The organism is Xanthomonas sp. MUS 060, from assembly GCF_000963215.1.
Lineage (GTDB): Bacteria > Pseudomonadota > Gammaproteobacteria > Xanthomonadales > Xanthomonadaceae > Xanthomonas_A.
In genome coordinates this window covers 399756-515098 of the sequence record NZ_JZIM01000001.1, presented here as the reverse complement: position 1 = coordinate 515098, position 115343 = coordinate 399756, and the positions used below count along the sequence as shown (strand labels likewise).

At 63.6% G+C, this 115343-nt stretch carries 102 protein-coding genes, 2 tRNA genes and 2 pseudogenes (2 of these 106 cut by a window edge); 32 read left to right on the top strand and 74 right to left on the bottom strand.

Features of this window, described 5'->3' with window-relative positions; translation table 11 throughout:
* The 9 genes from XANALMUS060_RS18150 to XANALMUS060_RS02325 form a co-directional block, all read right to left on the bottom strand.
* Positions 1 to 574 carry the 5' portion of a thioesterase domain-containing protein gene (locus tag XANALMUS060_RS18150; RefSeq protein ID WP_255352345.1) on the bottom strand. Its footprint begins 17 nt before the window's first position, so the window shows 574 of its 591 coding nt (coding positions 1-574); its start codon is at positions 572 to 574; its stop codon lies beyond the left edge, outside the window.
* A gap of 357 nt (positions 575 to 931) precedes the next feature.
* Positions 932 to 1960: an alcohol dehydrogenase AdhP gene (gene adhP / locus XANALMUS060_RS02355; RefSeq protein WP_045736953.1), complete on the bottom strand. Its 1029-nt coding sequence runs from the start codon at positions 1958 to 1960 to the stop codon at positions 932 to 934.
* Between the two features lie 167 nt (positions 1961 to 2127).
* The gene (locus XANALMUS060_RS02350) at positions 2128 to 3510 is read right to left on the bottom strand and encodes an NAD-dependent succinate-semialdehyde dehydrogenase (protein WP_235430301.1); all 1383 of its coding nucleotides are present in this window, start codon (positions 3508 to 3510) and stop codon (positions 2128 to 2130) included.
* A 96-nt stretch (positions 3511 to 3606) separates the two neighbouring features.
* On the bottom strand, positions 3607 to 4536 hold the full coding sequence (locus tag XANALMUS060_RS02345) for an NAD(P)(+) transhydrogenase (Re/Si-specific) subunit beta (protein WP_235430319.1): 930 nt from the start codon (positions 4534 to 4536) through the stop codon (positions 3607 to 3609).
* A complete protein-coding gene (locus XANALMUS060_RS02340; protein WP_045736951.1) occupies positions 4457 to 5890 on the bottom strand; it encodes an NAD(P)(+) transhydrogenase (Re/Si-specific) subunit beta in 1434 nt (477 codons plus the stop codon). Before XANALMUS060_RS02340 ends, XANALMUS060_RS02345 begins: the two co-directional genes overlap by 80 nt.
* Positions 5891 to 5894: 4 nt before the next feature.
* Positions 5895 to 6212: an NAD(P) transhydrogenase subunit alpha gene (locus XANALMUS060_RS02335; protein ID WP_045736950.1), complete on the bottom strand. Its 318-nt coding sequence runs from the start codon at positions 6210 to 6212 to the stop codon at positions 5895 to 5897.
* A gap of 16 nt (positions 6213 to 6228) precedes the next feature.
* Positions 6229 to 7380, bottom strand: a complete 1152-nt coding sequence (locus XANALMUS060_RS02330; protein ID WP_045737104.1) for an NAD(P) transhydrogenase subunit alpha — start codon at positions 7378 to 7380, stop codon at positions 6229 to 6231.
* 157 nt (positions 7381 to 7537) lie between these two features.
* Positions 7538 to 7672, bottom strand: coding sequence for a hypothetical protein (locus tag XANALMUS060_RS22610; RefSeq protein ID WP_255352341.1), 135 nt, complete (start codon positions 7670 to 7672; stop codon positions 7538 to 7540).
* Between the two features lie 260 nt (positions 7673 to 7932).
* Positions 7933 to 8442 carry a single-stranded DNA-binding protein gene (locus XANALMUS060_RS02325; RefSeq protein WP_045727209.1) on the bottom strand — a complete coding sequence of 170 codons (510 nt, stop codon included), beginning with the start codon at positions 8440 to 8442 and terminating at the stop codon, positions 7933 to 7935.
* Positions 8443 to 8734: 292 nt separating this feature from the next.
* Between XANALMUS060_RS02325 and XANALMUS060_RS02320 the strand changes: the two genes are divergently transcribed.
* Entirely contained in the window at positions 8735 to 9730 is a 996-nt protein-coding gene (locus XANALMUS060_RS02320; protein WP_045736949.1) for a polyprenyl synthetase family protein, read from the top strand.
* Between the two features lie 141 nt (positions 9731 to 9871).
* On the opposite strand, the gene murD is transcribed toward XANALMUS060_RS02320, so the two are convergent.
* The 3 genes from murD to XANALMUS060_RS02305 form a co-directional block, all read right to left on the bottom strand.
* Positions 9872 to 11284, bottom strand: coding sequence for a UDP-N-acetylmuramoyl-L-alanine--D-glutamate ligase (murD, locus tag XANALMUS060_RS02315; RefSeq protein ID WP_045736948.1), 1413 nt, complete (start codon positions 11282 to 11284; stop codon positions 9872 to 9874).
* Positions 11265 to 12620 (bottom strand): UDP-N-acetyl-alpha-D-muramoyl-L-alanyl-L-glutamate epimerase, encoded by a 1356-nt coding sequence (gene murL / locus XANALMUS060_RS02310; protein WP_045736947.1) that lies wholly within the window; start codon positions 12618 to 12620, stop codon positions 11265 to 11267. Before murL ends, murD begins: the two co-directional genes overlap by 20 nt.
* A gap of 144 nt (positions 12621 to 12764) precedes the next feature.
* Positions 12765 to 15374, bottom strand: a complete 2610-nt coding sequence (locus XANALMUS060_RS02305; protein ID WP_045736946.1) for a bifunctional aspartate kinase/diaminopimelate decarboxylase — start codon at positions 15372 to 15374, stop codon at positions 12765 to 12767.
* 274 nt (positions 15375 to 15648) lie between these two features.
* Between XANALMUS060_RS02305 and XANALMUS060_RS02300 the strand changes: the two genes are divergently transcribed.
* On the top strand, positions 15649 to 16527 hold the full coding sequence (locus tag XANALMUS060_RS02300; protein ID WP_045736945.1) for a PhzF family phenazine biosynthesis protein: 879 nt from the start codon (positions 15649 to 15651) through the stop codon (positions 16525 to 16527).
* Positions 16528 to 16629: 102 nt separating this feature from the next.
* Here the strand turns inward: XANALMUS060_RS02300 and XANALMUS060_RS02295 are convergent, their stop codons facing one another.
* Positions 16630 to 17214, bottom strand: coding sequence for a glycine zipper 2TM domain-containing protein (locus XANALMUS060_RS02295; RefSeq protein ID WP_045727203.1), 585 nt, complete (start codon positions 17212 to 17214; stop codon positions 16630 to 16632).
* An 857-nt stretch (positions 17215 to 18071) separates the two neighbouring features.
* Here XANALMUS060_RS02295 and XANALMUS060_RS02290 point away from each other — a divergent pair.
* Positions 18072 to 18470 (top strand): HU family DNA-binding protein, encoded by a 399-nt coding sequence (locus tag XANALMUS060_RS02290; protein WP_045736944.1) that lies wholly within the window; start codon positions 18072 to 18074, stop codon positions 18468 to 18470.
* 319 nt (positions 18471 to 18789) lie between these two features.
* Complete coding sequence (locus XANALMUS060_RS02285) at positions 18790 to 19347, top strand: DUF1439 domain-containing protein (protein ID WP_045737103.1); 558 nt, start codon at positions 18790 to 18792, stop codon at positions 19345 to 19347.
* A 119-nt stretch (positions 19348 to 19466) separates the two neighbouring features.
* Here the strand turns inward: XANALMUS060_RS02285 and XANALMUS060_RS02280 are convergent, their stop codons facing one another.
* A complete protein-coding gene (locus XANALMUS060_RS02280; RefSeq protein ID WP_045727201.1) occupies positions 19467 to 19934 on the bottom strand; it encodes an SET domain-containing protein-lysine N-methyltransferase in 468 nt (155 codons plus the stop codon).
* Positions 19935 to 20135: 201 nt separating this feature from the next.
* Between XANALMUS060_RS02280 and XANALMUS060_RS02275 the strand changes: the two genes are divergently transcribed.
* From XANALMUS060_RS02275 to XANALMUS060_RS02230, 11 genes are all read left to right on the top strand, one after another.
* Positions 20136 to 20594 carry an SUF system Fe-S cluster assembly regulator gene (locus XANALMUS060_RS02275; RefSeq protein WP_045737102.1) on the top strand — a complete coding sequence of 153 codons (459 nt, stop codon included), beginning with the start codon at positions 20136 to 20138 and terminating at the stop codon, positions 20592 to 20594.
* A gap of 16 nt (positions 20595 to 20610) precedes the next feature.
* On the top strand, positions 20611 to 22053 hold the full coding sequence (sufB, locus tag XANALMUS060_RS02270) for a Fe-S cluster assembly protein SufB (protein WP_045736943.1): 1443 nt from the start codon (positions 20611 to 20613) through the stop codon (positions 22051 to 22053).
* On the top strand, positions 22050 to 22460 hold the full coding sequence (locus XANALMUS060_RS02265) for a lysozyme inhibitor LprI family protein (protein ID WP_045736942.1): 411 nt from the start codon (positions 22050 to 22052) through the stop codon (positions 22458 to 22460). The genes sufB and XANALMUS060_RS02265 overlap by 4 nt, the downstream gene beginning before the upstream one ends.
* 46 nt (positions 22461 to 22506) lie before the next feature.
* Positions 22507 to 23274, top strand: a complete 768-nt coding sequence (gene sufC / locus XANALMUS060_RS02260; protein ID WP_045737101.1) for a Fe-S cluster assembly ATPase SufC — start codon at positions 22507 to 22509, stop codon at positions 23272 to 23274.
* Complete coding sequence (sufD, locus tag XANALMUS060_RS02255; protein WP_045736941.1) at positions 23271 to 24533, top strand: Fe-S cluster assembly protein SufD; 1263 nt, start codon at positions 23271 to 23273, stop codon at positions 24531 to 24533. Before sufC ends, sufD begins: the two co-directional genes overlap by 4 nt.
* On the top strand, positions 24530 to 25780 hold the full coding sequence (locus XANALMUS060_RS02250) for a cysteine desulfurase (protein WP_045736940.1): 1251 nt from the start codon (positions 24530 to 24532) through the stop codon (positions 25778 to 25780). Before sufD ends, XANALMUS060_RS02250 begins: the two co-directional genes overlap by 4 nt.
* A gap of 132 nt (positions 25781 to 25912) precedes the next feature.
* Positions 25913 to 26449 carry a GNAT family N-acetyltransferase gene (locus XANALMUS060_RS02245; protein WP_045736939.1) on the top strand — a complete coding sequence of 179 codons (537 nt, stop codon included), beginning with the start codon at positions 25913 to 25915 and terminating at the stop codon, positions 26447 to 26449.
* Positions 26446 to 26778, top strand: coding sequence for a non-heme iron oxygenase ferredoxin subunit (locus XANALMUS060_RS02240; RefSeq protein WP_045736938.1), 333 nt, complete (start codon positions 26446 to 26448; stop codon positions 26776 to 26778). The genes XANALMUS060_RS02245 and XANALMUS060_RS02240 overlap by 4 nt, the downstream gene beginning before the upstream one ends.
* A 604-nt stretch (positions 26779 to 27382) precedes the next feature.
* The gene (locus XANALMUS060_RS20450) at positions 27383 to 27526 is read left to right on the top strand and encodes a hypothetical protein (RefSeq protein ID WP_161795369.1); all 144 of its coding nucleotides are present in this window, start codon (positions 27383 to 27385) and stop codon (positions 27524 to 27526) included.
* An 823-nt stretch (positions 27527 to 28349) separates the two neighbouring features.
* Positions 28350 to 28637 (top strand): DUF3175 domain-containing protein, encoded by a 288-nt coding sequence (locus XANALMUS060_RS02235; RefSeq protein WP_235430300.1) that lies wholly within the window; start codon positions 28350 to 28352, stop codon positions 28635 to 28637.
* A 101-nt stretch (positions 28638 to 28738) separates the two neighbouring features.
* The gene (locus XANALMUS060_RS02230; protein ID WP_045736937.1) at positions 28739 to 30088 is read left to right on the top strand and encodes an EAL domain-containing protein; all 1350 of its coding nucleotides are present in this window, start codon (positions 28739 to 28741) and stop codon (positions 30086 to 30088) included.
* 157 nt (positions 30089 to 30245) lie between these two features.
* On the opposite strand, the gene pnp is transcribed toward XANALMUS060_RS02230, so the two are convergent.
* The 25 genes from pnp to tpiA all read right to left on the bottom strand — a co-directional run bounded on the left by pnp (position 30246) and on the right by tpiA (position 56502).
* Positions 30246 to 32354 carry a polyribonucleotide nucleotidyltransferase gene (gene pnp / locus XANALMUS060_RS02225; RefSeq protein ID WP_045736936.1) on the bottom strand — a complete coding sequence of 703 codons (2109 nt, stop codon included), beginning with the start codon at positions 32352 to 32354 and terminating at the stop codon, positions 30246 to 30248.
* A 189-nt stretch (positions 32355 to 32543) separates the two neighbouring features.
* Complete coding sequence (gene rpsO, locus XANALMUS060_RS02220) at positions 32544 to 32804, bottom strand: 30S ribosomal protein S15 (protein ID WP_003467392.1); 261 nt, start codon at positions 32802 to 32804, stop codon at positions 32544 to 32546.
* Positions 32805 to 32996: 192 nt separating this feature from the next.
* Positions 32997 to 33923, bottom strand: coding sequence for a tRNA pseudouridine(55) synthase TruB (gene truB / locus XANALMUS060_RS02215; RefSeq protein WP_045736935.1), 927 nt, complete (start codon positions 33921 to 33923; stop codon positions 32997 to 32999).
* A 153-nt stretch (positions 33924 to 34076) separates the two neighbouring features.
* Positions 34077 to 34487, bottom strand: coding sequence for a 30S ribosome-binding factor RbfA (rbfA, locus tag XANALMUS060_RS02210; protein WP_045736934.1), 411 nt, complete (start codon positions 34485 to 34487; stop codon positions 34077 to 34079).
* A 122-nt stretch (positions 34488 to 34609) separates the two neighbouring features.
* Positions 34610 to 37309, bottom strand: a complete 2700-nt coding sequence (gene infB / locus XANALMUS060_RS02205) for a translation initiation factor IF-2 (protein ID WP_045736933.1) — start codon at positions 37307 to 37309, stop codon at positions 34610 to 34612.
* 95 nt (positions 37310 to 37404) lie between these two features.
* Complete coding sequence (nusA, locus tag XANALMUS060_RS02200; RefSeq protein WP_045736932.1) at positions 37405 to 38916, bottom strand: transcription termination factor NusA; 1512 nt, start codon at positions 38914 to 38916, stop codon at positions 37405 to 37407.
* Entirely contained in the window at positions 38913 to 39518 is a 606-nt protein-coding gene (gene rimP / locus XANALMUS060_RS02195) for a ribosome maturation factor RimP (protein WP_045736931.1), read from the bottom strand. Before rimP ends, nusA begins: the two co-directional genes overlap by 4 nt.
* A gap of 205 nt (positions 39519 to 39723) precedes the next feature.
* Positions 39724 to 39800: transfer RNA gene (locus tag XANALMUS060_RS02190), tRNA-Met, on the bottom strand.
* Positions 39801 to 40009: 209 nt separating this feature from the next.
* Positions 40010 to 41485, bottom strand: coding sequence for an NADH-quinone oxidoreductase subunit NuoN (gene nuoN / locus XANALMUS060_RS02185; protein WP_045737100.1), 1476 nt, complete (start codon positions 41483 to 41485; stop codon positions 40010 to 40012).
* A gap of 36 nt (positions 41486 to 41521) precedes the next feature.
* Positions 41522 to 43024 (bottom strand): NADH-quinone oxidoreductase subunit M, encoded by a 1503-nt coding sequence (locus tag XANALMUS060_RS02180; protein ID WP_045736930.1) that lies wholly within the window; start codon positions 43022 to 43024, stop codon positions 41522 to 41524.
* Between the two features lie 20 nt (positions 43025 to 43044).
* Positions 43045 to 45195 carry an NADH-quinone oxidoreductase subunit L gene (gene nuoL / locus XANALMUS060_RS02175; RefSeq protein ID WP_045736929.1) on the bottom strand — a complete coding sequence of 717 codons (2151 nt, stop codon included), beginning with the start codon at positions 45193 to 45195 and terminating at the stop codon, positions 43045 to 43047.
* 7 nt (positions 45196 to 45202) lie between these two features.
* Positions 45203 to 45508 carry an NADH-quinone oxidoreductase subunit NuoK gene (gene nuoK, locus XANALMUS060_RS02170; protein WP_012915534.1) on the bottom strand — a complete coding sequence of 102 codons (306 nt, stop codon included), beginning with the start codon at positions 45506 to 45508 and terminating at the stop codon, positions 45203 to 45205.
* Positions 45505 to 46155 carry an NADH-quinone oxidoreductase subunit J gene (locus XANALMUS060_RS02165; RefSeq protein ID WP_045736928.1) on the bottom strand — a complete coding sequence of 217 codons (651 nt, stop codon included), beginning with the start codon at positions 46153 to 46155 and terminating at the stop codon, positions 45505 to 45507. Before XANALMUS060_RS02165 ends, nuoK begins: the two co-directional genes overlap by 4 nt.
* A gap of 9 nt (positions 46156 to 46164) precedes the next feature.
* Positions 46165 to 46653, bottom strand: coding sequence for an NADH-quinone oxidoreductase subunit NuoI (gene nuoI / locus XANALMUS060_RS02160; RefSeq protein ID WP_012915532.1), 489 nt, complete (start codon positions 46651 to 46653; stop codon positions 46165 to 46167).
* 3 nt (positions 46654 to 46656) lie between these two features.
* Positions 46657 to 47748, bottom strand: a complete 1092-nt coding sequence (nuoH, locus tag XANALMUS060_RS02155; RefSeq protein ID WP_045727181.1) for an NADH-quinone oxidoreductase subunit NuoH — start codon at positions 47746 to 47748, stop codon at positions 46657 to 46659.
* Positions 47745 to 49994 (bottom strand): NADH-quinone oxidoreductase subunit NuoG, encoded by a 2250-nt coding sequence (gene nuoG / locus XANALMUS060_RS02150; protein ID WP_045736927.1) that lies wholly within the window; start codon positions 49992 to 49994, stop codon positions 47745 to 47747. The genes nuoH and nuoG overlap by 4 nt, the downstream gene beginning before the upstream one ends.
* Complete coding sequence (gene nuoF, locus XANALMUS060_RS02145; protein ID WP_045736926.1) at positions 49991 to 51334, bottom strand: NADH-quinone oxidoreductase subunit NuoF; 1344 nt, start codon at positions 51332 to 51334, stop codon at positions 49991 to 49993. The genes nuoG and nuoF overlap by 4 nt, the downstream gene beginning before the upstream one ends.
* 5 nt (positions 51335 to 51339) lie before the next feature.
* On the bottom strand, positions 51340 to 51867 hold the full coding sequence (nuoE, locus tag XANALMUS060_RS02140; protein WP_045736925.1) for an NADH-quinone oxidoreductase subunit NuoE: 528 nt from the start codon (positions 51865 to 51867) through the stop codon (positions 51340 to 51342).
* Between the two features lie 157 nt (positions 51868 to 52024).
* On the bottom strand, positions 52025 to 53332 hold the full coding sequence (locus XANALMUS060_RS02135) for an NADH-quinone oxidoreductase subunit D (protein WP_045736924.1): 1308 nt from the start codon (positions 53330 to 53332) through the stop codon (positions 52025 to 52027).
* Positions 53329 to 54078, bottom strand: coding sequence for an NADH-quinone oxidoreductase subunit C (locus XANALMUS060_RS02130; RefSeq protein ID WP_045736923.1), 750 nt, complete (start codon positions 54076 to 54078; stop codon positions 53329 to 53331). The genes XANALMUS060_RS02135 and XANALMUS060_RS02130 overlap by 4 nt, the downstream gene beginning before the upstream one ends.
* 34 nt (positions 54079 to 54112) lie before the next feature.
* Positions 54113 to 54667, bottom strand: coding sequence for an NADH-quinone oxidoreductase subunit B (locus XANALMUS060_RS02125; RefSeq protein ID WP_010343006.1), 555 nt, complete (start codon positions 54665 to 54667; stop codon positions 54113 to 54115).
* Positions 54658 to 55014: an NADH-quinone oxidoreductase subunit A gene (locus tag XANALMUS060_RS02120; protein WP_012915525.1), complete on the bottom strand. Its 357-nt coding sequence runs from the start codon at positions 55012 to 55014 to the stop codon at positions 54658 to 54660. Before XANALMUS060_RS02120 ends, XANALMUS060_RS02125 begins: the two co-directional genes overlap by 10 nt.
* Positions 55015 to 55124: 110 nt before the next feature.
* Positions 55125 to 55209 (bottom strand) — tRNA-Leu (locus XANALMUS060_RS02115).
* Between the two features lie 49 nt (positions 55210 to 55258).
* Positions 55259 to 55684, bottom strand: coding sequence for a preprotein translocase subunit SecG (secG, locus tag XANALMUS060_RS02110; RefSeq protein ID WP_045727175.1), 426 nt, complete (start codon positions 55682 to 55684; stop codon positions 55259 to 55261).
* A gap of 62 nt (positions 55685 to 55746) precedes the next feature.
* Positions 55747 to 56502, bottom strand: coding sequence for a triose-phosphate isomerase (gene tpiA / locus XANALMUS060_RS02105; RefSeq protein ID WP_045736922.1), 756 nt, complete (start codon positions 56500 to 56502; stop codon positions 55747 to 55749).
* 91 nt (positions 56503 to 56593) lie between these two features.
* Between tpiA and XANALMUS060_RS18145 the strand changes: the two are divergent.
* Positions 56594 to 56755, top strand: a pseudogene (locus XANALMUS060_RS18145) (SDR family NAD(P)-dependent oxidoreductase); the annotation flags it as partial.
* Positions 56756 to 56843: 88 nt separating this feature from the next.
* On the opposite strand, the gene XANALMUS060_RS02100 reads toward XANALMUS060_RS18145, so the two are convergent.
* From XANALMUS060_RS02100 to trpB, 9 genes are all read right to left on the bottom strand, one after another.
* Positions 56844 to 57275: a group 1 truncated hemoglobin gene (locus tag XANALMUS060_RS02100; protein ID WP_152640360.1), complete on the bottom strand. Its 432-nt coding sequence runs from the start codon at positions 57273 to 57275 to the stop codon at positions 56844 to 56846.
* A gap of 13 nt (positions 57276 to 57288) precedes the next feature.
* The gene (locus XANALMUS060_RS02095) at positions 57289 to 58158 is read right to left on the bottom strand and encodes a DUF3034 family protein (protein ID WP_045736920.1); all 870 of its coding nucleotides are present in this window, start codon (positions 58156 to 58158) and stop codon (positions 57289 to 57291) included.
* On the bottom strand, positions 58155 to 60527 hold the full coding sequence (locus XANALMUS060_RS02090) for an EAL domain-containing protein (RefSeq protein ID WP_045736919.1): 2373 nt from the start codon (positions 60525 to 60527) through the stop codon (positions 58155 to 58157). Before XANALMUS060_RS02090 ends, XANALMUS060_RS02095 begins: the two co-directional genes overlap by 4 nt.
* Positions 60524 to 61162 (bottom strand): methylamine utilization protein, encoded by a 639-nt coding sequence (locus XANALMUS060_RS02085; protein WP_045737099.1) that lies wholly within the window; start codon positions 61160 to 61162, stop codon positions 60524 to 60526. Before XANALMUS060_RS02085 ends, XANALMUS060_RS02090 begins: the two co-directional genes overlap by 4 nt.
* A gap of 222 nt (positions 61163 to 61384) precedes the next feature.
* On the bottom strand, positions 61385 to 62323 hold the full coding sequence (locus XANALMUS060_RS02080; protein WP_045737098.1) for a 2-oxoglutarate and iron-dependent oxygenase domain-containing protein: 939 nt from the start codon (positions 62321 to 62323) through the stop codon (positions 61385 to 61387).
* Between the two features lie 119 nt (positions 62324 to 62442).
* Positions 62443 to 63786, bottom strand: a complete 1344-nt coding sequence (gene glmM, locus XANALMUS060_RS02075) for a phosphoglucosamine mutase (RefSeq protein WP_045736918.1) — start codon at positions 63784 to 63786, stop codon at positions 62443 to 62445.
* A gap of 142 nt (positions 63787 to 63928) precedes the next feature.
* Positions 63929 to 64816: an acetyl-CoA carboxylase, carboxyltransferase subunit beta gene (gene accD, locus XANALMUS060_RS02070; RefSeq protein WP_045736917.1), complete on the bottom strand. Its 888-nt coding sequence runs from the start codon at positions 64814 to 64816 to the stop codon at positions 63929 to 63931.
* 113 nt (positions 64817 to 64929) lie between these two features.
* Complete coding sequence (gene trpA / locus XANALMUS060_RS02065) at positions 64930 to 65748, bottom strand: tryptophan synthase subunit alpha (RefSeq protein ID WP_152640359.1); 819 nt, start codon at positions 65746 to 65748, stop codon at positions 64930 to 64932.
* Positions 65749 to 65890: 142 nt separating this feature from the next.
* Positions 65891 to 67108 (bottom strand): tryptophan synthase subunit beta, encoded by a 1218-nt coding sequence (gene trpB / locus XANALMUS060_RS02060; RefSeq protein WP_045736915.1) that lies wholly within the window; start codon positions 67106 to 67108, stop codon positions 65891 to 65893.
* Positions 67109 to 67205: 97 nt separating this feature from the next.
* Between trpB and XANALMUS060_RS02055 the strand changes: the two genes are divergently transcribed.
* Entirely contained in the window at positions 67206 to 68099 is an 894-nt protein-coding gene (locus tag XANALMUS060_RS02055) for a LysR family transcriptional regulator (RefSeq protein ID WP_045736914.1), read from the top strand.
* Positions 68100 to 68193: 94 nt separating this feature from the next.
* Here XANALMUS060_RS02055 and XANALMUS060_RS02050 read toward each other — a convergent pair whose 3' ends face one another.
* From XANALMUS060_RS02050 to prmB, 7 genes are all read right to left on the bottom strand, one after another.
* Positions 68194 to 68856 carry a phosphoribosylanthranilate isomerase gene (locus XANALMUS060_RS02050; RefSeq protein ID WP_045736913.1) on the bottom strand — a complete coding sequence of 221 codons (663 nt, stop codon included), beginning with the start codon at positions 68854 to 68856 and terminating at the stop codon, positions 68194 to 68196.
* Positions 68853 to 69626 carry a tRNA pseudouridine(38-40) synthase TruA gene (truA, locus tag XANALMUS060_RS02045; protein WP_045736912.1) on the bottom strand — a complete coding sequence of 258 codons (774 nt, stop codon included), beginning with the start codon at positions 69624 to 69626 and terminating at the stop codon, positions 68853 to 68855. Before truA ends, XANALMUS060_RS02050 begins: the two co-directional genes overlap by 4 nt.
* Positions 69627 to 69852: 226 nt before the next feature.
* Complete coding sequence (locus XANALMUS060_RS02040) at positions 69853 to 71745, bottom strand: FimV/HubP family polar landmark protein (protein ID WP_045737097.1); 1893 nt, start codon at positions 71743 to 71745, stop codon at positions 69853 to 69855.
* A gap of 266 nt (positions 71746 to 72011) precedes the next feature.
* Positions 72012 to 73037, bottom strand: a complete 1026-nt coding sequence (locus XANALMUS060_RS02035) for an aspartate-semialdehyde dehydrogenase (protein WP_045736911.1) — start codon at positions 73035 to 73037, stop codon at positions 72012 to 72014.
* A 103-nt stretch (positions 73038 to 73140) separates the two neighbouring features.
* Complete coding sequence (locus tag XANALMUS060_RS02030; protein WP_045736910.1) at positions 73141 to 74184, bottom strand: D-glycerate dehydrogenase; 1044 nt, start codon at positions 74182 to 74184, stop codon at positions 73141 to 73143.
* Positions 74177 to 75280, bottom strand: a complete 1104-nt coding sequence (aroC, locus tag XANALMUS060_RS02025) for a chorismate synthase (protein ID WP_045736909.1) — start codon at positions 75278 to 75280, stop codon at positions 74177 to 74179. The genes XANALMUS060_RS02030 and aroC overlap by 8 nt, the downstream gene beginning before the upstream one ends.
* 10 nt (positions 75281 to 75290) lie before the next feature.
* Positions 75291 to 76217, bottom strand: a complete 927-nt coding sequence (prmB, locus tag XANALMUS060_RS02020) for a 50S ribosomal protein L3 N(5)-glutamine methyltransferase (RefSeq protein ID WP_045736908.1) — start codon at positions 76215 to 76217, stop codon at positions 75291 to 75293.
* Positions 76218 to 76302: 85 nt separating this feature from the next.
* On the opposite strand from prmB, the gene XANALMUS060_RS02015 reads away from it, so the two are divergent.
* The gene (locus XANALMUS060_RS02015) at positions 76303 to 76956 is read left to right on the top strand and encodes an SCO family protein (RefSeq protein WP_045736907.1); all 654 of its coding nucleotides are present in this window, start codon (positions 76303 to 76305) and stop codon (positions 76954 to 76956) included.
* Positions 76953 to 77801 (top strand): archaetidylserine decarboxylase, encoded by an 849-nt coding sequence (asd, locus tag XANALMUS060_RS02010; RefSeq protein WP_045736906.1) that lies wholly within the window; start codon positions 76953 to 76955, stop codon positions 77799 to 77801. Before XANALMUS060_RS02015 ends, asd begins: the two co-directional genes overlap by 4 nt.
* A 203-nt stretch (positions 77802 to 78004) precedes the next feature.
* On the opposite strand, the gene XANALMUS060_RS02005 is transcribed toward asd, so the two are convergent.
* A complete protein-coding gene (locus XANALMUS060_RS02005; RefSeq protein WP_045736905.1) occupies positions 78005 to 79618 on the bottom strand; it encodes a transglycosylase SLT domain-containing protein in 1614 nt (537 codons plus the stop codon).
* A 202-nt stretch (positions 79619 to 79820) separates the two neighbouring features.
* Between XANALMUS060_RS02005 and greB the strand changes: the two genes are divergently transcribed.
* Positions 79821 to 80327, top strand: coding sequence for a transcription elongation factor GreB (greB, locus tag XANALMUS060_RS02000; protein ID WP_045736904.1), 507 nt, complete (start codon positions 79821 to 79823; stop codon positions 80325 to 80327).
* Positions 80328 to 80369: 42 nt separating this feature from the next.
* On the opposite strand, the gene rimO is transcribed toward greB, so the two are convergent.
* Complete coding sequence (rimO, locus tag XANALMUS060_RS01995) at positions 80370 to 81761, bottom strand: 30S ribosomal protein S12 methylthiotransferase RimO (protein ID WP_045736903.1); 1392 nt, start codon at positions 81759 to 81761, stop codon at positions 80370 to 80372.
* Between the two features lie 154 nt (positions 81762 to 81915).
* On the opposite strand from rimO, the gene XANALMUS060_RS19495 reads away from it, so the two are divergent.
* From XANALMUS060_RS19495 to XANALMUS060_RS21105, 3 genes are read left to right on the top strand one after another with little or no spacing between them, the layout of a single operon-like run.
* Positions 81916 to 82578: a dienelactone hydrolase family protein gene (locus tag XANALMUS060_RS19495; RefSeq protein ID WP_045737096.1), complete on the top strand. Its 663-nt coding sequence runs from the start codon at positions 81916 to 81918 to the stop codon at positions 82576 to 82578.
* A gap of 9 nt (positions 82579 to 82587) precedes the next feature.
* The gene (locus tag XANALMUS060_RS19490; RefSeq protein WP_045736902.1) at positions 82588 to 82995 is read left to right on the top strand and encodes an HIT family protein; all 408 of its coding nucleotides are present in this window, start codon (positions 82588 to 82590) and stop codon (positions 82993 to 82995) included.
* 31 nt (positions 82996 to 83026) lie between these two features.
* A complete protein-coding gene (locus XANALMUS060_RS21105; RefSeq protein WP_012915497.1) occupies positions 83027 to 83194 on the top strand; it encodes a DUF5668 domain-containing protein in 168 nt (55 codons plus the stop codon).
* Between the two features lie 150 nt (positions 83195 to 83344).
* Here the strand turns inward: XANALMUS060_RS21105 and dcd are convergent, their stop codons facing one another.
* The 3 genes from dcd to XANALMUS060_RS01965 form a co-directional block, all read right to left on the bottom strand.
* Positions 83345 to 83911 carry a dCTP deaminase gene (gene dcd / locus XANALMUS060_RS01975; protein WP_045727155.1) on the bottom strand — a complete coding sequence of 189 codons (567 nt, stop codon included), beginning with the start codon at positions 83909 to 83911 and terminating at the stop codon, positions 83345 to 83347.
* Between the two features lie 129 nt (positions 83912 to 84040).
* Positions 84041 to 84892 carry an iron-sulfur cluster carrier protein ApbC gene (gene apbC / locus XANALMUS060_RS01970; RefSeq protein WP_045736901.1) on the bottom strand — a complete coding sequence of 284 codons (852 nt, stop codon included), beginning with the start codon at positions 84890 to 84892 and terminating at the stop codon, positions 84041 to 84043.
* Positions 84893 to 85158: 266 nt separating this feature from the next.
* Positions 85159 to 85434 carry a hypothetical protein gene (locus XANALMUS060_RS01965; RefSeq protein WP_045736900.1) on the bottom strand — a complete coding sequence of 92 codons (276 nt, stop codon included), beginning with the start codon at positions 85432 to 85434 and terminating at the stop codon, positions 85159 to 85161.
* Positions 85435 to 85678: 244 nt separating this feature from the next.
* Between XANALMUS060_RS01965 and XANALMUS060_RS19480 the strand changes: the two are divergent.
* A pseudogene (locus tag XANALMUS060_RS19480) lies at positions 85679 to 86311 on the top strand (Plug domain-containing protein); the annotation flags it as partial.
* A 166-nt stretch (positions 86312 to 86477) separates the two neighbouring features.
* Entirely contained in the window at positions 86478 to 89243 is a 2766-nt protein-coding gene (locus XANALMUS060_RS01955; RefSeq protein ID WP_045736898.1) for a TonB-dependent receptor, read from the top strand.
* Between the two features lie 347 nt (positions 89244 to 89590).
* Here the strand turns inward: XANALMUS060_RS01955 and XANALMUS060_RS01950 are convergent, their stop codons facing one another.
* Positions 89591 to 91183: an NAD(P)/FAD-dependent oxidoreductase gene (locus XANALMUS060_RS01950; protein WP_045737095.1), complete on the bottom strand. Its 1593-nt coding sequence runs from the start codon at positions 91181 to 91183 to the stop codon at positions 89591 to 89593.
* A 197-nt stretch (positions 91184 to 91380) separates the two neighbouring features.
* Between XANALMUS060_RS01950 and XANALMUS060_RS01945 the strand changes: the two genes are divergently transcribed.
* The 3 genes from XANALMUS060_RS01945 (at position 91381) to katG (ending at position 98336) form a co-directional block, all read left to right on the top strand.
* The gene (locus XANALMUS060_RS01945; RefSeq protein WP_045737094.1) at positions 91381 to 93456 is read left to right on the top strand and encodes a M13-type metalloendopeptidase; all 2076 of its coding nucleotides are present in this window, start codon (positions 91381 to 91383) and stop codon (positions 93454 to 93456) included.
* A gap of 180 nt (positions 93457 to 93636) precedes the next feature.
* On the top strand, positions 93637 to 95649 hold the full coding sequence (locus tag XANALMUS060_RS01940; RefSeq protein ID WP_045736897.1) for a M13 family metallopeptidase: 2013 nt from the start codon (positions 93637 to 93639) through the stop codon (positions 95647 to 95649).
* A 488-nt stretch (positions 95650 to 96137) separates the two neighbouring features.
* A complete protein-coding gene (gene katG / locus XANALMUS060_RS01935; protein ID WP_045736896.1) occupies positions 96138 to 98336 on the top strand; it encodes a catalase/peroxidase HPI in 2199 nt (732 codons plus the stop codon).
* 80 nt (positions 98337 to 98416) lie between these two features.
* Here katG and XANALMUS060_RS01930 read toward each other — a convergent pair whose 3' ends face one another.
* Positions 98417 to 98824, bottom strand: a complete 408-nt coding sequence (locus tag XANALMUS060_RS01930; RefSeq protein WP_045736895.1) for an RNA-binding S4 domain-containing protein — start codon at positions 98822 to 98824, stop codon at positions 98417 to 98419.
* Positions 98821 to 99000, bottom strand: a complete 180-nt coding sequence (locus XANALMUS060_RS21720) for a hypothetical protein (RefSeq protein ID WP_052688072.1) — start codon at positions 98998 to 99000, stop codon at positions 98821 to 98823. Before XANALMUS060_RS21720 ends, XANALMUS060_RS01930 begins: the two co-directional genes overlap by 4 nt.
* A gap of 291 nt (positions 99001 to 99291) precedes the next feature.
* Between XANALMUS060_RS21720 and XANALMUS060_RS01920 the strand changes: the two genes are divergently transcribed.
* Positions 99292 to 100731 carry an MATE family efflux transporter gene (locus XANALMUS060_RS01920; RefSeq protein ID WP_045736894.1) on the top strand — a complete coding sequence of 480 codons (1440 nt, stop codon included), beginning with the start codon at positions 99292 to 99294 and terminating at the stop codon, positions 100729 to 100731.
* Between the two features lie 115 nt (positions 100732 to 100846).
* Here XANALMUS060_RS01920 and rplS read toward each other — a convergent pair whose 3' ends face one another.
* From rplS to ffh, 7 genes are all read right to left on the bottom strand, one after another.
* A complete protein-coding gene (rplS, locus tag XANALMUS060_RS01915) occupies positions 100847 to 101263 on the bottom strand; it encodes a 50S ribosomal protein L19 (RefSeq protein WP_045727142.1) in 417 nt (138 codons plus the stop codon).
* Between the two features lie 132 nt (positions 101264 to 101395).
* The gene (trmD, locus tag XANALMUS060_RS01910; protein ID WP_045736893.1) at positions 101396 to 102178 is read right to left on the bottom strand and encodes a tRNA (guanosine(37)-N1)-methyltransferase TrmD; all 783 of its coding nucleotides are present in this window, start codon (positions 102176 to 102178) and stop codon (positions 101396 to 101398) included.
* Between the two features lie 75 nt (positions 102179 to 102253).
* On the bottom strand, positions 102254 to 102766 hold the full coding sequence (gene rimM, locus XANALMUS060_RS01905; RefSeq protein WP_045736892.1) for a ribosome maturation factor RimM: 513 nt from the start codon (positions 102764 to 102766) through the stop codon (positions 102254 to 102256).
* A gap of 45 nt (positions 102767 to 102811) precedes the next feature.
* On the bottom strand, positions 102812 to 103072 hold the full coding sequence (rpsP, locus tag XANALMUS060_RS01900; RefSeq protein ID WP_045736891.1) for a 30S ribosomal protein S16: 261 nt from the start codon (positions 103070 to 103072) through the stop codon (positions 102812 to 102814).
* Between the two features lie 93 nt (positions 103073 to 103165).
* Complete coding sequence (locus XANALMUS060_RS01895; RefSeq protein WP_045736890.1) at positions 103166 to 103966, bottom strand: aminotransferase class IV family protein; 801 nt, start codon at positions 103964 to 103966, stop codon at positions 103166 to 103168.
* Positions 103963 to 105027: a nitronate monooxygenase gene (locus tag XANALMUS060_RS01890; RefSeq protein ID WP_045737092.1), complete on the bottom strand. Its 1065-nt coding sequence runs from the start codon at positions 105025 to 105027 to the stop codon at positions 103963 to 103965. Before XANALMUS060_RS01890 ends, XANALMUS060_RS01895 begins: the two co-directional genes overlap by 4 nt.
* Before the next feature lie 164 nt (positions 105028 to 105191).
* A complete protein-coding gene (gene ffh / locus XANALMUS060_RS01885; protein ID WP_045736889.1) occupies positions 105192 to 106568 on the bottom strand; it encodes a signal recognition particle protein in 1377 nt (458 codons plus the stop codon).
* A 116-nt stretch (positions 106569 to 106684) separates the two neighbouring features.
* On the opposite strand from ffh, the gene ccsA reads away from it, so the two are divergent.
* On the top strand, positions 106685 to 107479 hold the full coding sequence (ccsA, locus tag XANALMUS060_RS01880) for a cytochrome c biogenesis protein CcsA (RefSeq protein WP_045727136.1): 795 nt from the start codon (positions 106685 to 106687) through the stop codon (positions 107477 to 107479).
* 162 nt (positions 107480 to 107641) lie between these two features.
* Here ccsA and XANALMUS060_RS01875 read toward each other — a convergent pair whose 3' ends face one another.
* Positions 107642 to 108694 carry an aldose epimerase family protein gene (locus tag XANALMUS060_RS01875; RefSeq protein ID WP_045736888.1) on the bottom strand — a complete coding sequence of 351 codons (1053 nt, stop codon included), beginning with the start codon at positions 108692 to 108694 and terminating at the stop codon, positions 107642 to 107644.
* 434 nt (positions 108695 to 109128) lie between these two features.
* Between XANALMUS060_RS01875 and XANALMUS060_RS01870 the strand changes: the two genes are divergently transcribed.
* Positions 109129 to 110718, top strand: a complete 1590-nt coding sequence (locus XANALMUS060_RS01870; protein WP_082064789.1) for an alpha-L-arabinofuranosidase C-terminal domain-containing protein — start codon at positions 109129 to 109131, stop codon at positions 110716 to 110718.
* A 240-nt stretch (positions 110719 to 110958) separates the two neighbouring features.
* Positions 110959 to 112227, top strand: coding sequence for a cation:proton antiporter (locus tag XANALMUS060_RS01865; RefSeq protein WP_045737090.1), 1269 nt, complete (start codon positions 110959 to 110961; stop codon positions 112225 to 112227).
* Between the two features lie 10 nt (positions 112228 to 112237).
* On the opposite strand, the gene yjfF is transcribed toward XANALMUS060_RS01865, so the two are convergent.
* The 3 genes in view from yjfF to XANALMUS060_RS01850 are tightly spaced (each overlapping or abutting the next) and all read right to left on the bottom strand, a layout consistent with a single transcriptional unit that may run on beyond the window.
* Positions 112238 to 113275, bottom strand: a complete 1038-nt coding sequence (gene yjfF / locus XANALMUS060_RS01860; protein WP_045736887.1) for a galactofuranose ABC transporter, permease protein YjfF — start codon at positions 113273 to 113275, stop codon at positions 112238 to 112240.
* On the bottom strand, positions 113272 to 114327 hold the full coding sequence (locus tag XANALMUS060_RS01855) for an ABC transporter permease (protein ID WP_045736886.1): 1056 nt from the start codon (positions 114325 to 114327) through the stop codon (positions 113272 to 113274). Before XANALMUS060_RS01855 ends, yjfF begins: the two co-directional genes overlap by 4 nt.
* On the bottom strand, positions 114324 to 115343 hold the 3' portion of the coding sequence (locus XANALMUS060_RS01850; protein WP_200893990.1) for a sugar ABC transporter ATP-binding protein. 495 nt of this gene lie beyond the right edge of the window; the window shows 1020 of its 1515 coding nt (coding positions 496-1515); the start codon falls outside the window, past its right edge; it ends in the stop codon at positions 114324 to 114326. The genes XANALMUS060_RS01855 and XANALMUS060_RS01850 overlap by 4 nt, the downstream gene beginning before the upstream one ends.

Sequence of the window (115343 nt, the reverse complement as noted above, 5' to 3'; positions counted from 1 at the left end):
TCAAACCGCTCTTCATAGCCTCTGAAAGAACCCGTGACAAAAATTCGACATTAGGTGACTCCATCATAGTTTGATGTGTGCCAGGCACTTTGATGACGCGAATTAAATCCTCAGGCAATACGCCTTGCCAACTCTGAACTGGACTCCCTAGGAATGGATTATTCCTGGAAGATTGAGATGCCTCAAATATGTGCACACGCATCGGAATTGATTTTGCATAATATGCAATAGACGCATTGATGTGGTGACTGACGCGCATGGCGTAGTCCATTAACTCACTTTCCCCCATAAAATCTGAAAGGAAATCCATCTCCTGATACATATCAACAAGATCACTTAATTCATTAATTTTTTTACTTGAATCAACTTTCTTACCCAACCCTGCTTCAATAAAATTTCTAATTACATAATCGACATCTATTTTACATGCAGAGCCCATGGAATTCTTAATTTTAACGTCAGTCGATAGATGGCTAGTGTCGAGAAGACCTAAAAACTCGACTTGCAAATTTGCATCTACAAGTTGACTTGCCATTTCGTAAGCCACTAGTCCACCAAAAGACCAGCCAGCCAGACGATATGNCTAAGTGTCGCCGAATTTTCTGGTTCTGGCCGGCCCAAATTATAGGGGGGAGGTCACACGCTTGTTTCGATCCGATTACTTATCCGTCCATTCCACCAGTCCGATCGGCAGCGCAATCCCCGAATTCACCCATCGACTGTCTAGCGAGTCGTTGATGATGTGCTTTCCAAGCGAGCTTCGCCCATGTAACCCTGACCTCATTGACCAGATGATCTGGCATGCAAGAAAATTCAAACATTGAGTTTTTCGATTATGGGGGAGAACTCGGTAACGGCAAGGAAATGCTCATCGCCGATCGTGGATCGTGGCTATCGAGAGCAATGCGGAACGACACTTCTCGACAGCTCGTTAGGCAGCGAAATCCAGCACTACCCTGCCCTCGATGTTGCCTTCACGCATACGTTTGAATACATCGTTGATGTTGTCCAGGCGCTCTCTAAAGACCGTAGCCACCACTTTGCCATCCTTCGCGATATCCAGCGACTCCTGTAGATCCAGGCGGGTGCCGACGATCGAACCGCGCACAGTGACTCCGTTGAGCACCATGTCGAAGATCGACAGGTCGAATTTTCCAGGTGGCAGGCCATTGAGCGAGACGGTGCCGCCACGGCGCACCATATTCATCGCCTGACTGAATGCACCAGGCGAAACGGCGGTCACCAGTGCACCGTGCACACCACCGATTTCCTTCTTGAGAAAAAGCGCCGGATCGACGTTCTTTGCGTTGACCGTGATCTCCGCACCGAGCCGACGCGCCAAGTCTAGCTTGGCCTCGTCCACGTCCACCGCTGCCACTTTGAGCCCCATCGCCTTCGCATACTGCACTGCCATGTGGCCCAGGCCGCCAATGCCAGAAATGGCTACCCACTGACCAGGCCGGGTATCCGTCACCTTCAGACCCTTGTATGTCGTGACACCCGCACACAGTACCGGCGCGATCTCGACAAAGCCGAAGTTATCCGGCAAATGGCCTACGTAGTCGGCAACGGCGAGAGCATATTCGGCAAAAGCGCCGTTGACCGAGTAGCCGGTGTTCTTCTGCGTTTCGCACAGTGTCTCCCAGCCGCCCAGACAATGCTCGCAATGCCCGCAGGCCGAGTACAGCCAAGGCACGCCAACGCGGTCGCCCTCTTTCAAGTGGGTGACACCAGGCCCGAGCGCGACGACATAGCCGACTCCCTCATGACCCGGAATGAAGGGCAATGTTGGCTTTACCGGCCAATCACCATACACCGCATGTAGATCGGTATGACACACGCCGCAGGCCTCGATCTTCACTAAGACCTCCCCCAGCCCCGGTTGCGGTACCGCTACCTCCTCGATTTCCAGTGGGCCACCGAAGTCACGGACAACCGCTGCTTTCATGGTCTTGCTCATCATTAAATTCCTTGTATCAAGATATGGATAGTTTTGGAGAGCAGATGTCACAGTCAGACTGATATGCCCTCATTTTGCTCAACCACAGTTTTTTTCCTGCAAAGGCGAGGCAAAGTTTCTCGCTCTGGCAGCGCTCTGGCAGCGCTCTGGCAGCGCCCTGCCACCACTCAGAACACACCGTTGATATCCGTTACGGCAATCAGCTTGTGGTTCACGAATTCCTTGATGCCCGAATCCACCAGCTCACGCCCATAACCAGATCGACGTATACCGCCAAAAGGCAGGTCGGCAGCTACGCCAGTGGGATGGTTGATGTAGACCATGCCCGTGGATATCTTCCGCGCCACCTCGACACCGCGCTTGATGTCCTTGGTGAATACCGAGCCGCCGAGTCCATACGGAGAATCGTTGGCGATACGAATGGCATCAGCCTCGTCCTTGGCTCGGATCACTTGCGACACCGGACCGAAAAACTCCCAAGCATGCGCAGGATTGTCGTTACTGACGTTACTGAGTAGCAGCGGACGGAAAAACGCACCGGTAGACGGTACTTCCGCGCCGATGAATTCGGCTTTGGCTCCATGCGCTACCGCATTTTCAACCTGCATCTTTAAATCGTCCACAGCACTTTGTGAAGACAACGGTGCTAACGTGGTGGAGGGATCCATCGGATCGCCTGCCTTCAACTTGGCTACACCCATCTTGTATTTTTCCAGGAAAATGTCGTAGATCGCGTCGATCACAATGATTCGCTTGGACGAGCAACACACTTGGCCGGCATTCCAATGACGTCCGGCGACCGCCCATTGCACCGTCTTATCCAGATCAGCATCGGCCAGCACTACAAAAGCATCAGCGCCACCTAGTTCCATCGTTGACTTTTTCAATGCCCGGCCAGCCTGGGAAGCGATTACCGCGCCAGCACCCTCCGAACCCGTCAACGCTATGCCTTGCACACGTGGATCCTCGATGATGGTTTTGAGTTGATCGTGGGTGGCATAAAGGTTGGTGAAGCCTCCTTCCGGCAGGCCCGCTTCGCGAAACAGACGCTCGAACGCTGCGGCGCATTGCGGCACGTTGGAGGCGTGCTTGAGAATGATCACATTCCCTGCCGCTAGTTGCGGCGCAGCGATACGTACGACCTGATAATATGGGAAGTTCCATGGCTCCAAGGCCAACAGGATGCCTTCCGGAACGTATTCGACCCACGACTCGATATAGGAAGCATGCTGACTAAACAGCCTCTCCGGCGCAAGCAATTTCTCAGCGTTATCGACATAGTAATCGAGAATCTGCGCGGACAATTCCACCTCAGCCTCAGCCTCAGCGATCACTTTACCCATTTCGAGCGTGAGGAGCTTTGCGTATTCGGCATGGCCCTTGCGCAGCATGCTTGCGGCTTTTCGAAGAATTTCTACCCGCCCGGCAACGCTGACGTCCTTCCATGCATCGAACATAGCTTGCGCCTGATCCAACGTGTGCTTGATCTTCGCATCGGTGGCATTCTGGAACGTTTTGACGACTTGACCAGTATAGGGATTGGTGGTCATGTAAGGCATATTTGACCTCTTTTGAGTGCGCTCGCATCATCGATAATGCGGTAAGCGAATATATTGCGTCGGAAAGTAGATGGCCCACGCCCCTGCTCAGCGGGAAGGAAGCTCCTTGACTGTTTGGACCATGGCCGTGAGTACGGCCAGCGCATCCCCGTAGACCATGTTGCAGTTGTCGCCATAGAACAGGAGGTTCTCCACACCGGCATAACCCTTGCCCTGGCCACGCTTGATTACGTAGACCTGATGCGCCTTGTCAGCATTGAGAATGGGCATACCGTAGATAGGCGAATGTTTGTCGATGCGCGCGGCGGGATTCACTACGTCATTGGCACCGATCACCAGTGCTATGTCTGTGGTGGTGAAGCTGTCGTTGATATCTTCCATGTCGTAGATAAGGTCATAGGGCACGCCTGCTTCGGCCAGCAACACGTTCATATGTCCTGGCATACGCCCGGCCACTGGGTGGATGGCAAACTTCACATCCACTCCAGCGCCTTGTAGCAGCTTTACGAACTCGTAGAGCTTGGCCTGTGCCTGCGCCACAGCCAGGCCATATCCAGGTATGACGATCACGCTGCCGGCGTAACGCATGGTCACTGCCGCATCGGACGGATCGGCGGGCTTGAGCCCGCCGGCGATGTCTCCCTGTGCCACGGAAGCCGTTTCGCCAAATCGACTGAACAGCACGTTGGTCAACGAGCGGTTCATTGCCTTGGCCATCAGCACGGTCAGCAGAGTACCGGCTGAACCGACTACCATACCGGCAATCATCAACGCTGGATTATGCAAGGCATATCCCTCCAGCCCCACAGCCAGGCCGGTGAAAGCGTTGTACAACGAGATAACCACCGGCATGTCCGCACCACCAATCGGCAAGGTCATCAAGACGCCGAAAGCCAACGCACCGAGAAAGAACAGGGCAAGCCATGTCGTGGCCTCGCTACCGAAGTCGGTCAACGTCAGGGCGCCAAATATCAGCGTCGTCAGTAACACCGATGCGTTGGAGTACGGCCAGCGCATCCCCGTAGACCATGTTGCAGTTGTCGCCATAGAACAGGAGGTTCTCCACACCGGCATAACCCTTGCCCTGGCCACGCTTGATTACGTAGACCTGATGCGCCTTGTCAGCATTGAGAATGGGCATACCGTAGATAGGCGAATGTTTGTCGATGCGCGCGGCGGGATTCACTACGTCATTGGCACCGATCACCAGTGCTATGTCTGTGGTGGTGAAGCTGTCGTTGATATCTTCCATGTCGTAGATAAGGTCATAGGGCACGCCTGCTTCGGCCAGCAACACGTTCATATGTCCTGGCATACGCCCGGCCACTGGGTGGATGGCAAACTTCACATCCACTCCAGCGCCTTGTAGCAGCTTTACGAACTCGTAGAGCTTGGCCTGTGCCTGCGCCACAGCCAGGCCATATCCAGGTATGACGATCACGCTGCCGGCGTAACGCATGGTCACTGCCGCATCGGACGGATCGGCGGGCTTGAGCCCGCCGGCGATGTCTCCCTGTGCCACGGAAGCCGTTTCGCCAAATCGACTGAACAGCACGTTGGTCAACGAGCGGTTCATTGCCTTGGCCATCAGCACGGTCAGCAGAGTACCGGCTGAACCGACTACCATACCGGCAATCATCAACGCTGGATTATGCAAGGCATATCCCTCCAGCCCCACAGCCAGGCCGGTGAAAGCGTTGTACAACGAGATAACCACCGGCATGTCCGCACCACCAATCGGCAAGGTCATCAAGACGCCGAAAGCCAACGCACCGAGAAAGAACAGGGCAAGCCATGTCGTGGCCTCGCTACCGAAGTCGGTCAACGTCAGGGCGCCAAATATCAGCGTCGTCAGTAACACCGATGCGTTGAAAACGCTCTGCCCTTTAAAGCGCCAAGCGCTACGCATACGTCCATCCAGCTTGGCCCAGGCGACCATCGAACCCGTCAGGGACACCGAGCCAATCAGTGCACCTAACGTGGTGGCGATCAATTGCAGAATGCTGCCGTTATGTGGTTCGGTCAGTTCCATCGCAGCCACAGCCGCCGCGGCACCACCGCCCATGCCGTTATACAGTGCCACCATCTGAGGCATGGCTGTGATCGCCACCCGCTGGCCGCGATACCAAGCCCAACCGATGCCGATCGCCAGCGCCAACATCGCCAGCCCCACGTTGGGAAGCCGGTGCACTCCTGCTGCGGCGTCCACGTCGGCTAGATAACCGAAGCTGGCCAGTACCGCCACTAGCATGCCGAAACCCGCCAATACGATGCCGTGCCCAGCTGTCACCGGCGACGACATCCGTTTCAGGCCCAGGATGAATAACACAGATGCCGCAAACCCACTGACTTCGACCAGCAACTGCCACATGGGTTTACTCCTTCCCACCCGACGCTGACGTACTCGGTTTGAACATTGCAAGCATGCGATCGGTTACCACATAGCCACCGGCTGCATTGCCAGCACCAAGCAGCACGCCGAAAAAGCCGATAACTTGCTCGATTACAGTGCCAGCATTGAACAATGCATGCAGCGCCCCCACCACCACGATACCGTGAACGAAATTGGATCCTGACATCAACGGCGTATGCAGAATGGAGGGCACGCGGCTTATTACTTCGTAGCCGGTGAATGCGGCCAACATGAACACATAAAGCGCGATCAGCCAGCTCATCGACAAATCGATGCTCATTTTTAGACTCCTCACACTATGGAATTGGGGGACGAAGAGTCGATAAATTATTAAGCAGACACTGGTCTGCCAAATGACGGACCTCTCCGGCGTGCGCCAGCAGGGTTCCCGCCACCACTTCGTCGCTCAGATCCAGGGACAGCGCACCGTCCTTGATGATCAGTTCGAGCAGATTCAGCAGGTTCTTCGCGTAGAGCTCGCTAGCGTGCTGGGCCAGCAGTGATGGCACGTTTAACGGTGCGAGGATCGTGGCTGACCCCACCCTCGTGGTCCGGCCAGGCAAGGTACCTTCGCAGTTACCTCCACTTTCCGCCGCCAGGTCGACGATGACCGAGCCGGCCTTCATCCCCTCGATCTGCGCGCGCGACACAAGCTTGGGCGCGGCGCGTCCCGGTACATTAGCGGTTGTAATGACGAGATCGGCTTGCTCGATATGCCGGGTCAATACTTCCTTGGCCTGCGCCTGCTCTTCGGTGGTGAGTTCGCGTGCGTAGCCACCTTCGCCACCTGCATTCACACCCGTGTCGACAAACTTCGCACCCACCGATTGCGCTTGTTCCTTTGTCTCAGGCCGCACGTCATAGCCTTCGGTAATCGCACCAAGCCGATGGGCTGTCGCCAATGCTTGCAGTCCAGCCACCCCCAGCCCCATCACCAGCACATGAGCGGCGCGCAGCGAGCCAACAGCAGTGGTCATCATCGGCAGGATGCGCTGCAGGTGCACAGCACCCAACAACAATGCGTAATAGCCCGTCAATGTTGACTGGCTGGACAGTGCATCCAGGGCCTGTGCGCGGCTGATACGTGGGACGCTTTCCAGGGCGAAAGCGCTGATGCGGCCATCGCGCAGAGGTTTCAGAAGATCGGCATTCTTTTCAGGATAGACGAAGCTGGCGAGTACTGCGCCAGGCTTCATTGCTGCGATCACCTCTGCTGGCGGTACTTGTACCGCGAGTACGATGTCCGCGTCAGCCACCATGCGTTGTGGATCGTCCATTATCTTGGTGCCAGCGTAATCCGCGTCGGCGAATCCTGCAGTGACGCCAGCACTTGTCTGCAGAGTAATGTTCGCTCCTAGCCTTATAAAACGTGGAACAAGCATAGGCACCATGGCAATACGGCGCTCATTTATGCGCGTTTCTTTTAGTACGGCAATCTGGAGCGACATCACACAAGTCCTATGCCCGCGTTGGGGAAAGAGTATCGGCCTTGCGGAAAACGCCACTTGATCTGTGTCAATTGACGCCACTAAATTCAGTTCGAGCTGGAGGCGACCGGCTACATCGGAGGCACACTTGATCAGCCGATCATCGCCGGCTTCCAGATCAGACTCTGAAGGGACTGCCCATGAAAAGCACACAGTCCATGTCATCACGATTGCCATCACGCCAGGCGTACTCGCCATCGATGCTGGCGCGTTCGTCTATTCCCGGCTGTAAAAGATTGGTGCCGATGATCACCACACCAAGCCGGCATTTGCGGCACTTCAAATTATGCGCGTCCACTCACTGCATTTGTGTTCGAACGCTTTGCTCGTACCGAACCGCAACGACTCGCCCGGCGTCAACGAACAGGAATGAAAAAGGAGCGCATTTCGCGCTCCTTTTTCATGGTTTGCCAGGTGCAAATTCTTAAGTGACTGGCATTGCACCTTACGCGCCAATTTGCGGCCGACACTCTACCGAGTCTTTGCGACAGGGACGAAAAGGTGTCGTGTGCATTAAAACGGAATATCGTCGTCGGCAAAATCATCCATCGGCGCGGATTGCGACGGTGCCGGCTGTTGGCGTCGTGGAGCATAGTCCTGCCCGCCACCGCCCATGTCCGAACGCTCCTGACGCGGCGGTGCCGAACGCGCCGGGCGGTCGCCGCCGCCCATACCACCGCCGCCTTCGCCACGGCCGCCAAGCATTTGCATTTCATCGGCGACGATGTCCGTGGAATACTTCTCCACGCCGTCCTGGCCGGTGTACTTGTCGTAGCGGAGCGAACCTTCGACGTAGACCGAACTCCCCTTGCGCAGGTACTCGCCGGCGATTTCGCCGAGCTTCCCGAAGAACACCACGCGATGCCACTCGGTGCGCTCCTGCTGGTTGCCGTCGCGGTCCTTGCGCACGCTGGTTGTCGCCAGGCTGACGCGGGTGATGGCCATGCCGGACTGGGTGTACTTGGTATCGGGATCGTTGCCGAGATTACCGACGAGGATGACTTTATTGATGCCGCGGGCCATGAGCTGCTTCCGTCTGGGGTCCCCACGGCCAGACGGCACGCGGAGCGGTAAAGAACACGATTAGGAACTCCTAATCCGGCAATCCTAACATTGCCGGGCTGGCCCGACCTGCGCCGAACGCCTGCAAAGGCCTAGGGAAACCCCGCGGCACACGACCGCAATGCCGGCAACGCAGCACCAGCAAGGCTCTCCAGACCGCGCCCGACAAGGCCAGACCAGCCCGATCAGGCCCGGCGCAGGACGGATGTCGCCGCGCAGCCTATACTCCGCGCACGCATCCAGCCCTGTCCGCATGAGCATCGCCGAAGACCTCCCCGCCCTGGGCCTGCCCCAGATTCAGATGCTCGCCGCAGCCGACATGGCGGCCGTCGATACCTTGATCCGCCACCGCCTGGCGTCGGACGTCGTGCTGATCAACCAGATCGCCGACCACATCATCTCCGCCGGCGGCAAGCGCCTGCGGCCGATGCTGGTCATGCTGGCCGGCCGCGCCTGCGATGGCCATGGACCAAAGCACCACCAGTTGGCGGCGATCATCGAATTCATCCACACCTCCACCCTGCTGCACGACGATGTGGTGGACGAATCGGACCTGCGTCGCGGCCGCAGCACCGCCAACGCGCTATGGGGCAATGCGCCCAGCGTGCTGGTCGGGGATTTCCTGTACTCGCGCAGTTTCCAGTTGATGGTGGAGCTGGACAGCATGGCAGTGATGCGTTTGCTCGCCGACACCACCAACCGCATCGCCGAGGGCGAGGTGCTGCAACTGCTGCACGTCCACAACCCCGATACCGACGAGGCCGCCTACCTGCAGGTGATCGAACGCAAGACCGCCGTGCTGTTCGCCGCCGGCACCCGCCTGGGCGCACTGGCCGCCGGTGCCAGCGACGCGGTGCAGCAGTGCTTGTACGCCTACGGCATGCACCTGGGCTACGCGTTCCAGATTGCCGACGACGTGCTCGACTACACCGCCAATGCCGCCGATCTGGGCAAGAACCTGGGTGACGATCTGGCCGAGGGCAAAGCCACACTGCCACTGATCCACGCCATCGCGCACGCCGACGCCAGCACCCGCGCACGCCTGCGCCAGATCGTCGAACAGGGCGATGCCGACGCCATGCCGGAGGTGCTGGCCGCGATCCAGGCCAGCGGCGGACTGGACTACAGCCGCCGCCGCGCAGCCGAGTACGCCACGGCGGCCGAGCGCGCACTGGACAGTCTGCCGAACAACGACGCAGTGGCCGCATTGCGCGGGCTGGCCCGCTACGCGGTCGAACGCAAGCACTGAGCACGCGCGTGGTGCGACGCTCAGCGCAACCGCGCACAGCACCGTGCCGCTGCAGGTGAAAAATACACCACGACCACTGTCGCGTGCGCAAGCACGCTATCGTCAAGCCGCCGCCCATGCAGCACGGACGGCGCCGCTGGATCAGGCGATACCCAACCCCGCAATCGCACTGATCGCCTGCGGATCGAACCCGGCCAATTCGGCGAAATGCCGGCCACGCGCCACGTAGTCGCGATAAGCGCCGAAGCTCGGCGCGCCCGGCGACAACAGCACCACGCCTCCCGCCTCGCCCAGCGCCTCACGCGCCAGCGTCAGCGCCTGCGCGAGATTGGTGGCCGCGTGCAAGCCGAAACCGGCCTCGGCGGCCAATGCCGCCAGCAGCGCATGAATACGTGGCCCGTTGTCGCCCATGGTCACGATCTCCAGCGGTGCGCCATGGCGCATGGATTCGGCGAAGTCCCGCCAATCCAGACCACGGTCATACCCACCGACCAACAACGCGATGCGGCGTCCACGAAAGCATTCCAACGCCGCGAGAGTGGCGTGCGGGGTGGTACTGATCGAGTCGTTCACGTAACTCACGCCGTCGCGCGTACCCAGTGTCTGCAACCGGTTGGGGAGCGGCCGAAAAGTGGCAGCGGCTGGCGCCAACGCGGCCGCGTCCAAGCCCAGCGCCTCGATCGCCGCCAGCACGGCGCACAGGTTTGCGCGGTTGTGCCGACCCGGCAGCGGGGTCTGCGCACTGTCGTAGATCGGCGTGGCACCGCGATACACCACCTCACCACGCAGGTGCCAGCCATCCTCGCGGTTGAACCAACGCACCTGGCTGTGCGGCAAATGCAGCGTCGCCAACTGCGGATCGGCGGCGTTGAGCAGCGCGATGCGTGGCCGCGCCTGCGTCACCAACGCCAGCTTATCGGCGACATAACGCGCCTGACTACCATGCCAATCCAGATGCTCGGGAAACAGATTCAACACCATCGCCAGTTGCGGACGCGCACCGCTGCGGGCAACGTCGCCGGTCTGATAGCTGGACAATTCGATCGCCCAATACCGCGGCGGTTGCGGCGGCGCCAACACGTCCAGCAGCGGCACGCCGATATTGCCGACCAGGCCGGTGCGATGACCACCGGCGCGCAGCAAATGCGCCAGCAGCGCCGTGGTGGTGCTCTTGCCCTTGGTGCCGGTGATGCAGAGGCTGCCGGGTACGACACCGTCGGCGTCGGCATGCTCGGCGAACCACAACGCGGTGCCACCGACGAAGTGCGTACCACGCGCCATCGCCGCCTGCGCCTCGGGCAGATACGGGCTGATACCCGGCGACTTGATCACCCACTCGAACGCGGCCAGGCGCTCGGCACTGGCGTCTGTCTCCACGCGCAGGTGGGGGTCGTGCAGCGCGACGACCTCGGCGGCATCCTCGGCGGAACAGAATAGCGTCAGCGGCAGATCGGCCGTGCTGCGCGCATCGCGCAACACGCGATACGCCGCCCGGCCCTCGCGACCCCATCCCCACAGCGCGACACGCCGGCCCTCAAACTGCGAAATTCGCACGCACACGTTCCCACAGCGCGGCCGGAATCCGGTGCTGCTCGTCCAACGCCAGCAGCGGTTCCATCCGCAGTTCGGCGGCATCGAGCTGTGGCTGGATGTCGCGAATGAAACGCGCCACCAGCGCATCCTCTTTCCATTCCGCACGGCTGGCCAGCGTGGCCATCGCCGCGCGCGATTCGCGGCCTTCGCCGACGCATTCGAACGGCTTGTGGTCCTGGAATTCCAGCAGCGCGTCGAAGCCCGGCGCCTGCGTTGCATCGTCGAGCAGATTACGACCGAAGATCCGCACCAGCCGCGTCTTGGGCATGAACGGCGCCAACGCCAGAAACACGAAATGACACTTCGGACAGATCCCGCACCAGCGATGCGCCGGGCGCTCGCCGAGGATATGGAAATTGCGGTTGCAACTGGAAAAATGCGCGTCGTAGTGGTCGTTCTTGGCGAACTGTCGCGCCACCGCCAGTTCCGACAACGGACGCAACAACGAGTAATAGTGCAAGTCCGCGGCCACATAGCGCTGCACGTGCGCGCCGAACGCCTGCTCGAAAGCCCAGCCCTTGGACCACTGGTGATTGACCTCGCCGGTGCCGGCGATCTGGCTGCCGTAGCTGGCCGAGCGCTCGTTGGAGAACACCACCTGGCCGGCATCGTGCAACAAAGCGGCAAACACCAGGATCGCCGAGTTCACCGCCGTCACCGGGATATGTCCGTTCCACGCCCCTTGCCGGTTCAGTTCGAATAGTTCCGGTGCCAGCGCACGGCCGATGCCCAGGGTCGGCAAGCCCGTGCGCTCGGCGCAGGCGCGGATCAGTTGCGAACCACCGATCCAGGTCACGGTCTGGGCCACACCGGCCGCACGCAGTGCTTCGATGCTGACCAAGGAGTCCTTGCCGCCGCCGATGGCCACCAGCGCACGATCGCTCAACCCCAGGCCCACCGCCTCGGCGTCGCTGCTGGCCGAGGCCGGAAAGCGAATGCGCGTGCGCAGGTCCAGGCCGTTGCGGTAAGCGAATTCGCCCAGCCCATGCAGATACACGCTATCCAGCAATGCGGCAGTCTCGGCGTCGATGGCGTCATCTTCGATGACGATCCGCTCTGGAACCGCCGCCTTGTAGTAGCTGATCCCCGCCACCAGATGCAACAGACGCAAGGCGCGCTGCAACGCCTGCGTGCGCTGCGGATTAAGCGCGAATGGCGCGCCGGGAATACTGATGGTCTCCACCAACTCCGGACCATCGTCGAACGCATAAACCAGACGTGCCACTCCACTGGCCGCGTCGAAGCCACAGCGCACGAAGCGGAAAGTGGCAATGTGCTGTTTGTCGAATGCGCTCATGGACGTCCTGCAAAAACACGGGCGTGCCACACGTCGCGGCGGCACAGGAAAAATTCGCTCATCAAATACCGCAACGCCGCACGCAGCGGCGGCAAACCACCGCGCACGCATCGCATCGGCAAGCGCCGGCTATGCGGGGGCATCTCAGCGTGCGGGCGCATCGATCACTTCCTCGCGGGGCAATTCGCGCTGGTTGTAGGTGCTGGCCATGACGTAGCCGTAGGCACCGGCATCGGCGATCAACATCACATCGTCCGGCGCCGTCTCCGCCGGCAGGCGACGGCGCTGACCGAACACGTCGCTGGATTCGCAAATCGGCCCGACCACGTCGAACACCGTGTCGGCCTCGCACTCCAGCCGACTCAGGTTGACCACGTCGTGCCAAGCGTCGTACAGCGCTGGGCGGATCAACGTGTTCATGCCGGCATCCAGACCGACCCGGCGGATGCCGTCCTTCTCGATCACCTGGGTGGCGCGGGACAACAGTACTCCGCATTCGGCCACCATGTAACGGCCAGGTTCAATCGCCAGGCGGAAGGCCGGATGCATCGCCTTGACCTCGGCCAGACCCTGCGCCCAGGTGTCCAGGTCGAACGGTTCGTCGTCGGCGCTGTAGGGAATCGGCAGACCGCCACCGATGTCGATGACCTCGATACTGCCGATGCGCCGCGCGAACCCGGCCAGTTCGTCGCAGATGCGCCGCCAATGCTCCGACGTCTCCACCCCGCTGCCCAGGTGCGCGTGGACGCCGACGATGCGAATGTCCAACGCACGCGCGGCCTCGACGAACTCGTCCACACGGGTGGCCGACAGGCCGAACTTGGAACGCTTGCCACCGGTGTTGACCTTCTGGTGATGACCGTCGCCATGGCCCAGGTCGATCCGCACCCACACACTGCGGCCACGGAACAACTCCGGCCAGCGCCGCAGCGCCTCGACGTTGTCCAAGGTGACGGTGACGCCCAGGGCGAAAGCGGCCTCGTATTCGGCCCGCGGCGCGAAGCTGGGAGTGAACAGCACGCGCCGCGGCGATAGCTCCGGCAACGTCTCGAACACCCGGCGCAGTTCACCGTGCGAGACACACTCCAGGCCGAAGCCCTCCTCCACCAGCGCCTGCAGGATGGCCGGATGCGTATTGGCCTTGATCGCGTAATAGCGCTGATCCACCGCCGCAATCGCCTTGAGCGCGCGCGCGCGTTCGCGCAGGGTCGGCAGGTGATAGACGTAACGCGGCGTACCGACCTCGGCCAAGCGCAGCAGATGCGCGCGCTCCTCATGCCACCACGGCGTCGGCCGCGAGCGCACGCTGCCGGCGATCTCGCGCCAGCGCGGGCCGAACACCTCGGTCTCGTCCACCGGCATCGCACCGCTGTCGATCAGCGCGGCGTGCAGGATCGGCAGCAGCCCATCGGCGGCGCCCTCATCGATGACGAAGGTCAGGTTCAAGTCGTTGGACGACTGCGAGATCATGTGCACACGCTCCTTGCCGAACGTGGCCCACACGTCCGAGAGCTTGTGCAGCAACGAGCGCATGCCGCGCCCGACCAGGGTGATCGCCGCGCACGGCACGATGATCTTGACCCGGCACATCTCCGCCAGATCGGCCGACAACGCCGCCAGCACATCGGTGTTGACCAGATTCTCGCTCGGATCCAGTGACACGGTGACATTGGTTTCGGCCGAGCCGATCAAATCCACCGACAAGCCGTGCTTGGCGAAGCGCGCGAACACGTCGGCCAGAAAACCGACCTGCTGCCACATGCCGATGCCTTCCATCGACACCAGCACGATGCCATTGCGGCGGCTGATCGCCTTGACCCCCGGCACGGTGCGCGCATTGCCGTCGATGCTGGTGCCGGGCAAGTCGGGTCGCTCGGTGTCCAGGATCGCCATTGGCACGCCGCCGTCGCGGCAGGGCTTGATCGAACGCGGATGCAGCACCTTGGCGCCAGTGGTGGCGATTTCCTGCGCCTCGTAATAGTCCAGCCGGGTCAGCAAACGCGCATCCGGCACATCGCGCGGGTTGGCGCTGAACATGCCTGGCACGTCGGTCCAGATCTCCACCCGGCTGGCACCGAGCAGTGCGCCGAAATAGGCGGCCGAGGTATCCGAACCGCCACGGCCGAGGATCGCGGTGCCGCCGTCCTGATGCCGCGCGATGAAACCCTGGGTGATCAACATGCGCGTGGGCTGGGCGAGGAAACGCTCACGCCAGGCAGCATCGGCCTGCCATTGGCAGGACACCGACAGGCGCCGCGACCATTCGCTCTGGTTCGGCTGCGGCGGCAGCGCGTGCAACCACTGGCGCGCGTCCATCCAGCCGATGTCCAGGCCGTTGCTGCGCAGGTAGGCCGCGCCCAAGGTAGAAGACAGCAATTCGCCCTGGCCCAGCACCTCGGCCTGCCAATCCAGCGTGCGGCTGGCCGCGCGTGGGTCCTCAAGCAGGCCGCGCAGCAGCGCCAGACGCTCGCCGAGCACGGCATCGGCATCCAGTTCCAACTCGGCGAGGAAAGCGCGATGGCGCTGTTCCAGCGCGGCCACACGCTGAGCGCTGTCAGCGCTGCCGTCGGCGATCGCGGTCAGCTCGTTGGTGACGCCGGACAACGCCGAGACCACCACCAACACCCGCGCGCCGGTCTCTTCCGCGCGCTTTTTCGCCAGCTTCCCAATCGTGTCCCAGCGATGACGACGCGACACCGATGTGCCACCGAACTTGAGAACGATCCAACGACCTGCAATAAAAGGAGCTGACATGGAATGGGGTATCTAGCATGGTGGGGGAAACGCCGGACTGACCGGACGCAGCCATCGATTCTACTGCCAACCGGCCAGCGTCAGAACGATCAGCGGGGCAGCCACGATCCAACAAGGACGCTTGCCAGGCCACGCCAGCCGCGAACTCGACCGCATCGCGCGCCAGATCGACGCGGCCCGCGAGGTTCGGATCGGATTCGCGCTACCTGTGCCGGTCGATGCGCGCATCGCTTGGTAAGCTGCCTTCTGACACTAATATGCGGAATCCATTGCGATGCGCAAACGCCGTTTCGTACAAGTTGACGTGTTCTCCCCGCGCGCCGGCAGCGGCAATCCATTGGCCGTGGTCCTCGATGCGGATGGACTGGACGCGGCCACGATGCAAGCCATCGCACGCTGGACGCGCTTGCCGGAAACCACCTTCGTCTTCGCACCGACGCGACCGGAAGCCAGCTATGGCATCCGCATGTTCAGTCCACAGAAGGAAGTGCCGTTCGCCGGCCACCCCAGCGTCGGCACCGCGCATGTGGTGCTGGAAAACGGCATCGCCACCCCGCGCGATGGCCTGTTCGTCCAAGACGGCATCGCCGGGTTATTGCCATTACGCTTGGAGGCAGATGCCGGGGTGCCCAGCATCGCCATCCGTACCCCGCGCGCACAGGTGGCCGAAATCGCCGACCCGGCGGACGCGCGCCTGACAGACGCGCTGCGCAACTGGTCGCTGGGGGCGCTGCCACCGGTGCGCATGGACGGCGGTCGTTGCTGGTGGCTGGTCGAGGTCGCCGACGAAGCGGCGCTGCGGCAACTGGCACCGGACTGGGATGCAATCGCCGCCCTGGCCGAAAGCACCGCGAGCATGGGCGTGTTCGCCTATGCACGCGCAAGTGGTCAAGCCTATGCGCTGGCGGTGCGCGCCTTCGTCGGCAACGGCCGTCGATTCGAGGATGCCGCCTCCGGCGCGGCCAATGCGGTGCTGGCCGCATGGCTGGACCACCGCAGCGCCCTGCCCGGGCGCGACCGCCGCTATGTGGCGAGTCAGGGCCGCGAAGTCGGCCACGATGCGCTGCTGACGCTGAGCGTGGATGCCGCAGGCGATATCTGGTCCGGCGGCCAAGTGCAGACGGTGATCGAGGGCCAGATCGACTGGCCCTGATCGTCACGAACATGGTGATGAGAACATATCGCCGCTGGCCTGATCGCACTGCGGCCAACGGTCAACAGAAAGGGCGCCTGACAAGCAGGCGCCCTGTTTCGGTTAGTAAGGCAGCACGTCCACGCGCACGCGGATGCGGTCGCCCGGAGGCGAGGCGGTGCGAGTGTGGTAGTAACGGCCGCCGTACTCGTAGGTCACGTCGTAGCCGTCGACGCGGTCGTAGCTTTCGGTGCGGTAGGACACCGGCTCGCACTCCCTGACCACGCCGCCGCTGACATAGCCGCCACCATAGGAGCGGGCATTGGAGTCGTAGATCGAACGTCCGGCCAGGCTACCGAGCATGGTGCCGACGGCGGTGCCGACGAAGCGGCCATTACCGCCACCGACGCGGCTACCAAGCAACGCACCAGCGATACCACCGGCAACGGTCGAAGCCGTCCGGCCACCCTGGGTGCCGCCATAGCCGCTGACGTAGGTGTCAGGTGCCTGACGGTCGTAACAGCGCTCGGTGGTCTCGCGTGGACCATTGACCTGGACCATGATCGGATCGACGCGTATCACACGCGCATATTCATAGGTGCCGAGACCGTTTTGGTAACGGGTATAACCGTAATCCTGCGCAGCGGCGGAGCCGATCACGCCGATCGTCAGCGCAGCGGTCAACAAGTGGGTCGAGAGCTTGTTCATGGCGATGATTCCAAGCGCGTGGATCGCGCGAGTACATGCTCAATCCTGCGCGGTGAAACCAAACTGAATTGGCGCAAATCGGCCATGCACGTTTAGCGTCGCGACAGCTGGACGCCATCGCCGGCATCTGCATCTGCATCCACCGAGGCGAGCAAACAGCGCGCATGCAACCGCTATCCACCGCAGCCGCCACGCCGGACCACACGGCTCCACCCCCATGCACACCTGCACACAACACCCAGCACCCTGAAAACCAATGCAGCACCGCACGCCCTCATCGAGCGGGGCGCGAAAATACGCAACGCTCGTTATCGGCAGCAGCGAACTGAAATTTAGTGCGAGCCATGCATGCCCAAGCGCAACACTTTTCTAGCCAATCACGCCGAATAAGGAAAACATCCACCTGCGCGGTGACGATCCACGCTTGGCGATGTCCCCCATCTCGTCACCGAAGCGACGATTGAATCCGTCGACAGCGCATCCCGGCAAACTCGTGCTGTTGGGTATTGGAGCGTGTCTCGGTGATCTTGTAGATCGCCTCCCAAGCGCCCGACGACACACAACGCGCCCCATACACTCCCGCGCTGACGAGTAGCGCCCCCTCAAAGCAGGCAGCGTGCCCTCGCCACACTGCGCGACAGCATGGTCATCCCATCTCAGATGGGACGAAAAAATCCGGCATACACCTACGTTTTTGCCACCTGGAACGCCGATCCAGAAAAAAAATCGCTTTAAAAAGCGTTTTTTCGGCTTTTTTTGCCAATTACCTATTGGCGCGGCGTAGCACATGCCCTACATTTCGCCATGCCGACGGGGTCGGCGCGACCCACACCACTCATTTACGGAATCAGGACATCATGGCAAAGACCGCAAAAAAGGCTGCCCCGAAGAAGGCAGCGAAGAAAACAGCAACCAAGGCCGCAGCTAAACCGGCCGCTCCCAAGCCCATCAAGGATGTGCTGAGCAAATCGGCTCTGGTCGCACATATCGCCGAAACCAGCGGCGTGATCGCCAAGGACGTGCGCGCCGTGATGGCCTCGCTGGAGCATGCCGTCGCCGGTTCGATCAGCAAGAAGGGCGCCGGCTCGTTCACCCTGCCAGGCCTGCTGAAGATCACCTCGGTCAGCGTCCCGGCCAAGCCGAAGCGCAAGGGCATCAACCCGTTCACCAAGGAAGAGCAATGGTTCGCGGCCAAGCCGGCCACCACCAAGCTCAAGGTGCGTCCGCTGAAGAAGCTCAAGGACGCCGCGCTCTGAGCCGCATCGCCTGATCCAGGCAAACGCACACCGACGAGACGGCTCAGGCCGTCTCGTTTTTTTGTGCCGCCAGAAAAACCCAACGACTGCCAGCCACATGCACTGCTGGCACCGCTCGCCCAGTCTTACACAGGCCGGCGTTGCAGCTCGCAGCACCGCCGCCGCACAACCCCACTGGCATCCATCCCCACACTGCGCGCGACGCAGCCGATTGCGCTAATGGCACATTCACCGGCAGCGGTTATGGTGAGAGCCCAACTTCAAACAAGGCGCTACACCGATGACATTTCGCCAGTGGACACTGCGCACTGTGGTGCTGATGACCTTGATCGCCGCGCCCTTTGCGCAAGCCACACCGACGATCCAGGGCCGGCAGATCAATGTCGGTGCCGCCGATGTGCAGCACTACCTCGATGGCAGCTTTCCACAGACGCACAAGGCATTGGGTGGGCTCATCAAGATGACCATCCGCAATCCGAAGCTGGCCCTGCCGCCGGGTAACCGGCTGAAGATGCAATTTGACCTGAGCATGGCCAGCGGCGGTGGCGCGGCGACGCCATTGGGCACCGTGCTACTGACCAGCGGGCTGCGCTACGATCAACAGAGCCAGGGTTTCCATCTGCAATCGCCGACTATCGACGATTTCCGCCCGGCCGCCAATGGCGAAAAGCTCGACGCCAACACCCGCGAGTTGCTCAACGTGTGGCTGGACGATTACGCGCGCCGGGAACCGATCTACAAACTGGACCCGCGTCTGGCCGCCGCGATGGGCAAGCTACAGATCGAATCGGCGGGAGTGGAAAACGGCGCGCTGGCCATCCATTTCAATCAGGACATCGCCAACCTGGTGCCGGCCGGCTTGTTATCTGGCCAATGAGGCGGCGAACGGCAGGAACGGCGCACGCCCCTCTGCCATCGAGCGTACAAAAACGGCGGCCTGCGAGCCGCCGTTTTGCGTGACAGCGCCGGAGAGTGCATCGCACTCCAAGCAGCAACTCAGCGCTTGGGTTGCAGCATCGTGCCCGTGCAGTTGATCGCGCCGCAGCGGCATGCCCAGATCTTCTTCAACCGTGGCGTGTGCCGCTCGGCCAGGGTGATGCCGTAGTTGTAGGTCAATTCCTCGCCGGGCGCGATGTCACGCAGCGCTTCGATCACCACTTTATCCTTGCGCCGGTCCTCGCCTTCAGCCTCCACGATCACCGCCTCGCAGTTCGGCGCGCAACTGTGATTGATCCAGCGCGCATCGTTGCCTTCGTAATTGGCATCGATCACGTATTCGTCGCTGAGGGTGAAAAGGAAGGTATGGCCAGTCTCCACGTCGCCAGCATCGTCGCGGTCGACTTCGGCATGGGTACGCAGACGTCCTTTGTATTCGATGATCCGCTCGCCGTGTTTGAGCGGCGCCACGGCGAAAACGCCGTTGCCATGAATGCGGGACTTGCGCGCGGCGATCTTGCGGGGCATACAGCAATCCAAACAGGAAAGTGCCGATTCTGAAGCACATCGGCCACGATCCCAAGCCTGCCCGCAGCCCGATGCAAACGACACGGCCGATGCCATCGCACCAGTCCATGACTGCGATAGAAACCATCGCACACGGCGCGCTTGGACGCCGCGGCGCAAAAGCGTACAATTTCGGTCCGCATTGACATCGCCGCTTCTGCCATGCTCCGTGTCACCAAGCTGACCGATTACGCCACCGTCGTACTGACCGTGCTCGCCGCGCGTCCGACCGAAGTGCTGAGCGCGACCGAACTGGCCGAGCAGGCCGGGCTGGAGCCGCCCACCGTCAGCAAGCTGCTCAAGCCGCTGGCCCAGGCCGGGCTGGTCGAAGGGCTGCGCGGCGTGCATGGTGGCTACCGGCTGGCGCGCCCAGCCAAGGCCATCAGCCTGATCGAAATCGTCGAGGCAATGGAAGGCCCACTGGCAATCACCGAATGCAGCCACCACGGCAACCAGTGCAGCATCGCCCAGACCTGCGGGGTGCGCTCGAACTGGCGGCTCATCAACGACGTGGTTGCCGATGCGCTGCGCGCCGTGACCCTGGCGCAGATGCTCCACCCTCTTCCGCCTCCCGGCGATCCCAAACGGCGCCCGATCGCCGTGCGATTCGCGACCACCTGACCCTGTAGGCAGCCCCATGGCCACCGAAAACGCTGAAATCCTGGAACGGCTGGGACGTCGCTACGACGCCGGCTTCGTCACCAACATCGAATCCGACGCATTCCTGCCCGGCCTCGACGAAGATGTCGTGCGCGCTCTGTCCGCGAAAAAAGACGAGCCTGAGTGGATGACCGAATGGCGCCTGGCCGCCTATCGGCACTGGCTGAACATGCCGATACCGCATTGGGCCAAGCTCGACATCGCCCCGATCGACTTCCAGGCGCTGAGCTACTACTCCGCGCCCAAAGGCCCCAAGTACGCCTCGCTGGACGAGGTGCCGAAAGAATTGCTGGACACCTACGACAAGCTCGGCGTGCCGCTGCACGAACGCGCCCGGCTGGCCGGCGTGGCCGTGGATGCGGTCTTCGACTCGGTCTCGGTCGGCACCACCTTCCGCAAGGAACTGGCCGAGAAGGGCGTGATCTTCTGCTCGATGTCCGAGGCGATCAAGGAGCATCCGGAATTGGTCAAGCAGTATCTGGGCAGCGTGGTGCCGGTCGGCGACAACTTCTTCGCCGCGCTCAATTCGGCGGTGTTTTCCGATGGCAGCTTCGTCTTCATCCCCAAAGGGGTGCGCTGCCCGATGGAACTGAGCACGTACTTCCGCATCAACGCTGGCCATACCGGCCAGTTCGAGCGCACCCTCATCGTGTGCGAAGACAAGGCGTATGTGTCCTATCTGGAAGGCTGCACCGCACCGATGCGCGACGAGAACCAACTGCATGCGGCGGTGGTCGAGCTGGTCGCGTTGGAGGATGCGGAAATCAAATATTCCACCGTACAGAATTGGTATCCGGGCGACGAGGAAGGCCGCGGCGGCATCTACAACTTCGTGACCAAGCGCGGCGAATGCCGTGGCGCACGCAGCAAGATCGCCTGGACCCAGGTCGAAACCGGCTCGGCGATCACGTGGAAATATCCCTCGTGCGTCCTGCTCGGCGACGACTCGGTCGGCGAATTCCACTCGGTGGCACTGACCCACCACCGCCAGCAGGCCGACACCGGCACCAAGATGATCCACGTCGGCAAGCGCACCAAGAGCAAAATCGTCAGCAAGGGCATCAGCGCCGGCCACGGGCAGAACACCTACCGCGGCCTGGTCAAGGTGGAGCGCAGCGCCGAGGGCGCACGCAACTATACCCAGTGCGATTCGTTGCTGATCGGTAAACGCTGCGGCGCGCACACCTTCCCGTACATCGAGGTCAAGCACCCGACCGCGACGGTGGAGCACGAGGCCACCACCTCCAAGATCAGCGACGACCAACTGTTTTATTGCCGCGCCCGAGGCATCGATCAGGAGAATGCGGTGTCGATGATCGTCGACGGTTTCTGCAAGCAGGTGTTCCGCGAACTGCCGATGGAATTCGCAGTCGAAGCGAAGAAGCTGCTGGAAGTCTCGCTGGAAGGGTCGGTCGGATGAGGAGGACGCTGCTCGCTCTGGCGCTCCTGGTCAGTGTCGCCGCACCCGCCTGGGCCGACAGCGTCGGCTGCGACCCCGCGGGCGCGCAGGCGCAACTCGATGCCTGCGCCGCACAGGATCTACGCAAGGCCGATGCCGAACTGAACACGGTTTACCGGCAGATCATGGCCAGGCTGGTCAAACAACCACTGGCGCTGGACAAACTCAAGACTGCGCAGCGGCTGTGGTTGCAACTGCGCGATGCCGACCTGGCGGCGCGTTATCCGCTCGGCAACAATCAAAGTCCGCAGGTGCTGTACGGCTCGATGTACCCGACGCTGTACGCCAGCGCCAAAGCCGAACTGACCGCTGCGCGCACGGCCTATCTGCGCGCCACTTTCCTGGAGCGCCGCGAAGGCGACCTCTGAGTCGCACCGCCGCCCCTTCCCCTCATTGGACAAGACGAACACCGCCATGCTGAAGATCGACAACCTCCACGCCCGCATCGGCGACAAGGACATCCTCAAGGGCCTATCGCTAGACGTGCAGCCCGGCCAGGTACACGCCATCATGGGCCCCAACGGCGCCGGCAAGTCCACCCTGGGCAACGTCCTGGCAGGCCGCGACGGCTACGAGGTGAGCCAGGGCAGCGTGCACTTCGACGGTGCCGACCTGCTCGCGCTGGAGCCGGAAGCGCGCGCCGCCGCCGGCCTGTTCCTGGCCTTCCAGTACCCGGTGGAAATTCCCGGCGTCAACAACACCTATTTCCTGCGCGCCGCGCTCAATGCCCAACGCAAGGCGCGCGGCGAAGCCGAACTGGATTCGATGCAATTCCTCAAACTGGTCCGGCAAAAACTGGCCGTGCTGCATCTGAAGGACGAACTGCTGCACCGCGGTGTCAACGAAGGCTTCTCCGGCGGCGAGAAAAAGCGCAACGAAATCTTCCAACTGGCGGTACTGGAACCGAAGCTGGCGATTCTCGACGAGACCGACAGCGGCCTGGATATCGACGCACTCAAGACCGTCGCCGCCGGCGTCAACGCACTACGCTCGCCCGAGCGCGCGTTCGTGGTCATCACCCACTACCAGCGCCTGCTCGACTACATCAAGCCGGACGTCGTACACGTACTGGCCGACGGGCGCATCGTGCAGACCGGCGGCCCGGAGCTGGCACTTGAACTGGAAGCACACGGGTATGCCTGGCTGAAGGAGCGCGTGGCGCCCGAGGCGGCACTGCGATGAGCGCTCTGCTCGACTCCCTGGCCGCGGCATTCCACGGCGATAGCGTGCGTCGCGCCCCCCTGGAGCAGGCACTGCGCGATGGCCTGCCCGGTCCACGCAGCGAGGCATGGAAATACACCTCGCTGCGGGCACTGGAGCGGCGCCGCTTCGTCCCGGCAGCAGACGCCGCGGCGGACGTGGACGCCGCCGTGATCGCCGGCATTCCGGCGCCTCGGCTGGTCTTCGTCAACGGCCGCGCCAGCGACGCGCTGTCGGACCTGAGCGAGCTGCCCTCCGGCGTGGTGCTGCAACGCCTATCGGCGCTGTTGCGCGGCGGCGAGGAGGCGATGCGCTTGCTTGGTCGCCGCTTCGAGCACGTCGACGACGTCTTCGCCCGGCTCAACGCCGCACTGGCCGACGAAGGATGCGTGCTACGCGTGGATGCGGGTGTGCGGGTGGAAGCGCCACTGCACCTGGTGTTCGTCTCCACCGCGGCGGCGGCCGATCTCGCCTGGCACCACCGCCACCTGATCGAACTGGGTCACAACGCCGCACTATCGCTCGTCGAACATCACCTGCATCTCCAAGAGGCGCCGCACCTGAGCAACAGCCTCGCCCACGTCCACCTGGCCGCAGGCGCGCAACTGACGCATGCGCGCGTACAGGAGGACGCACCCGGCATCACCGCGCTGCTGCGCACCGACGCGGTGCTGGCACGCGAAGCACACTACCAACGCGTGGACCTGGAACTGGGCGGCGCGCTGGTGCGACACGAACTCAACGTGCGCCTGGAAGGCGACAACGCGCGACTGAGCGCCAACGGAGTCTTACTCGGCAATGGCCGGCGTCAGCTCGATACCCGCCTGGGCATCGAGCACATCGCCCGCGACACCGCCTGCGAACTGCTCTGGCGCGGTGTCGCCACCGCGCGCAGCCGGGTCGCCTTCCACGGCGGCATCCATATCCGCCAAGGTGCCGACGGCACCGATGCGCAGCTATCGAACAAAAACCTGCTGTTGTCCGCCGATGCCGAGATCGATACCCAACCGGTGCTGGTGATCGACGCCGACGAGGTCAAGGCCGCGCATGGGGCCACCGTCGGCCAACTCGACAGCAACGCGCTGTTCTACCTGCGCTCGCGCGGATTGCCACAAGCACGCGCGCAGCAACTGCTGACCACCGCGTTCTGCCGCGAACCACTGCGTGCACTACCATCGACATTGCACGAATTACTCGCCGCGCGCCTGGAACGCGCGCTCAGTGACGCGGGCGTGGCATGAACGGCACCGCCACGCACACCACTGCATCGCAGGCACCGGACTGGGATACCGTCCGCAACGACTTTCCACTGCTGCAGCGCAATGTCCACGGTAAGCCGCTGGTGTATTTCGACAACGCCAACACCGGGCAGAAACCGTTGCCGGTCATCGCGGCAACGGACACGTTCTATCGTCGTCACAACGCCAACGTCAGCCGCGCGGTGCATGCGCTCGGCAGCGAGGCCACCGAAGCCTACGAGGGCGCGCGATCCAAACTAGCCCGCTTTCTCAACGTGCGCGCCGACGAATTGGTGCTGTGCAGCGGCGCCACCTTTGCGTTGAATCTGGTGGCGTACTCGTGGGCGCTGCCGCGCCTGCAGCCGGGCGACACGATCCTGGTGTCGCGCATGGAACACCATGCCAACATCGTCCCCTGGCAACTGGTCGCACAACGCACCGGTGCCACAATCAAAGTTGCCGAGATCACCGCTGAAGGCGCACTCGACCTGGACGCGCTGCGCGCGGCGATGACCGGCGAGGTGAAACTGCTGGCCCTGACCCACGTCTCCAACGTGTTGGGCACCGTCAACCCGGTCCGCGAAATCTGCCGCGAAGCACGCAAGCGCGGCATCGTCAGCGTCATCGATGGTTCGCAGGCGGCGCCGCATCGGCCGCTGGACGTGACCGCGATCGGTTGCGACTTCTATGCCATTACCGGGCACAAGATGTGCGGCCCAACCGGCACCGGCGCACTGTGGGCACGCCGCGAACATCTGCAAGCGATGCCACCGTTCCTCGGTGGCGGCGAGATGATCAAGGAAGTCAGCTTCGACGGCACCGTGTTCAACGACCCACCGCACAAGTTCGAGGCCGGCACGCCGAACATCGCCGGCTTCGTCGGCCTCGGTGCAGCGGTGGATTACCTGCAGGCACTCGGATTGCAACATGTGGAAGCGCGCGAAGCCGAGTTGCTCGCGCACTTGAGCGAAGAACTGCAGCAGATCGACGGCCTGCGCCTGATCGGCACCGCACCGGGTAAAGCGGCGGTGGTCTCGTTCCTGATCGAAGGCGCACATGCCCACGACCTGGCCACCCTGCTCGACCTGGAAGGCGTGGCGGTCCGCTCCGGACAACACTGCGCGCACCCACTGCTGCAGTTCTACGGCGTCGCCGCCACCTGCCGCGCTTCGATGGCGTTCTACAACACGCATGCGGAAATCGAACGCTTCGTGATCGCGTTGCGGAAAGTGCGAACGCTGCTTGGGTAAAGCACAGGCGGATGACGTCGAAAAACCAAAGCAAAAAGCACATCATCGCTGAACAACCGATCAACGCCTGCCACGCTGTGCGGCATTGTGCTCGCGGCATTCCACGTTGCAGACTTACGACATAATCGCCACATGCACGCCATTACCTTCCGCAATGCCAGCCTAGACGATCTGGACGCCATTGCCGCCCTGGTCACATCGGCCTATCGTGGCGACAGCAGCCGTCTCGGCTGGACCACCGAAGCCGACTTACTCAACGGCGCCCGCATCGATCCCGACCTGCTGCGCGCGGACATCCTGCGTCCACGCAGCGCGGTGTTACTTGCCGAGCACGACGGTGCGCTGATCGCCTGCGCGCACATCGCCAACAACGACGACGCTGGCTACTTCGGCATGTTCGCGGTGCAGCCGCAAGCGCAAGGCCAAGGCCTGGGGAAAGCCGTGCTGGCCGAAGCCGAGCGTATCGCCTGGCAGACATGGCGAGTGCCTGTCATGCGCATGACCGTGATCGACGTGCGCGAGGAATTGATCGCGTTCTATCAACGCCGCGGATACCGTCGCACCGGCATCAAGCAGCCGTTCCCCTACGGCGATGCCCGCTTCGGCCTGCCCAAGCGCGACGACCTGCGTTTTGAAATACTGGAAAAACCGCTGGAAGGTGCTGCATGAGCGAGACCTGGACCTTCGTCTGTGCCGACGGCGAACTGCTGCCCGGCGAAATGAAAACGGTGTGGGACGAAGTGACCGCCACACCGATCGTCGTGTTCAATTTCGACGGACACTGCTACGCGCTGGAAGATCGCTGTAGCCATGAAGACTACGAACTATCGCCAGGCACCTTCGACAGCACCGCGGGCAGCATCGAATGTGTACTGCATGGTGCACGTTTCGATGTGCGCGATGGCCGCGCGCTATGCGCCCCGGCCTACGGCCCGGTCGCGAAGTTTCCAGTGAAATTCGAGCACGGCGGCGTGTGGACCCGCGACGATCGCGACTGAACGCGAGCTCGGCACTTCTCACCCAAGATCGGGCCGCGCACATCCGTGTGCATCGGCGCACGCAGCCCACGCATCGGTGCCGAGTGCATCGCAAAGATCACGTCACGGGATTGTTGATCAGGATCTTCGTCCGGAGCAGATCGCCGGTCGCATCGGCGATTGGGCACTGGATAGCAGACGACATCTACTGCGCTGATCCGCATTACGCCTGGTCGCTAGGCAACAACGAAAACGCCATCGGATTGGCCCGACAGTAACTGTCACGACACACCGATTCCAGCACCATCACCGATGCATACCCGCGATGGATCGAGCAAGGACTGTGCAATCGTCCGCGCAAGAGACATCGGATTCAAAAAATTCCCGAAGTCTTCCCCGGAATCCTCCTCGGCGGCATTGCGAATCAGAGCTGATCCGCCGCAACGAGGCCCATGGTCACCGCGCAAATCGGCGCCACCATACCCGCACCACGGCCATCGACATACGCATTTGCACAACCTAGCTGAATATATCCTAGACACACAGATATAGCCCATCAATACACACCAGAACATTGACGTCGATGACGTACACAGCAAATCAAGCGTCCCAACTCACACATGCGATGAATATCGCCAAACCCACGCAAATTCGCGCGATGAGATGGCGCGAACACACTGCGACACACTCCTCGCACCACACCAACCCAAAAAGATCAATTCTTCAGCAGCAAGCTACAGAAGCGCAAAAATATTGTGCAATTTACTGAATTGAATCGCCATCAGCAGCAAGACATCCACATAATTCGCACGATTTGACAATCCATCACCGGGCATGGAAACGCGCAACGCAACCTCGAACAAGGCATGGCGCGCGAACAAGATTCTTGCCAGCATCAATTACCGTAGCGAGTCGCCCGCTCTAAATGCACTACATCAGCGCCCGCACCACCATCTGTGCATGACGGTATCGATACCACGATGCGTAACTCCACAATGACGCAATGAAAATACGCTTACGCACACGAGATACACACTCCTGCCACGCCTCGGCGGAACCTTACCCGCACGCAATGGCAGCGACCTTCAATGATCGTTAAATAACCTAACAACACCACTACAGAAGCAGTGGTGACGTTACCTTCGCCATCAAGAGAATCTGCAAGAAGCGTGCTTTTTTAAAGAACTCTTCGTTAATCGTTCATCGAATATGACACTGTCTACCACGCATGCCGCATAGCGCGGTTATGGTGTTGATGAGGTCATGCCTGCCCGTCTAGTGCCTGCACTTGCAGTGTGAGCTTCAGTTCGGGAAACGGAATGCAACACGGCATCTGATCGGACAACCACATCACCGAGCACGCACGCGAAAAATCGCATCGCGCGCGAACGTGGCAGTGTTCGACTCCGCCGCGACCGCACCGTTTCCAGATCCGTAACGGCATGTTTCTCGACTCGTGGCGCACATCAGCGTCCCGGTATATGCGCACCCCTCGCATCACCAAGCCCCCCATGCAGTTAATCCACTTCCCCCGTCATCGCCAAGGAGCGCCATCAATGGCACATAGCAGTTCCAATGTGTCCAACCCCCATATGAGCCAGACTCTCTCCAACGACTCGCACCGATCGCTAGGTGTCGCCCCCAGTGTGTTCGAGCGCGACGATCCACTCTCGATCGCGCAATCACTCAAACAATCCGCCGATCAGAATGCACGGCGTCGCACCGGCCCCTACCGATCGGCGATGTCGATGCTCACCTTCTACATCAATCGCACTGGCAGTCAGTTGTCGGCGCATCGCCGCAAAATTCTGGAACAAGCCAAGGACGAACTGCGCAGCCTGTATGGCAAGCCGCGCAAGGGCAGCAGCAGCCACGGCTGAGCAGCTAGCTCGCAGCGTGATGGCCCCCATTCCACACGCTGCGACACCACACATGCAACGAGGCATCGCTGTACTCCAACGCATTCCCACGTGATGCCAACATGTCACAGGCACCCGACACTCAGGACGAAGTCCAGCGCATTACCACCATCGCGTCGAACGACGACGCGGTGCTGCTGTCGCGCATCATTTTGGCGCAGGGCGAGATCGCCGCCGCTGGCGCAGATCCGCTGCAAGTCGTCGACGTGGTGGCACGACGCGCGCAGGAGTTGACCCGCTCCACCGGCGCGGTGGTGGAAATGTGCGACAGCGGCGACATGCTGTACTGGTCGGCCAGCGGCATCGCCGAGCAGCATCTAGGTCTGCGCCTGCCCAGCAACGGCAGTTTGTCCGGCCTGTGCATGCACACTGGCCAGGTATTGCAATGCGATGATTCGGAAACCGATCCGCGCGTGGATCGCGGTGCCTGCCGCAAGATCGGACTGCGGTCGATGCTGGTGGTTCCACTGCGCTACAACGAACGCGGCATCGGCGTGCTCAAGGTGATGTCGCCTTACCGTTTCGCCTATACCGCACAGGATGTACGCACACTGGAGATGCTGGCGACGCTGGTCGGCGCGACGCTGGCGCTGGCGATGGATCGCGCGGCGCTGCAGACCGATATCGCGCGCCGTCAGAATACCGAGAAACACGCGTTCCGCGAAAAAGCGGCAATCGCCACGCGCATTCGCGAGACGGTCGCCAACACACGTCTGCAGATCGTGACCCAACCGATCTTGGCGCTCCCCTCGCAACGCATCGTCGGAGTAGAGGCACTGTCGCGGTTCCCCTCCAATCTCGCCCTGCCACCGCTGCGATGGTTCGACGACGCCACTCGGGTCGGGCTGGCGCTGGAACTGGAGTTGACTGCGGCAAGGCAGGCGCTGGAGTTGCTCATACAGCTACCGGCACCACTGTACCTGGCGATCAACGTCTCCACGCAAACACTGCTGCATCCGCAACTGCAGGAGGTATTGCATGGTTACGATCTGTCGCGACTCGTCCTGGAGATCACCGAACAACTGCAAGCGCCGGATTATCCGCGCCTGTCCGAGCACATTGGCGCACTGCAACGCCAGGGCCTGCGTATTGCGTTGGACGATGCCGGCACCGGCTTCGCCAGTCTGCGCCATCTGCTGCATCTTGCTCCGGACATCATCAAGCTGGACCTGACCCTGATCCGTGGCATCGATGCCGAGCCCCGACGTCAACGGCTCACACTGGCGATCCTCTCCTTCGCCGCCGAAACCGCTGCCGACGTCATCATCGAGGGCATCGAGACCGAAAGCGAATTGGTCACGCTACAAGCACTGGGCGCACGCTACGGACAGGGTTACCACCTGGCACATCCAGGGCCGCTGTCAGCGCATCTGGCGCGCTATCCAACAATCGACGATGACACGCTGAGATGAGCACCTAAAGCCAATGGGCGATGCGCGAGCGCAACGTCATCGCAATCGACAGGTCCTACTGTATTCACGACGAACGCGCGCCCCGCAGCAAACGCGACGCATGAAAAAAGCGGGCCGAAGCCCGCTTTTTCTTGAAAGCACGATGCAAGCCGGCGACTTACTCGGCCGCCACGCCCTCGCCTTCCTCAACCGCCTTCATCGACAGGCGAATACGGCCCTGCTTGTCGACTTCCAGCACCTTGACCTTGACCACGTCGCCTTCCTTCAGCTTGTCGCCGACCTTTTCCACGCGCTCGCTGGAGATCTGCGAGACGTGCACCAAGCCATCCTTGCCCGGCAGGATGGTGACGAACGCGCCGAAATCCATGATCTTGGCGACCTTGCCTTCGTAGATCCGGCCCGGCTCCACGTCCGAGGTGATCTGCTCGATGCGTGCCTTGGCGGCCTGCGCGGCGATGGCGTTGACCGAGGCGATGACGATGGTGCCGTCGTCCTGGATGTCGATCTGGGTGCCGGTTTCCTTGGTGATCGCCTGAATGGTCGAACCACCCTTGCCGATCACTTCGCGGATCTTGTCCGGATGGATCTTGATCGTCAGCAGGCGCGGCGCGTAGTCGCTCAGTTCCGCACGCGGGCTGGTCAGCGCACTGGCCATTTCGCCGAGAATATGCAGACGGCCCGCCTTGGCCTGCGCCAGAGCCTGCTTCATGATCTCCTCGGTGATGCCTTCGATCTTGATGTCCATCTGCAATGCGGACACGCCTTCGGCGGTACCAGCGACCTTGAAGTCCATGTCGCCCAGGTGATCTTCATCGCCCAGGATGTCCGACAGCACCACGAAGTCGTTGCCTTCCTTGACCAAACCCATGGCGATACCGGCCACTGGCGCCTTCACCGGCACACCGGCGTCCATCAGTGCCAGCGAGCTGCCGCACACCGAGGCCATCGACGAGGAACCGTTGGATTCGGTGATTTCCGAGACCACGCGAATGGTGTACGGAAACTCCTCCATGGTCGGCATCACCGCCAGCACGCCGCGCTTGGCGAGGCGGCCGTGGCCGATTTCGCGACGCTTGGGCGCACCGAAGCGACCACACTCGCCCACCGAGTACGGAGGGAAGTTGTAATGGAACAGGAAGTTTTCTTTGTATTCGCCGGAGACCGCGTCGATCACCTGACCGTCGCGAGCGGTACCCAGCGTGGTCACCACGATCGCCTGCGTCTCGCCGCGGGTGAACAGCGCCGATCCATGGGTGCGCGGCAGCACGCCGGCTTTCACGCTGATCGGACGCACAGTGTCCAGCGCGCGGCCATCGATACGCACCTTGGTGCTCAGCACCGAACCGCGCATGGTCTGGTATTCCAGTTCGCCGAATTCCTTGGCCAGGTCGGCCGCGACCCAGTTCTCGTCGGTGGCGCGCGGCGCCAACTGCGCCAGCACGTCCTTCTTGATCGCAGCAATGGCATCGCGACGCTGCAGCTTGTCGCGCACCTGGAACGCCGCAGCCAGTTGGCCGCCGACGGCTTCCTTCAACGCGGCGATCATGGCCGCGTTCTTGGCCGGAGCAACCCAATCGGAGGGCTTGGTGCCGGCTTCGACAGTCAGTTCGTTGATCGCGTTGATGACCTTCTGCATTTCGCGATGGCCGAAGGTGACCGCACCCAGCATGACCTCTTCCGACAACAGCGCGGCTTCGGATTCGACCATCAACACCGCGTTCGCGGTACCGGCCACGACCAGTTCGAGCTGCGAGTCCTTCAGGTCCGTCACGGTGGGATTGAGAATGTATTCGCCATTCTTGTAGCCGACCTTGGCGGCGCCGATCGGTCCATTAAACGGAGTACCCGCGAGCGACAGCGCCGCCGACGCGCCGATCAACGCGGCGATATCGCCGTCGATATCGGGGTTCATCGACATCACCGTGGCGATGATCTGCACTTCGTTCTTGTAGTCTTCCGGGAACAACGGCCGGATCGGACGGTCGATCAGACGCGAAATCAGCGTCTCCTTCTCGGTCGCACGGCCTTCGCGCTTGAAGAAGCCGCCGGGAATGCGACCGCCTGCGTAGAACTTCTCCTGATAATCGACGGTCAGCGGGAAGAAGTCCTGCCCTTCGCGCGCACTCTTGGCGGCGACGGCGGTGACCAGCAGTACGGTGTCGTCCATCTTGACGATGACGGCGCCGCCGGCCTGGCGGGCGATCTCGCCGGTTTCGAGGGTGACGGTGTGCTTGCCGTACTGGAAGGTTTTGGTGATTTTTGCCACGGGGTTTCCTTGGAAGATACTTTCTGCAAATGGACCGCGAACGGCCCATGCCGCTGGCGGGTGGTGGCCTGGGGGATCCGGCCGGTGGCGCGGAGCATTTCCCCGGACCACAGTGCTACTTAAAACAAAACTAGTGTTACCTAAAACAAAACCGCGGCGCATCGCTGCGCCGCGGTGGGTTGGGTTGACTCAGCGGCGCAGGCCGAGCTTCTCGATCAGTGCCTTGTAACGCTCGCCGTCCTTCTTCTTGAGATAGTCGAGCAGGCTGCGGCGGCGGTTGACCATCTGCAGTAGGCCACGACGGCTGTGGTGGTCTTTCTTGTGGGTCTTGAAGTGGCCGGTGAGCAGCTCGATGCGCGCGGTCAACAACGCGACCTGGACTTCAGGCGAACCGGTGTCGGCGGCGCCGCGCTTGTTTTCTTCGATGACTTTCTGGGTGTCGATGGACATGATGTGTTTTCTCTTGAGATGCGGGGCCGGCAGGAACGTGCGGAGGACGCACCACCTGGCTCGCCGATTGCGAAGGATTGCGCCGAAGCGCGTAGTGCCTGAAAGGCTGCGGAATTGTACCGGCACCGGCCTTGCCGAACAAGACGTTAAGACAGCGTCATGACGACCCACCCAGTGACGTATCGGATTGAATCACAGATTGAACATTCGCTGCGGTGCCAACAGCCCACCGGCATCGACCTGGCCCAATCCCAGCGGCTCGCCCTCGGCATCGAACACCGCCGCCAGGCCGGGCGTCCACGACGCATCACGCAGGCGTTGCCCCATCCGGAAGCGCTGCGCCGCAGCACCCTCCAGCCGTAACGGCGGAAAATCCACCAGACCAGCCGCCAACGGCAACAGCAACGCGTCCAAACCGGCAGGATCGTGCGCGGCAAGCTGCTGCAACTGCTCCAGAGTGACCATCTGCGGCGTGCGGAACGGCTCCACCCATAACCGTCGCAGCGCAGCGATGTGCGCACCGCAGCCTAACGTCTCGCCCAGATCGCGGGCCAGACTACGGATGTAGGTACCGGAGCCGCAGACCACGTGCAGACGCAGGCGCTCACCGACATGCGCGAGTACCTCAATCGCCTGCACGTCGACCTCACGCTCAGGCGCCTCGATGGTTTCGCCGCGACGCGCCTTCATGTACAGCGGCTCGCCGCCCTGCTTGAGCGCCGAATAGATCGGTGCCCGCTGCCGAATACGTCCGCGCAGCGGTGCCAGCGCTGCCCGCAGTGTGGCCGCGTCGAGCGGCGGCAGCGGACGGGTGCGCAACACCGCGCCATCGGCATCGTCGCTATCGGTTGTCACCCCGAGCACGATCTCGGCCTCGTACGCCTTGGCCGAGCCGAGCAACAACCCGGCCAGCTTGGTCGCCTCGCCGAAGCACAGTGGCAGCAGGCCGGTGGCGAGCGGATCCAGGCTGCCGGTGTGGCCACCTTTCTCCGCGCGCAACAGGCGTCGCGCCGCCTGCAGCGCGGCGTTGGAACTCATGCCGGCAGGCTTATCCAGCAGCACGATGCCATCGAGACGGCGGAAAGCAATGCGCGGCAAGCGGGGACCGATGAGAGGCATGATGACGGAACTCGGGACTCGGGGCCGGGGACCCGGGAAAGCGGAAACTACAGCAGCCGATGGGCGCGGCTGGCCACGATGCGGCAGGTGCGTCCATCAGCACAACAGGACAATCTGCTGAACTGCGCCGCATGCTGCATTCGCGGCGACGCCTCAGCGCTTGGGAGAATCCGACGTGTCGGTGGCGTCACTATCGTCGGCGTCGACGCCGGACTGCAGCTCGGGCATATCGCGCAGCAAGGTGTCGATACGCTCGCCGCGATCGACCGAATCGTCGTAATGAAAATGCAGTTCGGGGACGTGACGCAATTTCATCGCCCGCGCCAACTCGGTACGCAGTTGCGGGGCGAGTTCTTTCAGCCCCTTGACCGCCTCGCCCGAGCGCTCGGGCATCAGCGCGGTGACGAATACCTTGGCATGGGCCATATCACGGGTGACTTCGACGTCGGAGACACTGACCGACGGCAGGCCATGATCGCGCACGGCGGCATGCACGATCGTGCCGAGATCGCGGCGGATCTGCGCGGCAACGCGATCGGTGCGGCGGAAGGATTTGGTGGGCATGGATCCGGAATCTCGTTATTCGGGACCCGTGACCCGGAATCGGGAACCCGGAAAAGCAAAAGCCGTTGCGCCTGGCTCTCGCTTTTCCCGGGCGCCGGGTCCCAGGCCCCGGGCCCCGGCTTTCAAAGCGTGCGCTGCACTTCGATGCGCTCGAAGCACTCGATCTGGTCGCCGGCCTTGACGTCGTTGTAAGCCTTCACGCCGATACCGCACTCGGTGCCGTTGCGAACTTCCTCGACGTTCTCCTTGAAGCGTCGCAACGATTCCAGTTCGCCCTCGAACACCACGGTGTTGTCGCGCAGCACGCGGATCGGCTTGTTGCGCTTGACCACACCCTCCACCACCATGCAGCCGGCGACCGCGCCGAACTTGGAACTGCGGAACACATCGCGCACCTGCGCGGTACCGATGATTTCTTCGCGAATCTCCACGCCCAGCAGACCCGATGCCACCTGCTTCACCTGGTCGATCACGTCGTAGATGATCGAGAAGTAGCGCAGGTCGATGCCGTTGGTCTCGATGATGCGCCGCGCCGACGCATCGGCGCGCACGTTGAAACCGATCACCGTGGCTTTGGAAGCCAGCGCCGAATTCGCATCGGACTCGGTGATGCCGCCCACACCGGAGTGGATCACGTTGATGCGGATCCGCTCGTTGGACAGTGCGGTCAGCGACTGTTTCAGCGCTTCCACCGATCCCTGCACGTCGGCCTTGATCACCAGATTCAACGACAACTGGCCCTCGCCCTTGCCGAGCTGGGACATGATGTCTTCCATGCGGCTGCCCGCCGAGGACACCAGACGCGATTCGCGGCGCTTGGTCTCGCGCTGCTGCGCCACATCCTTGGCCAGACGCTCATCGTCGACGACCACGAAATCGTCGCCCGCATCCGGCACGCCGGACAGACCAAGGACCTGCACCGGAATCGACGGACCCGCTTCAGCCGGCTGCCGACCGGTTTCGTCGAACAACGCGCGCACGCGACCGTATTGCACGCCGCACACCAGGTAATCGCCCTTCTTCAGCGCGCCCTGCTGCACCAGCACCGTCGCCACCGGACCACGCCCCTTGTCCAGCGAGGACTCGATCACCACACCGCTGGCGCGGCCTTCGGCCACCGCGCGCAATTCCAGCACTTCGGCCTGCAACGAAATCGCATCCAGCAGCGTGTCGATGCCTTGACCGGTCTTCGCCGAGAGTTCGACGAACTGGGTATCGCCACCGAATTCCTCGGCCACCACGTTCTGTGCCAACAGTTCGTTCTTGACCCGCAACGGATCGGCTGCGGATTTATCGATCTTGTTGACCGCCACGATCAGCGGCACGCGCGCCGCTTTGGCGTGCTTGACCGCTTCGATCGTCTGCGGCATCACGCCGTCGTCGGCCGCGACCACCAGCACCACGATGTCGGTGAGCTTGGCACCGCGCGCGCGCATCGAGGTGAACGCGGCGTGGCCCGGGGTATCCAGAAAGCTGATGACGCCACGGCCGGTTTCGACATGATACGCACCGATGTGCTGCGTAATACCGCCCGCTTCGCCGGTCGCGACCTTGGTGCGGCGGATGTAGTCCAGCAACGAGGTCTTGCCGTGGTCGACGTGGCCCATGATGGTGACCACCGGCGGCCGCGGCCGCTTTTCGCCCTGATCATCCTCGGTGTGCGCCAACAGCGCGTCCTCGGCATCGGCACTACCGGCACGCAGCGGCTTGTGGCCGAGTTCTTCGGTGACCAGCGCCGCCGTGTCGTGATCGATGCTCTGGGTGATGGTGGCCATCACGCCCATCTTGAACAGCGCCTTGACCACATCGCCGCCCTTCAGCGCCAGCTTCTGCGCCAGATCGGCCACGGTGATGGTGTCGCCGATCGCCACTTCGCGAACGACCGGTGCGGTCGGACGCTCGAAGCCGTGCGAGCCGCCGCCGCTACGCGACGGTTCGGTCTGACGGCGTCCACCGGCATTGCCACCGCGCGGCTTGCTGCGGACGTTGGAGCGGCGCGCACGATCGGCCGCAGACAAATGCAACTGACCAGCGAAACGGCTGGTGCTGTCGTCGTCCTCGACCCCTGCGACCATCACATGCGAACCGCGGGTCTTATGCTTGTGCCCGGTCGTACGGTCATCGCCGCGCGGGGCAGCCGGCTTCGGCGGATGATGCGGCGCAGACGCCGGACGCGGCGGCGCGGCCGGACGCGGCGCGCGCGGCGCGGCAACCGTGCTCGGCGCGGCAGGCGTGGACGCTGCCACTTCCTGGATGTCGGGCTCCTGCTCGGCTTGAGCGGCCTTGCGCTCGGCTTCGGCACGATCCAGCACGTCCTGCTCGGCCTTGCGCTTGCGCTCCAGTTCGTCGGCACGCGCACGGTCCTGTTCGGCCAGACGCTGCTGCTCGGCCAGGTTGCGCTGTTTGGACTCCTCCAGCTTGCGCAGGATCTCGGCACGCTCGTCGTCCACCCGTCCACCCGACGTGGCAGCACCCGCACGATCAGCCGCCAGATCCTCGGCCGACTTCACGTAGGTGCGCTTCTGCCTGACCTCGACGTTGACCGTGGTCTTGCTGCGCCCGGCGCTGACCGTCACTTCCTGCAGCTTGCGCCTGTTCAGGGTGATCTTCTTCGGCGCCGCCTGGGCCTCTTCCTCGACCGGCTTGTCGGTCTTGCCGTGGGTACGGCGCAGGAAGCCCAGCAGTTTCATCTTTTCGGTACTGGTAACGACTTGGTCGGGCCCGCTGAACTTCATCCCGGCCTCGGCCAGTTGAACCAGCAGTTTTTCGACCGGCGTATTCACCAGTTCGGCCAACTTGCGGATGGTGGTTTGCTGCGACATTCGGATCCTATGATCTGGTTGGCGCCCCCTCGACGCGTGCGAAGGTAGCGCGGATTCTAAGCCCTGATCGGGTCAGGGCGGTGGTCATCGCGGACTCATTCGCCGCGCTCCAAACGGGCGATCTCCTCGGCACGGGCGGCCAGGATCAGCGCAGCGGCGCGCTCGTGATCCATGTCCTCGATGCCGAACTCGAGGATATCGTCGGCCGCCAAATCCGACAGGTCCTCGCTGGTGCACACACCATGGCCAGCCAGCGCATACGCGGTGGCTTCGTCCATACCCGCAAGCGACAGCAGATCCGCCGCCGGCACGCCGCTGTCGTCGCTTTCTTCGGCGGCCAGCGCCTCGTTGAGCAACGCATCGCGTGCACGGGCACGCAGTTCCTCGACGATGTCCTCGTCGAAGCCTTCCACCGCCAACAGCTCGCCAACCGGGACGTAGGCGATTTCCTCGACCGAGTTGAAGCCTTCGGCGACCAGGATCGCGGCGATTTCCTCGTCCACTTCCAGTTTTTCCATGAACAACTGGCGGGCGACGGTCTGCTCGGCCTCGGACTTGGCCGCGACTTGCTCGGCAGTCATCACATTGAGCTGCCAGCCGGTCAGACGGCTGGCAAGACGCACATTCTGGCCGCCCTTGCCGATCGCCTGGGCCAGGCGATCTTCCGCCACCGCCAGGTCCATCGAGTGTTTTTCCTCATCGACGATGATCGACTGCACCTCGGCCGGCGCCATCGCATTGATGACGAAGTTGGCCGGGTTGTCGTTCCACAGCACGATGTCCACGCGCTCGCCGTTAAGCTCGTTGGAGACCGCCTGCACGCGCGAACCGCGCATGCCGATGCAGGCGCCGATCGGATCGGTGCGGGTGTCGTGCGCGAGCACCGCGATCTTGGCACGGTCGCCCGGATCGCGTGCGCACGCCTTGATCTCGACCAGACCCTGGCCCACTTCCGGCACTTCCAGCTTGAACAGCTCGATCATGAATTCCGGTGCAGCGCGACTGATGAACAACTGCGGGCCACGCGGCTCCGAGCGCACTTCGGCCAAGTAGCCGCGCACGCGGTCGCCAGCGCGCAATACGTCGCGCGGAATGCCCTTGTCCTTGGGGATGAACGCCTCGGCATTGCCGCCCAGGTCCACGTAGATGTTGCCGCGCTCGGCGCGCTTGACCACACCGGTGACCAGTTCGCCGACGCGATCTTTCCAGGCATCCACCACCTGTTGGCGTTCGGCCTCGCGCACACGCTGCACGATCACCTGCTTGGCGGCCTGTGCGGCGATACGACCGAAATCGGGATTCTCGATCTGCTCTTCGATGTAGTCACCGACGTCCACGCCTTCGGCTTCGTCGACCGCATCCATCAGACGGATCTGCCGGTCCGGCGATTCCATCACCACATCGTCGGCCACCACTTCCCAGCGGCGGAAGGTCTCGTAACTGCCTTCCTTGTGATCGATGGTGACGCGCGTCAGCACGTCCTGATCGGGGTAGCGTTTTTTCGCCGCAGAGGCCAGCGCGGCCTCGATCGCATCGAAGATCACTTCGCGCGGCACGCCCTTCTCGTTGGCGACCGCATCGACTACCAGCAACAGTTCCTTACTCATTCTTTCGCTCCGCGCGCAGCCGTGTCGGCCGCCGGTTCGTTGGATGGTTTCTTATTGGATTTTGGGTTCTTGCCGGCAGGCTTTGGCCCCTTGCCCGGCTTGGTGGGTGCCAGGCCCAGCGCCGCCCAATCGGGCAGAATCCGCGCTTTGTCGATATTGTCGAAGTCCACCCCCAGCTCGGCGCCATCAACCTCGAACACGATCCGACCGGCGTCCACCTCGACCTGCAGGATGCGACCCTGCAGACGCCTGCGACCCTGCTGCGGCAGTTTCAGCACCACTTTCGCCGACTCGTCCCGATGCCGCGCGAACTGCTCGGCCGTGAACAATGGACGATCCACACCCGGCGAGGACACCTCCAGCGTGTAATGACCGCTGATGGGATCCTCCACGTCCAGTTGCGCCGACACTTCACGACTGACCCGTTCGCAGTCGTCGATGTTGACCATGCGCTCGGGCTGTTCGCCCAGCGGCACGTCGATATACAGGCGCAACGTAGCGCCACCGGACGCTGGCAGATACTCAGCGCCCAGCAGCTCCAGACCCAATGCATCCACGGTCGGACCCAGCAGATTCGCGATTTCGTTCGCCTTGTCGCTCACAGCCTGCCTTGCATCAGAATGGAAAAGAATCGGTTTAACGCAGTTCCGGTTCCCCGGAAACGACAAAGGGCCCGCTGGGCCCCTTATCCGGTACGACTCCGGTCACGCTGGATTCCGGTTACGACGACGGGAACATGCGTCATCGCGAAGCCCAAACTTCTCTCCTGCACACAACCGATGTCATGATTGTTGCAGCAAACAAATATGGTAGCGGGGGCAGGATTTGAACCTGCGACCTTCGGGTTATGAGCCCGACGAGCTGCCAGACTGCTCCACCCCGCAGCAGAAGCGGAATTATGAAGACTTAGCGACGTACTTGCAAGCCCTGATCGCATTTTGATGTGACCAAGATTCCATCTGATCGAAAGGCGCATACCGAAGGCCTACGATCACAAGCGCAATAGCGTCACATCGCCATCTGGGTAAAACGACGGCGCCGCCTTTCGGCGGCGACGTCGCAAACAATTTCGAAAACAGGCGCGGCTGCCGGCTCAAGCCAGATGCGTGAAAGCGCGCTGGCACCACGCCATCAACGGACTCCACGCGAGTCCGAACGCCAACAGGCCCAGTGCATTGACGCACAGCGTCACTCCCAGCACACGATCCTCGTTGGCCGGCAAGGGTGCGCCGACTGGCTCGTCGAAATACATCACCTTGATGACGCGCAGGTAGTAAAACGCGCCGATCACCGCGCACAGCACCGACAGCACGGCCAGGCCGGTCCACCACAGCGTTTGATCGGGTACCGCGACTACCGCACCCAGCACGGCCATCTTGGCCCAGAAACCCAGGAATGGCGGCACGCCTGCCAGCGAGGCCATGATGCACAACACTAGCAGCGCCATCCACGGGTTACGCGCATTCAAACCCTTGAAATCGTCGATCTGCTCGGCCTCGAAGCCCTTGCGCGACATCGCGATGATCGCGCCGAACGCGGCGGTGGACATCACCGCATAACAGATCGCGTAGAACAACGCCGCCGCATAACCACGCTCGCCACCGCCGGCCACACCGAGCAGCAAGAAACCGATATGCGACACCGTGGAGTAGGCCAGCATGCGCTTGAGGTTGCTCTGCGCCACCGCCATCAAATTGCCGATCACCAGCGACAGCGCCGCCAAGCCACCGATGACCCAGTGCCATTGCGAGGCCAGCGGACCCACGCCCACTTCCAGCAAACGGTACGCCATGCCGAATGCGGCGACCTTCGACGCGGAACTGATGAACAACGCGACCGGCGCGGGCGCACCTTGGTACACATCGGGCAGCCACATGTGGAACGGCGCAGCGCCCAACTTGAAGGCGATGCCGGCAATCAGGAACACCGTACCGGTGAGCAGCAGAGTGCGCTCGTGACCACTGCCAATCGCATCATGGATGGCGCTCAGACTCAGCGTACCGGTTGCGCCGTAGATCAGCGACATGCCGTAGAGCAGCAGGCCGGAAGCCAGCGAACCGAGCACGATGTACTTCATCGCCGCTTCGGCCGCCATGCCATTGTCACGACTGGAGGCGACCAACGCATAGGAGCACAGCGCCAGCAACTCCAGCCCCAGGTAGACCATCAGCAGGCTACCGGCCGAGACCAGGATCATCATGCCGACCGTGGCGAACAGCACCAGCACCGGGATCTCGCCCTGGTACAACTTGCGCTCGCGCAGGTAGCTCCAACCGTAGATCAAGGTCAACGCGCTGAGGCCGACGATCACTGTCTTCATCACCTCGGCAGCGGCATCGCGCACGAACATGCCGTTGAACACCGTGCCCTGCCCGCCAACGCCGGCCAGCAGCATGGCGAACACCGCGAACAGAATCGCCACCGAGACGATATGGGTCCAGGCCTTGTTGCGCTCGCTGATGAACAAATCGAGCATCAGCAGGGCGAAGGCACCAGCAGTCAGCGCCAACTCGGGGAGCAGGGGCGGCAGGTCGATGGTGGTCAGGGGCAGCAGCGCAGGGGTGGTCATCATCAAGTCTCTGGAATCAATACGCTCGACAGCCGCTTACAGCTTGCTGGTGGCAATCTGCGCCGCCAGCTTTGCGATCGAGGGCTCCATCAGGTCGGTCAACGGCTTCGGATACAGGCCAAGAGCGAGCACGCCGAGCGCGAACACGCCCAGCACCAACGCCTCACGGCCATTGATGTCCTTCAACTCGGCCACGTGTGCGTTGGCCACTTCGCCAAAGAACACGCGGCGATACAGCCACAGAGTGTAAGCAGCGGTGATCACCAGGGTGGTCGCCGCGCCGAAGGCGAGCAGCGGATGCGTCTGGAAGCTGGCCATGATCACCATGAACTCGCCGACAAAACCGCTGGTGCCCGGCAGGCCCGCGTTGGCCATGAAGAACAGCATGGCGAAAGTCGCGAACCATGGCATGACGTTGACCACGCCGCCGTAGTCGGCGATGCGACGACTGTGCATGCGGTCGTACAGCACACCGACGCAGGAGAACATCGCGCCGGACACGAACCCGTGCGAGATCATCTGCACCATCGCGCCCTGCAGGCCCAGCCGCGCGGCATCCACGCTCCCGAACCCGACCAGGGCGAAAGCGACGAACGCGCCGAGGGTGACGAAGCCCATGTGCGCGATCGACGAATACGCGATCAGCTTCTTCATGTCGTCCTGGACCAGAGCAACCAGGCCGACATAGACCACCGCGATCAACGACAGCGCGATCACCAGCCACGACCACTCGTTGCTGGCGTCGGGCAGGATCGGCAGGTTGAAGCGCAGGAACCCGTAGCCACCGATCTTCAGCGCGATCGCCGCCAGGATCACCGAACCGGCGGTCGGTGCCTCGACGTGCGCATCCGGCAACCAGGTGTGCACCGGGAACATCGGCACCTTCACCGCGAACGCGATGAGGAAGGCGAAGAACAGCCAGGTCTGCTCCTTGGCCGTCAGCGACAGGTGATACAGGTCGGCGAGCTGGAAGCTGCCGCCTTTCAGGTACAGGTAGATCAACCCGACCAGCATCAGCACCGAGCCGAGGAAGGTGTAGAGGAAGAACTTGACCGCCGCATAGATGCGACGCGGACCACCCCAGATGCCGATGATCAGGAACATCGGAATCAGCATCGCCTCGAAGAACACGTAGAACAGCATCGCGTCGGTGGCGGAGAAGATGCCGACGGTGACGCCTTCCAAGATCAAGAACGCGGCCACGTACTGGTTGACCCGCTTGTCGATCGAGGTCCAGGCACCGATCAGCGCCAGCACCGTGACCAGCGTGGTCAGCACGATCAACGCCACCGCGATGCCGTCGGCACCGAGGTTGTAGCCGATGTTGTAGGCCGGGATCCAAGCGTGGGTCTCGACGAACTGCAACGCATCGCTGGCGTAATCGAAGCCAGTGAGCAACGGAACGCTGAGCGCGAAGGTCAACAGCGCCACCAGCAGCGACGCCCAGCGTGCCGCACGCGCATCACGCAAGGCGAGGACCATCGCGCCACCGACGATCGGCAGCCAGATCAAGAGAGAGAGTAGAGGCCAGTTCGACACGTGATCTTATTCCGTACAGGTCAACGCCAGAAATGCATCAGCACGCCCAACAGGGCAATGAGACCGATGATCATCGCGAAGGCATAGTGATAGAGGAAACCGGACTGCGTGCGACGCAGCAGATTGGCCGCCAGGTCGACCACGCGGGCCGAACCGTTGACCATGACGCCGTCCACGACATGGGTATCGACCGCGCGCGACAGCTTGCCCAGGCGCAGACCACCACCGGCGAAACCGCCGATCCAGAGCTTGTCGAAACCGTATTTGTTCTCGAGGATCCGCACCGGCAGCGCGAAGATCTTGCGCGCCTTTGCCGCCAAGTCGGGCTTCCACAGGTACAGGAACCAGGCCAGGGCGAAGCCAGCCAAGGTCAGCCAGAACGGGGGCTGGAACAGTCCGTGCAACGCGGAAGCGACCGGCCCATGAAATTCCTCGGCCAATGCGCCGATGGTGTCGCGCGCCGGATCATAGAAATCGACAATGCCGGTGAAGAAGCTGACCGCCTGGCCCTTGATCGCCTCCGCAGCAGGATGCCCCGCCCAGTCGGTGCCGTACAGCATGGGGCCGATGGTGAGGAAGCCAATCGCGATCGACGGGATCGCCAGCAACACCAACGGCAAGGTCACCACCCACGGCGACTCGTGCGGCTCATGCGCGCCGTGATGACCATGCCCATGATCGTCGTGCGCATCGTGGGCATGCGCGTCATGGGCGCTGCCGTGATGCGCGTGATCGTCGTGTGCCGCATGCGCGTGGCGGAAGCGCTCCTGGCCGTGGAAGGTCAGGAACAGCAGGCGGAAGCTATAGAAGCTGGTGATCAACACGCCACCGAGCACGGCCCAATAACCATAGCTGGCGATGCTCCAGAACGGGGCACCCTCGGCATGATGCTTGGCCGCTTCGATAATCGTGTCCTTGGAGTAGAAGCCGGCGAAGAACGGCGTACCGACCAGGGCCAGGGTGCCGATCACGCTGGTCCAGTAGGTAATCGGCATGTACTTGCGCAGGCCGCCCATCTTGCGCATGTCCTGCTCGTGGTGCATGCCGATGATCACCGAGCCGGCGGCCAGGAACAGCAGCGCCTTGAAGAAAGCATGGGTCATCAGGTGGAATACCGCCGCCGAATACGCCGATACCCCGAGCGCCACGGTCATGTAACCCAATTGCGACAGCGTCGAATAGGCGACCACGCGCTTGATGTCGTTCTGCACGATACCGATCAGGCCGGTGAAGAACGCCGTGGTGGCACCGACGAACAGTACGAAATTCAACGCGGTCTGCGACAGTTCGAACAACGGCGACATCCGCGCCACCATGAAGATGCCAGCGGTCACCATGGTCGCGGCGTGGATCAACGCCGAGATCGGTGTCGGACCTTCCATCGAGTCGGGCAGCCACACGTGCAACGGCACCTGTGCCGACTTGCCCATCGCACCGATAAACAGGCAGGTGCAAATGATGGTGGCCACGTTCCAGGGATGGCCCGGCAACAGTTGCACATTGGCCATGCCACCCGCGGCATCGCTGCCAAGGACGGCGGTGGCATTGGCGAACACCGTGGCGTAGTCGAGATTACCGAACCACAACAGCACACCTGCGATGCCGAGGATGAAGCCGAAGTCGCCAACGCGATTGACCAGGAACGCCTTCATGTTGGCGAATACCGCAGTCGGGCGCTTGAACCAGAAGCCGATCAACAGATACGAAACCAGACCCACCGCTTCCCAGCCGAAGAACAACTGTAGGAAGTTGTTGCTCATCACCAGGCTCAGCATCGAGAAGGTGAACAACGAGATGTAGCTGAAGAAGCGCTGGTAGCCCGGATCGTCGGCCATGTAGCCGATGGTGTAGACGTGCACCAGCAGCGAGACGAAGGTCACCACCACCATCATCATCGCAGTCAGGCGGTCGACCATGAAGCCAACATGCGCCGAATACTGGCCGACCTCGAAGAAGGTGTAGAGGTTCTGATTGAACGGCGCGGCGCCCTGCCCGACCAACTGATACAGCGTCCAGCACGACAGCGCACAACTGACCGCCACGCCGAGGATGGTCGCGACCTGAGCGCCCTTGCGCCCGACCTGACGGCCAAACAGACCGGCAACGATGCTGCCGACCAGCGGCGCGAGCACCACGGCGATCAACAGACTCTTGGAGAGAGTGATATCCATCTGCGGGTCAGCCCTTGAGCGAATCGACTTCGGCCACGTTGATCGTGTGGCGGGTACGGAACAACGTCACCAGGATCGCGAGGCCGATGGCGGCTTCGGCCGCGGCCACGGTCAGGATGAAGAACACGAACAACTGGCCGGCAGCGTCGCCGAGTTCGCGAGAGAACGCGACGAAGTTGATGTTGACCGACAACAGCATCAATTCGATCGACATCAGCAGCACGATGACGTTCTTGCGATTGAGGAAGATGCCAGCCAGGCTGATGCAGAACAGCACCGCGCCAAGCGCCAGCAGATGGCCTAGGGAGATCATGGCTGGCCCTCCTGCGATGCCGCCGCCGGGGTGTGGAGCGTGGGCTTCTCCGCGTCCATCTTGACCATGCGCAGACGATCGCCGGCCTTGACGCGGGATTGTTCGCCCGGGTTCTGGGTCTTGATGCCGGTGCGCTTGCGCAGGGTCAGCATCACCGCCGCGACCACCGCCACGGTCAGGATGATGGCCGCGAACTCGAACGGCAGCAGGAACTGGGTGAACAAGGTCTTGGCCAGCCAGGCGATGTTCGAGGTATCGGCGGCCTGCGCCGCGGCATTACCGGCCGGGAACGGCGCGGCGGTGCGCGCCTTGACCCCGATCAAGGTGACCATCTGCACCAGCATCGCCACCGCGACCACCAAACCGACCGGCAGGTAGCGCACCCAGCCCTCGCGAAGGCGGGCGCTATCGATGTCGAGCATCATCACCACGAACAGGAACAGCACCATCACCGCGCCGACATAGACCAGCACCAGAGTCACGCCGAGGAACTCGGCACCCACCAGCAGCCACACGCAGGCGATGGAGAAGAACGTCAGGATCAGGCACAGCACCGCGTACACGGGGTTGCGCACGCTGATTACCGCGCCGGCGGCGACCGCGGCGATGGTGGCGAAGATCCAGAAAGCGATATTGACCCAATCCATGTCGGAACCTCAGCGGAAAGGAGCGTCGGCGGCGCGGCGCTCGGCGATCTCGGCCTCGAGCCGGTCTCCGATGGCCAGCAACTGCGGCTTGGTGACGATGTTCTCGCCGCGCTTTTCGAAGTGGTATTCCAGCACCTGGGTCTCCACGATCGAATCCACCGGGCAGCTTTCCTCGCAGAAGCCGCAGTAGATGCACTTGAACAGGTCGATATCGTAGCGGGTGGTGCGGCGGGTGCCGTCCTCGCGCTTGGTCGAGTCGATGGTGATCGCCAGCGCCGGGCACACCGCTTCGCACAGTTTGCAGGCGATGCAGCGCTCCTCGCCGTTGGGATAACGGCGCAGCGCATGCAGGCCACGGAAGCGCGGCGACTGCGGGAATTTTTCCATCGGGTACAGCACGGTGTACTTGGGACGGAACGTGTACTTCAAGGTCAGCCACAGGCCGCCGAGTAATTCCAGCAGGAGCAGGCTCTTGAAGTAATGGGTGATTTTATTCATCGCTTACACGCCCTTGTGGATCACGCCGTAGAACACCATCAATGCCGTCACCGCGATCCACACGATCGTCAACGGGATGAACACCTTCCAACCCAGGCGCATGATCTGATCGTAGCGATAACGCGGGAAGCTGGCGCGGAACCAGATGTACGCGCTGGCGAAGAACAGCACCTTGCCCAACAGCCAGGGCCAGCCGCCCTTCCAGATCCAGTCGATCCACGGCGAGATATCGGCCTGCACCCAACCCTGGATCGGGCTCAGCCAGCCGCCCAGGAAGAAGATCGAGACCAGGAAGCTGACCAGGATCATGTTGGCGTATTCGGCCAGGAAGAACAGCGCGAACGCACCGCCGGAGTATTCGACCATGTGGCCGGCGACGATTTCCGACTCGCCTTCGACCACGTCGAACGGCGCGCGGTTGGTTTCGGCCACGCCGGACACCCAGTACACGATGAATAACGGGAACAGCGGGATCAGGAACCAGTCGAAGAAGCCGGAATTGCCGACCTGCGCCTGCACGATCGTGCTGAGATTCAAGCTGCCGGCGGCGATCATCACGCCGACCAGGGCGAAACCCATCGCGATCTCGTAGCTGACCACCTGCGCCGCCGAGCGCATCGCACCGAGGAACGCGTACTTGGAGTTGGAAGCCCAGCCGGCCAGGATGATGCCGTACACGCCCAGCGAGGTCATCGCCAACAGATACAACAAGCCGGCATTGGCGTTGGACAACACCAGCTTGGCGTCGAACGGCACCACCGCCCAGGCCGCGAATGCCGGCGCCAGGGTAATCAGCGGCGCGATCACGAACATCGCCTTGTGCGAACTGCTGGGCTGGATGATTTCCTTGAACAGCAGTTTGAACACGTCGGCAAAGGCCTGGAAGATGCCCATGCCCACGTACATCGGCCCGTGGCGCACGTGCATCCAGCCGATCAGCTTGCGCTCCCAGACCACATAGAACGCCACCGCCGTAATCACCGGCACGGCGATCAGCAGGATTTTCAGCACGATCCACAGCACCACGCCGAGGGCGCCCAGGCCGAGGAACCACTGATGCAGCGGGTCGACCACGTTCAACAGCATCTCGTTCATGCGGCCACCACCGTCACCCGACCGGCACCCAGCGGCGCGGTCGCGCCGTGGCCCGTTTCGATCCAGGCCGCGCCCGGCGCGACCCGCTGATCCGTTTCCAGCGGCAAGGTGGCGCTACCCGCCGCAGTGCCGACCTTGACCATCTGCCCCGCGTGCAAACCCAGCCGCGTCGCGTCCTGCGGATGCAGGGTCACGCTGGGCGCGCGATTGAGCGGATGCTGCTGCAATGCCGGCGCACGACGCACCACCGCATCGGTGCGATAGATCGCCGGGCTCGCCGCCAGTTCCAGGCCATCGTCCTGCAGTAACGGTTGCGGCGAGGTCGACGCGGCAACCTCACGCGGCTGCAAGCTATCGCGCAAACCAGCCAGATCGGTGAATGCGAAACCGGGCAGGCCCAACTCGCCACCGAGCGCACGCAGTACACGCCAGCCTTCGCGGGCCTCGCCTGGCAATTTGCCGCCAGCGCGGGTGCGCTGGTCGTCGCCATCGAGGTTGGTCAGCGTTGCTTCGATCTCCGGCAGCGCGCCAATTGGCAGGATCACGTCGGCCACATCGCGGGTGGAGGCACAGGCGAAGTGACTGAAAGCGACCACCTTGGCGCCGGCCAGCGCGCGACGCGACGCCGCCGCGTCGGCGAAGTCCAAGCCTGGCTCCAGGCCATACAGCACATACGCGCTGCGCGGCTGCTCAAGCATCGCCGCGACGTTGCGCGCACGCGGCAGCACACCGTAACGCGCCAGACCGAGCGCATTGGCACCCTGCGGAATACGACACAACGCAGCACCGGTGGCAGCGGCGAAGTCACGCGCAGCGGCACGCAATGCCGCAGCCTGCGGATGGTTCTCGGCCAACGCACCGACGATCAGCACCGCGCGAGCGGCGGCCTGTGTGACCTGACGCAACGCGCCATCGGCCAGCACCTCGGCAAAGCGCGACGGCGCCACGATCTGGCGATCCGTCAGGTCGAAAGTAAACTCGAAGTCGACCGGATTGATCGCATACACCTGGGTGTGGCGCTGCATCTGCGCCTTGCGGATGCGGGCGTGCAGCAGCGGCAGTTCATGGCGCAAATTGCTGCCCAGGATCACCACCACCTCGGCCTGTTCGATCTGCTCCAGCGGCAGGGCGAACGGTTCGGCGAGCGCGGCATCGGAGAAGTCGCGGTTGTACACCCGGTGATCGAGATTGCCGCTGTCCAGGCCATCGGCCAAGCGTGCCAGCAGCGCGCCTTCTTCGTTGGAGGTGGACGGATGCGCCAGCACACCCAGCGCATCGCCACGGTTGGCCTTGAGAATTTCGCCAGCGGCGGCAAGCCCTTCGGCCCACGACACTTCGCGCCACTGCCCATCGACCTTGCGCAACGGCCGCAGTGCGCGGTCCTCGGCGTACAGACCCTGGTGCGAATAGCGGTCGCGGTCGGACAGCCAGCACTCGTTGACCGCCTCGTTATCGCGCGGCACGGTGCGCAGTACTTCGCCGCGACGCACGTGCAGGAACAGATTGGAGCCCATCGCGTCGTGGTAGCCCAGCGACTCGCGCGCGGTGAGTTCCCACGGGCGGGCACGGAACTGGAACACCTTGTTGGTCAGCGCGCCAACCGGGCACACATCGATGACGTTACCGGACAGCTCGGTGGTCAACGGCTTGCCGTCGTAAGTGCCGATCTGTAGGTTCTCGCCGCGGTACATGCCGCCCAGTTCGTAGGTACCGGCGATGTCAGCGGTGAAGCGCACGCAACGGGTGCACTGGATGCAGCGGGTCATCTCGGTGGCGACCAACGGACCGATGTCCTCATCGGCGACCACGCGCTTGCGCTCGTTGAAACGGCTGACCGAACGGCCATAACCCAGCGAGACGTCCTGTAACTCGCACTCCCCGCCCTGATCGCAGATCGGGCAATCCAGCGGGTGGTTGATCAGCAGAAATTCCATGACGCTGCGCTGGTACTTCAGCGCCTTGTCGCTACGGGTCTGCACCTTCATGCCGTCCATCACCGGTGTGGCGCAGGCCGGCGACGGCTTGGGCGACTTCTCCACGTCGACCAGGCACATGCGACAGTTGGCCGCGATCGGCAACTTCTCGTGGTAGCAGAAACGCGGAATCGGGATGCCGGCTTTGTCGGCAGCCTGGATGATCATCGCGCCTTTCGGCACGACCAAGGACTGACCGTCGATCTCGACGGTCACGTGCCCTTCCGGCACCACTGCCGGAGTTGCGCCGGGATTGTTGGGTTGCGCGCTCATGCGGCGGCTGCCTCCACCTTCTTGCCATCGACCATGGAATGACCGTTGACGATGTAGTACTCGAATTCGTCCCAGAACTGGCGCAAGAAACCCTGAATCGGCCAAGCCGCCGCTTCGCCGAAGGCACAGATGGTGTGGCCTTCGATCTGCCCGGCGACGGTACGCAGTTGGTGCAGGTCTTCCATGCTCGCCTTGCCGGCGACGATGCGCTCCAGCACTCGATGCATCCAGCCGGTGCCTTCGCGGCACGGGGTGCACTGCCCGCAGGATTCCTTGTGGAAGAACTGCGAGATACGGCAGGCGAACTTCACGCAGCACACGCTGTCGTCCAGCACCACGATCGCGCCCGAGCCCAGGCCGGTACCCAACGCGCGCAGGGTGTCGTAATCCATCTGCAGGCCCTTGAGTTCCTCGGCCTTGAGCACTGGCATCGACACGCCGCCCGGAATCGCGCCCTTGAGGGTGCGGCCCGGCTTCAGTCCGCCGGCCATCTCCAGCAATTCGTCGAAGGTGGTGCCCAGCGGCACCTCGAAGTTGCCGCCCTTCTGCACACAACCGGAGACCGAGAAGATCTTCGGCCCGCCGTTCTTGGTCTTGCTCAGCCCCAGGAACCATTCCGGACCGTTGCGGATGATCGCCGGCACCGAGGCGTAGGTCTCGGTGTTGTTGATCGTCGAAGGCTTGCCGTACAGACCGAAGTTGGCCGGGAACGGCGGCTTGTAGCGTGGCTGGCCCTTCTTGCCTTCCAGTGATTCCATCAGCGCGGTTTCTTCGCCGCAGATGTATGCACCAGCGCCCAGCGCACCGTAGATATCGATATCCACACCGCTACCGAGGATGTTCTTGCCCAGCCAGCCATTGGCGTAGGCATCAGCCAACGCTTGTTCGAAGTGTTCGAACGGCTCGTGGTGGAACTCACCGCGCAGGTAGTTGTAGCCCACGGTCGAGCCGGTGGCGTAGCAGGCGATCGCCATGCCCTCCACAACCGAATGCGGGTTGTAACGCAGGATGTCGCGATCCTTGCAGGTACCCGGCTCGGACTCGTCCGAATTGCACAGGATGTACTTCTGCGGCGCACCCTTGGGCATGAACGACCATTTCAGCCCAGTCGGAAAGCCGGCACCGCCGCGGCCACGCAGGTTCGACTGCTTGACCATCTCGATCACCTGTTCCGGCGGGATCTTCTCATCGAGGATCTTGCGCAGCGCGGCGTAGCCACCGGTTTTCAGATAGCTCTCGTACGACCACGGGGTGTCGTAGTGCAGCGTGGTGTAGACCACTTGGTGCGGCAGCGGCGCGGGACCGACTGGACCGGTGGGAGCGTGGTGATGTTGTGCCATTGCCGTTACTCCAACCCGTCCAGCAGCGCGTCGACCTTGTCCTTGGTCAGGTGCTCGTGATAGTGGCCGTTGATCACCATCATCGGCGCGCCAGCGCAACCGGCCAGGCATTCTTCCTCGCGCTTGAGGTAAACGCGGCCATCCGCGGTGGACTGACCCAGCTTGCAACCGAGTTTCTTCTCGGCATGGGCGACCAGATCTTCGGCGCCGTTGAGCCAGCAACTGATGTTGGTGCAGAAGGCGACGTTGTGACGGCCAACCTTTTCGGTTTCGAACATCGAGTAGAAGCTGGCGACTTCGTAGGCCCACACCGGTGGCAATTCCAGGTACTTGGCCACACCAACGATTAATTCTTCGGTCAACCAGCCCTGATTCTGCTCCTGCGCCGCATGCAGACCTTGCAGCACAGCCGAGCGCTTGCGCTCCGGCGGGAACTTGCTCAGCCAGTGATCGATGTGTGCGCGCGTCTTCTCGCTCAGCACCACCATCGGATCGACGTCGCGCGCCGTTTCAAAATTGCCTGTCGCTTTCATGCCAAAACCTCCGCGACTCGGAACCCGGGACCCGGGACCCGTGAAAGTCCTCTCCCGCTCACCGCTGCCGCATCAAAATTTCCAGTTCCACCTACCGGTAGGAGCGCCGCAGCGCCGCTCTTCGCCGATCCCAGGCCAAGGGCTACAGGACCCGACCTCATCGGTCCACCTCGCCGAACACCAGGTCGTAGGTGCCGATCATCGCCACCACGTCGGCCAGCATGTGACCACGCACGATCGCGTCCATCGACGACAGATGCACAAAACCCGGTGCGCGCAGATGCACGCGGAACGGCTTGTTGGCGCCGTCGGACATCAGGTAGCAGCCAAACTCGCCCTTTGGCGCTTCAACCGCGCAATAGGTCTCGCCGGCCGGCACGCAGTAGCCTTCGCTGAATAATTTGAAGTGATGGATCAACGCTTCCATGTCGTCCTTCATCTCGGCGCGCTTGGGCGGCGCCACCTTGAAGTTCTCGACCATCACCGGCCCTGGATTGGCCTTCAGCCACTGCACGCACTGCTTGATGATGCGGTTGGACTCACGCATCTCCGCGACGCGCACAAGATAACGGTCGTAGCAATCACCGTTGGTACCGAGCGGAATGTCGAACTGGACGCTGTCGTACTTGGCGTAAGGCTGCTTCTTGCGCAGATCCCAGGCGATACCCGACCCACGCAGCATGACCCCGGTCATGCCCCAGGCATAGGCCTGCTCCGGCGCGACCACGCCGATGCCGACGGTACGCTGCTTCCAGATGCGGTTGTCGGTGAGCAGGGTCTCGTACTCATCGACCCGACCGGGGAAGGTGTTGGTGAAGTCTTCCAGGAAGTCCAACAACGAGCCTTCGCGCGCGGCATTGAGCCGCTTCAGCGCATTGCCCTTGTGCCAGCGCGATTCCTGGTACTTGGGCATGCGGTCCGGCAGATCGCGGTAAACGCCACCGGGACGGTAGTAGGTCGCGTGCATGCGCGCGCCGGATACCGCCTCGTAGGCGTCCATCAGCTCCTCGCGCTCGCGGAACGCGTACAGCATCACCGCCATCGCGCCCAAATCCAGACCGTTGGAACCAACCCACATCAGGTGATTCAAGATGCGGGTGATTTCGTCGAACATGGTGCGGATGTACTGCGCACGCTCCGGCGCTTCGATGCCCATCAGGGTCTCGATCGCGCGCACGTAGGCGTGCTCGTTGCACATCATCGACACGTAGTCGAGGCGGTCCATGTAACCGATCGACTGGTTGAACGGCTTGGACTCGGCCAGCTTTTCGGTGCCACGATGCAGCAGGCCGATGTGCGGATCGGCGCGGACCACGGTCTCCCCGTCCATTTCCAGGATCAGGCGCAGCACACCGTGCGCGGCCGGATGCTGCGGGCCGAAATTCATCGTGTAGTTGCGGATCTCCTGCCTGGCCTCGGCAGGATTACTGGCGAACCCGTCGTGCGCCTGCTGGTACTCGCTCACTTGGCGGACTCCTTCTGTGCTTCGCCCGCCGCCGTCTGGTAGCGCGCATCGTCGCGGATCACCCGCGGCACGCCCACGCGCGGCTCGACAGAGGTCACCGGCTCGTAGATCACCCGCTGCTTCGCTTCGTCGTAGCGCACTTCGACATTGCCGATCAGCGGGAAGTCCTTGCGGAACGGATGACCGACGAAGCCGTAATCGGTGAGGATGCGCCGCAGGTCGGGATGACCGGCGAAGACCACGCCAAACAGGTCGAACGCCTCGCGCTCGAACCAGTTGGCGCCGGGCCAGATGTCGGTGACCGAGGCCACCACCGGCAAATCCTCGTTGGGCGCATAGCAGCGCACGCGCAGACGCTGGTTGTGACGATAGGACATCAGTTGCGCCAACACCGCGTAGCGCTGCTGCGGCACCGGCAACGGCTGGGCGCCGCCATCGGCTTCGCCACTGGGGAACTCACCCCAGGCGAAACGACCCACGGCCTTGCCTTCGACTCCGCGGCTGAAGCCGTGCGAGGACACGTCCGAGGTATCCCACTCGTCGCTGCCATAGCCCAGATAGTCGACGCCGCACAAGTCGGTCAATTGCTCGAAACCGAACTCATCGCGCAGCGCCAGACAGGTGGCGTGCCAGGCATCGGCTGCCACTTCCAGAGTGACTTCGCCGCGCGGAAAGGCTACGAACACCCGGCTACCCGGGAAACGGGCACCGAGTCGGTCGCTAAAGGAAGATGCTTGCTCTGCCATGGGGACTTGGCGTGCTCTCGAAGGAAATGAGGAATCAGCGCGCGATGGTCTGGGTTCGCCAGATCTTCTTCTGCAGCTGCAAGATGCCGTAGACCAGCGCCTCGGCGGTCGGCGGGCAGCCCGGGACGTAGACGTCCACCGGCACGATGCGATCGCAGCCGCGCACCACCGAATACGAATAGTGGTAGTAGCCGCCGCCGTTGGCGCAACTCCCCATCGAGATGACCCACTTCGGGTCCGGCATCTGGTCGTAGACCTTGCGCAGCGCCGGGGCCATCTTGTTGACCAGGGTGCCGGCGACGATCATCACGTCGGATTGGCGCGGCGACGGGCGAAACACCACACCGTAGCGATCCAGGTCCAAGCGCGCGGCGCCGGCATGCATCATCTCCACCGCACAGCAGGCCAAGCCGAAGGTCATCGGCCACATCGAGCCGGTCCGCGCCCAGTTCAGCAGCGCATCGACACTCGTGGTGACGTAACCCTTTTCCAGCAGCGGGTTCTCACCTTCCGGGCGCAGGATGTCGTCCACCCGCCCTTCCGGGATCGGGTTGGTCATCAGGCGATCCAGGGTCTGAATCACTCCCATTCCAGCGCTCCCTTCTTCCACACGTAAACAAAACCGAGAAACAGCATGCCGACGAACAGGCCCATGGTGACCAGGGAGCGAGCACCCAGGTCCATGAACACCTGCGTCCAGGGCACGATGAAGATGATTTCCAGATCGAAGACGATGAACTGGATGGCGATAAGGTAATAGCGCACGTCGAACTTCATGCGCGCATCCTCGAACGCCTCGAAGCCGCACTCGTAGGGCGAGAGCTTCTTCAGGTCAGGACGCCGGGGACCGAGGAACCGCCCTATCAACATCAGCGCAACGCCGATGCCGGTGGCCACGATCAGAAACAGCAGGGTCGGCAAATATTCGGCCAGCACTCGCGATTCTCTCTTGCCTTTGCCCACGCGCGTAGCGCGCAGACATGGGGTAGGCGATCTCCTGGACGAAGGCAAAACACCCCTTCGCACAAAAAACCGCAGCCAAACAATGGTGCCCAAGAGGGGACTCGAACCCCTACGACCTAAGTCGCTACCACCTCAAGGTAGTGCGTCTACCAATTCCGCCACCTGGGCCTGCATCACATGCGCGGCAATCCCGCCGCGCAACATAGTGTAACCGTCTTCAGTGTTTCTGCGATGGGGCCGGCGACTTTTCTTGCTCCTTCTCCGCTGCCGGGGCGGCGGGCGGAGCCACCGCCGGCGCGACCGGAGCCGACGATGGCGCCCGCGGAATCTGCAATTCACCGGCCGGCGCGGCCTGCACCGGGACCGCACCCTGCGACATCACACCCAGGTTGGCATCGGCCGGACGCGCGCTGTGAGCAGCGTACCAAGCCATGAAAAGGCTGATGGCAAAGAACGCCACCGCCAGCCACTTGGTCGTCTTGGACAGGAAGTTGGACGCACCACGCGACCCGAACACCGTACCGGACGCACCTGCGCCGAACCCGGAGCCCGCCGCCGCACCGGCACCGCGCTGCATCAGGATCAGCGCGATCATTGCGATCGCCACCAACACGTACACCACATTGAGGATGACAATCAGCATTTCGAGATCCGTCCAGACAGTACGACTTGAAGTACGAGCAATCGCCAGCGGCGATGACCAAATTAACGGGAGGCCGCCGCTTGCACGATGGCCAGGAATTGCGCGGCATCCAGCGAGGCGCCGCCGACCAGCCCGCCATCGACATCGGGCTGTGCGAACAGCTCGGCGGCGTTATCGGGCTTGACACTGCCGCCATACAGGATAGGCAGCGAATCTGCGATTCTAGCATCGCGGACAGCCACTTCGCCACGAATGAAGGCATGTACCGCCTGCGCCTGCGCCGGGCTGGCGGTACGTCCGGTACCGATTGCCCACACCGGCTCGTAGGAGATCACCGCGTTGGCGAAGCCCTCGCCCCCGACCAGGCACAGCACCGGCGTCAGTTGCGCGGCGATCGCCGCCTCGGTCTGCTCGGCCTGACGCTGCTCCAGGGTCTCGCCCACGCACAGGATCGGGCGTAACCCGGCAGCGATGACCGCAGCGAATTTGCGCGCCACCAGTTCACTGCTCTCATGGTGATACTGACGCCGCTCCGAGTGCCCAACCAACCCATAGTCGGCACCGACATCGACCAGCATCGCCGCCGAAACCTCGCCCGTATAGGCGCCCTGCACGTTGCTACTGACATCCTGGGCTCCGAAACGCAACGTAGGACGCTGGAAGGTCTGGATCAGGCCGGCCAGATACGGCAATGGCGGCAGAATCACCACCTCCACCGCATCGTCGGACAACCCTGCGACCACCGCCTGCAGCAGCGCGTGGGCAACCTGGCCGGTGCCATGCAATTTCCAATTTGCAGCTACGATCTTGCGTCGCATCGGCGCATTTCTCGGCAAAATTTGCCCAAAGAATAGCCGATGCGGCACCAAGGCCCGCCATCCCAACTCCCCGCACCGAGACCGCACCACCATGCCCACGCCTCCAGGCTACGCCCTGATTACCGGCGCATCCAGCGGCATCGGCGGCGAAATCGCCAGCGAATACGCCAGACGTGGCATCCCGCTGATCCTGAGCGCACGGCGCGCAGCGCTGGCCGAGGAGCTGCGTCCACAGCTACCCGTGGACATCGTGATCGGTGGAATAGCGCACCGCCTACCCGTCCGGCGGCGACCGCCGTCATCCGCATGCTGCGCTGGATGGAGGGAAGCGCGGCACGCGCCTATGGCTGATTGACGATATCGCCATGCAGCGGGGCCAGCCTTGCCAGCAGCCGGTTCTGGGTGCGACGCGGGATGCCGCGCTGGTCCATCGCCCACACCAGGTCCTCGACCAGCGCGTTGAAGTCCGCCTCGTGGATCGGCAAATGCTGGTGCGCCTGCTTCATCGGCTTGGCGGTGTCGGCGCACGGGCCATCACTGAGGTGGCAGAACTTCTGTACCAAACGCTGGTTCAGCATCACGATGTTGACCCGGGCGAAGTGCTGGACGATCCGTGGGTCGTCGGCGATGCGCGACAGCAGGGTCTCCACCAGCGCATCGATGCCGGGCTGGCCGCCCAGGTCGGTGTACAGCGTGCGCGGCGGCGGCGGAGCGCTGGCGCAACCGGCCAACAGCACTGCCGTCGCCAGCAGGATCGGGGTCAGTACACGCATCGGCCGAATCATGTCAGAACGCTACCTGCAGGGAGAGATAGGGCCCGCGCTGGTCGCGCAGGGTGGCCACGTCCCCGAGCTCGGCCCAGGCGCCGACCACGGACACGCGCTTGTTCGGGAACCATGCCACGAACGCGTCCGCCCAGGCCTGCTCGCGGGCGAATCCGAGGTTGTCCGGCTTCTGCCGGTATTCCAGGCCCAGCACCCAGGACGGATCCAGCACCACCGCAACGCTGGCCTCGGCCATCAGCCGATACGCATTGCCGCGGTCGCCGCCGAAACCGAGCAACCCGGTCTGGTTGGCGCGGGTGGCGCGCACCGTGCCGTTGACCAGCAACTGGTAGCCGCCTGCCGCGTCCAGCCACAGTTTGGCGGCGCTGAGATAGACGTCGGTGCCATGGTCGGCGCGCGCGCCGATCGCCAGCGGCAGGGTGCCGTCACGCAGCCGCTTGTACTGAACGCCCAGCGCGACCTGCGGCGCGGCCCCGTAGACCAGGTCACCGCCCAGCCGCAACTTGGCACCGACCACGTCCTGGCCGAGCGCATTCCACGGCAGCGCCAGGCGCCGCTGCAACGTACCGAGGTCCAGGCGCTGCCGCGCCAGCGACAGTTCCAGACGGTTGTCCAGGGTCAGCGCCGCACCCTGCACGTCCAGCCGGTAATCGCCGCTGTCCACATGTGTGGCGAACAACACCGCACCATCCTGATCGCGCGTGCCGTAGCCGGACAAGGTCGCCCACGGCACGATGCCGCCACCGCCGCTGCCCTCCACGCTGGAGGCGCCACCGGTGGCCAGCAGCCGTCCCTGCCCGCCCCAGGCCAACGCTGGCAGCAAGGCCGCAGCCACCAGCAACGTACTTCGTGGAAGTCGGGTTCGGGTCATCGGGAAGTCTCCTTGATCGGCGCCGACGTTACCGCGCCCGCCTTCCCGCGCTGAGCGCACCAGGCCAGCAAGGCCGGCGGGTCGAGCGGCTGAGCATACAGATAGCCCTGCGCCATGTCGCAGCCGTAGCCGCGCAGCAAAGTCTCGGCCGCCGCATGCTCCACGCCCTCGGCAACCACCTTCAAGCCCATGTGGTGCCCCAGGTCGATGGTACTGCGAACGATCACCGCGTCGTCGCTGCCCTCGGCCAACTGCAATACGAAACTCTTGTCGATCTTCAGCTCCTGAACCGGCATGCGCTTGAGCTGCGCCAGCGACGAATACCCCGTGCCGAAGTCATCGATGGACAGGCGCACGCCGCAGCGGCGCAGTTGCTGCAGCATGTGCAGGGCGTGCTCGACATCGCGCATCAGCGCGCTTTCGGTCAGCTCCAGGGTCAAGCGCGGCGCAGCCAGGCCATGCCGTGCCAGGCAACCGCTGACGAAGGCCGGCAAGCCCGGATCGTTGAGGTCCAGCGCCGACAGGTTGATCGCCAGACCAAGATCCAGGCCCTGACCGCGCCACAGCGCCTGCAGGCGCATCGCCTCGTCGAGCACGAACTGGGTGAGCGGCTGGATCGCCCCGGAGTGCTCGGCCAATGGAATGAACTCGTCCGGCCCGATCGGGCCGAGCTGCGGATGCTGCCAGCGCAGCAATACCTCCACCTGTTCGACCTCGCCGCGCGCCAGGCAGATCTTCGGCTGGAAGCGCAGCGACATCTCGCCACGCGCGATCGCCTGGCGCAGATCGCCGGTCAGACGCAGGCGGCGCAGGTGCTGCTCGTCCTGCCCGTCGCGGTACACGGATGCACCGGTGCCGAGTTGCCGCGCCTGCTGACGGGCAATATCGGCGCGGCGCATCAGGGTGTCGGCATCGGCGCCATGCGCGGGAATCAGTGCGATGCCGATGCTCGCATCGGCCAGGATCCGCGCCTGCGGCAGGATCAGCGGGTGCCGCAGTTGCGCCAGCAACTCGGCGGCATAGGCATCCACCTCTGCGGCATCGCAGCGCGCCAGCACCACCATGAATTCATCGCTGCCGAGCCGACCGACCAGATCCGGCGCACGTACCGCCTGTTCCAGCCGGCGCCCGGTATGGACCAGCACCTGATCGGCGAAATCATGGCCGAAACTATCATTGATTTCCTTGAAACGTTCCATGTCCAGCACTAACACAGCCGCAGTGCTGGCATCGCTATGGCACGCCTCGACCACGGCCTGCAAGTGCTGCAGCAGCGCCGTGCGGTTGGGCAATCCGGTCAGTGCATCGTGCCGCGCCTGATGCAGGATGTCCTGCTCGCGGCTGGCGATGTGGCGCTGCATGGCGCCGAAGCTGTTCGCCAGTTCGGTCAGCTCGGCGCCGGCTTGCAGCGGCAGCAACGTCTGATAGTCGCCGTACTGGATGCGACGCGTCGCCGCGACCAGTTGCGCAACCGGGCGGCTGACCCCACGCGCCAGGAAGATCGCCACCACCAACGCGGCCAAGGTGGCCACGCCAGCCAGGATCAGAATGCGCAGCTTCAGCAAGCGGTACGGCGCATCGGCGCGGTCCAGCGATGCCTGCAGCGCGACCATGACGCGGCCTTCGTCGGACGCCGGTCGCACCCGCACGAGGTACCGCGCCTGCCCAAGCAGGAGCGGCTGTGCGGCCGTCGATGCCAACGGCGTGCGCCGCAACTGCTGCTGGAACTGCTCGGCGCGCAACGGATCCAGGGTCGAGGCCAGCACCTGCGGCGTGCCCTGAATGCTAAAAAAGGTCGCGTCCAATCCGGTGGTGCTGGTGAAGTCCTGACCGAGCTCGGCGCCGGATTCCCCGCCGATAGCGACCCAGCCGACCCGTTGCGGCGCAAGCACCTGCACCAGTGCCAGACGCATGAGGCGCCGGTCCAGCACCACGATGCCAGACGCGCTGCCGTCGCGCTGTGCCTGCCGCAACAGCGGCTGCACGGCACGCAGTTGTTGCGCCTGCGGCAGCGGTGAGAGTCCGGCCAGGAACTGGCCGTCGGCCGATAACAGCAGGGCACTGGGCGCGTGCACGCGCGCGGCATGATTACGCAGCGCCGACTGCATGGTCGGCACGTCGCCGCTGGTCACTGCGGCGCGGAAACCGAAATCGTCGGCGAGCACCGAGGCGGCCTGCAACAGTTGCTCGTCGCGGCGCTGGTCGATGCTATGCCACACAAGCTCACCGGTGCGCAGCTCATCATCCAGTTGCGCGGCGACACTGCGCTTGGTCGCCACGTGCACGACCAGGAACGTCAGCGCCTGTGCCGCCAGCACCACCAGCACCACCAGTGCGGCGATGCGGGTGTGCAACCGCCAAGGCTTCATCGCGTCGGCGCCGTCTGGCTGCGACGGAATTTGTCCTGCAATGCACGAATACGCGGATCCTCCGGGACGACCTGCGCCGGCCCACGGGTGGACAGCAGCACCGTTTGGCGCAGCGGGGCACGCGCCACCTGCAGCGACTGCGAATAGCCGGCACCGCTCAGGCGCGGATGCCATACCCGCAGTTCGTATGCGCCGGGCGGCACGTCCAGTCGCACCTGCGCGTCGGCACCAGTCACGGCGAAATACGGGGTATCGAGCACCATCACGTAGCCGACCATCCAGTCATGGATGTTGCAGCCCACCGTGACCAGGCCCGGTTGATCGAAGCGCACCGGCTTGGCAGTGCTGCCCTGGTATAGCGGCAGCTCGAAGCGCTTGGCCGGCGAGAAGGAATATACCTGGTGACGGATCTGATCGCGGTTGGGAAAGCGCACCAAGCTACCGACCTGCACCGCCAGCACAGCAGGCACGAACTGCGAGTTGACCTGATCCATCGTCGCCGTCACCGACGACGCCGGCGAGGCCTGACGTGTCGGCGTGGCCGGTTGCAGACTGACCACGGCATCGGCCAGCGGCCCGGCGGCATCGGTCACGACCACTGTGACCGGCGTGGCCGCTGCCGGCAACACAGCCAGCCCAAGCACCACTGCGAGCCAGCAGTGGCGACCTTGCCGCCCGAAGGATCTCGTCCGCCTTGTCATCGCACCCTCTCTACGGGCCCGGCTGGCAGCGCCCGGACCTTCCGGACGGCGCGTCGAGGGCGACCTGCAAATGATATCGACCGTGACCGGACCCGGCTTTAGGCCGTTCCCGGCCGCTGAGCGTCCCGGCGGCGGCACGGAGCGTTGCGGGCGAGGTTACCTCAGATTGATCTCGCGCAGGCGCTCTTCCAGATAGCCCTGCGCGGTGATCGGCTCGGGATAGCGATTGGGATTGTCGGCACTGATGCACACGGGCAGCACGTCGATCAGGAAATCCGGGTTCGGATGCAGGAAAAACGGCACCGAATAACGCGGCGCGCGCGCCTGCTCCCCCGGCGGATTGATCACGCGATGCGTGGTCGAGGGATACACATGATTGGTCAGCCGCTGCAACATATCGCCGATGTTGACCACGATGGTATCGGCGTCGGAGGTAAACGGCACCCATTCGCCCTGCCTGGACTTCACTTCCAAACCGGCGGCGCTAGCCCCGACTAGCAGCGTGATCAGATTGATGTCCTCATGAGCGCCGGCGCGCACGTTGGGGATGTCGTCGGCGGTAATCGGCGGATAATGGATCGGGCGCAGGATCGAATTGCCCGAGTCGGTCTTGTCGACAAAATAGTGCTCGGGCAGGCCGATATGCAGCGCCAGCGCGGACAGCACCCGCGCACCGAGTCGATCCAGCGACTGGTACAAGCCATAGCCGTGTGCGCGAAACTCCGGCACTTCGCTCGGCCACACGTTAGGCGGCATCACCTCGCGGTACTTGGCATGGTCGGCGATGTCGCGACCGATATGCCAGAACTCTTTCAGGTCGAAGTGCTGAGCACCCTTGGCGGTCTCTACGCCAAAAGGGGTGTAACCGCGCGCACCGCCGCCGCCGGGCACGTGGTATTTGCGCTTGACCGCTTCGGGCAAGGCAAAGAACGCCTTGAATACAGCATAGGCGGCATCGATCTGCGCCTGTGCGATGCCGTGGTGACGGATACCGGCAAACCCCCACTCGCGGTACGCCGCACCCAGTTCGGCGACGAAGGCGTCGCGGTCGCTGTCAAAGCGGGTGATGTCCAAGGTGGGAATGCGCGCGGTCATGGCAACAATGGTCATCGTCTTCAAAAGGATGCAAACACCGCACTCAACACAATAGGCGATACAGGAGGTAAAACGTGGCCGCCTTGGCAATCACCACCACGATGCCGATGACGATCGACTCACGCCGCGTCACGGACCGCCTCGACGAGTGCATCCAAAGTGCGGCGCATCAATTCGACATCGTCGGCTTCGACCGTGACCCGCACCACCGGCTCGGTGCCGGAAGCGCGCAGGAAAGCACGCCCGCGCCCCTGCACTGCCGCCTGCGCCGCCACCTGCGCGGCCTGCACACTGGCCGCCTCCAGCGGGCGCACACCGGGCTGCAAGCGCACGTTGATCGTCTGCTGCGGCACTTTGTGCAGGTCTTTCAGCGCCTGACGCAAGTTCTGGCCGGAGCGTTTGAGCACTTCCAGCACCTGCAACGCACTCACGATGGCATCGCCTGTGGTGGCCCGATCCAGGCACAGCATGTGCCCGGAGGTCTCGCCGCCGAGCACACCGCCGTGTTCGACCAGCGCCTGATGGACGTTGCGGTCGCCGACCTTGGCGCGCAGGAAGGGCAACTGCAACTGCGCCAACGCCTTTTCCAGCCCGTAGTTGGTCATCAGCGTACCGACCACCGGCCCGCGCAAGCGGCCAGTGGCGTGCCAGCCGCACGCCAGCACATACAGCAAGTCGTCGCCATCGACCGGATTGCCCTGGTCGTCGGCCATCAACACGCGGTCGCCGTCACCGTCGAAGGCAATGCCCAGGTGCGCGCCGTGACGGCGCACGTGATCGGCCAGGGTGTCGATATGCATCGAGCCGACGCCGGCATTGATATTGAGCCCGTCCGGCGCCGCGCCAATGGCGATCACCTCCGCGCCCAGTTCGCGGAACAATAGCGGCGCGATGTGATAGGTCGCGCCATGCGCGCAGTCCAACACCAGCTTCAACCCGCGCAAATCGAAACCGCGCGAGACGCTGGCCTTGCAGAATTCGATGTAGCGGCCGATCGCATCGCGCGCGCGCATCGCCTTGCCCAGACGCTCCGATTCCACCGTGGCGAACGGCGCATCGAGTGCCGCTTCAATCGCCAGCTCGGTCGCATCGTCGAGCTTCTCGCCCTCGGCGGAAAAGAACTTGATGCCGTTGTCGTAGTGCGGATTGTGCGAAGCGCTAATGACGATGCCGGCATCGGCCCCGAGCGTGCGGGTCAAAAACGCTACGGCCGGCGTCGGCATCGGACCGAACAACTGTACGTTGGTGCCTGCCGCGACCAGCCCTGCCTCCAGCGCCGACTCGAACATGTACCCGGAAATGCGCGTGTCCTTGCCGATCACCACGGTCGGCTGTGCATTGCCCGAGGCGACCAACACCCTGCCCAGCGCGTTGCCCAGGCGCATGACGAAATCGGCCGAAATCGCTCCCTGGCCGACCCGACCACGGATGCCATCGGTGCCGAAATACTTGCGCACGCTCATACAGTCGGGACTCGGGAATCGGGACCGGGGACCCAGGGAAAGCGCACAGCGCTGCCAGCGATGGACGCCCGCGCGCGGGTTGCGCGATACATCCGCTGCGAGAAACCGCCTGACCCGGGACCCGGGTCTCGGGTCCCCAGCGTCACGCCGCCTCCGTCTTCGCCGGTGCCGGCTGACGCATCAGCATCGCCAACAGTTCGGCCAAACGGTCGCGCATTTCGCGGCGGTCGCAGATCTGGTCGATCGCGCCGTGATCGAGCAGGAACTCCGAACGCTGGAAGCCTTCCGGCAAGGTCTCGCGCACGGTCTGCTCGATCACCCGCGGGCCAGCGAAGCCGATCAACGCATGCGGCTCGGCGATATTGATGTCGCCCAGCATGGCAAAACTGGCCGACACACCACCCGTGGTCGGATGTGTCAGCACCGACACGTAGGGCAGACCCGCCTCGCGCAGGCGCCCCAGCGCAGCGGAGGTCTTGGCCATCTGCATCAGCGAGAACAACCCTTCTTGCATGCGCGCACCGCCACTGGCGGAGAAACACACGAACGGCGCACCGATCTTCAACGCGGCCTCGGCGGCCAGCGCGAACCGCTCGCCCACCACCGAGCCCATCGAGCCGCCCATGAAGGCGAAATCGAACGAGGCGGCAACCAGGGGCTGGCCTTTGAGCAGTCCCCGCATCGCGACCAGCGCATCGTATTCGCCCGTGTTCTTCTGCGAGGCCTTGATGCGCTCGCCGTACTTCTTCTGGTCCTTGAACTTCAGCGCATCGGTCGGCCCAAGACGCGCACCGATCTCGGTGGGTGCCGTGTCCGCATCGAACAGCGCCGCCAGGCGCGCGCGCGCGCGGATCGCCAGGTGATGGTCGCACTTGGGACACACTTCCAGATTCTCTTCCAGCTCCGGCCTGTAAAGCGCGGCGCCGCAGTTGGGACACTTCTCCCACAAACCCTCGGGAACACTGCGCTTTTTGCTGGGGGTGCTATCGGTACGGATGCCCGAAGGCATCAATTTGCTGAGCCAACTCATGCTGAATGACGATCCAGTCGCGCGGCCCGTCGGGCCACCAAGGGGCGACAGTCTAGCGCAGGGCGCGGGCCTGGGTGGCACGTGCCCTGGCCGGACACGCACGGGGCCGGGGCTCAGCCGTGCGTGTCCAGCGCCTGTCGCAGAGGCGCCAGGAACGCCAGGGCGGCAACGCGCGCCGCCTGTGGGGTCGCGGCCTCGGCGAGCGCGGCAACCAGGGCGCTGCCGACCACCACGCCATCGGCATCGGTCGCCATGGCCTTGGCGCTGGCGGCGTCCTTGATGCCGAAGCCGGCCACCACCGGCACCGGACAACGCGCCCGTAACTGGCGCAACCGATCACCGGCAGCGTGCGTATCCAGCCGGTCGGCCCCGGTCACGCCGGCGAAACTGACGTAGTAGAGGTAGCCGCGCGCCGTATCGCATAACAACTTCAGGCGCGCATCGCTGGTGGTCGGCGAGGCGAGCACGATCAAATCGAGACCGGCATCGGCGAACACCGCCAGGGTCTCGACCGACTCTTCCGGCGGCAAGTCGACCAACAGCACGCCATCCACACCAGCGGCCACCGCCTCCTCGGCAAAACGCGCAGTGCCGTGGATTTCGACCGGGTTGAGATAGCCCATCAGCACCACCGGCGTAACCGTATCGTCACGGCGGAATGCACTGACCGTCTCCAACACGTAGCGCAGCCCGGCACCGCGCGCCAGCGCGCGCTCTGAACTGCGCTGGATGGTCGGACCATCGGCCATGGGATCGGAAAACGGCACGCCCAGTTCGATCACATCGGCACCGGCCTCGACCAACGCATGCATCGCCGGCACGGTCGCCTCCAGCGAGGGATCTCCGGCGGTCAAGAACGGAATCAGCGCCTTGCGTCCAGCCTGGCGCAACAGCTCCAACCGCGCGGCGATGCGCCCCACAGCGACACTCACGGACGGCCCCCGATGCAGGCCAGCGCGTCCCCGATGCTGCAACACTTCGTTTCCACGTTGTTTTCTCCCATTACGTCCTCGTTCTGCGCACCATCGCCAACGCGCGACCACGCGGCACAGCACCGCATCACAGCGAGCGCGCTCACAGCGTCAACCCTTCGCGCGCGGCGATGGTGTGCACATCCTTGTCGCCGCGACCGGAGAGGTTGCACAGCACCAGCGCGTCCTTGGGCAAATCCCGCGCCAGCTTGATCGCTTGCGCCACCGCGTGACTGGACTCCAGTGCAGCGAGAATACCCTCGGTATGTGCCAGCAGATGGAACGCCGCCAGCGCCTCGTCGTCGGTGATGCCCTGATAGGTGGCGCGACCGCTGTCGGCCAGGAAGGCATGCTCGGGACCGACACCTGGGTAGTCCAGGCCAGCGGAAACCGAATGGGTCTCGATAATCTGCCCATCGTCGTCGCAGATCACGTAGGTGCGGTTGCCATGCAGCACACCCGGACGCCCGGCGGCGATCGAAGCGGCGTGGCGACCGCTGGCGATGCCGTCGCCCGCGGCTTCGGCACCGTAGATTTTCACCGAAGCATCGTTGAGAAAGGCGTGGAACATACCGATGGCGTTGCTGCCGCCACCGACGCAGGCGCTGATCGCATCCGGCAGGCGACCGTAGTCCTGCAGCATCTGCGCGCGCGCTTCGCGCCCGACGATGGCGTTGAAATCGCGCACCATGCGCGGATACGGATCGGGACCGGCAACGGTACCGATGATGTAGAAGGTGTCCTGCACATTGGTCACCCAATCGCGCATGGCCTCGTTGAGCGCGTCCTTGAGCGTGGCCGAACCGGACGTCACCGGCACCACCGTGGCGCCGAGCAGCTTCATCCGGTAGACGTTGATCTTTTGCCGCTCGATATCGGTGGCGCCCATGTACACCACGCACTCCAACCCCAGCCGCGCGGCCACGGTGGCACTGGCCACGCCGTGCTGACCCGCGCCGGTCTCGGCGATGATGCGGGTCTTGCCCATGCGGTTGGCCAGCAAAGCCTGGCCGATGGTGTTGTTGATCTTGTGCGCGCCAGTGTGATTGAGGTCTTCGCGCTTGAGCAGGATCTGCGCGCCGCCGACTTCGCGACTAAGTCGCTCGGCATGGTAGATCGGGCTGGGCCGGCCAACGTAATGGGCCAGATCCTTGTCGTAGGCGGCGATGAACGCCGGATCCCGGCGCGCGGCATCGTAGGCGGCAGCCAACTCATGCAGCGGGCCGATCAGGGTCTCGGCGACGAAACGACCGCCATAACGGCCGAAATGGCCGGCGGCATCGGGATAGGCGTGGAAATCGCTGATGGGAACAGAGGCCATGGCAGTCGCTGGGCAGCGGAAGCAGGGAAACACTTTAGCGCACATATTGGCCCGTAAAAACCTATAAAATCTGACCATATCCGTCAGGAAAATTCACATGAACGCCCTGCGCCGCCTCCCCTCGCTCAACGCCCTGCGCGCATTCGAGGCCACCGCCAGACTGCGCAGCGTCGGTGCCGCAGCGGCGGAACTGCACGTCACTCATGGCGCGGTGAGCCGTCAGGTGCGCTTGCTGGAGGAGGACCTGGGACTGGCACTGCTGCGCCGCGCGGGACGCGGCATTTGTCCGACCGCCGCCGGCGAACGCCTATGCGAGGCGGTCGGCAGCGCCTTCGCCCATTTGCACGATGCCGTGGCAGAACTGCGCCAGCCGAGCCGGCCGTCGGCACTGGTATTAGGCTGTCCAGGCAGCATTCTGGCCCGCTGGATGATCCCACGCCTGCAGGCACTGCAACGCGATTTGCCCTCGCTCACCCTGCACTTGTCCGCACACGAGGGCGAGTTCGCCACCGACCTGGAGGGACTGGATGCCGTGCTGCTATTGGGTCAGGCGCCATGGCCGCAGGATTGGCAGGTTCACGTGCTGGCACCGGAACGGATCGGCCCGGTGCTCAGTCCTGCGCTGCCACAGGCGCAGACGCTGTGTGCAGCGGCACCGACGGCGCTGCAGCAGTGGCCGCTGCTGCATACCGCGTCGCGGCCACAGGCTTGGCCGGCCTGGGCTCAGGCACAAGGCATGAGCCCGGCGCAGTTGCGCTACGGCACCGGCTTCGAGCATCTGTACTACCTGCTCGAAGCGGCACTGGCCGGGATTGGCGTGGCGATCGCGCCACAGCCCCTGGTCGCCGACGAGCTGACCAACGGACGCCTGCTGGCGCCATGGGGCTTCGTCGAAACCGGCGGGCAATGGGCACTATGCACGCGACGCGAAAGGCAAGACCCCAGAGTGGAAGCATTAGCCGGCTGGCTGGCCACCGAATTGCGCGGGTGAGACGCCAACACCAACGCGGCGCCCTGCAAATTGACGACACGCACGGACGCGACAAGCATGCGTCCGCCGCATCACGCGGCGGACGTTGCCGCACTCAGCGACTGTGGGCCAATTCGTGGCAGTCGGCGCGGCGGACTTCCTCGACGAAACGGCGCATCTTGTTGCCGTCCTTGATCCCCGGCTGACTTTCGATGCCACTGGAGACATCCACACCCCACGGTAATGTGGAGACGATCGCATCGAAGACGTTGTCGCCGGTAATGCCGCCAGCGAGCAGCAACGGCCGATGCAGCCCGGTTGGCAATCGCGCCCAGTCGAACGTCTTGCCCGACCCGCCGCTCTCGCCGGGAGCATGGCTATCGAACAGAAACCCGGCCGCGTTGGGAAACTGCAACTGCAGCGTGCGCGCATTGACCTCGCCGCCACCCATCGGCACCGCCTTCAGATAAGGCAGGTTGAAACTGCGGCAAAACCCATCGTCTTCATCGCCGTGAAACTGCAACAGCGTCGGGCGCAGCGTGCGCAGCACCTCGCGCACCTCGTCTTTGGGATTGTCGCGAAACAATGCGACCACATCCACCATCGGCGCAGCGGCCTGACGCATCGCCCGCGCCTCGGTCGGCGCGACCCGCCGCGCACTGCCATGGGCGAACACGAACCCGACCGAATCCACGCCCAACTCGCCTGCAAGGCGGATGTCGCCGGCACGCGTCATGCCGCAGAACTTGATGCGAGTACGATATAAGGTTCGATTCATAGAGTGACCTCCTCCGGAAGCGTCCAGTGGGCGGGATAGAGCGGACCGACGAAGACCAGCCCCTGCGGCGGTGCGGTCGGACCTGCGACACGACGATCGCGTCCAGACAGAAGTTCGCCAATCCAGGACACCGGCTTTTCGCCCGTTCCGACCATGACAAGCGACCCCACGATATTGCGCACCATGTGATGAAGAAATGCATTGGCCTGGAGCTGGAACTCGACAAGTTCACCGCTGCGCGTGACCACGATTGACTGCAATTGGCGGCGCGCATGTAGAGCTTGGCACTGGACGCTGCGGAACGCACTGAAGTCCTGCTCGCCCAACAGCGCCTGCGCGGCGATGTGCATCGCCTCGGCCTGTAGTGGCCGCCGCTCCCAGCTCAGCGTCCGCCGGTACAAGGCCGGACGCACCTGACGGTTGAGCAGACGGTAACGGTAACGACGCGCATGCGCAGAAAACCGCGCATGGAAATCGTCTGCGACCGGCACGCACCAGCGCACGCACACCGAGGGAGGTAACCGCGCCGTGGCGCCCAACATCCAGCCACGAGGCGGGCGCAGCACAGCGCAATCGAAATGTACCACCTGGCACTCGCCATGCACGCCGGCATCGGTACGCCCGGCACAGACCACACTCACCGGCACATCGGCCACCGACGACAGCGCCGCCTGCAGCGTCGCCTGGACGCTCGGGCCGCCGGATTCACCAAGTTGCTGCCAGCCATGGAACGCACTGCCGTCGTATTCCACGCCTAACGCGTAGCGCATGGCGGCCCCCCTGGCAACGCGAGCCAAGCGCCGAACGCTGCCGACGCGCCACCCACCTGCAGCAACCCAACCAAGCGCAGGTCCACACCGATGACAGCGGCAAGCCGCCGCCTCGGCCCGCAATGACGCAGGCCGCTGGCTGGCATGAAAAAAGCAGCGTGCATTAGCGCCGTCCCGATGCCATCAGGACGGCGGCGGCAAGCGCGCCGCGCGCCGCATGCCTGCATCAACCCAGACGCTCCAGCAACTGCCGCGCTTCCGCTTGCGCGGTGGGATCGCCACTGGCGGCCACCTCGACCAACAAAGTGCGCGCAGTCTCGTGATCGCCCAGATCCATGTAGGCCACCGCCAACTCCAGTCGCTCGCGACCGACCGGCGGATACGGTGATTCCGGCACGGCGACCACTGGCACCTCGGGCGGATGCCAGGTCGGTTCCTGCCGGCCGACTGCAGTCGGCGCGGGCGACGGGGACCAAGGCGCCTCGGCAGTGGGCAGCGACGTTTCCGCCGATATCGGCTCGGCCGCAGTCGCAGCATCGCCACGATGAAGGTCGATCGGCGGTGCAAACGACACAGGCTCCACCACATCATGACGATGCGCGTGTTGCGCCATCTCGCGCTCGAATGCATCCATGGCATCTTCTTGCTGTGCGCGATCACTCTCGTCTGCAGCCGCAGCGTGGCTCGTCTGGTGCGGGACTGAGGCGTCGTGCGACTCGGTGCGATCGAGGTGATCCAGCGGTGACGACTCCAGCGCATCCACCTCGTGACGCGCAACCACGGGAACCGATGCCGCCAGCACCGCCGCCTCGTCGTCGTATTCCGACAAGGGCGGCAACGGCGAGGGCTTACGACGGCGCGACAACCACCAGGCGCCAACGCCCACTACCAACAGACTCAATCCAGCCCATGGCCACAGCGACGAACCGGCCGATCCATGGACAGGAACCGGCTGCGCCGGTGCGGCTTGGGCCAGACGCTTCTGTGCCACAGCCAAATCACTGTCCTTGAGCGCGAGCAGTTGCTGCTGCTGCGTCTTGAGCTTTTCCAGTTGTTCGACCCGCGAGCGCAGTTCCTGGACCTCGGCATCGCGTACTGCGAGATCTTCGCGTGCCTGCTGCAATTGTTGCGTCGCCACCATGTCTCCTTCATTGCCAGCACCAGTGCCGGACTTGGCTCCCGCCCCACGGCGCGGTGCCGGTACCGCCGGCGCGATTTCAAGGCGTGCGCCGGACGCGGCAGTAGACGTCGCGGCAACTGGCTTGATCGTTGACGCCGCACTGCCCTGCTGCGCCTGCACAGGCTGCGGCACCGATGTCCGAGCATCGCGCCAGTGTGCGGCCTGCTCGCGCACCAACGCGGCGGCGGCGGCGGCATCCAGGCGAGTCAACTCCTCCGGAGGCGGCTTACGCAACACGGCGCCCCGCTTGAGCAGGTTGAGATTGCCACGAATGAAGGCGTCGGGGTTCGCGCGCAACAGCGCGACCATGGTCTGGTCAAGCGAATGACCGTTAACGCGCGCCAGTTGCCCGGCAATCTGCGACAACGTTTGCCCGGCACGCACCGGCGCCAGCGCGTCGGCAGACGAAGCCACTGACGCGGCGGCTGGCGTCACCGTCCGGTTCGCCTGCACCGGTGCCGGAGCAGCCGCCTCCGCCGACGGCGGCACCGATGAGGATGCGCGGCGGGCAATGCGATCAGACGGCACTGCAGCCGGAGCCTTGATTGCCGGCGCATCCACCACCGTGGCAGTGTTGGGCGTGTCGATTAACGCGGAATATTCCCGAACCAACCGCCCCTGCCCCCAATCGACCTCGATCAGAAAGCTCAGCGACGGCAACGTGACTGGCGTAGTGCTGCTGACCCGGATCACCGCGCGCCCCTGTTTGGTCTGCGCGAAACGGAACTGCAACTCGCTGACCAAACCTTGCGGACGCTCCAGGCCAACCCGCGCGAAGGTTGCCGGGGAAGCCAGCGCCACCTGCGCTTGCTCGAGTTCGCCCGGCTGGTTGGAGATCACCGGGATCTCGGCCAGAAATGGTTCACCCGGCCTGGACAGCACGCGGATATCGCCAAGACCCAGCGCAAACGCCGCCTGGCTGCATGTCAGCAACAGCAGCGCGCACAGCGTCCGCCAGGCATGACCGGCGGCAAGCGCAATCGGCGCATGGCCGGCGACAAAGCTGGGACGGAACAAGGGGGGTCCTCTGCGCATCCCGTCATTGCCAGTTGGTGTCATGCCGCTAAATATATATGAAAGCCGGTACGCGGGATTCCGGACCCGGAAAACACAAGGCCAGGGGATGCCCTGGCCTTGGCGGTATTCCACCTCGACAGCCCCCCTAAGGGCGCGCCTGCAATCGCACCAGGCCGCGCCCGGGTTGCTCAGCCCTCCTGCGCCACCAGCTCCGCCAACTGCACCGCGTTGAGCGCGGCACCCTTGCGGATGTTGTCGGAAACGATCCACAGATTGAGCCCGCGCGGATGCGAAATATCCTCGCGGATGCGGCCGACGTAGACCGCATCGTTTCCGGAAGCGTGGGTCACCGGCGTCGGGTAACCGCCGGGTTTGCGCTCGTCCACAACCTCCACGCCCGGGGCGGCAGCCAGCAACGCGCGTGCTTGCTCCGCAGTCAGCTTGCGCGTGGTTTCGATCGCCACCGCTTCGGAATGACCATAGAACACTGGCACACGCACCGCGGTCGGATTCACTTGAATGCTGTCGTCGCCGAGGATTTTGCGCGTCTCCCAGACCAGCTTCATCTCTTCCTTGGTGAAGCCGTTGTCCAGGAACTCGTCGATATGCGGAATGAGGTTGAATGCAATCTGCGCCTGGAATTTCTGCGGTTCGATATCCTGGAACGCCAGCAACTGCGCGGTCTGCTTGCCCAACTCTTCCATGCCCGAACGACCGGCACCGGAAACCGATTGGTAGGTCGCCACGTTGATGCGCTCGATGTTGAATGCGCGGTGCAGCGGCGCCAGGGCCACCATCATTTGCATGGTCGAGCAATTGGGGTTGGCGACGATACCGCGCGGGCGCTGCTTGAGCGCGTCCGGATTCACTTCCGACACCACCAAAGGCACATCGTCGTCATAGCGAAAAGCCGAGGAATTATCGATCACCACCGCACCGGCCGCAGCGAATTTCGGTGCGTATTGCTTGGAGATGTCGCCACCTGCGGAGAACAGCGCGATGTCCACGCCCGTGGGATCGAAGGTCGCCAGGTCGAGCACCGTGACCTTCTGGCCCTTGAACTCGATCTGCCCACCGGCGGAGCGCTCGGATGCCAGCGGGAACAACGTGGCGACAGGGAAATCGCGCTCGGCGAGGATACTCAGCATGGTGTCGCCGACGGCACCGGTGGCACCGACGACAGCGACGTTGAAACGACGAGTTGGGTTGCTCATGGGGATGTTGGATTCGCAGGAAAAATGTGGAGGAAAAACCGCCGTAGTGTCAGATGGATTCGGGGAACCTGCCATGCACATCGCACGGACCGCCGCAGGCTCCCTATCGTTTTTTGTCCACTATCGCAGACGCGGCGTTGACCGAAACCGACGCCGTGATCGCATCCAGGTTCAAGGCATTGGGCGGATGTCCCGCGTCGGCACCAATGCCCAACGCAGCAAGTAAATTGTCTACCGCCAGCGCCACCATCGCGCGACGGGTCGCCGCACTGGCGCTGCCGATATGCGGGGTTAGTACCACGTTGCGCAGCGCCAGCAATTCCGGACGCACCGTTGGCTCACCTTCGAACACGTCCAGTCCCGCCGCGGCCAGACGCCCATGCGCCAAGGCATCAGCCAACGCAAGCTCATCGACCAGACCACCGCGGGCGATGTTCACCAGCGTCGCCGTCGGCTTCATCTTGGCGAGCGCGGCGGCATCGACAATGTGGTGCGACTGCACGCTGTAAGGCAATACCAGCAGCAGATGGTCGGCACGCGCCAGCAGCGCGTCGAAGCCGACATACTCGGCGCGATGCGCTTGTTCCAACGACTCCGGCAGACGACGGCGGTTGTGATACAGCACGCGCATCGAGAAGCCGGCGGCGCGACGCGCGACGGCCTGACCAATCCGGCCCATGCCGAGGATGCCGAGGGTGCTGCCATGCAGATCGGCACCCAACATGGTCTGAAACGACCATTGCCCCCAGTGTCCCTGGCGCAACCAGCGCTCGGCTTCGGTGATCCGCCGCGCGGCGGCCATCAATAGTGCGAAGCCGAGATCGGCGGTGGTCTCGGTCAGCACATCGGGGGTATTGGTGGCGACGATGCCGGCGGCGCTGAGCGCATCCAGGTCCAGGTTGTTGTAACCCACGCCGACATTGGCAATGGCGCGCAAGCGCGGTGCGTCGGCGATCTCGGCGGCACCGATGCGCTCGTTGAGGGTGACCAGTGCGCCATCCAGCGGCGCCAACGCAGCGGACAGTTGCGCCGAGGTGTACGTGTTCACCGTGGTGGTGGTGGTCAGCGCGCAATGCGCGTCCAGCCGAGCGACGACATCGTCGAACAGCGGCTGGCTGACCCACACCCGTGGGCGCAGGTCAGCCATCGCCAGTGCCGGGAATGCGCGGCCCGATCTCGCCGACGTCGCCGCACTGCGCGCGGTGACGCAGCGCTTGATCCATCAACACCAGTGCCATCATCGCCTCGGCGATCGGGGTGGCACGGATGCCGACACAGGGATCGTGGCGGCCGGTGGTGATGACATCCACCGTCTGCCCGTCCACATCCACCGTGGCACCGGGCAAACGCAAACTGGACGTGGGCTTGAATGCCAGCGAGGCCACGATCGGCTGGCCGGTGGCGATACCGCCGAGCACGCCGCCGGCATGATTGGATTGGAAGCCGTCGGGAGCGATCAGATCACGATGCTCTGTCCCCTTCTGGGTGACCACCGCGAAGCCGTCGCCGATCTCCACGCCCTTGACCGCATTGATGCTCATGAAGGCACCGGCCAGTTCGCCATCGAGCTTGCCGTAGATCGGCTCACCCCATCCGGGCGGTACGCCGTCGGCGATCACCGTGACCCGCGCACCGATCGAATCACCGGACTTGCGCAGCGCGTCCATGTACGCCTCAAGCGCCGGCACCTGCTCCGCATGCGGCCAGAAGAAATCGTTGCCCTCCACCGCGTCCCAGGCAAAGCCTTGCGGCAGCAGATCCCCCAACTGCGCAAGATACCCGCGCACGCGCACGCCATAGCGCTGCGCCAGCCACTTCTTCGCGATCACGCCTGCAGCCACGCGCATCGTGGTTTCGCGTGCAGAAGAGCGGCCGCCGCCACGCGGATCGCGGATGCCGTATTTTTGCCAGTAGCTGTAGTCCGCATGTCCCGGACGGAACTGGCGCGCGATATGCGTGTAGTCCTTGCTGCGATGGTCGGTGTTACGGATCAGCAGACCGATCGGAGTGCCGGTGGTGCGCCCCTCGTAGACACCGGAGAGAATTTCGATCTCATCAGCCTCACGCCGTGCCGAGGTATGCCGGCTCTTGCCGCTGGCGCGGCGCTGCAGATCGTGGGTGAATTCGCTGGCATCGAGTTCCAACCCGGGCGGGCAGCCATCGACCACGCAGCCAATGGCCGGCCCGTGCGATTCGCCGAAGGTGGTGACGGTCAACAGGGTACCGAAGCTGTTCGCGCTCATGGCTGTGGCATCACCGATGTGCGGCCAGCGCGGCGATGCGCGCGTGGTGCGCGACCAGGGCGCTGCGCTCCACGGCGAAAATGCCCATCTGCCCGACCTTGAATTCGATCCAGGCGAAGTCCACGTGCGGCAACAACTGCACCAGCGCACGCTCGGATTCACCGACTTCGCAGATCAACAGCCCCTCCTCGCTCAGATGCGCTGGCGCGTCGCGCAGGATCTTGAGCACCAGATCCAGGCCATCGTCGCCGGCACGCAGGCCCAGTTCCGGCTCGTGCGCGTACTCCGGCGGCAGTGCGTCGGTTTCGGCATGGGTGACGTAAGGAGGATTGGTGACGATCAATTCGTAACGGCGCCCGTCCAGCCCGGCGAACAGGTCGGATTTGATCAGCGCGACGTTGTCGGCCAGCAAGCGTTGTTTGTTTTGTGCAGCCAGCGCCAGCGCATCGTCGCTGATGTCGACCGCATCCACTTGCCAGTTCGGGTTGTAATGGGCCATCGCGATAGCGATGCAGCCCGAGCCGGTGCATAGGTCCAGCGCGCGGCTCACCGCACGCCCGGCCAGCCAGGGCTCGAAGCCGGCCTCGATCAATTCGGCGATTGGCGAACGCGGCACCAACGCACGCGGATCGCTTTTGAAATTCAATCCAGCGAACCAGGCTTCGCCAGTCAGGTAGGCGGCCGGGATGCGCTCGGCGATGCGGCGTTCGAACAACGCCAGCACCTGTGCCTTCTCCGGCGTGGTGACCCGCGCACTGCCATAGGCCGGCCCCAGATCGTGCGGCAGATGCAGCGCGTGCAGGACCAGATGGGTGGCTTCGTCCAGCGCGTTGTCGTAGCTGTGACCGAAGCTCAACTCGGCGGCATTGAAACGGCTGGTGCCGTAGCGGATCAGGTCGATGAGCGTGTGGAGTTCGGCGGCCGCGTCGGCAGTCATGGCAACAAGCAAGGCGATTGAGACCCCGATTATAGAGGCCCGACCGCTATGATGAGCGTTCGTTGCATGGGAAATCAGCATCCGTATGTTCAATCGCACCTTCGGCATCGTCCTGGTGGTTGCCCTGGCCGCTGGCCTGGGATTGCTGCTAGCGCAAAGGTTCTTCATCGACGGCCCCGCCCCGGCCTGGCCGCGAACCCGCACCGTGACCCTGTATCCACAGCCGCGCGCCCTGCCCGAGGCCCATCTACGCCAATCAGACGGCAGCGCGCTGATGCTGCCCAGCGCGCTGAAGGGCCATTGGACACTGCTGTTCCTCGGCTTCACCGCCTGCCCGGATGTCTGCCCCACCACCCTGGCGACCCTGGCCCGTGCGCAGACGCAATGGCAGACGATCCCGGACAGCGTGCGCCCGCGCGTGCTGTTCGTCTCGGTCGATCCGCAGCGCGACACGCCGACGCGACTGGGCGAATACGTGCACGCCTTCCACAAGGACACGCTCGCCGCCACCGCCGACGTACCCGAACTGGAACGCTTCGCCACCTCACTGGGCTTTGTGTTCCAGAAAGTACCCGGCACGCATTTCGCGCAGAATCCCAATGACTACAGCATGGACCACTCCGCCGCGATCGCGGTGCTCGATCCGCAGGGTCGGCAAGCTGGATTGATCCGCCCACCGTTCGACGCGGCGGCGATCGCAGCCGATCTGCAAGCGCTGACCAAGACCACCACACCATGAGTCTCACGACCCGTTTGACCTACGTGCTACCGCATCGGCTGCTGTCGTCGCTGGCGCGGCGCCTGGCGTATTCGCCGCGACCAGCACTGAAACAATGGCTGATCGACACCGTGGTACGCCGCTTCGGCGTGGACCTGAGCGAAGCAGCGCAGCCCGATGCGCGCGCCTACCCCACCTTCAACGCCTTTTTCACCCGCGCATTGAAGCCTGGCGTGCGTGTCGCCGATGCCGATCCACAGACGCTGCTGATGCCGGCGGACGGCCGCATCAGCCAACTCGGCCAGATCGAGGATGGACGCATTTTTCAAGCCAAAGGCCAGTCGTTCACTGCCGCGGAATTACTCGGCGATGCCGCAGCCGCAGCGCCCTTCGCCAATGGCCTGTATGCCACCGTGTATCTGTCGCCACGCGACTACCACCGCGTACACATGCCCTGGACCGGCACCCTGCGCGAGACCGTGCACGTGCCGGGGCGCTTGTTCAGCGTCGGCACCGATGCGGTGCGCCACGTGCCACGACTGTTCGCGCGTAACGAGCGCCTGGTCTGCCATTTCGAGACCGACTTCGGGCCGATGGTCTCGGTCATGGTCGGCGCGCTCTTGGTCTCGGGTGTGGAAACGGTGTGGAGCGGCGTGGAAATCCCGCGCTACGCCGAGCGCATCACCCGCAAGGACTGGCGCGGCAAGGGAATCACCGTGCCACGATTCGAGGAGATGGCGCGCTTCAACTATGGCTCCACGGTCATCGTCCTGCTCCCGCCCGGCGTGGCCGCGTTCGACCCGACGCTGACGGCGGAATCGCCGGTGCGACTCGGCCAAGCCCTGGCACGACGGCTGCAGCACTGAAGCACGACAGCGGTAGACGGCCCGAGGTTGCGTCGAGAAATCCGCCTCACCCCCATCACATCCAAGCCAATCGCTCGGCACCCTCACCTCAGCGCCAGTCAGCGAACGAGGCACTGGAAAAGGAAGTGACTGGCAACCGCCTGGTGCACGCTTCAGGCGCATCACCCGCCTGACGCAACCACGTCAACGGTTATTTTCAGCGACTATTTTTCGCAGCCGGACAGTCTCAGTGACTGCCCCGGCTTCAACGCATAACCAGGCGCTCGCAAACCGTTGGCCTTGGCCAACTCCTTGATGTCGCAGTCATGACGGTCGGCGATCTTACCCAGCGTGTCGCCCTTGCCGACCCGATAGCTTCGCACCGGCTTCTGCTTCTCCTTGGACTTGACCGGTGCCGGATGAGCGCTGCCCGCCGTGGTCCGCACACCGGCGACCTGACTGACATCGCCCACCGCGACATTGCCGGTGACATCGGTCGCCGGCGCACTACGGCCATTGCGCACGGCGGCATTGACGTCGGCGGTGATCAGCGCACGGGCCAGATCGGCGCGCGGACCGCTCACGCAGTAACGGCTGTATAGACCGACAATCTTGGTGGTGGCGTTGAGGGTGGCCCCGGCTGGAATCCAACCATCGGGCTCGTAACGCGGGTTGAGATTGCGCAACACCCGCATATAGCCCTCGCGGGTGCCATCGCTGCCCAGGCAGATGGTCAACTCGTAGATGGTGGTGGCTTTGGTCAGACGCAGGATCGCCGGTTGTGCATTGACCTTGGGGAATGCCACGCCGTACTGCTGCGGATGCAGGAAGATCCAAGCGGCGGCGATCACCATCGGCACATAGTCCTTGGTCTCGGGTGGGAACTGGTTGTACACCCCCGCATCCCAGAAACTATGCCCTTGCATCTGGTTGAACACCCGCGCGGCGCGACCTTCGCCACCGTTATAGCCAGCCAGCGCCAGTTCCACGTTGCGATTGAGTTCGGCCATGCGCTCGTTGATGTAGGTGGCGCTGGCCTCTGCGGCACTACGTGCGTCGTAACGGGTATCGAAACCGCTGCCATCGGGCCCCAGGCCGAAACGGCGTCCAGTGGCCGGCATGAACTGCATCAGCCCAGCCGCACCCACACGCGAACTGGCGTGCACACGACCGTTGGATTCCTTGGCGATGATGCCAAACAGCAGCGCCTCGGGCAGGTTGCGCTTCTCCCATTCCGGCCACATCACCGCGCGCAGGTTCTGGTAGTTCTCATAACTGCTCATCAGCGACGGACGCATGTCGGTGAGCCAGCGACGGATACCGGCCTGCACTGCCGGGTTGTATTCCACCATCGAATCGAAAGCATGACGCTTGTCGTTGAGCAGACGCGCCGCGCGCAATGCCTCTGGCACGTCGGCGGCCAGCGGACTGATGTGATCGGGATCGGCCTGCAACGGCTGTGCCTCGTCGGTAGCGACATCTGCATCGGCATCGCTGGCCGTGCCTTGCGCATCGGTCTTGGCCTTCAGCAGACGCTTGTATGCCCCCAGATAGGTACCGACCTGGCAATTGCGCAGCTTGATGCAGGCTTGGATCACATCCTCGATATCCTCCAGCGCGGCATCGCTCTGCTGAGTGCCCTTGGGGTCGTTGTTACCGACCAGCACCATGGCATCGTTGTAGCGCTTCTCTGCGGCGGCAAGACGCTGATCGAGAACCGCCATGGCGGCCTGATCGCGAGCGGAGACACGAGCAGCATGGGCAGCGGGGACGGCACAGAGCAGCACCATGGCGGCCCCGACGGACCACACGTTGGAGAGGCGGAACGTAAAGGGCATGGCGGAACGCAGCGACGGAAAGGGCGCAGAGTAGCCCCCGTGATCGCATCGCGGCAAGCCGGTGACGATTGTTGCGCTATCTGCGGAGGGACAACGTTCATCGCCACCCACTCCGTGCCGATCAGCCCAGCAGCACACACAGGTGCGCACGCTGGACACACGCGCTAGCATCGCCGCTTTGCTTCTGCGTCGTTACATCCCGATGAGCCGCTGGCGCCCTCCTGCCGAAAAAAGCACCGCACTGATCACCCCGGAAGGCCATGCCCGACTCAAGGCGGAACTGGACGAACTGTGGCGCCTGCGCCGCCCGGAGGTGGTCAAGGCGCTGGCCGCGGCCGCGGCCGAGGGCGACCGCTCGGAGAACGCCGAATACACCTACCGCAAAAAGCAATTGGGTGAGATCGACCGCCGCGTGCGCTACCTGAGCAAACGCCTGGAAGCGCTGCGCGTGATCGCCGACGCTCCGTCGGACCCGCAAGCCGTGTTCTTCGGCGCGCATATCGCACTGGAAGATGCCGAGAGTGGCGAACGACGTCGCTACCGCATCGTCGGCCCGGACGAAACCGACGCCGCGCGCGGCTGGATCAGCATCGATTCGCCGTTGGCGCGGGCACTACTGAAAAAACGCATTGATGACGAGGTGGAAGCGCTGCTGCCCGGTGGCCACCATCGTTTCGTGGTGGTGGCGGTGGAGTATGGCGCGACTTGAAACTGCGACGCCAACGCACCGTATGCGCCGATCCAACCGACCTCAGAGTACCCGCAAATCCAGTGACCGCGACGGCACATGCTCCATCGGCAGGGCATCGCCGAATAGATCGTGTTCGTCGCTTTCGGTGATCTCCACCTGGACCAAATCGCCCGGTTTGAGGCCGCATTCGGCACCATTCTGGATATGCACCAGTCCATCGATCTCGGGCGCATCGGCTTTGGAACGTGCCACGGCGATGCCATCTTCCAGCAAATCCACCAGGCATTCCTGCACGCTGCCGATCTTGGTTTCCAAGCGCGCTGCGGAAATCTCCGCCTGTCGTGCCATGAAGCGCGCCAACCGTTCCTGCTTGAGCGCCTCCGGGACCGGATCAGGCAGCGCATTCGCGCTGGCACCTTCCACTGGCGAATAGGCGAAAGCGCCGACGCGATCGAGCTGAGCGGCGTCGAGAAACTCCAGCAGTTGTTCGAACTCGGCGTCGGTCTCACCAGGGAAGCCGACAATGAAGGTCGAACGCAAGGTGATGTCCGGGCACAACGCGCGCCAGCGCTGCACACGTTCCAGGGTGCGCTCGACCGCCCCCGGCCGCTTCATCAGTTTGAGAATGCGCGGGCTGGCGTGCTGGAACGGGATGTCCAGATATGGCAGCAGCTTGCCTTCGGCCATGAGCGGGATCACGTCGTCCACATGCGGATACGGATACACGTAGTGCAATCGCGTCCACGCGCCTAGTTCCGCCAATCCTTCGCACAGCACGGTCATCCGCGTCTGATAGGCGCGGCCGCGCCACTGGCGTTCGGCGTATTTCAGATCCACCCCATAGGCCGAAGTGTCCTGCGAGACCACCAGCAATTCGCGCACCCCGCCTTTGACCAAGCGCTCCGCCTCGCGCAACACCTCGTCGACCGGACGCGACACCAAATCGCCGCGCATCGACGGAATGATGCAAAAGCTGCAACGGTGATTGCAGCCTTCGGAGATTTTCAGATACGCGTAATGGCGCGGGGTCAGCTTGACCCCGATGTCGTCCTCGCTGCTACCGCGGCCGCGCGGCAACAAATCCACGAACGGATCGTGGCGTGGCGGCAACGCCGCATGTACCGCCTCCATCACGCTTTGATAGTCCTGCGGGCCGGACACCGCCAGCACATCCGGGTACGCCGCGCGAATCTGCTCCGAGCGCTTGCCCAGACACCCGGTGACGATCACCTTGCCATTCTCGGCCATGGCCTCGCCAATCGCCTCCATCGACTCGGCCACCGCCGCATCGATGAAACCACAGGTGTTGACCACCACCACGTCAGCCGCGTCGTAGCTTGGCACGATCGCATAGCCCTCCGCGCGCAGTTGGGTGAGGATGCGCTCGGAGTCGACCAAGGCCTTCGGGCAGCCGAGGCTGACGAAGCCGACTTTGGGGGTGGCGAGAGACATGGGGCCGGGGTCCGGAGCCTTGGAGAAAAAGCGCGCGAATTATACCGGGCCAAGCTGGCGTGCGCGGCATCACAGCACCCATTCGTTGACCCGCTCCCCCACCTTGGCCGTCCCAATGGATAATCCCCCGCATCGTCCGCCACAGGAGCGCAGCATGGGCCACTGGATCACTCTCGTCACCGCGCACGGCCAGGTCTGCGCCTGGCACGCTCAGCCCGACGACGCCCCACGCGCCGGCTTGGTGATCATCCAGGAAATCTTCGGCGTCACCGCCTACATCCGTGAAGTCGCCGAGCACTATGCCGCCCAGGGCTACGCGGTACTGGCGCCGGCACTGTTCGATCCCATCGAGAAAGACGTGCAACTGACATACGATCAGGACGGCATACACAAGGGCCTGGAGTTGGTCGGCGCGCTCGGCTTCGAGCGGGCCTTGGACATCGTGCAGGCCGCCGCACAGGCGCTGGCCCCCGCAGGCAAGGTCGGCACCCTCGGCTACTGCTGGGGCGGCAGCGTCGCACTGCTGGCGGCACTGCGCCTGGGCCTGCCTTCGGTAAGCTACTACGGCGGGCGCAACACCCAATTTTTAGACGAGACGCCGAAAGCACCGGTGCTATTCCACTTCGGCGCGCACGACCAGAGTATCCCGGCCGAAGCGGTGCAGCAGCACCGCGAGAAGTTGCCGCAGATGCAGACCTTCGTGTATCCAGCCGGACACGGCTTCGACCGCCACGTCGATCCGCATCATCACGATCCCGACAGCGCCGAGCGCGCACGCGAACGCAGCCTGACTTTCCTCGCCGAGCATTTGAGTTGAGCCACCGCCATGGCTGAGTTCGTACTGGATCCACGCCTGGACGCCGACAGTGCGTTCGTCGCCGACGGACCGCTATCGCAGGTCCGGCTGATGGACGATGCCCGCTTCCCATGGCTGCTGCTGGTGCCACGGGTGGCCGATGCCCGCGAGTGGATCGACCTGGATGGTGCTCAGCAACGTCTGCTGCTGGCCGAGATCAATCAACTCTCGCATTTACTGCGCCAGGAGCCGGGCGTGCACAAGCTCAATATCGGCGCACTGGGCAACGTGGTGGCGCAGTTGCACGTGCATGTGCTGGGGCGGCACCCGGACGATGCGGCTTGGCCGGGGCCGGTCTGGGGCAGCGGTCCGGCACAGCGGCTCCCCGCCGATCTGCTGCAGGCGCGTGTCGCGGCCTGGCGCCAGCGGCTACGATAAGCAACCTTAAATTTGCGGAAACCGCACCCCAATGAAATCCAATGCGATCGCCGCTATCGTGCTGATCCTGATCGGCCTGGTGTTCCTGGCCAACAACCTGGGCTGGACCCATCTGAGCCTGGGCCGATTGATCGCCACCTGGTGGCCAGCGATTCTGGTCGCGGTCGGCGTCGGCATGCTGTTCGGTCGCGGTAAATAACCGCGACCACGCTGGCCACCGCCACACGGTTGTCAGCACGAGGAATCAGCGGGGGACGTTGACCACTGCGGCACCAGCGCTCGGATCGTGCAGGCAATGCTTGTCTGGCAAGCGCTCGCCGCGACCGGCCATCGAGATCGAGAGGAAAACTCAGGTTCTCGGCAACGTCACGCCGGTCTGGCCCTGGTACTTGCCGCCACGATCCTTGTAACTGGTCTCGCAGACTTCGTCGGACTCGAAGAACAGCATCTGCGCGACGCCTTCATTGGCATAGATGCGTGCCGGCAATGGCGTGGTGTTGCTGAACTCCAGGGTCACGTGCCCTTCCCACTCCGGTTCCAGCGGGGTCACGTTGACGATAATGCCGCAGCGCGCATAGGTACTCTTGCCCAGGCAAACCACCAGCGTGCTGCGCGGAATGCGGAAGTACTCCACCGTCCGCGCCAGGGCGAAACTGTTGGGTGGGATGATGCAGACATCCGACTCGATGTCGACGAAACTGCCGCTGTCGAAGTGCTTGGGATCGACGATAGTCGAGTTGATGTTGGTGAACACCTTGAATTCGCGCGAACAACGCACGTCATAACCATAACTGGAGGTACCGTAACTGACGATGCGCTCGCCGTTGACCTGTTTGATCTGGCCCGGTTCATACGGCGCGATCATGCCGTGCTGTTCGGACATGCGGCGGATCCAACGGTCGCTCTTGATGCTCATGGGGAGTCCTGATGCCAATGGCGGCAGGCCGCAGCCTGTAAGCCGGAAACGCGACCGACGCCGGAAGCGGGCCGCAACGACCGGCGATTCTAGCCGGTCGCAGGCCATTCGCGGAGGCAGCCTCGCCCTTCAGCGCAACGTTGCGGCAATCGGGATGGCCGCGCGTGGCCGCTTGCGCAACTCCTCGACCAGACGCTGCGCCGTAGCCAGATAGGCCTGCGCCGCCACCGACTCCGGCGCCGCCACCACGATCGGCGTGCCCGCATCGCCCTGCTCGCGAATCGAGATCTCCAGCGGCAGCGCCCCCAGCAGCGGCACGCCATACTCCTGCGCCATACGCTGGCCACCGCCTGCGCCGAACACATGCTCGACATGGCCGCACTGGCTGCAGGTGTGCATCGCCATGTTCTCGACAATGCCCAGCACCGGCACCTCGACCTTCTCGAACATCTTCAGCGCCTTTTTCGCATCCAACGTGGCGATATCCTGCGGGGTGGTGACGATCACCGCACCGGCCACCGGGATCTTTTGCGCCAGGGTCAACTGGATGTCGCCCGTACCCGGCGGCAGATCGATCAGCAGGTAGTCCAAGTCGTCCCACAGCGTGTCGGCGAACAACTGGGTCAACGCCGAGGTCGCCATCGGCCCGCGCCAGATCATCGGCGTGTCCTGATCCACCAGCAGGCCGATCGACATCGCCTCGATGCCCAAAGCCCGCATCGGCTCGATCGTCTTATCGTCCGGGCTGTCCGGTCGCCCGCTCAACCCAAGCATGGCCGGCACGCTAGGCCCATAGACATCGGCATCCAGCACCCCGACCCGTGCCCCCTGGCGCTGCAGGGCCAGGGCCAGATTCACCGCGGTGGTGGACTTGCCCACTCCGCCCTTGCCGGAGCCGACAGCGATGACATTGCGGATACGGGGATGCGGCGCGAGTTTGGACTGGACGGCGTGAGCGGGAAGGCGGGGATGTTCGGTCATCGGGAAACTCATCGAATGAAATGAAGCACCTGCAGGCAGAACCCCTGCGCTGCAATCGGAAGACGGGGACAAGACCGCACAGCGGCCATGACGACTGACCCGCGTGTCGCGACGCGACGGGTCAAACTGAGAGGCGACTATACAAGTGCGAGGCATTGGCCATCCTCAGCGATCCGCCTCGGCCCCCACGCCGGCCGCGCAAATTTGCGCAATCGGCGGCCGAACGCCCCGTGTGCCGACGCGATAGGCCGACGCGGACACGCTGATCAAAGCGGACCGAGGATGGCGCGCAGGGCAACCGTGGTCATCGTCACGCGCTGCTCTTGCCCTATCCGGAAGAAACAGGCTCCCCAATCTGGTGCGCGCCGTGCGTCGCCCACGGTCACCCGCAGCATCTCCATAAATACATCAATCAGGACGACCGAGGTCGTTCGCTTCCTCGCCCAATCCACCCATTCAGCATCCTGTACATGCAACGCCCCAACATGATGCGAATCGGCCATCAACTGCACGTCATCGGCTGTTGCATCGATGTTTGCCATCGCATCCAGACATATGCGGCCCGTAGACAAAAAAGACGACGCACACATGCAGGCATCCGTTAAGTCCGTGTTTGTTACGTTCGGTCGCATCGCCGGAAGCGATCCCACTTTCGACACATATGTCGTGGCACGAGGCCGAGCCCCCCCCTCTCATCGATTGATTTTCGGGAATAGAAACATCATGACTGCTCGTCACACTCGTTATTTCCCCCATCGCCAGCTCAGTGCAGCCCTGGTCTCGGCCATGATGGTCCCCGCCGCATTCAGCGCCATCGCCCAGGACAGCGGAACCGACGGCAAGTCGACCGACAAGGCGACGAACCTGAGCAAAGTCACCGTGACCGGCTCGCTGATTCCACAGGCTCAGATCGAGATCGCCACCCCGATCACGACGATCAATGCCGAAGAAATCAAGGCACGCGGCTTCAGCAGCGTCGCCGACGTGCTGCAGAAGAGCTCCTTCGCCACCGGTGGCGTGCAAGGCGCACAGAGCTCCAACACCTTCACCCAGAGCGCAAAGTCGGTCAGCTTGTTCGGCCTGCCGCAGGGGTACGTGAAGTACCTGATCGACGGCCGTCCGATGTCGAACTATCCCGCGCTCTACAACGGCACCGATACCTTCAACAACATCAGCGGCATTCCGATCGATCTGATCGACCGCATCGAAATCCTGCCAGGTGGCCAGTCGTCCCTGTATGGCTCCGACGCCATCGCCGGCGTCATCAACGTGATCCTCAAGAAGAAGCTGGACGGTGCGGTGTTCAGCATCCGTGGTGGCGGCTACTCCGAAGGCGGCGGCAGCAACTTCCGCACGACCTTCGCCGATGGCTGGACCTCCTCCGACGGCCGCACCAGCCTACTCGGCGGCGTGCAGTACGTTCGGTCGCATCGCCGGAAGCGATCCCACTTTCGACACATATGTCGTGGCACGAGGCCGAGCCCCCCCCTCTCATCGATTGATTTTCGGGAATAGAAACATCATGACTGCTCGTCACACTCGTTATTTCCCCCATCGCCAGCTCAGTGCAGCCCTGGTCTCGGCCATGATGGTCCCCGCCGCATTCAGCGCCATCGCCCAGGACAGCGGAACCGACGGCAAGTCGACCGACAAGGCGACGAACCTGAGCAAAGTCACCGTGACCGGCTCGCTGATTCCACAGGCTCAGATCGAGATCGCCACCCCGATCACGACGATCAATGCCGAAGAAATCAAGGCACGCGGCTTCAGCAGCGTCGCCGACGTGCTGCAGAAGAGCTCCTTCGCCACCGGTGGCGTGCAAGGCGCACAGAGCTCCAACACCTTCACCCAGAGCGCAAAGTCGGTCAGCTTGTTCGGCCTGCCGCAGGGGTACGTGAAGTACCTGATCGACGGCCGTCCGATGTCGAACTATCCCGCGCTCTACAACGGCACCGATACCTTCAACAACATCAGCGGCATTCCGATCGATCTGATCGACCGCATCGAAATCCTGCCAGGTGGCCAGTCGTCCCTGTATGGCTCCGACGCCATCGCCGGCGTCATCAACGTGATCCTCAAGAAGAAGCTGGACGGTGCGGTGTTCAGCATCCGTGGTGGCGGCTACTCCGAAGGCGGCGGCAGCAACTTCCGCACGACCTTCGCCGATGGCTGGACCTCCTCCGACGGCCGCACCAGCCTACTCGGCGGCGTGCAGTACGAGGAAAAGGACCCAATCTGGGCCTATCAGCGCGACCTGACCAAACAGTTCAACACCCATGGTTATTCCCCGCAATTGGTGGGACGTGACTTTTTGGTCTATGGCCGTAGAACGAGTTACCACTTCCTGGACCAGGCCAGATGCAATAACGTTTCCAGCCTCTTCGGCGGCACCGAAACGCTGCAGCGCCGTGTCGGTTTCGGCGATGAATATTACTGCGGCTCCGCATACAAGCCTGGTTATGCCACCCTCGGCAGCAGCCTCAAATCGGCGCAGGCCTACCTGCACGGCACCCACGACATCAATGAAAACGTTCAACTCTACGGCGATGTCCTCTATAGCCACGAAGAAACCAAATACCATCCTGGAGCAAGCTTAATCTGGTGGGGCACAGCGGCAGATTTTGGTTATTACTACGACCCGAATATCAAGGATCTGCTCAATCTACAGCGCAATTTTGCCCCAGAAGAAATGGGCATCCATGGCATCAAGGACACCATGTCCCGCGACAAGAGCGAGTCGGTGCGGGCCACGTTTGGCGCACAAGGCACACTCGGCCAGTCGAACTGGGATTATGATGCCGGCGTCACCTACACGCAGTACAAACTCCAAGAAAACCAATTTGTCCGCTACAAAGATGCAATCGATCAATTTTTCATCGACAAGGTCCTCGGGCCGCAACTTGGCGTGCGCACGTTCAGAGGCGCCACTTACCCGATCTATTCGCCCAACTATGCAGCGTTCTACCAGCCGATCAGCCAACAGGAGTTCGCCAGCTTCACCGGCCGTGCCACCAACAAGAGCAAAACCTCCGACGGCATGATCCGCCTGCAAGCGACCGATGCCAAATTGTTCAGCCTGCCAGGTGGCGATGCCGGTCTAGCCGTGGTCGGCGAATACGGCAAGCAGAAATGGGATTACAACCCGGATCCCGCGATCCTCAACGGCGATATCTGGGGCCTGACCTCGGTAGACGGCGGCGGTCAACGCGACCGCTACGCGCTGACTTCGGAACTGCGCATGCCGGTGTTCGACCCACTGACCATCACCCTGGCCGGACGCTACGACGCGTTCAAGGCCAGCGGCCGCACCATCGACAAACCGACCTACAGCATCGCGCTGGAATACCGCCCTGTCGAATCGCTGCTGCTACGTGGCAAGTACGGCACGGCATTCCGTGCACCCACCCTATCAGATCTGTACCAGCGCAAGAGCGGCTACTACAGCAGCGTCATCGACTATTACCAATGCGCACAGCGCGGCTACCTGCCGGGCAACACCGATAATTGTCCACAACAGTATTCGAGCGCCCAGTTCTTCGGCAGCCAGTCCGGCAACTTGGACCTGAAACCGATCAACGCCAAGGTGTGGAGCACAGGTTTCGTGTGGTCGCCGGTGGATCGCATGGCGCTGACCGTGGATTACCTCAACTGGAATATCAGCGATGAAGTCACTCTGCAAAGCGCCGATGCGCTGAGCCTGCAGGACTACCGCTGCCGCGCCGGCATTGACTCGCCCAGCTCGGCCCTGTGCCAGGCAGCCGAATCGCAGGTCACCCGCGATTCGACGGGCAACCTCGCCACGATCTATACGCCAAAGATCAACGTCTCCAACCAGAAACTGCAGACCGTCGTCGCCTCGTTCCGTTATGGCTACGATCTGGGCCGCTGGGGTGACCTGAGCACCGTCACCAGCTACACCCAGAACCTGCGCCACAAATACGTGCGCTATACGGGCGACCAGCCGGTGGATCTGCTAAACGATCCGTACTGGAGCACCGATCCCAAGCGTAAGGCCGATGCGGCGCTGACCTGGGAGATCGGCGACTTCTCGACCACGTGGTATGCCAATTGGTTCGACAAAACGCCCAACTACGCGGCCACCGTCGGTGCAAATGGTTACGCAGCTCCGCGCGCCGCTAAACTGCCGTCGCACATCACCCACAACGCCAGTGTCACTTACAAGGCATTCGAGGGGATGGAGCTGTCGCTGATGGTGACCAACGTGTTCAACAAGATGCCGCCACTGGACACGTCCTATCCTGGAAGCTCCTATTGGGCGTACAACGACTACAACTACGACGTATACGGTCGCGCGTACTACCTGGAAATGCATTACGCGTTCGGCAAGTAATCGGATACGCACATTCGGAAAAGCCCACCCGCGCGGGTGGGCTTTTTTTTTGCGTATGCTGTACATGGAGTGTTGCATGCACGGCATACACAGCCCATGACACCTCGCCGCCAAGCAAAAATTACGCGCATTTAATGAGCGCGCACATCGCCCTTCACGCCCGGCAAAGTAAGCGGCGGCGTTTCAAGTCCGCAGACGACGCGACCATATCGACAGATATCGCCACACCACGGTGTATTCGCCATCGCGCCACGAATCGACGCCAGGCCGCACCGTCCATTCCATGGCCCCTCGCTCGGACCGATGCGCGGGTTACTTGCCTTACTGCGTGCAAGCAGCGACGCAGCTCAACCACGCAGCATGACCATCGCCGCGTTGTGGCCGGGCGCGCCAGTCACGCCACCGCCTGGATGGGTGCCGGACCCGCATAGAAACAGGCCCGGAATCGCGCCGCGATACGCGGCCTGACCGAGCATCGGTCGTGCGCTGAACAGCTGATTGAGGCTCAGTGCGCCATGGAAGATATCACCGCCGACCAAACCGAACGTGCGCTCCAGATCCAGCGGAGTCAGTATCTGCCGCCCCAACACCGAAGCGGCGAAACCCGGCGCATAGCGCTCGACGGTGGCGATCATCACGTCCGCGACCTCGTCGCGGTGCGCGTCCCACGAACGCCCATGCGGCAATTGCAGCGCCACGTGCTGGCAGAACAGACTGGCCACGTGTTGGCCGGGTGGTGCCAGCGACGCGTCCAAGGTACTCGGGATGAGCAGTTCGATGATCGGGTCACGCGACCAGCCGTGCGCACGCGCATCGTGGTAGGCGCGATCCATGTAGTCCAGGCTCGGCGCCAGCACGATGCCAGCGGTGAGATGATCGCCCGGCTCGGGCAACGCGCGGAACGTAGGCAAGCGCGACAGCGCCACGTTCATGCGAAACGTGCCGGAACCGCAGCGCCAGTGCGCCATGCGCTCCAAAGTGGCGGCCGGCACGTGCCTGGGGTCGAGCAGGCGTTCGTAGAGCAGCTTGGGATTGACGTTGGCGACCACGTGCCGTGCGTACACACGTTCACCGCGTTCGGTGAGCACGCCGACCGCGCGCCCGTCCTCGACCAAGATTTCGGCCACACCGACATCGGTGCGGATGCTGGCGCCAGCCGCGAGCGCCGCCTTGGCCATCGCCTGCGTGATTGCCCCCATGCCGCCCAGTGCGTGCCCCCAGGCGCCCTTGACCCCGTTGCTTTCACCGAACACATGATGCAACAGCACGTAGGCCGAACCCGGCGTGTAGGGGCTGGCGTAGTTGCCGACGATGCCATCGAAACCGAACAAAGCCTTGACCGGATCGCTCTCGAACCAGCGTTGCAGATACTCGGCGGCGGAAAGGGTGAACAAATCCAGCAACTCCTGGCGCAACGTCGTCTCCAACGCATGCAGGTGTCGCCCGAGGCGAGCGGCACGCAGCAGCTCCGGCAGTGCCTGCAGCCAACCGCCATCGGTGAGGTTGGGTGGCGGCTGCAAGGCCAGCACCCGCAGCACGTCGGCAATGCGCTCCAGCCGTGCCTCGTACGCGGGCAGGCGGGCGGCATCGCGCGCGGAGAATTTGGCGATTTCGGTCTGGGTCAGGCCAGGTCCGGTCAGGAGATAACGGTCGTCCGGCAGCGGCAGGAAATTGTTGCGGCGTCGTGGCACGATGCGCAGGCCATGCCCGGCCAGATCGAGGTCGGCCATCACTTTGGGCTGCAGCAGCGATACCGTATAGGACGCCACCGAGTTACGGAACCCGGGATGGAACTCCTCGGTGACCGCGGCACCGCCAACCACACCACGCCGCTCCAGCACCGTCACCGTCCAACCAGCCCGTGCCAGATACGCGGCGCAGACCAGACCGTTGTGGCCGGCCCCCACGATCACGGCATCGCATGGCGGCTTGCTGCGCATGCCGGACATAGTAAGCCAGTGCTTCGATAGCGCTAGCGTGGTCGCCCGCTCCAGCACACCCATGACCTTCGACACCCCTGGCCATCCCTGCAGCGCGGTAGAGTCTTGTCGCGGCCCGGTCCTGGGCCATTTCGTATCCCTGCCGGCCTGGAGCCTCCCCTGTGACCCTTCGCACTCCCAATATCTTGCTGTTGTCCATGGCCGTGAGCGCCGTACTGAGCGGCTGCGGCAAGCACGACGCGACCGCCCCCGCCGCCGACACGCCCAAGCCCGCCGCAACAGCCGCCCCCGCTGCGGCCGAACTCACCCTCGACACCAGCAAACTGCCAGCCTACAGCGCGTTCAACATCAACGACCTGGATCCCAGCAAGAACGCCTGCGACGACTTCAACGGCTACGTCAACGGGAAATGGCTGAGCACGAACGAAATCCCCAAAGACCGCAGCAATTGGGGCTCGTTCTCGATTCTGGACGAGCGCTCGGTCGCCGTGCAACATCAACTGGCCGAACAAGCCGCCGCCGCGACCAACGCAAAAGGCGTGGAAAAGATCGTCGGCGACTTCTGGGCCTCCGGCATGGACGAAGCCAAGGTCAACGCGCAGGGCATCGCCCCGCTGAAGGCCGAGCTGAGCGCGATCGACGGCCTCAAGGATGGCCCGGCGGTGGCCGACTACCTGCGCCAGAGCGCGGCCAAGGGCGAGAACCACCTGTTCGGTTTCTACGCCGGACCCGACTACAAGAACTCGTCCGTGAATATTGCCTACGCGACGCAAGACGGCCTTGGCCTGCCCGACCGCGGCTACTACCTCGATGCCGACAAGAAAGACAAGCTGAAGGCATACCAGGCACACGTGGCCAAGGTGCTGGAACTGTCCGGCGTGCCGGCAACCGACGCCGCCAAGCAGGCGCAGGACGTGGTAGCGCTGGAAACGCGTCTGGCCAAAGTCTCCAAGTCAATCGAGCAACTGCGCGACGCCAAACTGTCCTACAACCCGATCACTCCGGCCGAGGCCGACAAGCTGACCCCGAACTTCCCCTGGACCAAATTCTTCGAATCCCAGGGCGTGACGACACCGGAGAAGTTCTCGCTGGCGATCCCCGCCTTCCACCAGGAAGTCAGCAAGGCACTGGGCGATACCGATCCGGCGGTGTGGCGTGCCTACCTGCGCTTTCACACCGTGGATAGCGCCTCGCCGTACCTGAGCGATGCCTTCGCACAGGAAAACTTCGCGTTCTACAACAAGGAACTCAACGGCCAGGCGGAGATGAAGCCGCGCTGGAAACGCGTGCTCAACAGCATCAATCGAGGTGCTGGCGAGGCGATGGGGCAGATGTACGTCAAGGTCGCCTTCTCCGCCGACGACAAGGCCAAGATGGAGCAGTTGGTCGACAACCTGCGTCAGGCGTTGAAGGCACGGATCGAAAAACTCAACTGGATGAGCGAGGAAACCAAGGCAAAAGCCATGGACAAGTGGAAGACCTTCACCCCGAAGATCGGCTACCCGGACAAGTGGCGCGACTACAGCGGCCTGAGCACACAGCGCGACAGCTACCTGGACAACGTGCGCGCCGCCACAGCATTCAACTACAAGTACGACCTGAGCAAGATCGGCAAGCCGGTGGACAAGACCGAGTGGTACATGACCCCACAAAAGGTCAATGCCTACTACAACCCGCAGCGCAACGAGATCGTGTTCCCCGCCGCGATCCTGCAACCGCCGTTCTTCGACCCCAAGGCCGACGACGCGTTCAACTACGGCGGCATCGGCGCGGTGATCGGCCACGAAATGACCCACGGCTACGACGACCAGGGCGCGCGCTTCGGGCCGACCGGCAACATGGAAGACTGGTGGACCAAGGCCGATGCCAAGAAATTCGCCGCGCTCACCGGCAAACTGGTCAAGCAGTTCGACGCCTATAAAGTCGACGGCAAACCAGTCAACGGCAGGCTGACCCTGGGCGAAAACATCGCCGACCTGGGCGGCATCACCACCGCCTACGATGCCTTCAAGAAAGCCAACGAGGGCAAGGAGGACCCCAAGGTCAACGGCATGACCCGCGACCAGAATTTCTTCATCAACTGGGCCACGGTGTGGCGGACTAAATACACCCCGCAGAGCGCGATGATGCTGCTGAACACCGATCCGCACGCCCCGGCGCAGTTCCGTGTGATCGCAGCCCCATCAAACCTGCCGGCATTCGCCGCAGCGTTCCAATGCAAGCCGGGAGCACCGATGGTGCGTAGCGGCGACAAACAGGTGGTGATCTGGTAAACCACGCACGCACGATGCACCATCGAAAAGGCCCGGCACGTCCGGGCCTTTTTGTTGCCTGGCAAATGCGCGCCGCCCCCTGCCGAGGCATGCGGCACGACACAGCGCGCGCCATCGCCACAGTTGTACGTCGCGGCTTGTTAAACTTGTCGACTTGATTCCTGACCGGATGCGTTCCAGATGCTCAATGCTCGTCCGCTTGCCCTTGCGGTCACCCTCGGCCTGATCGCCCTGGCGTCCACTGCCGATGCTGCACCCAAAAAGAAACATGCCGCGGCCCCCAAGCCTCCCGTTGTCAGCGCCGCTTGCAGCGATTTCTACGATGACGCCAATGCCGATTGGTTGAAGCGCAACCCGGTACCACAAACCGACGCGGTCACCGCACTGAGCCAGCTCGCCGAACGCGCCCAACAGCAGCAGCGCGACCTGCTCGACGCGGCGATGCAGTCGCCGCAAAACCCGGTACAGAAAGCACTCGGCGACTTCTGGGCCAGTGGCCTGGACGAGGCTGCCGTGGAGAAAGATGGTTCCACGCCAATCGCGCCACTGCTCAGCCGTATCGATGCGATCAAAAAAGCCAAGGACGTGCCGGCTTCGATCGCCGCGCTGCATCAAATCGGCATTCCGGTCGCCTTCAATTTCGGCGCCGACGTGGACCTGAAGGCGCTGGACCGCCACATCGGCTACTTCATGCAAGGCGGCATGGGCCTGCCCGACCCCGCCTTCTACACGCGCACCGACGCCGACACCCTGGCGCTGATGGGCCGCTACCGGAGCTACGTCAAACAAATCCTGACCCTGACCGGCACACCAGCGGCCACGCTCGACGCCGACGTGCAGTCCGTGTTGCAGATCGAAACCGCATTGGCGCGCAACGCCAAATCCCTGGCCGGCATCAACAATCCGTTCAACAACTACGCGCCGATCTCCACCAAGGACTTGAACAAGCAATACCGCAATCTGCAACTGGACGCCTTCCTCAAGGCACAGGGCGTCAAGGACGACCTGGTGTCGATGGCCGATCCGGACATGTTCAAGCAACTCGATGGCATGATCCTCAGCATCCAGCCCGCGCAATGGAAGGCCTACCTGCGTTGGCGCGTGGGCGATGCGATGGCGCCGTACCTGTCCAAGAGCTTCCGCGACGCCAGCTTCGATTTCCGCGGCCGCGTGCTGGAAGGACAACCGCTGCCGCCGCCACGCTGGGCGCAGGTGCTGGACGCGATCAACGTCGCCGCCGGACCAATGCTCGGCCACGAGTACGCCACCCGCTATCTCAACGCCGAGACCCGCCACAAAGCCGAAACCATCGCTGACCAGGTGCGCGATGCGCAAATCGCCGCAGTCAAGCGCAGCAGTTGGCTCAGCGAACCGGCACGTACCGAAGCGCAAGCCAAGCTGGCGGCCCTGAAGATCGAAGTCGGCGTACCGCATCGCGATCTCGACTACACCTTGCAACCGACCGGGCGCGGCAGCTTCGGCGGCAACATGCTGATCGCCTCTACCTGGCGCCATCGCGAAGAGATGAAGCGCATCGGCAAGGGCAACGCCGACCGCCGCTGGGACGTCCTGCCGCAGCAACCCGCACTGACCTACGACATCGCACAGAACCGCCTGATCGTCACCGCCGCCGTGCTGCAACAGCCCGTATTCGCCAACGGTGGCGACAGTGCCGTGCTATACGGCAGCTATGCCGCGCTGGTCGCGCACGAACTGATCGGCGCAATCAACGACAAGGGCAGCCGGGTCGATGCCCAAGGCCAGTTGCGTACCTGGTGGAGCGCCGAGGACAAGAACGCCTGGGACGCGCTGGCCGCACGCGCCGCCACGCAATACGGCGCTTATGATTTCCCCGGAGTGAAAGGCGCCAAGGTCAACGGCCCGCTGACTCAATACCAGGACCTGACCGACATCGGCAGCGTCGAACTCGCTTGGCAGGCCTACACTGCCGCACAGCCCAACGCCAACGACGCCGGCAAGCAAGCGTTCTACACCGCCTGGGCTGGCCTGTGGGCGCAGCAGCTATCGCCGAACGAAGCAGTGCAGCGCGTGACTGCCGACGTGCACGCGCCGGGCCGCTGGCGCACCAACGGCCCCCTGGCCAACCAATCGGCCTTCGCCGCGACCTTCAGCTGCAAGCCCGGACAGCCGATGGTGCGCAGCGACGCCGAGCAGATCCACCTGTGGCCGTAATCGCTATCGCATAAGCAACTCGGTGCACGACGGCGCGGACAACCGCGCCGTCGTCGTGTTGGTCGTCCGCTTTCTTCGGCGCAGGGCGCCGGACACGACCGCCCCCCAGCGGGTGACTCAACATTGCGAGACGCCGACGTCGCACCACCGCGCTCATCCGCAGCATGCGAACACGGAGGCATCGCCACTGGGCAGGCCGAACCTCCAAGACAATCGATAAAATAAAACTATCGATTTAGTAATTTTATTCAAATTACACCAATAGAAATTTCGTTCTATCGTCTACGCACCTGACACATGGTGTTCGCCAGATGCGCTTGTCCACCACAGCACCACCGCACGCGCTCACTCTTTGCCGCACAGCCGGCAAACGAACACCTTGCCACTGACCCGCCCTTGCCCCCCTCGCACACGCCCCGTGTTTTTCCATTCCCGCCACTGCGGCGACCCATCGCTCCCCACATGCTCACGCACAGAGGTAATTGCTCATGACGACCGAAGCGAAGTGCCCCTTCAACCACGCCACGAACGGCACCGGGACCAGCAACCGTGACTGGTGGCCCAAGCAACTGCGAGTGGATCTGCTCAACCAACATTCCGACCGCTCCAATCCGCTGGGCGCGCACTTCGACTACGCCAAGGCGTTCAAAGGCCTGGACTTCAAAGCGCTGAAGGAGGATCTGCGCAAGCTGATGACCGATTCGCAAGAGTGGTGGCCAGCCGACTTCGGCCACTATGGTCCGTTGTTCATCCGCATGGCCTGGCATAGCGCGGGCACCTACCGCGTGGGCGATGGTCGCGGTGGCGCCGGTCGTGGGCAACAACGCTTCGCGCCGCTCAACAGTTGGCCGGACAACGTCAACCTGGACAAGGCGCGGCGCCTGCTGTGGCCGATCAAGCAAAAATATGGACAGGCGATCTCCTGGGGCGACCTGCTGATCCTCACCGGCAACGTGGCGCTGGAGTCGATGGGCTTCAAGACCTTCGGCTTCGCTGGCGGTCGTGCAGACACCTGGGAACCGGACCAGGACGTGCACTGGGGCCGCGAAACGACATGGCTGGGCAGCGAAGAGCGCTACGCGCACGGCAAGCAGGAAAACACCCGCGAGCTGGAATGCCCACTGGCCGCAGTGCAGATGGGGCTGATCTACGCCAACCCGGAAGGTCCCGATGGCAATCCGGATCCGCTGTTGTCGGCCAAGGATATCCGCATCACGTTCGCAGAGATGGCGATGGACGACGAGGAAACCGTCGCGCTGATCGTCGGTGGCCACACGTTCGGCAAGACCCACGGTGCCGCCTCGGCCGATCACCTCGGCCCCGAACCAGAAGCCGCCGGGCTGGAAATGCAGGGCCTGGGGTGGTTCAACTCGTTCCGCAGCGGCAAAGGCCCGGACACCATCACCAGCGGCCTGGAAGTGACCTGGACCACCACGCCGACGCAGTGGAGCCACGACTTCCTGGAACTGCTGTTCAAATACGAGTGGGAACTGAGCAAGAGCCCGGCCGGTGCCCACCAATGGGTGGCCAAGAACGCCGAAGCGGTGATTCCGGACGCGTACGATCCGTCCAAGAAGCACCTACCGACCATGCTCACCACCGACCTGGCGCTGCGCGCCGACCCGGCCTACGAGGCGATTTCGCGGCGCTTCCTGGCGCATCCGGAACAATTGGCCGACGCCTTCGCCCGTGCCTGGTTCAAACTGACCCATCGCGACATGGGGCCACGCACGCGCTATCTGGGCCCGGAAATTCCGGCCGAAGAACTGATCTGGCAAGATCCAATCCCCGCCGTGAATCACCCGTTGGTCGACGCACAGGACATCGCCGCATTGAAGCAGACCCTGCTCAACGCCGGCCTGAGCATCGCCCAGTTGGTCTCCACGGCATGGGCCGCAGCCTCCACCTTCCGCAGTTCGGACATGCGCGGCGGCGCCAATGGCGCTCGTCTGTTCCTGGCACCGCAAAAGGACTGGGAGGTCAACCAGCCTGCGCAACTGGCACAGGTGGAAGCCACGCTGAAGCGCATCCAGGCGCAATTCAACGGCGCCCAGAGCAACGGCAAGAAAATCTCGCTGGCCGACCTGATCGTGCTCGGCGGTAGCGCAGCAATCGAACAGGCCGCCAAGCAGGCCGGACAGACACTGAGCGTACCGTTCGTGCCAGGACGCATGGACGCCTCGCAGGCGCAGACCGACGTGGAGTCCTTCGCCGTTCTGGAACCGAACGCCGATGGTTTCCGTAACTACGCCAAGCCCGGCTACACGGTGTCGACCGAGGCCATGCTGATCGACAAGGCGCTGTTGCTGACCCTGACCGCGCCGGAAATGACCGTGCTGGTCGGCGGCCTGCGCGTGCTCGGCGCCAACAGCGGGCAATCCACACATGGCGTTTTCACCGACCGTCCTGGCGTGCTCAGCAACGACTTCTTCGTCAACCTGCTGGATATGCACACCCAGTGGAAAGCGACCTCGCAGATGCAGGACCTCTACGAAGGCCGCGATCGCAGCACCGACCATCTGAAATGGACCGGCACCCGGGTCGATCTGGTGTTCGGTTCCAACGCGATACTGCGCGCAGTGGCCGAGGTCTATGCCAGCGCCGATGCGCAAGAGAAGTTCGCACGCGACTTCGTCGCCGCCTGGACCAAGGTGATGCAACTGGACCGCTTCGATCTTCCCGCATGAGATGACAGCTCGGGCGCCGGCTACGGCGCCTGAGCCTGCGGCAATCGCGCAAGGCCCAATCGCCACGCGCGGCACCGCGCCTACAGCGCGTCGAGATCGCCCAGCGCGCGAATCAGCCGCCGCGCACGCTTGTCCGGCTTGCTCTCCGGTGCCTGGTAACCATTGCGTTCGGCACGCTGTTGCGCGCGCACCTGTGCGCGCCGTTCACGCGAGGGCTCGCTTTCCTGGTAAAGGGCCTGCGCCACGCTGGCCGGGCCACGGGTGTCACTGAGTCCCAGCACCTGCAGCTCGAACAGTTCGTCGCCTCGTTGCACACGCATGCACTCGCCCACGCGTACCGCGCGCGAGGATTTCGGCCGCTGCCCGGCGACGTCCACTTTGCCAGTCTCCACCGCCTGCTTGGCCAGGCTGCGGGTCTTGAAAAAGCGGGCGGCCCACAGCCAGACATCCAGCCGAACCGCCGCCGCTTGCGCGATCAGCTCATTCATTCGTGTCCACGGAAATCCGCCCGCATGGGCGGTTCGCCCGACCGCGCGCTGTTCACTTGCTGCGCCTGCTCAGGATGGCAACGCTGCTGACGCTGATTCGCCACCAGCCCATCAGCGCGGGCCGGAATCGCACTGGGCACCTCGCCGACCAGGCACTCCGGACGATCCAACCGCATGCTGGTATCCCTCCAACCCGCCCTGTCGGCGCAACCGCTCAATCCTGATAGCAGCGCAAGCCCTAACGCGCTGGCTCCCATCCACTGCACATGACGAGGCAACTGCCACATTGCACACTCCTGCTTTTTGTTTGGTACGACGCGCATTGCCCACATCCGCATGCCGGATAACGGGCCTACGCATCGATGCAAACAGTCTAGGACGTTGGCGAACGCGGCGCATCCGTCATCGTCCGAGGTGGGCATGCGAGTGCTAGTCTGCAAGACTGATCATTCTCGCAGGCATGCGCGATGCAAAAGCCAAGCGCACTCATCGAAGGCCCCATCGGCCGACAGTTGCTGCTGTTTTCGCTGCCGATTCTGGCCGGCAACATCGCGCAATCGCTCAACAGCTCGATCAATGCGATCTGGATCGGCCACTATCTCGGCGAGACGGCACTGACCGCCGCGGCCAACGCCAACAGCATTATTTTTTTCGTCCTCGGCTCGGTGTTCGGCATCGGCATCGCCGCCACGATCCTGATCGGCCAGGCGATTGGCCGCAACGACACGACCCAGGCGCGTCACGTCATGGGCACCAGCACAAGCTTCTTCATCGGCATCTCGGTACTGATCGCCGGCAGCGGCTGGTGGCTGGCGCGACACCTACTGGCGGCAATGGGGACTTCAGCAGCGTCGCTGCCGCTGGCAGAAGCCTATCTGCAAGTGTTCTTTCTCGCGATGCCACTGCTGTACACGTTCGGATTTCTTGCCGCCGCGCTGCGCGGCACTGGCGATTCGCGCACGCCATTTCGTTTCCTGATGCTGTCGGTGGCGCTGGACATCGGTTTGAATCCGTTGCTGCTGTTCGGGCTGGGACCGTTCCCGCGCCTGGGAATCGCAGGCGCGGCCTGGGCCACGCTCATCGCACAAGGCGTGGCACTCAGTGGACTGCTGCTATACCTGCGCCACAAACGCCACGTACTATGGCTTGGCCGCCGTGACCTGCATCTGTTGCGGGTGAATCCACCGATCCTGCGCGCGCTGGTCGTCAAGGGGCTGCCGATGGGCCTGCAGATGACGCTGATCTCGCTGGCGATGATCGTGCTGATCTCGCTGGTCAACACTTATGGCACCGACACCTCCGCCGCTTACGGCGCCGCCTTGCAGTTGTGGTCCTACCTGCAGATGCCGGCGATGGCGATCGGCGTCGCCTGCTCGTCGATGGCCGCGCAGAACGTCGGCGCACAGCGCTGGGACCGGGTCGCGGCAATCGCACGCAAGGGCTTGCTGTTCAATTTCATGATGACCGGTGCCCTGATCGCGCCGCTGATCCTACTCGACCGCTGGACGCTCGCACTGTTCCTGCCCCCCCACAGCGCGGCGCTGGAAATCGCGCGCCATCTCAACCACATCACACTGTGGTCGTTCCTGTTTTTCGGTGTGACCTTCGTGATTTCCGGCGTGGTCCGTTCTACCGGCGCGGTGATCCCGCCTTTGCTGATCCTGGCGTTGGCGCTATGGGGCATCCGTGTGCCATTCGCGCAATTGCTGCAACCACACCTTGGTGTGGAGGCGGTGTGGTGGAGCTTCCCGATCAGTTCCATCTGCGCGATGCTGTTGTCATTGGCCTATTACCGCTGGGGCAACTGGCGCAAGGCGCGGATGCTGACGCAACCGAGCCTCGACGCCGCAACACAAGCCGCAGCGTCCGTCATCGGGGACAGCATCGCGCCGGACCCGACGCGCTGAGGCAAGTGGGCAGCGCCACGCACCCGCATCATCACCGCACCGAAACCGCACAAACGCAAACGGCCACCCGAAGGCGGCCGTTGCAACAGCGAGCCCCAAGGCCGCCGTGTGAACCTTACTCGGCCTTGGCGGCGGCCGCAGCGGCCTGACGCGCGACCTTGGCCTGCGCGGCGGCGGCCAAGTCTTCCTTGATGCGGGCGGCCTTGCCTTCCAGACCACGCAGGTAGTACAGCTTACCGGCGCGGACCTTACCGCGACGCTTCACTTCAACCGACTCGATGGTGGCGCTATGGGTCTGGAACACGCGCTCGACGCCGTAGCCGTGCGAAATCTTGCGCACGGTGAAGGAGGAGTTCAGGCCCGCATTCTTGGTGCCGATCACGACGCCTTCGTAGGCCTGCACGCGCTCGCGGTTGCCTTCCTTCACCTTGACGTTGACGACGACGGTGTCGCCCTGGTTGAACTCCGGCAGCTTGCGCTGGATCTGGGCGGCTTCGAAGTCGGCCAGGATGGTCTTGTTGAGCTTGCTCATGATGGGCACCGATTGTGTCTGGTGAGGTGGTCCGGCAGTCGCCGCACGGCGATTGCGCGATATCGGATCGGGTCCAATACGGAACGTACTGGCCGGAAAGCCGGGCATTTTAACCCAGCGCAACGGCCATGGCTAGGGCCTGGAGGGATTCTCTGGCGCGATTGGCGGCGGAACATCCAGGCTCTGGCGAAATTCCCGCAGCAAACGCCGGTCGGCCGTGCTCAACATGGCCTCGTCCAGTAATTCCGGACGCCGCTGCCAGGTCCGCCCCAGCGCCTGCATGCGCCGCCAACGCGCAATCTCGGCATGGTTGCCGGAGCGCAGCACGGCAGGAACCTCGCCCAGTGCATGCGTGCGCGGGTGGGTGTAGTGCGGGCAGTCGAGCAGGCCATCGGGCCCTTCGAAACTGTCCTGGGCGGCGGATTCGGCATCGTTCAGCGCCCCCTCCTGCAAGCGGGTCACCGCATCCACCAGCACCGCCGCCGCCAACTCGCCGCCGGACAACACGTAATCGCCGATCGAGATTTCCTCGTCCACCGCAGCGGCGACGAACCGCTCATCCACTCCCTCGTAGCGCCCGCACAGCAGCAGCAAGCGCGGCAGCGCGGCCAGCTCGCGCACCTTGGCCTGGGTCAACGGCCGCCCCTGCGGAGTGAGGTAGATCAGCGGCGCTGGTTGTGCATCGACTGCGCGGACCGCCTGCAAGCAGGCCCGCAGCGGCTCGATCATCATCACCATGCCGGGACCGCCGCCGAAGGGACGGTCGTCCACCTTGCGGTAGCCGCCACTGGCGTAGTCGCGTGGATTCCAGCCGTGCAGATCCAACAGCGCACGCTCCTGGGCACGGCCCACCACGCCGAACGCCGCACACTGGGCGAGGAACTCGGGGAACAGGCTGATGACGTCGATGCGCATGGTGAACTCGGGACTCGGAATTCGGGACTGGCAGAGCCTAGGCAAGCGCCGCGTCCGTGCAAGCCCCTGCCGGACTCAGAACTCGGGATCCCAATCGACCACGATCAAATTGGCCTGGAAATCCACCGACTTGATGTAATCCGGCTGGACGAACGGCACCAGCCGCTCGCGCTCGCCGCGCACCACCAGCACATCGTTGGCGCCGGTGGAGAACAGGTGCGACACCTGCCCCAACGCCACACCTTCGATGGTGCGCACGTCCAGGCCCTCCAGATCCACCCAGTAATATTCATCCGCACGCGGCGGCGGCAAGCTACTACGCGCCACATAGATCTCGGTGCCACGCAAAGCTTCGACCGCATCGCGATCGTTCACCTCCGGCAGGCTGGCGATCAGGGACTTGCCGGAAGCGCGACCACGCACGCCGGTCAGAATGTCCTCGCTGCCGTCGGGTTTGCGCACGATCCAAGGCTGATAACGAAAAATGGCCAGGCGCGGCTCGGTCCACGACTCGAGCTTGGCCTCGCCACGAATGCCGAAAGCGCCAAGAAACCGACCAAGCAGAATAAGGCGCTGGCTGTCTTTCATCGGAGCAAACGCAAGGGCCGCGCGCAGATGGCGCGGCCCGCAGGATCAGGCCGCGGCGGCCTGGGCCTTGCTGGCGTCCTTGTACAGGTTGCGCACTTTGTCGGTCAGCTGCGCGCCATTGGACACCCAATGGTCGACCCGTGCCAAGTCCAGCACCACGCGCGGCTCGGCGCCCTGCGCGACCGGGTTGTAGTAGCCCAGGCGTTCGATGTTACGGCCGTCGCGCGCGCTGCGCACGTCGGTGACGATGATGTGGTAGAAGGGGCGCTTCTTGGCGCCGCCACGGGTAAGGCGGATCTTGACCATGGTTGAATTCCGGTATTGCCCAGTCGCCAGGATGGCGCGGTGAACTGCCAATGATAGCGCCCCCGGCGCCCTGTGCCAAGTCGCCGCAAGCGTTCAGATCGGCTGCCATGGCTGGGTGCGCAATGCGGCCTCCAGCACGTCCAGCACCTCCTCGGCAGGCCGCAACGCGCGGCCATCCACCGTGGCGATGGCCTGCTGACCACGGGCATTACAGACAAATGCGGCCATGCCCGCATCCAATTCGTGCAATTGCAACGGTCGCAGCTGCTGCGCCACGCCCAACGCATCCAAGCCCGCCTGCAACAAACGCTCCTGGGTTCCACGCAAAGCAGGTGCCTGCGGCCAATGCACAGATCGTCCATCCCACGCACCCAGGTTCCAGGTCGTGCCCTCGGCCACCGCTCCATGCGCATCGACGAACAACGCATCGTCGCATCCGGCCTGCATCGCCAGGCGGCGCTGGTGAAAGGCAGCGAAGGTGCCGACATGCTTGATCTGCGGCAATTCGCGCGCGAACACGCTGCTGCGCAGGCGCAATGGCACGAGGTCCGCCACCGCTGGCACATCCAGCGAAACCAGCAACTCCGGTGCGCACACCGCATCGGCACGACGCAACGTAAAACTCGGCGAGAACACGGTGGCGCGCAACGAGGCATCGGCATGCCCGAACTCAACCAGCGCCGCGCGCAGTTCGTCACGCACGCGCTCGGCCGGCAACGCACTGCCCAATAGCAATCGACTGGCATCATCTAACCGCCGCAGATGCAGATCCAGACCGCGCACCGCACCGTCGCGCACCTGCAGCGTCGTGAAGTGACCATAGTTGACCAGCGCCGCCGCTGCCAACACGTCCGCATCCGCAAGCCGCCCGGCATGAAAGATTCGCGCGCTCATCGCAAAGCCTGCGCTTGCGCCCACCACTGCGCCACCAGGTCCGCCGCCGGCTGCGCCTGGGCCATCCATGCCGATTGTCCAGCCCATGCCTGCATCGTCGGCAGATGATCGGCCTGCTGCGCGGCTTGACGCATCGGCGCGGTCAAGCCGCGCTGCACGGGGTATGGCCGTGGCGCTGGCGCCCCAGGTGCGGCGGCGGCGCGGACATACTCATTGCTCAGCGCGCGGCCCAGGCGGCCAGAGAAGGCGCGCGTCAGCACCACGTGTTCGGGTTCGGCCTGAGCCAAGGCATTGGCCCAGGCCGGGGCCAAGCCCGCTTCTGGTGTGCGTAACAAGGCCGTGCCGATCTGCACCGCACTGGCCCCCAGAGCCAATGCAGCGGCGATGCCGCGACCGTCACCGATGCCGCCAGCGGCGATCACCGGCACCTGCAGGCAATCGACCAGACGTGGCAACAGCGCGAACAATCCTGTCAATTGCCGCTCGGCGCTGGCCGCATCGAACGCACCGCGATGGCCACCAGCCTCCGCCCCCTGCGCGACCACCGCATCGGCACCCGCCTCCTGCGCAGCCAGCGCTTCCTCCAACGTGGTGGCACAGGCAAACCAGGCGATGCCGGCCTGCTTCAATTGCGCGACAAAATCGGGCGGAAATAGTCCCATGATCGAGGAGGCCACCAGCGGGCGCGCTTCCAACACGGCGGCGCACTGCGCAGCGAAGTCAATTGGTACCGCGTCGCCAGCGCCGGGCTCCACCGACGCCCCCCAGGCGCCCAGAAAAGCACACATCTCGGCCTCGGCGGTCGCGTCGCGCAACGGCGGCGGATCCGGCACCCAGAGATTGATCTGGACCGCTCCGCCACCGACAGCACGAAAAGCGCGCATCCACGCGAGGATGTCCTGCGGCGAGGACAACACCGCGCCCATTGCGCCCATACCACCGGCCGCAGCGACTGCTGCCGCTAGTGGGACCGGACAAGCACCTGCCATCGGGCTGAGCAGCACCGGCAGACGCAACCCGAACCGCTGCCGGAAAGCGTCGACCCGCGACAAGTCCACCATCATGCGCCTCCAACCAATCAGCAGAACACGCCTGGTAACGACGACTGGCCTGGGCCACTGCGCAGTCGCGGCGGCAGCGCCCAATTCCTCATGGCATGCAGCACCAAGGCGATGCACAGACGATCACCGCCGAAAGAACACACAGCTCGTATCGTGGTCAGCACTCAGCGGAACGGCAGGCCGCCGCCCCCCATGCCGCCCATCATGCCCTTCATCCCACGCATCAGCCCCTTCATGCCGCCGCCAGCGAGCTTGCCCATCATCTTTTCCATCTGCTGGAACTGCTTCATCAACTTGTTGACGTCGGCCGGCTGGGTACCGGAACCACGGGCGATACGCGCGCGGCGCGAACCGTTGAGCAAGGTCGGATTACGCCGTTCCTTCTTGGTCATCGAGCCGATGATGGCGATCATGCGCGGCACTTCCTTGTTACCGGCCACTTGCTGCTTGAGATGCTCGGGGATCTGCCCCATGCCCGGCAACTTGTCCATCAGCCCCGACAAACCGCCCATGTTCTGCATCTGCTCGAGCTGGTCGCGCATGTCGTTGAGGTCGAACTTCTTGCCCTTGGCGACTTTCTCCGCCAGCTTCTGTGCCTTGTCCTTGTCGACCTGCTGCTCGACCTGCTCGACCAGCGACAGCACGTCGCCCATGTCCAGGATGCGGCTGGCCAGGCGGTCGGGATGGAAGACATCCAGCCCATCGGGTTTCTCGCCAACGCCGATGAACTTGATCGGCCTGCCGGTGATGTAACGCACGCTCAGCGCGGCACCGCCGCGCGCATCGCCATCGGTCTTGGTCAACACCACACCCGTGAGCGGCAACGCCTCGCTGAATGCCTTGGCGGTGTTGGCTGCGTCCTGGCCAGTCATGGCATCCACCACGAACAGGGTTTCGGCCGGGGTGATCGCGGCATGCAGCGCCTTGATCTCGGCCATCATGGCCTCGTCGATCGCCAGGCGGCCGGCGGTATCGACCAGCAGCACGTCGACGAAGGACTTGCGCGCATCGGCGATGGCGGCACGCACGATATCCACCGGCTGCTGCGAGGATTCGGACGGGAAGCACAACACGCCGACCTGCTCGGCCAGGGTCTTGAGCTGTTCGATCGCGGCAGGCCGGTACACATCGGCACTGACCACCATCACTTTCTTCTTGCGCTTTTCCTTCAAATGCTTGGCCAGCTTGCCGACCGTGGTGGTCTTACCCGCGCCCTGCAGGCCCGCCATCAGCACAATGGCCGGCGCCGGCACGTTGAGGTTGAGGTCACTGGCGGCCGACCCCATCACCGCGGTCAACTCGTCGCGCACCACTTTGATCAGCGCCTGGCCCGGAGTCAGGCTCTTGAGCACTTCCTGACCGACCGCGCGCACCTTGATGCGCTCGATCAGCGCTTGCACCACCGGCAGCGCAACGTCGGCCTCAAGCAGGGCAATGCGCACTTCGCGCGTGGCTTCGCGGATGTTCTCCTCGGTCAGGCGGCCACGCCCGCGCAGACGCTGCATGGTGCCGGAGAGACGCTGGGTAAGAGATTCGAACATGCGGGCGGGTCGCGAACGGGAAACGGCTGCCGATTATAGCCCTGTGCACCGGCGACTCCCGTGGCGCGGCGGCCACCGCTATCACCAGGGGCGGCGCGATATGCGAAACTGAGGCGATGCTTCTCCTCTTCGTTGCCACACTCTCCTACCTGACCGCGACCGGCCTGCTCGTCGCTACAGTCGTGCGCGACCGGGTGGAGCGCAGCCGCGCATGGCTGTGGCCGGCATTGCCGGCGGTGGTTCTGCATGCCGCGTACCACGTGCAGGTAGCACTGCATACCGCCGGTGGCCCGGACATGCACTTCTTCGCCGCACTGTCGCTGGTGAGCCTGGGCATGGCGTTGATGACCACACTGGTCGGCGCCAGTGGGCGCATGGCGGCGCTCGGCGTGGTGGTCTTTCCTCTATCGGCATCCTTGTTACTGGCCTACCACGGCTATGGGCACGCACCGGCGCCACTGCTGGATTGGCGACTGCAACTGCACGCCTGGCTGGCGTTGCTGGCCTACGCCACGCTGGGCATCGCCGCACTGCTGGCGGCGATGCTGTGGCTGCAGGAACGCGCGCTGCGGCGTCGCGACTTCCATCCTTGGTTGCGCGCGCTGCCGCCGCTGACCGCACTGGAAACCCTGTTGTTCCGCACGATCGTGGTCGGCTTCATCCTGCTCAGCCTGACCCTGTTGACCGGGGTGCTGTTCGTGCAGGATTTCCTGGCGCAACGGCTCGTGCAAAAGACCGTGCTCAGCGTGTTGTCGTGGATCGTGTTCGGCGCACTGCTGTTTGGCCGCTGGCGCTACGGCTGGCGCGGAGTCAAGGCGGTGCATTGGACCTTGGTGGCGATGCTATTGCTGCTGCTGTCGTTCTTCGGCAGCAAGTTCGTGATCGAAGTGCTCCTGGGCCACGTGCAGTAAGCGCTGCGCGCCGCCGAACAAGCGCGGCAAGGCAGGCATATTGGTGCGCGCGCGCAAGCCGCGACACCGACACCATGCAAATCAGCAGAGACGGCATGCACTGCGACGGCAACCGCACTAGATCGTCGTCGCAATGGCTGCTCACCGCGCGGACACGCGGCCTCACTGAGCTAGCGCCGCCTCCACCGCCGCCCAGTCGGCATCAGTACCGACCTCGGCAAAGTGGTATCGGATGCGATGCCGATAGGTCTGCCCAGGGCGCAGGATCGTGTCGGGGAACCCAGGCTGGTTCGGTGCATCCGGATAGCCCTGCGGTTCCAGACAAATACCGCGTCCCAGGTGCGGATGCTGCCGGTCCAGCCCCTGTCCTTCGTACAGTTGCAGCGCCGGCATCGGACTGTCCAGACGCATCGCCACGCCACTGTGCGGCGAGTACAGCAGTGCGGTGTAGTCGCGCGTCTCGGCCAGCACCAGGCAATGATCGTAACCGCCGCTCAGACGCAGTTGCGGATCGGCGGCGATCTCCTTGTCGGCAATGGCATGCGCCGTGCGGAAATCGAACGGCGTGCCGGCAACGCCAGCGATCTCGCCACGCGGCAGCATGCCCGCATCGCACACAGGCAAGTAGCCCTCGGTAGGTACGCGCAGCCACTGCGCCGCTGCGGCCACGGTGGGATCGCCAGCCAGGTTGAAATACGGATGATGGGTGAGGTTGAGCGGCGTGGGCGCATCGGTCTGCGCAACGAACTCCAACTCCAGACAATGCTCGTGCACACGCACTCCCGCTTCCACCCGCACCGTCCCGGGATAGCCTTCCTCCCCGGCTGGCGAGTCGTAACGCATTTGTAGTTCGCTCGTGGACTGCGCCACGACCGTCCACACCCGTCGCCCGAAACCCAGTGCGCCGCCGTGCAAATGGTTCACCCCCTCGTTGGCAGCGAGCATGTAACGCTGGCCATCGAGCGTGAACGCCGAACCGGCGATGCGATTGCCGAAACGCCCCACCAGCACGCCCAGATACGCCGGATCGTGCAGATACGCCTGCAAGGTCGGCAGCCCCAGCACCAGTTCGACGGGGCCGCGTGCGGTGTCAAGGCGCAAGCTGCGCAGCAGACCGCCGTAGGTCAGCAGTTCGGCACGCAGGCCTTGCCCACTGTCCAGGACGAGGCGATGAATGGCGGTGCCGTCGGGAAGATGGCCGAAAATCGATGACATGCAGACTCCAGGTTCGCAGGCACACACGCCAGCGTAGCGTGCAGCATACCCAGGGCGGGCACGTGGCGGCCATCGCCACACAGCATCGCAGCGACACGCAACAGCACTGACGGCAACACACCGCAGCGCAGCATTGCAATCTGGTTATACGCGAACCGATTTAAAGCATTGGTCGCCGCCTCATGCGGTCCTCTATGCTCGATCCGCCGTGGACAGCGGCACCGCCCATCGCACGGTCAGGCGAACGCGAATGCAACGCTGCACGCTGCACCGGTGACGCCAGCGCGTGGCGTGCTTGCAACGCTCGGGGTTCAAACGTGTGCGCTGCGCGATGGGTATGGCGTCAGCGACACGCTGGCGCACGCCGCTGTCCGCTGTCTACGCGCCACCCTTCCCCCGCGCGATACCGCGCTGGCCAGCATAAGGAGATTCCGATGCACTCGATCCGTTCGCTGCACCACCTCGCCACGCATTGGCGGCCCCGCTTGTCACTGGCCGCCCTGGCGGCACTGACGCTGAGCACCGGACTGGCACAGGCCGGCGCGGTCCAAGTGCATGGCACGCTGGCCGCAGACCATCCAGGCGCGACCGTCTCGCGCAACCTGTTTGGCCAGTTCGCCGAACATTTGGGCAACGGCATCTATGGCGGGGTGTGGGTCGGACCGGAATCGAAGATTCCCAATACCCACGGCTATCGCAACGACGTGCTGACCGCGCTGAAGGCACTGGACGTCCCCACCATCCGCTGGCCTGGCGGCTGCTTTGCCGACGAATACCACTGGCGCGATGGCATCGGCCCGCGCAAGCAGCGCCCGACCAGCGTCAACACCCATTGGGGCGGCGTCGAAGAACCGAACAGCTTTGGCACGCACGAATTCATGGACTTCACCGAACTGCTCGGCACCCAGGCCTACGTGGCCGGCAACGTCGGCGATGCGGCGCCAGCCGAAATGGCGCAGTGGGTGGAATACATGACCGCACCGACGCACTCGACCCTGGCCGAATTGCGCCGCCACAATGGCCGCGATACGCCCTGGAAGCTGCCGTTCTTCGGCGTCGGCAACGAGCTGTGGGGCTGCGGCGGCAACATGCGCGCCGAGTACGCGGCGGACGTGTTCCGTCGCTACCAGACCTTCGTCAAGTCGCCGGCCGACCAGAAAATCCTCAAGATCGCGCCAGGTCCGAGCGACAACGACTACCACTGGACCGAAGTGATGATGCGCGAGGCCAGCAAATACATGGACGGCCTGAGCATGCACTACTACACCATCCCCGGCGGCTGGCCGCCGCGCGCCTCGTCCACCACCTTCGACGAGACGGCATGGATCGAGACGCTGTCGCGCACGCTGACGATGGATGAACTGATCGCCAAACACAGCGCGATCATGGACAAGTACGACCCGGACAAAAAGATCGCGCTGGTGGTCGACGAATGGGGCACCTGGTACAAGGGCCTGCCAGACGTGAATCCAGGGTTCCTGCGGCAGCAGAACACGCTGCGCGACGCACTGGTGGCCTCGCTCAACCTGGACATCTTCGTCGCCCATGCCGACCGCGTGCGCATGGCCAATATCGCGCAGATGATCAACGTGCTGCAGGCGATGATCCTGACCGATGGCGACAAGATGCTGCTGACGCCCACCTACCATGTGTTCGCGCTGTACAAGCCGTACCAGGATGCGACCGCATTGCCGCTGCATTTGCAGACGCCCGACTACAAGCATGGCAGCTACACGGTGCCAGCGGTGCATGGTTCAGCGGTGCGCGCCAAGAACGGACACGTCTACGTGGCGCTGACCAATCTGGATCCCAACCACAGCGCCGATGTGGCGATCCGACTGGAAGGCGTGCAAACACACCACGTCGGCGGCCGTATTCTGAGCGCACCGGCGATGACGTCGCTCAACAGTTTCGCGCAACCGCAAGCGGTACAGCCCGCCACCTTCGCTGGCGCCAACGTGCACGGCGACACGCTGCAGGTGACGCTGCCAGCCAAGGCCATCGTGATGCTGGAATTGCAGTAATCGCCTGTTGCGGCAGCGCCACGCGCTGCCGCAGTCGTGCGCAGAGACGATGCGCAAAATAGCGCCGCCTTGGTTGTAGAGTCTGCTCGCGACAATGGCGACGACACGACGCAAGCACCATGGACGGTCGCGCAAAATCGGCAGACCTGGCAGGCCGCGATCACAGCGGCGCTGGGGAAGCGTGGATTTCCTCACACTGCGCTCCTATCATCCGCGCAGCCATTCAGGACCCACGCCATCGTGACCACCCCGCAGTTGTCGGTGTATTTCTTTCTGCAAGCCGCCGCCATCCTGCTGGCGTGCCGGCTGGTCGGCATGCTCGCCAAACGTCTGGGCCAACCACAAGTGGTCGGCGAGATGATCGCTGGTGTCACCCTGGGACCGTCGCTGTTCGGCGCGGCGCTGCCGGGGCTGCAGCAGGCGCTGTTCCCCAAGCAGACACTGGATACGCTGTACGTGGCCGCACAGTTCGGCGTGGGTCTGTATATGTTTCTGGTCGGCACCGATTTTCGCGGCACGCATTTCCGCGCGCGCTACCGCGGCGCGATGCACGTATCGCTGGCCGGCATCGCCGTGCCATTCGCGCTTGGCTTCCTGCTGGTGCCATGGTTGCTGCATATACCAGCATTGTTCTCGGCCAAGGCCAAAGGACTGGACGCATCGCTGTTCCTGGGCGCGGCGATTGCCATCACCGCATTCCCGATGTTGGCGCGGATCATCCACGAGCGCGGCCTCACCGACAGCTCGCTCGGCACCCTGGCGCTGACCGCCGGCGCGATCGACGATGCGGCGGCTTGGTGCATCCTCGCCATCGTGTTGGCGAGTTTTGGCGGCAGTTGGGGCAGCGCCTATCTGGCGATCGGCGGTGGGGTGGGCTATGCGGTATTCATGATGTTCTTGGGCCGCCATGGCTTGCGGCGGCTGGCCGACCATGTGCATCCCGACCGGCCGTTGAGCGCCAGCGTGCTGGCGGTGGTGCTGATGCTGTTCTGCCTGAGCGCCTGGGCGATGGACGCCATCGGCATCCACGCGGTGTTCGGCGGTTTCCTGCTCGGTGCCTGCCTGCCCAAGGGCGCGCTGACCGAAAAATTACGCGCGCAACTGCAGCCGTTCGTGGTGGTGTTCCTGCTCCCGATGTTCTTCACCTTCTCCGGACTCAAGACGCAACTCAGCGTACTGCTGGATCCGCAACTCCTGCTGGCCGGCGTGGCGATCCTGCTGGCGTCGTTCCTGGGCAAGGGCATCGCCTGCTGGGCCGCCGCACGCGCCAGCGGCGAGAACAACCGCGACGCCATGGCCATCGGCGCACTGATGAACGCGCGCGGGCTGATGGAGCTGATCATCATCAACATCGGCCTGCAAGCCGGGGTCATCGAGCAGGGACTGTTCTCGATCCTGGTACTGATGGCGATTGCTTCCACGCTGATGGCCACGCCGCTGTTCAACTGGGCGATGCGTCGTGGCAGCACGCACACCCCGACATCGACCGTGGCCGGCAACAACATCTAGCAATACACGCTCAACCCTCTGCCGCAGCACCCGGCACATGCCGGGTCAACAAGCGCTGTAACAAACAGAACAGCAACAGCAGCGCGCCGATCGCGATCCGTGTCCACCACGAGCTGAGCGTCCCGTCGAACACGATCAGGGTTTGGATCGCCCCCAGCATCAGCACACCGAACAGCGTACCGATCACGTAGCCGCTGCCACCGGCGAGCAGCGTGCCGCCGATCACCACGGCGGCAATCGCATCCAGTTCCAGTCCAGACGCATGCAGGCTGTAACCGGACAGCATGTAGAACGTGCATACCACCCCGGCCAACGCAGAACAAAAACCGCTGAAGGCATACACCCGGACCTGAGTGGCGTCCACCGGCAACCCCATCAGCCGCGCCGAGGTCTCGCTGCCGCCCAACGCATACACGCAACGACCGAAGCGCGTGCAATGCGCCAACCACATGCCCAGCGCCACCGTCGCCAGCGCGATCAACGCGCCGACCGACAGCGAGGCACCAGCCGCAACCGGCACGCGCGTCTGGGCGATCGCCCGGTACAGCGTATTGGTGATCGGAATGGAATCGACGCTGACCAGATAGCTGGCGCCACGCGCCAGGAACATGCCCGCCAGCGTGACCACGAACGGCTGCAGGCGGTAACGCTGGATCAGCACGCCCATGCCCGCGCCGAAGGCGGTGCCGATCAACAACACCAGTGGGATCACCGCCAACGGCGACCAACCGTGGCGTTCGACCAGCGACGCCGACACCACCGTGGTGAACGCCAGCACCGCGCCCACCGACAAATCGATGCCACCACTGAGGATCACCAGGCTCATGCCGACCGCGACAACGCACAGGAAGGCATTGTCGATCAGCAGATTGGCCAGGACCTGCGGCGACAGAAAGCCATCGTAGAGCACGCCACCGACGCCGAGCATTGCCACGAACAGGACCACGGTGATCGCCAACGGCAGACGCGCGCCATGCAGCCACGCTGCGACCCTGCGCATGCCATCCTGCATGCCTTGAACGGCAGCGCGCGGTGCGGGCGCGCTCATCGCGCCTCCCCGGCAGACGGTCGCCGTACCCAAGCGCGCACACTGGCGCGGAACCGTGGCGACTGCAGCAGCATCACCGCGAATACCAGCAGCGCCTTGATCAACATGGTGACCTGCGCCGGCACGCCAAGCGCATAGATGGTGGCGGTCAGAGTCTGGATGATCAGCGCACCGATCACGCTCCCCGCGAGGCTGAAGCGACCACCGTCAAGCAAGGTACCGCCAAGCGTCACCGCGAGAATCGCGTCGAGTTCCATCAATTGCCCGGCATTGTTGGCATCGGCACTCTTGACGTTGGAACTGATCAACACTCCGGCCAGGCCCGCGCTGAACGCGCAAAACACGTACAACAGCACGGCAATCAGCCGCGCCCTGACCCCGGCCACGCGCGCCGCGCGCGGATTGTGGCCGATGGCACGCACGAACAAGCCCAACGCGGTGCGTCCAAGCAACCACTGCAAAATCAGGAAAAGCACCGCGACCACGAACAGCGCGAACGGCAACCCGAACAAAAATCCATTGCCGAGATAGAAGTAAGGCGCATAGTAGATGGTCAAAATTTGTCCATCGCCGATCAACTGGGCGATGCCGCGTCCGGCCACCATCAGGATCAACGTGGCGATGATCGGTTGCATGCCGATCTTGACCACCAGCAGCCCGTTGCACAGCCCACACAACGCCGCGACCAGCAGCGGTGCCAGCAACACGACCCAGAGCGGAAAACGACTGTGTTCGCCACCACCGATGGTCCAGGCCGCCACCATCGCGGCAATCGCCACCACCGCGCCGACCGAGATATCCAGCCCACGCACCGCGATGACCAAGGTCATGCCCAACGCCACCAGCGCCAACGGCGCGGCACGGTTGCCGATATCGATCAAGGTGCCGTACAGATGTCCATCGCGCCATTGCAACGACAGGAAACCCGGATTCCACACGCCATTGCCGAGCAACAACAAGACAAGCGTCGCCAGCGGCCAGAACAACGGATGCGTGCGCAGCCGCGCCAGCCATCGCCATGGGGGCACAACGGATACGCTGTGCGTGTTCATGCCACCGTACTCCCCGCGATCAGATCGAACACCGCGCGCTCGCCGCAGCCACCCGGCAGTTCGCCGACCAGGCGGCGCTCGCGCAGCACCGCGATACGGTCGGCGATGCGCGCAATCTCCGCGACCTCGGCGGAAATGAACACCACCGCCATGCCCTCGCGCGCCAGCGCCAGAATGCGGGTCATGATGTCCTGCTTGGCCGCGATGTCGATCCCGCGCGTGGGCTCGTCCAGGATCAACACACGTGGCTGCGTCGCCAGCCAGCGCGCCAGCACCACTTTTTGCTGATTGCCGCCGGACAACAAGCCCACCGGCGTTTCCACGCTGGCGGTCTTGATCGCCAACGCATCGACGAAGTGCTCGGCGATGCGCCGCTGTTCCGCCGGGGCCAGGAAACGACGCAGCCCCCGACGTGCCTGCAGCGCCAACACGATGTTCTCGCGCACCGACAGCTCAGCGACGATGCCATCGGTCTTGCGCTCTTCCGGACACAATGCAAAACCATGACCAATCGCATCGGGCGGACCACGCAACGCCACCGCACGGCCATCGATGAGCACGCGGCCGCACTCGGCGCGATCCAGGCCAAACAGCAGCCGGGCCAGTTCGGTGCGGCCAGCGCCCAGCAGACCGGCCAAGCCCAGCACCTGCCCACGGTGCACGTGCAGATCGGTCGGATGCAGGTGGCCGCGCCGGCCCAGTCCCTGCAACTGCACCAGCGCAGGCCCCTGCTCGGTCAGCGGCGCCGCGACCGCCTCCGCCGCAGCCGCCGCTGGATCGAGCGCGCGCCCGACCATCGCCGCGATCAGTTGCGGCGCGGGCAGCTCCACCGGGGTGTATTCGCCAACCAGACGACCATTGCGCAAAACGCTGATGCGGTCGGACACCGCATAGACCTGATCGAGAAAATGGGTGACGAACAGAATCGCCATACCTTGCGCGCGCAGCCCACGCATCACCCGGAATAAATCGGCGACCTCGCCTTCGTCGAGGCTGGAGGTCGGTTCGTCGAGAAT

Coding starts and splice junctions, on each gene's coding strand:
- adhP (WP_045736953.1), bottom strand. CDS start 1,960: ATGAGCAAGACCATGAAAGCAGCGGTTGTCCGTGACTTCGGTGGCCCA.
- XANALMUS060_RS02350 (WP_235430301.1), bottom strand. CDS start 3,510: ATGACCACCAATCCCTATACTGGTCAAGTCGTCAAAACGTTCCAGAAT.
- XANALMUS060_RS02345 (WP_235430319.1), bottom strand. CDS start 4,536: ATGCGCTGGCCGTACTCCAACGCATCGGTGTTACTGACGACGCTGATA.
- XANALMUS060_RS02340 (WP_045736951.1), bottom strand. CDS start 5,890: ATGTGGCAGTTGCTGGTCGAAGTCAGTGGGTTTGCGGCATCTGTGTTA.
- XANALMUS060_RS02335 (WP_045736950.1), bottom strand. CDS start 6,212: ATGAGCATCGATTTGTCGATGAGCTGGCTGATCGCGCTTTATGTGTTC.
- XANALMUS060_RS02330 (WP_045737104.1), bottom strand. CDS start 7,380: ATGTCGCTCCAGATTGCCGTACTAAAAGAAACGCGCATAAATGAGCGC.
- XANALMUS060_RS02325 (WP_045727209.1), bottom strand. CDS start 8,442: ATGGCCCGCGGCATCAATAAAGTCATCCTCGTCGGTAATCTCGGCAAC.
- XANALMUS060_RS02320 (WP_045736949.1), top strand. CDS start 8,735: ATGAGCATCGCCGAAGACCTCCCCGCCCTGGGCCTGCCCCAGATTCAG.
- murL (WP_045736947.1), bottom strand. CDS start 12,620: ATGAGCGCATTCGACAAACAGCACATTGCCACTTTCCGCTTCGTGCGC.
- XANALMUS060_RS02305 (WP_045736946.1), bottom strand. CDS start 15,374: ATGTCAGCTCCTTTTATTGCAGGTCGTTGGATCGTTCTCAAGTTCGGT.
- XANALMUS060_RS02300 (WP_045736945.1), top strand. CDS start 15,649: ATGCGCAAACGCCGTTTCGTACAAGTTGACGTGTTCTCCCCGCGCGCC.
- XANALMUS060_RS02295 (WP_045727203.1), bottom strand. CDS start 17,214: ATGAACAAGCTCTCGACCCACTTGTTGACCGCTGCGCTGACGATCGGC.
- XANALMUS060_RS02290 (WP_045736944.1), top strand. CDS start 18,072: ATGGCAAAGACCGCAAAAAAGGCTGCCCCGAAGAAGGCAGCGAAGAAA.
- XANALMUS060_RS02285 (WP_045737103.1), top strand. CDS start 18,790: ATGACCTTGATCGCCGCGCCCTTTGCGCAAGCCACACCGACGATCCAG.
- XANALMUS060_RS02280 (WP_045727201.1), bottom strand. CDS start 19,934: ATGCCCCGCAAGATCGCCGCGCGCAAGTCCCGCATTCATGGCAACGGC.
- XANALMUS060_RS02275 (WP_045737102.1), top strand. CDS start 20,136: ATGCTCCGTGTCACCAAGCTGACCGATTACGCCACCGTCGTACTGACC.
- sufB (WP_045736943.1), top strand. CDS start 20,611: ATGGCCACCGAAAACGCTGAAATCCTGGAACGGCTGGGACGTCGCTAC.
- XANALMUS060_RS02265 (WP_045736942.1), top strand. CDS start 22,050: ATGAGGAGGACGCTGCTCGCTCTGGCGCTCCTGGTCAGTGTCGCCGCA.
- sufC (WP_045737101.1), top strand. CDS start 22,507: ATGCTGAAGATCGACAACCTCCACGCCCGCATCGGCGACAAGGACATC.
- sufD (WP_045736941.1), top strand. CDS start 23,271: ATGAGCGCTCTGCTCGACTCCCTGGCCGCGGCATTCCACGGCGATAGC.
- XANALMUS060_RS02250 (WP_045736940.1), top strand. CDS start 24,530: ATGAACGGCACCGCCACGCACACCACTGCATCGCAGGCACCGGACTGG.
- XANALMUS060_RS02245 (WP_045736939.1), top strand. CDS start 25,913: ATGCACGCCATTACCTTCCGCAATGCCAGCCTAGACGATCTGGACGCC.
- XANALMUS060_RS02240 (WP_045736938.1), top strand. CDS start 26,446: ATGAGCGAGACCTGGACCTTCGTCTGTGCCGACGGCGAACTGCTGCCC.
- XANALMUS060_RS20450 (WP_161795369.1), top strand. CDS start 27,383: ATGAATATCGCCAAACCCACGCAAATTCGCGCGATGAGATGGCGCGAA.
- XANALMUS060_RS02235 (WP_235430300.1), top strand. CDS start 28,350: ATGAGCCAGACTCTCTCCAACGACTCGCACCGATCGCTAGGTGTCGCC.
- XANALMUS060_RS02230 (WP_045736937.1), top strand. CDS start 28,739: ATGTCACAGGCACCCGACACTCAGGACGAAGTCCAGCGCATTACCACC.
- rpsO (WP_003467392.1), bottom strand. CDS start 32,804: ATGTCCATCGACACCCAGAAAGTCATCGAAGAAAACAAGCGCGGCGCC.
- truB (WP_045736935.1), bottom strand. CDS start 33,923: ATGCCTCTCATCGGTCCCCGCTTGCCGCGCATTGCTTTCCGCCGTCTC.
- rbfA (WP_045736934.1), bottom strand. CDS start 34,487: ATGCCCACCAAATCCTTCCGCCGCACCGATCGCGTTGCCGCGCAGATC.
- infB (WP_045736933.1), bottom strand. CDS start 37,309: ATGTCGCAGCAAACCACCATCCGCAAGTTGGCCGAACTGGTGAATACG.
- nusA (WP_045736932.1), bottom strand. CDS start 38,916: ATGAGTAAGGAACTGTTGCTGGTAGTCGATGCGGTCGCCAACGAGAAG.
- nuoN (WP_045737100.1), bottom strand. CDS start 41,485: ATGACCACCCCTGCGCTGCTGCCCCTGACCACCATCGACCTGCCGCCC.
- nuoL (WP_045736929.1), bottom strand. CDS start 45,195: ATGGATATCACTCTCTCCAAGAGTCTGTTGATCGCCGTGGTGCTCGCG.
- nuoK (WP_012915534.1), bottom strand. CDS start 45,508: ATGATCTCCCTAGGCCATCTGCTGGCGCTTGGCGCGGTGCTGTTCTGC.
- XANALMUS060_RS02165 (WP_045736928.1), bottom strand. CDS start 46,155: ATGGATTGGGTCAATATCGCTTTCTGGATCTTCGCCACCATCGCCGCG.
- nuoI (WP_012915532.1), bottom strand. CDS start 46,653: ATGAATAAAATCACCCATTACTTCAAGAGCCTGCTCCTGCTGGAATTA.
- nuoH (WP_045727181.1), bottom strand. CDS start 47,748: ATGAACGAGATGCTGTTGAACGTGGTCGACCCGCTGCATCAGTGGTTC.
- nuoG (WP_045736927.1), bottom strand. CDS start 49,994: ATGAGCGCGCAACCCAACAATCCCGGCGCAACTCCGGCAGTGGTGCCG.
- nuoF (WP_045736926.1), bottom strand. CDS start 51,334: ATGGCACAACATCACCACGCTCCCACCGGTCCAGTCGGTCCCGCGCCG.
- nuoE (WP_045736925.1), bottom strand. CDS start 51,867: ATGAAAGCGACAGGCAATTTTGAAACGGCGCGCGACGTCGATCCGATG.
- XANALMUS060_RS02130 (WP_045736923.1), bottom strand. CDS start 54,078: ATGGCAGAGCAAGCATCTTCCTTTAGCGACCGACTCGGTGCCCGTTTC.
- XANALMUS060_RS02125 (WP_010343006.1), bottom strand. CDS start 54,667: ATGGGAGTGATTCAGACCCTGGATCGCCTGATGACCAACCCGATCCCG.
- secG (WP_045727175.1), bottom strand. CDS start 55,684: ATGCTGATTGTCATCCTCAATGTGGTGTACGTGTTGGTGGCGATCGCA.
- tpiA (WP_045736922.1), bottom strand. CDS start 56,502: ATGCGACGCAAGATCGTAGCTGCAAATTGGAAATTGCATGGCACCGGC.
- XANALMUS060_RS02100 (WP_152640360.1), bottom strand. CDS start 57,275: ATGCGTGTACTGACCCCGATCCTGCTGGCGACGGCAGTGCTGTTGGCC.
- XANALMUS060_RS02095 (WP_045736920.1), bottom strand. CDS start 58,158: ATGACCCGAACCCGACTTCCACGAAGTACGTTGCTGGTGGCTGCGGCC.
- XANALMUS060_RS02090 (WP_045736919.1), bottom strand. CDS start 60,527: ATGAAGCCTTGGCGGTTGCACACCCGCATCGCCGCACTGGTGGTGCTG.
- XANALMUS060_RS02080 (WP_045737098.1), bottom strand. CDS start 62,323: ATGACCGCGCGCATTCCCACCTTGGACATCACCCGCTTTGACAGCGAC.
- glmM (WP_045736918.1), bottom strand. CDS start 63,786: ATGAGCGTGCGCAAGTATTTCGGCACCGATGGCATCCGTGGTCGGGTC.
- accD (WP_045736917.1), bottom strand. CDS start 64,816: ATGAGTTGGCTCAGCAAATTGATGCCTTCGGGCATCCGTACCGATAGC.
- trpB (WP_045736915.1), bottom strand. CDS start 67,108: ATGGCCTCTGTTCCCATCAGCGATTTCCACGCCTATCCCGATGCCGCC.
- XANALMUS060_RS02055 (WP_045736914.1), top strand. CDS start 67,206: ATGAACGCCCTGCGCCGCCTCCCCTCGCTCAACGCCCTGCGCGCATTC.
- XANALMUS060_RS02050 (WP_045736913.1), bottom strand. CDS start 68,856: ATGAATCGAACCTTATATCGTACTCGCATCAAGTTCTGCGGCATGACG.
- truA (WP_045736912.1), bottom strand. CDS start 69,626: ATGCGCTACGCGTTAGGCGTGGAATACGACGGCAGTGCGTTCCATGGC.
- XANALMUS060_RS02035 (WP_045736911.1), bottom strand. CDS start 73,037: ATGAGCAACCCAACTCGTCGTTTCAACGTCGCTGTCGTCGGTGCCACC.
- XANALMUS060_RS02030 (WP_045736910.1), bottom strand. CDS start 74,184: ATGGCTGACCTGCGCCCACGGGTGTGGGTCAGCCAGCCGCTGTTCGAC.
- aroC (WP_045736909.1), bottom strand. CDS start 75,280: ATGAGCGCGAACAGCTTCGGTACCCTGTTGACCGTCACCACCTTCGGC.
- prmB (WP_045736908.1), bottom strand. CDS start 76,217: ATGACTGCCGACGCGGCCGCCGAACTCCACACGCTCATCGACCTGATC.
- XANALMUS060_RS02015 (WP_045736907.1), top strand. CDS start 76,303: ATGTTCAATCGCACCTTCGGCATCGTCCTGGTGGTTGCCCTGGCCGCT.
- asd (WP_045736906.1), top strand. CDS start 76,953: ATGAGTCTCACGACCCGTTTGACCTACGTGCTACCGCATCGGCTGCTG.
- XANALMUS060_RS02005 (WP_045736905.1), bottom strand. CDS start 79,618: ATGCCCTTTACGTTCCGCCTCTCCAACGTGTGGTCCGTCGGGGCCGCC.
- greB (WP_045736904.1), top strand. CDS start 79,821: ATGAGCCGCTGGCGCCCTCCTGCCGAAAAAAGCACCGCACTGATCACC.
- rimO (WP_045736903.1), bottom strand. CDS start 81,761: ATGTCTCTCGCCACCCCCAAAGTCGGCTTCGTCAGCCTCGGCTGCCCG.
- XANALMUS060_RS19495 (WP_045737096.1), top strand. CDS start 81,916: ATGGGCCACTGGATCACTCTCGTCACCGCGCACGGCCAGGTCTGCGCC.
- XANALMUS060_RS19490 (WP_045736902.1), top strand. CDS start 82,588: ATGGCTGAGTTCGTACTGGATCCACGCCTGGACGCCGACAGTGCGTTC.
- XANALMUS060_RS21105 (WP_012915497.1), top strand. CDS start 83,027: ATGAAATCCAATGCGATCGCCGCTATCGTGCTGATCCTGATCGGCCTG.
- dcd (WP_045727155.1), bottom strand. CDS start 83,911: ATGAGCATCAAGAGCGACCGTTGGATCCGCCGCATGTCCGAACAGCAC.
- apbC (WP_045736901.1), bottom strand. CDS start 84,892: ATGACCGAACATCCCCGCCTTCCCGCTCACGCCGTCCAGTCCAAACTC.
- XANALMUS060_RS01965 (WP_045736900.1), bottom strand. CDS start 85,434: ATGGCAAACATCGATGCAACAGCCGATGACGTGCAGTTGATGGCCGAT.
- XANALMUS060_RS01955 (WP_045736898.1), top strand. CDS start 86,478: ATGATGGTCCCCGCCGCATTCAGCGCCATCGCCCAGGACAGCGGAACC.
- XANALMUS060_RS01950 (WP_045737095.1), bottom strand. CDS start 91,183: ATGCGCAGCAAGCCGCCATGCGATGCCGTGATCGTGGGGGCCGGCCAC.
- XANALMUS060_RS01945 (WP_045737094.1), top strand. CDS start 91,381: ATGGCCGTGAGCGCCGTACTGAGCGGCTGCGGCAAGCACGACGCGACC.
- XANALMUS060_RS01940 (WP_045736897.1), top strand. CDS start 93,637: ATGCTCAATGCTCGTCCGCTTGCCCTTGCGGTCACCCTCGGCCTGATC.
- katG (WP_045736896.1), top strand. CDS start 96,138: ATGACGACCGAAGCGAAGTGCCCCTTCAACCACGCCACGAACGGCACC.
- XANALMUS060_RS01930 (WP_045736895.1), bottom strand. CDS start 98,824: ATGAATGAGCTGATCGCGCAAGCGGCGGCGGTTCGGCTGGATGTCTGG.
- XANALMUS060_RS21720 (WP_052688072.1), bottom strand. CDS start 99,000: ATGCGGTTGGATCGTCCGGAGTGCCTGGTCGGCGAGGTGCCCAGTGCG.
- XANALMUS060_RS01920 (WP_045736894.1), top strand. CDS start 99,292: ATGCAAAAGCCAAGCGCACTCATCGAAGGCCCCATCGGCCGACAGTTG.
- rplS (WP_045727142.1), bottom strand. CDS start 101,263: ATGAGCAAGCTCAACAAGACCATCCTGGCCGACTTCGAAGCCGCCCAG.
- trmD (WP_045736893.1), bottom strand. CDS start 102,178: ATGCGCATCGACGTCATCAGCCTGTTCCCCGAGTTCCTCGCCCAGTGT.
- rimM (WP_045736892.1), bottom strand. CDS start 102,766: ATGAAAGACAGCCAGCGCCTTATTCTGCTTGGTCGGTTTCTTGGCGCT.
- rpsP (WP_045736891.1), bottom strand. CDS start 103,072: ATGGTCAAGATCCGCCTTACCCGTGGCGGCGCCAAGAAGCGCCCCTTC.
- XANALMUS060_RS01895 (WP_045736890.1), bottom strand. CDS start 103,966: ATGAGCGCGCGAATCTTTCATGCCGGGCGGCTTGCGGATGCGGACGTG.
- XANALMUS060_RS01890 (WP_045737092.1), bottom strand. CDS start 105,027: ATGGTGGACTTGTCGCGGGTCGACGCTTTCCGGCAGCGGTTCGGGTTG.
- ffh (WP_045736889.1), bottom strand. CDS start 106,568: ATGTTCGAATCTCTTACCCAGCGTCTCTCCGGCACCATGCAGCGTCTG.
- ccsA (WP_045727136.1), top strand. CDS start 106,685: ATGCTTCTCCTCTTCGTTGCCACACTCTCCTACCTGACCGCGACCGGC.
- XANALMUS060_RS01875 (WP_045736888.1), bottom strand. CDS start 108,694: ATGTCATCGATTTTCGGCCATCTTCCCGACGGCACCGCCATTCATCGC.
- XANALMUS060_RS01870 (WP_082064789.1), top strand. CDS start 109,129: ATGCACTCGATCCGTTCGCTGCACCACCTCGCCACGCATTGGCGGCCC.
- yjfF (WP_045736887.1), bottom strand. CDS start 113,275: ATGAGCGCGCCCGCACCGCGCGCTGCCGTTCAAGGCATGCAGGATGGC.
- XANALMUS060_RS01855 (WP_045736886.1), bottom strand. CDS start 114,327: ATGAACACGCACAGCGTATCCGTTGTGCCCCCATGGCGATGGCTGGCG.